The 115,343-nt window shown below is 52.4% G+C and carries 109 protein-coding genes and 7 tRNA genes (2 of these 116 cut by a window edge); 45 read left to right on the top strand and 71 right to left on the bottom strand.

All coding sequences use genetic code 11. The annotated features are described in order from the left end of the window. Both cstA and IB196_RS16170 read left to right on the top strand, forming a co-directional pair. A protein-coding gene (gene cstA, locus IB196_RS16175) for a pyruvate/proton symporter CstA (protein WP_016152202.1) crosses the window boundary here: on the top strand, positions 1 to 507 show its end. Its footprint begins 1,599 nt before the window's first position; 507 of the gene's 2,106 nt are visible here — the last part of the coding sequence; its start codon lies off the left edge, out of view; its stop codon occupies positions 505 to 507. 63 nt (positions 508 to 570) lie between these two features. Continuing rightward, positions 571 to 768 (top strand): YbdD/YjiX family protein, encoded by a 198-nt coding sequence (locus IB196_RS16170; RefSeq protein WP_005123469.1) that lies wholly within the window; start codon positions 571 to 573, stop codon positions 766 to 768. Between the two features lie 98 nt (positions 769 to 866). On the opposite strand, the gene IB196_RS16165 is transcribed toward IB196_RS16170, so the two are convergent. Next, complete coding sequence (locus tag IB196_RS16165) at positions 867 to 1,955, bottom strand: oxidoreductase (RefSeq protein WP_040232580.1); 1,089 nt, start codon at positions 1,953 to 1,955, stop codon at positions 867 to 869. 132 nt (positions 1,956 to 2,087) lie between these two features. Here IB196_RS16165 and IB196_RS16160 point away from each other — a divergent pair, with 132 nt between their 5' ends. Next, a complete protein-coding gene (locus IB196_RS16160; protein ID WP_188231779.1) occupies positions 2,088 to 3,248 on the top strand; it encodes a pyridoxal phosphate-dependent aminotransferase in 1,161 nt (386 codons plus the stop codon). A gap of 13 nt (positions 3,249 to 3,261) precedes the next feature. Here the strand turns inward: IB196_RS16160 and IB196_RS16155 are convergent, their stop codons facing one another. The 4 genes from IB196_RS16155 to dsbG form a co-directional block, all read right to left on the bottom strand. Continuing rightward, positions 3,262 to 3,879 carry a ParB/RepB/Spo0J family partition protein gene (locus IB196_RS16155; protein ID WP_005120864.1) on the bottom strand — a complete coding sequence of 206 codons (618 nt, stop codon included), beginning with the start codon at positions 3,877 to 3,879 and terminating at the stop codon, positions 3,262 to 3,264. Beyond that, entirely contained in the window at positions 3,864 to 5,087 is a 1,224-nt protein-coding gene (locus IB196_RS16150) for a phosphoadenosine phosphosulfate reductase (RefSeq protein ID WP_040232578.1), read from the bottom strand. Before IB196_RS16150 ends, IB196_RS16155 begins: the two co-directional genes overlap by 16 nt. Before the next feature lie 121 nt (positions 5,088 to 5,208). Further along, positions 5,209 to 6,150 carry a LysR family transcriptional regulator gene (locus IB196_RS16145; protein ID WP_155021559.1) on the bottom strand — a complete coding sequence of 314 codons (942 nt, stop codon included), beginning with the start codon at positions 6,148 to 6,150 and terminating at the stop codon, positions 5,209 to 5,211. 225 nt (positions 6,151 to 6,375) lie between these two features. Then, a complete protein-coding gene (gene dsbG, locus IB196_RS16140; RefSeq protein ID WP_188231780.1) occupies positions 6,376 to 7,122 on the bottom strand; it encodes a thiol:disulfide interchange protein DsbG in 747 nt (248 codons plus the stop codon). 374 nt (positions 7,123 to 7,496) lie between these two features. Between dsbG and ahpC the strand changes: the two genes are divergently transcribed. The 6 genes from ahpC (at position 7,497) to IB196_RS16110 (ending at position 14,239) form a co-directional block, all read left to right on the top strand. Next, positions 7,497 to 8,060 (top strand): alkyl hydroperoxide reductase subunit C, encoded by a 564-nt coding sequence (ahpC, locus tag IB196_RS16135; protein ID WP_002894394.1) that lies wholly within the window; start codon positions 7,497 to 7,499, stop codon positions 8,058 to 8,060. A gap of 241 nt (positions 8,061 to 8,301) precedes the next feature. Beyond that, positions 8,302 to 9,867 (top strand): alkyl hydroperoxide reductase subunit F, encoded by a 1,566-nt coding sequence (ahpF, locus tag IB196_RS16130; protein WP_005120859.1) that lies wholly within the window; start codon positions 8,302 to 8,304, stop codon positions 9,865 to 9,867. A 223-nt stretch (positions 9,868 to 10,090) separates the two neighbouring features. Continuing rightward, positions 10,091 to 10,645, top strand: coding sequence for a molecular chaperone TorD family protein (locus tag IB196_RS16125; protein WP_005120858.1), 555 nt, complete (start codon positions 10,091 to 10,093; stop codon positions 10,643 to 10,645). Continuing rightward, on the top strand, positions 10,642 to 12,918 hold the full coding sequence (locus IB196_RS16120) for a molybdopterin-dependent oxidoreductase (protein ID WP_040232573.1): 2,277 nt from the start codon (positions 10,642 to 10,644) through the stop codon (positions 12,916 to 12,918). The genes IB196_RS16125 and IB196_RS16120 overlap by 4 nt, the downstream gene beginning before the upstream one ends. Next, on the top strand, positions 12,915 to 13,472 hold the full coding sequence (locus IB196_RS16115; protein WP_005120856.1) for a 4Fe-4S dicluster domain-containing protein: 558 nt from the start codon (positions 12,915 to 12,917) through the stop codon (positions 13,470 to 13,472). Before IB196_RS16120 ends, IB196_RS16115 begins: the two co-directional genes overlap by 4 nt. Continuing rightward, positions 13,472 to 14,239, top strand: coding sequence for a DmsC/YnfH family molybdoenzyme membrane anchor subunit (locus tag IB196_RS16110; protein WP_040232571.1), 768 nt, complete (start codon positions 13,472 to 13,474; stop codon positions 14,237 to 14,239). The genes IB196_RS16115 and IB196_RS16110 overlap by 1 nt, the downstream gene beginning before the upstream one ends. Positions 14,240 to 14,308: 69 nt before the next feature. Here the strand turns inward: IB196_RS16110 and uspG are convergent, their stop codons facing one another. After that, positions 14,309 to 14,737 carry a universal stress protein UspG gene (gene uspG, locus IB196_RS16105; RefSeq protein ID WP_005120854.1) on the bottom strand — a complete coding sequence of 143 codons (429 nt, stop codon included), beginning with the start codon at positions 14,735 to 14,737 and terminating at the stop codon, positions 14,309 to 14,311. A gap of 196 nt (positions 14,738 to 14,933) precedes the next feature. After that, positions 14,934 to 15,344, bottom strand: a complete 411-nt coding sequence (rnk, locus tag IB196_RS16100; RefSeq protein WP_005120853.1) for a nucleoside diphosphate kinase regulator — start codon at positions 15,342 to 15,344, stop codon at positions 14,934 to 14,936. 273 nt (positions 15,345 to 15,617) lie between these two features. On the opposite strand from rnk, the gene IB196_RS16095 reads away from it, so the two are divergent. After that, the gene (locus IB196_RS16095) at positions 15,618 to 16,448 is read left to right on the top strand and encodes an alpha/beta hydrolase (protein ID WP_188231781.1); all 831 of its coding nucleotides are present in this window, start codon (positions 15,618 to 15,620) and stop codon (positions 16,446 to 16,448) included. 64 nt (positions 16,449 to 16,512) lie between these two features. On the opposite strand, the gene rna is transcribed toward IB196_RS16095, so the two are convergent. The 8 genes from rna to citC form a co-directional block, all read right to left on the bottom strand. Beyond that, entirely contained in the window at positions 16,513 to 17,319 is an 807-nt protein-coding gene (gene rna, locus IB196_RS16090) for a ribonuclease I (RefSeq protein WP_005120850.1), read from the bottom strand. A 123-nt stretch (positions 17,320 to 17,442) separates the two neighbouring features. After that, a complete protein-coding gene (citT, locus tag IB196_RS16085) occupies positions 17,443 to 18,906 on the bottom strand; it encodes a citrate/succinate antiporter CitT (protein WP_005120849.1) in 1,464 nt (487 codons plus the stop codon). A 25-nt stretch (positions 18,907 to 18,931) separates the two neighbouring features. Further along, entirely contained in the window at positions 18,932 to 19,837 is a 906-nt protein-coding gene (citG, locus tag IB196_RS16080; protein WP_188231782.1) for a triphosphoribosyl-dephospho-CoA synthase CitG, read from the bottom strand. Further along, positions 19,806 to 20,360 carry a citrate lyase holo-[acyl-carrier protein] synthase gene (gene citX / locus IB196_RS16075; protein WP_005120847.1) on the bottom strand — a complete coding sequence of 185 codons (555 nt, stop codon included), beginning with the start codon at positions 20,358 to 20,360 and terminating at the stop codon, positions 19,806 to 19,808. The genes citG and citX overlap by 32 nt, the downstream gene beginning before the upstream one ends. A 3-nt stretch (positions 20,361 to 20,363) precedes the next feature. Then, positions 20,364 to 21,896, bottom strand: coding sequence for a citrate lyase subunit alpha (citF, locus tag IB196_RS16070; RefSeq protein WP_182290799.1), 1,533 nt, complete (start codon positions 21,894 to 21,896; stop codon positions 20,364 to 20,366). A gap of 9 nt (positions 21,897 to 21,905) precedes the next feature. Then, the gene (locus IB196_RS16065) at positions 21,906 to 22,814 is read right to left on the bottom strand and encodes an aldolase/citrate lyase family protein (protein WP_005120844.1); all 909 of its coding nucleotides are present in this window, start codon (positions 22,812 to 22,814) and stop codon (positions 21,906 to 21,908) included. Further along, positions 22,811 to 23,107 carry a citrate lyase acyl carrier protein gene (gene citD / locus IB196_RS16060; protein WP_005120843.1) on the bottom strand — a complete coding sequence of 99 codons (297 nt, stop codon included), beginning with the start codon at positions 23,105 to 23,107 and terminating at the stop codon, positions 22,811 to 22,813. Before citD ends, IB196_RS16065 begins: the two co-directional genes overlap by 4 nt. After that, positions 23,104 to 24,180, bottom strand: a complete 1,077-nt coding sequence (citC, locus tag IB196_RS16055) for a [citrate (pro-3S)-lyase] ligase (protein WP_005120842.1) — start codon at positions 24,178 to 24,180, stop codon at positions 23,104 to 23,106. The genes citD and citC overlap by 4 nt, the downstream gene beginning before the upstream one ends. Positions 24,181 to 24,569: 389 nt before the next feature. Between citC and dpiB the strand changes: the two genes are divergently transcribed. Then, the gene (dpiB, locus tag IB196_RS16050) at positions 24,570 to 26,231 is read left to right on the top strand and encodes a sensor histidine kinase DpiB (RefSeq protein WP_155021554.1); all 1,662 of its coding nucleotides are present in this window, start codon (positions 24,570 to 24,572) and stop codon (positions 26,229 to 26,231) included. Beyond that, positions 26,200 to 26,880, top strand: coding sequence for a two-component response regulator DpiA (gene dpiA / locus IB196_RS16045; RefSeq protein WP_005120841.1), 681 nt, complete (start codon positions 26,200 to 26,202; stop codon positions 26,878 to 26,880). The genes dpiB and dpiA overlap by 32 nt, the downstream gene beginning before the upstream one ends. A 149-nt stretch (positions 26,881 to 27,029) precedes the next feature. Here the strand turns inward: dpiA and dcuC are convergent, their stop codons facing one another. Then, positions 27,030 to 28,412 (bottom strand): anaerobic C4-dicarboxylate transporter DcuC, encoded by a 1,383-nt coding sequence (gene dcuC, locus IB196_RS16040; protein ID WP_188231783.1) that lies wholly within the window; start codon positions 28,410 to 28,412, stop codon positions 27,030 to 27,032. A 457-nt stretch (positions 28,413 to 28,869) separates the two neighbouring features. Between dcuC and pagP the strand changes: the two genes are divergently transcribed. Then, on the top strand, positions 28,870 to 29,433 hold the full coding sequence (gene pagP / locus IB196_RS16035) for a lipid IV(A) palmitoyltransferase PagP (protein ID WP_005120838.1): 564 nt from the start codon (positions 28,870 to 28,872) through the stop codon (positions 29,431 to 29,433). A 189-nt stretch (positions 29,434 to 29,622) separates the two neighbouring features. Then, entirely contained in the window at positions 29,623 to 29,832 is a 210-nt protein-coding gene (gene cspE, locus IB196_RS16030; protein ID WP_000034825.1) for a transcription antiterminator/RNA stability regulator CspE, read from the top strand. Between the two features lie 50 nt (positions 29,833 to 29,882). Here cspE and crcB read toward each other — a convergent pair whose 3' ends face one another. Further along, positions 29,883 to 30,266 (bottom strand): fluoride efflux transporter CrcB, encoded by a 384-nt coding sequence (gene crcB, locus IB196_RS16025; protein WP_040232560.1) that lies wholly within the window; start codon positions 30,264 to 30,266, stop codon positions 29,883 to 29,885. A 90-nt stretch (positions 30,267 to 30,356) separates the two neighbouring features. Between crcB and IB196_RS16020 the strand changes: the two genes are divergently transcribed. Then, the gene (locus IB196_RS16020; RefSeq protein ID WP_040232559.1) at positions 30,357 to 31,145 is read left to right on the top strand and encodes a deaminated glutathione amidase; all 789 of its coding nucleotides are present in this window, start codon (positions 30,357 to 30,359) and stop codon (positions 31,143 to 31,145) included. 128 nt (positions 31,146 to 31,273) lie between these two features. Beyond that, positions 31,274 to 31,477 (top strand): twin-arginine translocase subunit TatE, encoded by a 204-nt coding sequence (tatE, locus tag IB196_RS16015; protein WP_005120835.1) that lies wholly within the window; start codon positions 31,274 to 31,276, stop codon positions 31,475 to 31,477. Between the two features lie 97 nt (positions 31,478 to 31,574). On the opposite strand, the gene lipA is transcribed toward tatE, so the two are convergent. The 10 genes from lipA to IB196_RS15965 all read right to left on the bottom strand — a co-directional run bounded on the left by lipA (position 31,575) and on the right by IB196_RS15965 (position 41,042). After that, the gene (gene lipA / locus IB196_RS16010) at positions 31,575 to 32,540 is read right to left on the bottom strand and encodes a lipoyl synthase (protein WP_040232557.1); all 966 of its coding nucleotides are present in this window, start codon (positions 32,538 to 32,540) and stop codon (positions 31,575 to 31,577) included. 206 nt (positions 32,541 to 32,746) lie between these two features. Next, complete coding sequence (lipB, locus tag IB196_RS16005; protein ID WP_061067510.1) at positions 32,747 to 33,388, bottom strand: lipoyl(octanoyl) transferase LipB; 642 nt, start codon at positions 33,386 to 33,388, stop codon at positions 32,747 to 32,749. A 113-nt stretch (positions 33,389 to 33,501) separates the two neighbouring features. Continuing rightward, positions 33,502 to 33,765 carry a DUF493 family protein YbeD gene (gene ybeD, locus IB196_RS16000; protein ID WP_000850547.1) on the bottom strand — a complete coding sequence of 88 codons (264 nt, stop codon included), beginning with the start codon at positions 33,763 to 33,765 and terminating at the stop codon, positions 33,502 to 33,504. A gap of 106 nt (positions 33,766 to 33,871) precedes the next feature. Continuing rightward, on the bottom strand, positions 33,872 to 35,083 hold the full coding sequence (gene dacA / locus IB196_RS15995; RefSeq protein ID WP_005121435.1) for a D-alanyl-D-alanine carboxypeptidase DacA: 1,212 nt from the start codon (positions 35,081 to 35,083) through the stop codon (positions 33,872 to 33,874). Between the two features lie 142 nt (positions 35,084 to 35,225). After that, on the bottom strand, positions 35,226 to 36,329 hold the full coding sequence (gene rlpA / locus IB196_RS15990) for an endolytic peptidoglycan transglycosylase RlpA (protein ID WP_188231784.1): 1,104 nt from the start codon (positions 36,327 to 36,329) through the stop codon (positions 35,226 to 35,228). A 10-nt stretch (positions 36,330 to 36,339) separates the two neighbouring features. Continuing rightward, positions 36,340 to 37,452: a peptidoglycan glycosyltransferase MrdB gene (mrdB, locus tag IB196_RS15985; protein ID WP_003022718.1), complete on the bottom strand. Its 1,113-nt coding sequence runs from the start codon at positions 37,450 to 37,452 to the stop codon at positions 36,340 to 36,342. Between the two features lie 2 nt (positions 37,453 to 37,454). Beyond that, positions 37,455 to 39,356 (bottom strand): peptidoglycan DD-transpeptidase MrdA, encoded by a 1,902-nt coding sequence (mrdA, locus tag IB196_RS15980; RefSeq protein WP_005121432.1) that lies wholly within the window; start codon positions 39,354 to 39,356, stop codon positions 37,455 to 37,457. Positions 39,357 to 39,386: 30 nt separating this feature from the next. Beyond that, positions 39,387 to 39,854, bottom strand: coding sequence for a 23S rRNA (pseudouridine(1915)-N(3))-methyltransferase RlmH (gene rlmH, locus IB196_RS15975; RefSeq protein WP_003022725.1), 468 nt, complete (start codon positions 39,852 to 39,854; stop codon positions 39,387 to 39,389). A gap of 3 nt (positions 39,855 to 39,857) precedes the next feature. Further along, on the bottom strand, positions 39,858 to 40,175 hold the full coding sequence (gene rsfS, locus IB196_RS15970) for a ribosome silencing factor (RefSeq protein WP_003022728.1): 318 nt from the start codon (positions 40,173 to 40,175) through the stop codon (positions 39,858 to 39,860). A 255-nt stretch (positions 40,176 to 40,430) separates the two neighbouring features. After that, positions 40,431 to 41,042: an adenosylcobalamin/alpha-ribazole phosphatase gene (locus IB196_RS15965; RefSeq protein ID WP_182290792.1), complete on the bottom strand. Its 612-nt coding sequence runs from the start codon at positions 41,040 to 41,042 to the stop codon at positions 40,431 to 40,433. Positions 41,043 to 41,139: 97 nt separating this feature from the next. Here IB196_RS15965 and cobD point away from each other — a divergent pair, with 97 nt between their 5' ends. Further along, a complete protein-coding gene (gene cobD, locus IB196_RS15960) occupies positions 41,140 to 42,234 on the top strand; it encodes a threonine-phosphate decarboxylase CobD (RefSeq protein WP_188231785.1) in 1,095 nt (364 codons plus the stop codon). Here cobD and nadD read toward each other — a convergent pair. Genes nadD through leuS form a run of 4 tightly spaced genes read right to left on the bottom strand, consistent with a single transcriptional unit; the run spans position 42,209 to position 47,073 of the window. Beyond that, positions 42,209 to 42,850: a nicotinate-nucleotide adenylyltransferase gene (gene nadD / locus IB196_RS15955; protein WP_005121427.1), complete on the bottom strand. Its 642-nt coding sequence runs from the start codon at positions 42,848 to 42,850 to the stop codon at positions 42,209 to 42,211. The two genes, cobD and nadD, sit on opposite strands and share 26 nt — an antisense overlap. A gap of 1 nt (position 42,851) precedes the next feature. After that, positions 42,852 to 43,883: a DNA polymerase III subunit delta gene (gene holA, locus IB196_RS15950; protein WP_188231786.1), complete on the bottom strand. Its 1,032-nt coding sequence runs from the start codon at positions 43,881 to 43,883 to the stop codon at positions 42,852 to 42,854. After that, a complete protein-coding gene (lptE, locus tag IB196_RS15945) occupies positions 43,883 to 44,476 on the bottom strand; it encodes an LPS assembly lipoprotein LptE (protein ID WP_040232549.1) in 594 nt (197 codons plus the stop codon). The genes holA and lptE overlap by 1 nt, the downstream gene beginning before the upstream one ends. Positions 44,477 to 44,490: 14 nt before the next feature. Further along, positions 44,491 to 47,073: a leucine--tRNA ligase gene (gene leuS, locus IB196_RS15940; protein WP_188231787.1), complete on the bottom strand. Its 2,583-nt coding sequence runs from the start codon at positions 47,071 to 47,073 to the stop codon at positions 44,491 to 44,493. Between the two features lie 235 nt (positions 47,074 to 47,308). On the opposite strand from leuS, the gene IB196_RS15935 reads away from it, so the two are divergent. Beyond that, positions 47,309 to 47,791, top strand: coding sequence for a zinc ribbon-containing protein (locus tag IB196_RS15935; RefSeq protein ID WP_005121423.1), 483 nt, complete (start codon positions 47,309 to 47,311; stop codon positions 47,789 to 47,791). 96 nt (positions 47,792 to 47,887) lie between these two features. Here the strand turns inward: IB196_RS15935 and rihA are convergent, their stop codons facing one another. From rihA to miaB, 10 genes are all read right to left on the bottom strand, one after another. Next, positions 47,888 to 48,823 carry a pyrimidine-specific ribonucleoside hydrolase RihA gene (rihA, locus tag IB196_RS15930; RefSeq protein WP_005121422.1) on the bottom strand — a complete coding sequence of 312 codons (936 nt, stop codon included), beginning with the start codon at positions 48,821 to 48,823 and terminating at the stop codon, positions 47,888 to 47,890. Positions 48,824 to 48,939: 116 nt separating this feature from the next. Continuing rightward, positions 48,940 to 49,665, bottom strand: a complete 726-nt coding sequence (gene gltL, locus IB196_RS15925; RefSeq protein WP_003022754.1) for a glutamate/aspartate ABC transporter ATP-binding protein GltL — start codon at positions 49,663 to 49,665, stop codon at positions 48,940 to 48,942. Then, the gene (gltK, locus tag IB196_RS15920) at positions 49,665 to 50,339 is read right to left on the bottom strand and encodes a glutamate/aspartate ABC transporter permease GltK (protein ID WP_005121421.1); all 675 of its coding nucleotides are present in this window, start codon (positions 50,337 to 50,339) and stop codon (positions 49,665 to 49,667) included. Before gltK ends, gltL begins: the two co-directional genes overlap by 1 nt. Continuing rightward, positions 50,339 to 51,079, bottom strand: coding sequence for a glutamate/aspartate ABC transporter permease GltJ (gltJ, locus tag IB196_RS15915; RefSeq protein ID WP_003022759.1), 741 nt, complete (start codon positions 51,077 to 51,079; stop codon positions 50,339 to 50,341). The genes gltK and gltJ overlap by 1 nt, the downstream gene beginning before the upstream one ends. A 159-nt stretch (positions 51,080 to 51,238) precedes the next feature. Continuing rightward, entirely contained in the window at positions 51,239 to 52,147 is a 909-nt protein-coding gene (gltI, locus tag IB196_RS15910; protein WP_005121420.1) for a glutamate/aspartate ABC transporter substrate-binding protein GltI, read from the bottom strand. 357 nt (positions 52,148 to 52,504) lie between these two features. Further along, positions 52,505 to 54,043 (bottom strand): apolipoprotein N-acyltransferase, encoded by a 1,539-nt coding sequence (gene lnt / locus IB196_RS15905; RefSeq protein WP_149692434.1) that lies wholly within the window; start codon positions 54,041 to 54,043, stop codon positions 52,505 to 52,507. A 24-nt stretch (positions 54,044 to 54,067) separates the two neighbouring features. Beyond that, on the bottom strand, positions 54,068 to 54,946 hold the full coding sequence (corC, locus tag IB196_RS15900; protein WP_005121418.1) for a CNNM family magnesium/cobalt transport protein CorC: 879 nt from the start codon (positions 54,944 to 54,946) through the stop codon (positions 54,068 to 54,070). A gap of 158 nt (positions 54,947 to 55,104) precedes the next feature. Next, entirely contained in the window at positions 55,105 to 55,578 is a 474-nt protein-coding gene (ybeY, locus tag IB196_RS15895; RefSeq protein ID WP_005121417.1) for an rRNA maturation RNase YbeY, read from the bottom strand. Beyond that, entirely contained in the window at positions 55,575 to 56,621 is a 1,047-nt protein-coding gene (locus IB196_RS15890; protein ID WP_003022776.1) for a PhoH family protein, read from the bottom strand. Before IB196_RS15890 ends, ybeY begins: the two co-directional genes overlap by 4 nt. Before the next feature lie 191 nt (positions 56,622 to 56,812). Then, entirely contained in the window at positions 56,813 to 58,243 is a 1,431-nt protein-coding gene (gene miaB / locus IB196_RS15885; RefSeq protein ID WP_188231788.1) for a tRNA (N6-isopentenyl adenosine(37)-C2)-methylthiotransferase MiaB, read from the bottom strand. 145 nt (positions 58,244 to 58,388) lie between these two features. Here miaB and ubiF point away from each other — a divergent pair, with 145 nt between their 5' ends. Next, a complete protein-coding gene (gene ubiF, locus IB196_RS15880; RefSeq protein ID WP_188231789.1) occupies positions 58,389 to 59,564 on the top strand; it encodes a 3-demethoxyubiquinol 3-hydroxylase in 1,176 nt (391 codons plus the stop codon). A 120-nt stretch (positions 59,565 to 59,684) separates the two neighbouring features. Here the strand turns inward: ubiF and IB196_RS15875 are convergent. The 12 genes from IB196_RS15875 to nagB all read right to left on the bottom strand — a co-directional run bounded on the left by IB196_RS15875 (position 59,685) and on the right by nagB (position 66,737). Continuing rightward, positions 59,685 to 59,759, bottom strand: a tRNA-Gln gene (locus IB196_RS15875). A 36-nt stretch (positions 59,760 to 59,795) separates the two neighbouring features. After that, a tRNA-Gln gene (locus IB196_RS15870) sits at positions 59,796 to 59,870 on the bottom strand. Between the two features lie 43 nt (positions 59,871 to 59,913). Continuing rightward, positions 59,914 to 59,990 (bottom strand) — tRNA-Met (locus IB196_RS15865). 21 nt (positions 59,991 to 60,011) lie between these two features. Then, positions 60,012 to 60,086 (bottom strand) — tRNA-Gln (locus tag IB196_RS15860). Positions 60,087 to 60,122: 36 nt separating this feature from the next. After that, positions 60,123 to 60,197 (bottom strand) — tRNA-Gln (locus IB196_RS15855). 23 nt (positions 60,198 to 60,220) lie between these two features. Next, positions 60,221 to 60,305: transfer RNA gene (locus IB196_RS15850), tRNA-Leu, on the bottom strand. 8 nt (positions 60,306 to 60,313) lie between these two features. Further along, positions 60,314 to 60,390: transfer RNA gene (locus tag IB196_RS15845), tRNA-Met, on the bottom strand. Positions 60,391 to 60,613: 223 nt separating this feature from the next. Beyond that, positions 60,614 to 62,278 (bottom strand): asparagine synthase B, encoded by a 1,665-nt coding sequence (asnB, locus tag IB196_RS15840; RefSeq protein ID WP_003835552.1) that lies wholly within the window; start codon positions 62,276 to 62,278, stop codon positions 60,614 to 60,616. 301 nt (positions 62,279 to 62,579) lie between these two features. Then, positions 62,580 to 63,332 carry a ribonucleotide monophosphatase NagD gene (gene nagD / locus IB196_RS15835; protein WP_003022792.1) on the bottom strand — a complete coding sequence of 251 codons (753 nt, stop codon included), beginning with the start codon at positions 63,330 to 63,332 and terminating at the stop codon, positions 62,580 to 62,582. Positions 63,333 to 63,498: 166 nt separating this feature from the next. After that, positions 63,499 to 64,719: an N-acetylglucosamine repressor gene (locus IB196_RS15830; RefSeq protein WP_005121412.1), complete on the bottom strand. Its 1,221-nt coding sequence runs from the start codon at positions 64,717 to 64,719 to the stop codon at positions 63,499 to 63,501. Positions 64,720 to 64,727: 8 nt separating this feature from the next. Then, positions 64,728 to 65,876, bottom strand: a complete 1,149-nt coding sequence (gene nagA, locus IB196_RS15825) for an N-acetylglucosamine-6-phosphate deacetylase (RefSeq protein ID WP_188231790.1) — start codon at positions 65,874 to 65,876, stop codon at positions 64,728 to 64,730. A gap of 60 nt (positions 65,877 to 65,936) precedes the next feature. Continuing rightward, on the bottom strand, positions 65,937 to 66,737 hold the full coding sequence (gene nagB / locus IB196_RS15820) for a glucosamine-6-phosphate deaminase (RefSeq protein WP_003022803.1): 801 nt from the start codon (positions 66,735 to 66,737) through the stop codon (positions 65,937 to 65,939). A 350-nt stretch (positions 66,738 to 67,087) separates the two neighbouring features. On the opposite strand from nagB, the gene nagE reads away from it, so the two are divergent. The 4 genes from nagE to chiQ all read left to right on the top strand — a co-directional run bounded on the left by nagE (position 67,088) and on the right by chiQ (position 73,118). Further along, positions 67,088 to 69,037, top strand: a complete 1,950-nt coding sequence (gene nagE, locus IB196_RS15815) for a PTS N-acetyl glucosamine transporter subunit IIABC (protein ID WP_188231791.1) — start codon at positions 67,088 to 67,090, stop codon at positions 69,035 to 69,037. A 187-nt stretch (positions 69,038 to 69,224) separates the two neighbouring features. Next, positions 69,225 to 70,892, top strand: a complete 1,668-nt coding sequence (gene glnS, locus IB196_RS15810) for a glutamine--tRNA ligase (protein ID WP_005121409.1) — start codon at positions 69,225 to 69,227, stop codon at positions 70,890 to 70,892. Positions 70,893 to 71,329: 437 nt separating this feature from the next. After that, complete coding sequence (gene chiP / locus IB196_RS15805; RefSeq protein WP_005121406.1) at positions 71,330 to 72,736, top strand: chitoporin; 1,407 nt, start codon at positions 71,330 to 71,332, stop codon at positions 72,734 to 72,736. 49 nt (positions 72,737 to 72,785) lie between these two features. After that, positions 72,786 to 73,118, top strand: a complete 333-nt coding sequence (gene chiQ, locus IB196_RS15800) for a ChiQ/YbfN family lipoprotein (protein WP_005121405.1) — start codon at positions 72,786 to 72,788, stop codon at positions 73,116 to 73,118. 51 nt (positions 73,119 to 73,169) lie between these two features. On the opposite strand, the gene tcuB is transcribed toward chiQ, so the two are convergent. The 8 genes from tcuB to ybfF form a co-directional block, all read right to left on the bottom strand. Then, entirely contained in the window at positions 73,170 to 74,282 is a 1,113-nt protein-coding gene (tcuB, locus tag IB196_RS15795) for a tricarballylate utilization 4Fe-4S protein TcuB (RefSeq protein ID WP_188231792.1), read from the bottom strand. Beyond that, on the bottom strand, positions 74,269 to 75,672 hold the full coding sequence (tcuA, locus tag IB196_RS15790; RefSeq protein WP_188231793.1) for an FAD-dependent tricarballylate dehydrogenase TcuA: 1,404 nt from the start codon (positions 75,670 to 75,672) through the stop codon (positions 74,269 to 74,271). Before tcuA ends, tcuB begins: the two co-directional genes overlap by 14 nt. 97 nt (positions 75,673 to 75,769) lie before the next feature. Beyond that, positions 75,770 to 76,696 carry a tricarballylate utilization LysR family transcriptional regulator TcuR gene (gene tcuR / locus IB196_RS15785; protein ID WP_188231794.1) on the bottom strand — a complete coding sequence of 309 codons (927 nt, stop codon included), beginning with the start codon at positions 76,694 to 76,696 and terminating at the stop codon, positions 75,770 to 75,772. Between the two features lie 127 nt (positions 76,697 to 76,823). Continuing rightward, positions 76,824 to 77,270, bottom strand: a complete 447-nt coding sequence (gene fur, locus IB196_RS15780) for a ferric iron uptake transcriptional regulator (RefSeq protein ID WP_003022836.1) — start codon at positions 77,268 to 77,270, stop codon at positions 76,824 to 76,826. Then, positions 77,263 to 77,349 carry a ryhB-regulated fur leader peptide gene (locus IB196_RS15775; protein WP_049259739.1) on the bottom strand — a complete coding sequence of 29 codons (87 nt, stop codon included), beginning with the start codon at positions 77,347 to 77,349 and terminating at the stop codon, positions 77,263 to 77,265. Before IB196_RS15775 ends, fur begins: the two co-directional genes overlap by 8 nt. 210 nt (positions 77,350 to 77,559) lie before the next feature. After that, positions 77,560 to 78,090: a flavodoxin FldA gene (fldA, locus tag IB196_RS15770; RefSeq protein ID WP_005121401.1), complete on the bottom strand. Its 531-nt coding sequence runs from the start codon at positions 78,088 to 78,090 to the stop codon at positions 77,560 to 77,562. Between the two features lie 280 nt (positions 78,091 to 78,370). After that, positions 78,371 to 78,658: a LexA regulated protein gene (ybfE, locus tag IB196_RS15765; protein ID WP_005121400.1), complete on the bottom strand. Its 288-nt coding sequence runs from the start codon at positions 78,656 to 78,658 to the stop codon at positions 78,371 to 78,373. Between the two features lie 128 nt (positions 78,659 to 78,786). Continuing rightward, on the bottom strand, positions 78,787 to 79,560 hold the full coding sequence (gene ybfF / locus IB196_RS15760; RefSeq protein WP_005121399.1) for an esterase: 774 nt from the start codon (positions 79,558 to 79,560) through the stop codon (positions 78,787 to 78,789). 196 nt (positions 79,561 to 79,756) lie between these two features. Between ybfF and seqA the strand changes: the two genes are divergently transcribed. Next, complete coding sequence (gene seqA / locus IB196_RS15755) at positions 79,757 to 80,299, top strand: replication initiation negative regulator SeqA (RefSeq protein WP_005121398.1); 543 nt, start codon at positions 79,757 to 79,759, stop codon at positions 80,297 to 80,299. Between the two features lie 24 nt (positions 80,300 to 80,323). Then, positions 80,324 to 81,964 (top strand): phosphoglucomutase (alpha-D-glucose-1,6-bisphosphate-dependent), encoded by a 1,641-nt coding sequence (gene pgm, locus IB196_RS15750; RefSeq protein WP_005121397.1) that lies wholly within the window; start codon positions 80,324 to 80,326, stop codon positions 81,962 to 81,964. 99 nt (positions 81,965 to 82,063) lie between these two features. Here pgm and kdpE read toward each other — a convergent pair whose 3' ends face one another. Genes kdpE through kdpF form a run of 6 tightly spaced genes read right to left on the bottom strand, consistent with a single transcriptional unit; the run spans position 82,064 to position 89,845 of the window. After that, positions 82,064 to 82,741, bottom strand: coding sequence for a two-component system response regulator KdpE (gene kdpE, locus IB196_RS15745; RefSeq protein WP_005121396.1), 678 nt, complete (start codon positions 82,739 to 82,741; stop codon positions 82,064 to 82,066). Further along, entirely contained in the window at positions 82,738 to 85,422 is a 2,685-nt protein-coding gene (gene kdpD / locus IB196_RS15740) for a two-component system sensor histidine kinase KdpD (RefSeq protein ID WP_188231795.1), read from the bottom strand. The genes kdpE and kdpD overlap by 4 nt, the downstream gene beginning before the upstream one ends. A gap of 10 nt (positions 85,423 to 85,432) precedes the next feature. Then, complete coding sequence (gene kdpC / locus IB196_RS15735; RefSeq protein WP_182290776.1) at positions 85,433 to 85,999, bottom strand: potassium-transporting ATPase subunit KdpC; 567 nt, start codon at positions 85,997 to 85,999, stop codon at positions 85,433 to 85,435. 8 nt (positions 86,000 to 86,007) lie between these two features. After that, positions 86,008 to 88,056 carry a potassium-transporting ATPase subunit KdpB gene (gene kdpB / locus IB196_RS15730; RefSeq protein WP_188231796.1) on the bottom strand — a complete coding sequence of 683 codons (2,049 nt, stop codon included), beginning with the start codon at positions 88,054 to 88,056 and terminating at the stop codon, positions 86,008 to 86,010. A 20-nt stretch (positions 88,057 to 88,076) separates the two neighbouring features. Continuing rightward, on the bottom strand, positions 88,077 to 89,756 hold the full coding sequence (gene kdpA, locus IB196_RS15725; RefSeq protein WP_188231797.1) for a potassium-transporting ATPase subunit KdpA: 1,680 nt from the start codon (positions 89,754 to 89,756) through the stop codon (positions 88,077 to 88,079). Then, a complete protein-coding gene (gene kdpF, locus IB196_RS15720; RefSeq protein WP_001670793.1) occupies positions 89,756 to 89,845 on the bottom strand; it encodes a K(+)-transporting ATPase subunit F in 90 nt (29 codons plus the stop codon). The genes kdpA and kdpF overlap by 1 nt, the downstream gene beginning before the upstream one ends. Before the next feature lie 307 nt (positions 89,846 to 90,152). Between kdpF and IB196_RS15715 the strand changes: the two genes are divergently transcribed. The 3 genes from IB196_RS15715 (at position 90,153) to phrB (ending at position 92,447) form a co-directional block, all read left to right on the top strand. Beyond that, entirely contained in the window at positions 90,153 to 90,359 is a 207-nt protein-coding gene (locus IB196_RS15715; RefSeq protein ID WP_005122569.1) for a YbfA family protein, read from the top strand. A 96-nt stretch (positions 90,360 to 90,455) separates the two neighbouring features. Continuing rightward, entirely contained in the window at positions 90,456 to 91,010 is a 555-nt protein-coding gene (locus tag IB196_RS15710; RefSeq protein WP_005122568.1) for a DUF1722 domain-containing protein, read from the top strand. 18 nt (positions 91,011 to 91,028) lie between these two features. Then, positions 91,029 to 92,447 (top strand): deoxyribodipyrimidine photo-lyase, encoded by a 1,419-nt coding sequence (gene phrB, locus IB196_RS15705; RefSeq protein WP_149692088.1) that lies wholly within the window; start codon positions 91,029 to 91,031, stop codon positions 92,445 to 92,447. Between the two features lie 51 nt (positions 92,448 to 92,498). On the opposite strand, the gene dtpD is transcribed toward phrB, so the two are convergent. Beyond that, positions 92,499 to 93,980, bottom strand: a complete 1,482-nt coding sequence (gene dtpD / locus IB196_RS15700; RefSeq protein WP_149692089.1) for a dipeptide permease DtpD — start codon at positions 93,978 to 93,980, stop codon at positions 92,499 to 92,501. Positions 93,981 to 94,269: 289 nt separating this feature from the next. Here dtpD and ybgI point away from each other — a divergent pair, with 289 nt between their 5' ends. From ybgI to nei, 8 genes are read left to right on the top strand one after another with little or no spacing between them, the layout of a single operon-like run. Beyond that, positions 94,270 to 95,013 (top strand): radiation resistance protein YbgI, encoded by a 744-nt coding sequence (gene ybgI, locus IB196_RS15695; protein WP_188231851.1) that lies wholly within the window; start codon positions 94,270 to 94,272, stop codon positions 95,011 to 95,013. Positions 95,014 to 95,029: 16 nt separating this feature from the next. Next, complete coding sequence (pxpB, locus tag IB196_RS15690; protein WP_005122564.1) at positions 95,030 to 95,686, top strand: 5-oxoprolinase subunit PxpB; 657 nt, start codon at positions 95,030 to 95,032, stop codon at positions 95,684 to 95,686. Continuing rightward, positions 95,680 to 96,612 (top strand): 5-oxoprolinase subunit PxpC, encoded by a 933-nt coding sequence (gene pxpC, locus IB196_RS15685; RefSeq protein WP_005122563.1) that lies wholly within the window; start codon positions 95,680 to 95,682, stop codon positions 96,610 to 96,612. Before pxpB ends, pxpC begins: the two co-directional genes overlap by 7 nt. Further along, positions 96,602 to 97,336, top strand: coding sequence for a 5-oxoprolinase subunit PxpA (pxpA, locus tag IB196_RS15680; protein WP_040232526.1), 735 nt, complete (start codon positions 96,602 to 96,604; stop codon positions 97,334 to 97,336). Before pxpC ends, pxpA begins: the two co-directional genes overlap by 11 nt. A gap of 53 nt (positions 97,337 to 97,389) precedes the next feature. Beyond that, positions 97,390 to 98,112 carry a DUF969 domain-containing protein gene (locus IB196_RS15675; protein ID WP_149692091.1) on the top strand — a complete coding sequence of 241 codons (723 nt, stop codon included), beginning with the start codon at positions 97,390 to 97,392 and terminating at the stop codon, positions 98,110 to 98,112. Then, on the top strand, positions 98,109 to 99,104 hold the full coding sequence (locus IB196_RS15670; RefSeq protein ID WP_188231798.1) for a DUF979 domain-containing protein: 996 nt from the start codon (positions 98,109 to 98,111) through the stop codon (positions 99,102 to 99,104). The genes IB196_RS15675 and IB196_RS15670 overlap by 4 nt, the downstream gene beginning before the upstream one ends. A gap of 9 nt (positions 99,105 to 99,113) precedes the next feature. Beyond that, positions 99,114 to 99,758 (top strand): pyroglutamyl-peptidase I, encoded by a 645-nt coding sequence (gene pcp, locus IB196_RS15665; protein ID WP_149692092.1) that lies wholly within the window; start codon positions 99,114 to 99,116, stop codon positions 99,756 to 99,758. 14 nt (positions 99,759 to 99,772) lie between these two features. Beyond that, positions 99,773 to 100,564 (top strand): endonuclease VIII, encoded by a 792-nt coding sequence (gene nei, locus IB196_RS15660; protein ID WP_040232524.1) that lies wholly within the window; start codon positions 99,773 to 99,775, stop codon positions 100,562 to 100,564. Here the strand turns inward: nei and IB196_RS15655 are convergent. After that, positions 100,561 to 101,607, bottom strand: a complete 1,047-nt coding sequence (locus IB196_RS15655; protein WP_005122554.1) for an AbrB family transcriptional regulator — start codon at positions 101,605 to 101,607, stop codon at positions 100,561 to 100,563. The genes nei and IB196_RS15655 overlap by 4 nt on opposite strands. A gap of 174 nt (positions 101,608 to 101,781) precedes the next feature. Beyond that, complete coding sequence (locus IB196_RS15650; RefSeq protein WP_005122553.1) at positions 101,782 to 103,065, bottom strand: citrate synthase; 1,284 nt, start codon at positions 103,063 to 103,065, stop codon at positions 101,782 to 101,784. 697 nt (positions 103,066 to 103,762) lie between these two features. Between IB196_RS15650 and sdhC the strand changes: the two genes are divergently transcribed. The 9 genes from sdhC to IB196_RS15605 all read left to right on the top strand — a co-directional run bounded on the left by sdhC (position 103,763) and on the right by IB196_RS15605 (position 114,800). Beyond that, entirely contained in the window at positions 103,763 to 104,167 is a 405-nt protein-coding gene (sdhC, locus tag IB196_RS15645) for a succinate dehydrogenase cytochrome b556 subunit (protein WP_003831406.1), read from the top strand. Next, a complete protein-coding gene (gene sdhD / locus IB196_RS15640) occupies positions 104,161 to 104,508 on the top strand; it encodes a succinate dehydrogenase membrane anchor subunit (RefSeq protein WP_005122550.1) in 348 nt (115 codons plus the stop codon). The genes sdhC and sdhD overlap by 7 nt, the downstream gene beginning before the upstream one ends. Next, positions 104,508 to 106,274: a succinate dehydrogenase flavoprotein subunit gene (sdhA, locus tag IB196_RS15635; protein ID WP_005122549.1), complete on the top strand. Its 1,767-nt coding sequence runs from the start codon at positions 104,508 to 104,510 to the stop codon at positions 106,272 to 106,274. Before sdhD ends, sdhA begins: the two co-directional genes overlap by 1 nt. 15 nt (positions 106,275 to 106,289) lie before the next feature. After that, on the top strand, positions 106,290 to 107,006 hold the full coding sequence (gene sdhB / locus IB196_RS15630) for a succinate dehydrogenase iron-sulfur subunit SdhB (protein ID WP_005122548.1): 717 nt from the start codon (positions 106,290 to 106,292) through the stop codon (positions 107,004 to 107,006). A gap of 427 nt (positions 107,007 to 107,433) precedes the next feature. After that, complete coding sequence (gene sucA, locus IB196_RS15625; protein WP_005122547.1) at positions 107,434 to 110,235, top strand: 2-oxoglutarate dehydrogenase E1 component; 2,802 nt, start codon at positions 107,434 to 107,436, stop codon at positions 110,233 to 110,235. Positions 110,236 to 110,249: 14 nt separating this feature from the next. After that, entirely contained in the window at positions 110,250 to 111,473 is a 1,224-nt protein-coding gene (gene odhB / locus IB196_RS15620; protein ID WP_188231799.1) for a 2-oxoglutarate dehydrogenase complex dihydrolipoyllysine-residue succinyltransferase, read from the top strand. Between the two features lie 140 nt (positions 111,474 to 111,613). Continuing rightward, positions 111,614 to 112,780, top strand: coding sequence for an ADP-forming succinate--CoA ligase subunit beta (gene sucC, locus IB196_RS15615; RefSeq protein ID WP_003022927.1), 1,167 nt, complete (start codon positions 111,614 to 111,616; stop codon positions 112,778 to 112,780). Further along, positions 112,780 to 113,649 (top strand): succinate--CoA ligase subunit alpha, encoded by an 870-nt coding sequence (gene sucD / locus IB196_RS15610; RefSeq protein WP_005122544.1) that lies wholly within the window; start codon positions 112,780 to 112,782, stop codon positions 113,647 to 113,649. The genes sucC and sucD overlap by 1 nt, the downstream gene beginning before the upstream one ends. Before the next feature lie 257 nt (positions 113,650 to 113,906). Beyond that, on the top strand, positions 113,907 to 114,800 hold the full coding sequence (locus tag IB196_RS15605) for a PocR ligand-binding domain-containing protein (RefSeq protein ID WP_188231800.1): 894 nt from the start codon (positions 113,907 to 113,909) through the stop codon (positions 114,798 to 114,800). On the opposite strand, the gene cobA is transcribed toward IB196_RS15605, so the two are convergent. Continuing rightward, positions 114,779 to 115,343, bottom strand: partial view of a uroporphyrinogen-III C-methyltransferase gene (gene cobA / locus IB196_RS15600; RefSeq protein ID WP_005122542.1) — the 3' portion only. It continues 224 nt past the right edge of the window; the window shows 565 of its 789 coding nt (coding positions 225-789); its start codon lies off the right edge, out of view; the stop codon is at positions 114,779 to 114,781. The two genes, IB196_RS15605 and cobA, sit on opposite strands and share 22 nt — an antisense overlap.

Below are 115,343 nucleotides of genomic sequence, written 5' to 3'. Positions count from 1 at the left end.
CACCAGGGCGTGGTCGATCCGTTAGGCGGTATTAATACCCTGTGGCCGCTGTTCGGTATCGCCAACCAGATGCTGGCTGGTATGGCGTTGATGCTGTGTGCGGTCGTCCTGTTCAAGATGAAACGCCAGCGCTACGCATGGGTCGCGCTGGTGCCAACCGCCTGGCTGCTGATTTGTACGCTGACCGCGGGCTGGCAGAAAGCGTTTAGCCCGGATGCGAAAATCGGCTTCCTGGCTATCGCTAACAAGTTCCAGGCGATGATCGACAGCGGTAATATTCCGGCACAGTACACTCAGTCGCAGCTGACGCAACTGGTATTTAACAACCGTCTTGATGCTGGCTTGACCATCTTCTTCATGGTGGTCGTGGTGGTACTGGGTCTGTTCTCCATTAAAACTGCGCTGGCCGCGTTGAAAGAGGACAAACCAACGTCGAAAGAAACACCGTACGAACCGATGCCCGAGAATGTTGAAGAGATTGTGGCGCAGGCGAAAGGCGCGCACTAATATTCTCTTAACGAAAAAGCCCTCTCCTTAACGGGGAGGGCGTTTGTACGACAGGAAACTACTATGTTTGAAACGCTCTCTAAAGCCGGGAAATATTTAGGGCAAACCGCCCGATTGATGATTGGTGTGCCGGATTATGACAACTATGTCGAGCATATGCGTGTTACGCATCCGGACCAGGTGCCAATGACTTATGAAGAATTTTTCCGCGAGCGCCAGGATGCGCGCTATGGGGGGAAAGGTGGCGCGAAGTGCTGTTGATTTTTTGCCGGATGGCGCTGACGCTTATCCGGCCTACAACATTGCATTGGCTGTAGGCCTGATAAGGCGACGCCGCCATCAGGCAACCTGCACCATAGTCACACCGTAAACGTCTCTACCTTCTCAAATGCCGCACGCAGTGTTTCCGGTGTTAACTTCACCGGCAGCGCATGAATGGACTCCACCGGGCGCAGGGTATGCGCAATCATCTTATCGATTTCGGTGTGGTTATTGATGTCCACTTCCAGTTGAGCCAACCGTGTTGGTAAATTGAAGCGCTGATAAGCGGTAATTAACTGCGTTAGCACATCATCTTGTCCCAACAGCGCGCTCTGTACCAGTATGCCGTAAGCTACTTTGGTGCCATGTAAAAACTTCTCTGTTTGCGGGAGGACGGTCAGGCCATTATGCACCGAGTGTGCCGCCGCCACGCGGGTGTAGCGCTCACCCAGACCGCCGACCATACCACCGCCAGCAATGATCGCATCCACCACGTCGCAAAATGCACGGGTCAGTTCACCACGCTGCTTATCTGCCAGCGCCTGCTCGCTGCTCTGAAGGAGAACGTCGCGGATCGCCAGTGCGCCGTTGATGCCCAGACGTACAGTCAGCGGCAAGGTTTCAGGCTGTGGGGCGAGCACAACCGCTTCGTACCATTTCGCCAACGTGTCCCCGATACCGGCCAGCAAATATGCGTCTGGCGCATTAAGCACGATCTCTGGCTCCACCAGCACCAAAAAATTAGCATCATCGAAAATTTCGAAATGCAGTGCCTGACCTGCATCGTTGTACCACACGGAGAGCGGCGTCCAGGCTGCACAGGTGGCGGCAATGGTTGGGATTGCCACAAAGGGTAAACCAAGGCGGCGCGCCAGCGCTTTGGCGGCGTCGAGCAATGTCCCGCCGCCCACGCCAATCACCACGCTGCGATTCTCTCCTGACTCTGTTGCCAGTTGCCCAACATCTTTTTCGCTGCAATGACCCGTAAACAGCAGGCGTTTAGCATCGGCAAGATGAAAGGCCTCAGGCAGATAAGGTCGGGCTGCATCGATGGCGCGCTCACCATATACCCAGACGGCGCGTGAGAGTTGATCCTTTGTGAAAAAATCGTTGAGTCTCGACAGGCTGCCGGGATGGGAAAAATAGTTGGCCGGGCCGGTGACGACGCGAATCTCGGTATTACTCATGTTGTGTTGTCCTTTTGGCTGTCCTGTCCAGGCAGGTTATTTTTATATAGACGTCTGAACGTCTTGATTGCCAAATACTAGCATCGTGCTATAGTGGCTTCAACCACAACATCACACGCTGGGATAACAATAATGAGTAATAACCCGCTGATTCCGCAAAGCAAACTGCCTAATCTGGGCACCACTATTTTCACGCAAATGAGCGCGCTGGCGCAGCATCACCAGGCCATTAACCTCTCGCAGGGATTTCCTGATTTTGATGGTCCACTCTTCTTACAAGAACGTCTGGCGTATCACGTCGCGCATGGCGCAAACCAGTATGCGCCGATGACGGGCGTACAGTCGCTGCGCGACGCCATTGCCGATAAAACCGCCGAACTGTATGGCTACAAGCCGGATGCAAACAGTGACGTGACGGTAACGGCAGGGGCGACAGAAGCGCTGTATGCCGCCATTACGGCACTGGTACGGCCTGGCGATGAGGTGATATGTTTTGACCCGAGCTACGACAGCTATGCGCCCGCGATCGAATTATCCGGCGGCGTGGTTAAACGCATCGCGCTGCAACCGCCGTCTTTTCGCGTCGACTGGCAGGAATTTGCTGCGCTAATCAGTGACCGCACCCGGCTGGTGATCCTAAATACGCCGCACAACCCTTCGGCTACAGTATGGCAGAAGGCGGACTTTGAGGCGTTATGGCAGGCCATTAACGGGCATGAGATTTATGTTGTCAGTGACGAAGTCTACGAGCATATCTGTTTTGCCACGCATGGACATGCCAGCGTGCTGGCGCATCCGCAACTAAGGGAGCGCGCAGTTGCCGTTTCATCATTTGGCAAAACCTATCATATGACGGGCTGGAAAGTGGGGTACTGCGTTGCGCCACCGGCTATCAGCGCGGAGTTACGTAAGGTCCATCAGTATTTAACCTTCTCGGTCAACACGCCGGCACAACTGGCGCTGGCGGATATGCTGCGCGAAGATCCGACGCACTACCGTGAGCTGCCCGCGTTTTATCAGAGAAAACGTGATGTGCTGGTGAATGCGCTGCGTGACAGTCGGCTGGAAATACTACCCTGCGAAGGGACGTACTTTTTGCTGATTGATTACAGTGCTGTTTCTGATCTCAACGATGTGGAATTTTGCCAATGGCTGACTAAAGAGGTCGGCGTGGCGGCGATCCCACTGTCGGTTTTCTGCGCCGATCCTTTCCCACATAAGCTGATTCGCCTGTGTTTTGCTAAGCAAGAATCGACGCTGCTGGCAGCGGCAGAACGCCTGGTTGCGCTGTAGTAACGTGATTTCGCTACTTCACCGTCCAGGCTTTGGAGAATCGACGGTCGGCAAATAACTCTTGCAGACCGTTGATTTGCTTCAGACGTAAGACTTCGTCGCTATCCATTCCCAGCTCTTGACCGATTTTCTCTTCGCTCCAGCCTAATTGTGATAATTCACGAACGATTTCCGACATGGCATGGATTTGATGCCGCCCACGGGCACGATTGTGGCGGATTGTCGCCGCCATGCGCTCATGACGCCCGCGTTGCAGGCAGGTAACGGGCAGATAACCTTTCAGGCGTGATTTTAGCGATGATTTGTTTTTGCCTATTTCATGTCGATGGAATCCGTCGACGATTTCATATTCTTCCGGGGTTGATTGAACCACGACGATCGGCTGTGTGAAGCCATCGGCTTCAATGGATTTCAGCAGTAGCTTTTTCTCCGGCGGCGCAACGTTATTTGGGTTGTAATCATTTGGCGAAATAGCGTTGTTTTTGATCCACAGAACGCAGTCTACCGGTTCTTCACGGAAAGGACTGACGCTATGGATTGCGATCCTGAATTCATTGATTGCTTCAATTCGTTCTTCTTCTGAAAGGCCAGAAAGAAAACCAGTGAGTTCCTGAGTTAGTCGTCGTTGCATAAGATCCCCCATTCCTGGCGTTTGGTTTTCATACGTTCGTTATAACGCTGATAGTTTTTCATTTTTGTGGGACTGAATGAGAGTGCCCGACACCAGTAGTCATTATTCAGCAGTACTTTGCAGATCCGTCTCCATGAGGGGATATCTTTAGAACCAATATCGTTTTCCTGGGTTTGAGGAATATCATCGATCCCCTTTTTCTTGTACCACTGTAAATAGACGGCGATTTTGTTGCGGTAGTGCTCTGCGGTTTGTTGCGGCATGCTGTCTAATAGCAGCATAGCGTACGCTTGCCAGCTTAAATGCTCCGGTTTTAATATTTTCCGGTGGCCGTAAAAATGGTTGTCATGACCGGCGTATATTCCGCCGCTTTTAACGCCGCTAACCCGGGTGCACATGGCTGCCCATCGCTGTGGCTCAATAACATGATACAGCCACAGTCCCTGGCGTTGTTCCGGACCAAAGGGTTCGCAAATGCGCATATATCGTGTTGGTACGCCGGCCTGGTACATCAGGTTATACAGGGGGTTGCATGGCATTTTTGTTTTCGCAAACCATGTCCAGATATCGGCTGTTTTCCAGTCATACATCGGATAGATATACCAGGCGTGTCCTCCCGGTGCGGCGGTAGTCCACGGTTTGTCATCGGCAAAACGTTGCTTACGCGAATGGGCAATGGCGACAAAACGGTTATATGACTCGTCGGCACGGATGCCCACCATCATTGCCGCAGGACGTTTTTCTGAAAACCAGTCAGCGAACTCACGAACGAAGTGTTCAAAGGTCATGCCAGGTTGGTAGAAATGAAAGAAACTGGGATCGGTAATCGCATCTGCTGGTGGTTGCCGCACCCATTGTGTATTGGGTTCCCAACACTGCCATTCCGGTTGAAATTGTGAGAGAGAATTTTGGGTGGTGAGCGGTATTGCTACCCAATAAAAATGTTCTATAACGTCAGAATAGCGTTCTCGTAGCGCTTCAACGTAGTCGATAGTGCAAGAGAACTGGGCTTCCCAGTCAATAAACAATACGCTTATTTTTTTATGTAACTGGCGCGCAAGAGTGGCGGTGAGATGCATCATGAGCCCGGAGTCTTTCCCTCCAGACAGTGAAACGCACACGCGGGGCAGTGTTTCCAAAGTCCAGGTAATGCGTTCCTGAGCGGCTGCCAGTACGCTCTGACTCAGAGGAATTTTGTAAACAGACATAGCAAGTCCATACTGAAAGAATAAAAGAATAACATCTCTAATGTATACTCTGAATAAGATATGCCAATTTACGAAGCGTGCAACCTTTAAATACATTCACCTAATGTATTTAAAATTTTTTTTATTTAATATATTTATGATTCTTTAATGTGTCACTTTCCTTAGTTTTTTTGTCTATTTTTGTTATGAAATTCTCAAAATTTTTGTTGTTAAGTGATGCCCGATTGTACATTAAAAATAGATTCATTGATGGCGGCTTAATATCTGTTTTGATTTTCTTTAAATTGAGTGATGACGAATATGATTCAAAGGTTGATTGAGGGATGAAACCAATAATATCTGTAATAGATATAACGTTGATAATTGACATTAGTGAATCACTAGAGAACCCGGATTTACGATTGGCAAGAAAATAATTTGTTTCCGACTGGTACTCTTTTATACCAGCATCGTCAGAGAGATACCGCGTAAACTGTTCTTCCAGTATTTCATTTAACGTTGTTTTTTCATTTATTCTGGGGTGGTTTTTGCAACAGACCAATACGGTCTCAATTGTCCTGAATGGGGTACATATAATCGAGCGGTTAACGATCGGTGATGTCGTAATGACAACATCCGCTTTACGGTAGGCGAGTAAGTCTTCAGCGGTTTCCGATGTTATCAGAATATCACGATGTTCAATTTCAACATATTTGTCTTCTCTGATAAATTTAATTAACTCACTTATGTAGGCATTATTGATAATTTGCGGGCTGTAAATGACAAATTTTTTCTTCAGACTGGAGCTGTGCATAATATTTATTGTTTCTTCCAGACTGTTAAGATTGTTCTCAAGGTGATGGTGTAGATTGACCGCTGTTATGGTAGGCGTAATGCCTTTCCCTGCCCGAGTAAACAAAGGATCATTGAATTGGGTGCGAAGCCTTTGTAGCGACTGGCTAACGGCTGAGGGGGTAATAAAAAGCGTTTCGGCGGCTTTGCTTATGCTCAGATTTTGATAGATACACTCGAAAATAACCAGCAGGTTGAGATCGAATTTTTTGAGGTCGTAAAGGTTAGCCATACGCTAATTCCTGTTTTAGTTTTGTTATTAAACATTCTGTTTTGTTATGTGTAAGTTGCAACGCATTTCCATCTCATATGCATGTTAAACTTAATGAATAGTTTACTACTACTTAAAATAGCACAGGCAGGGTTATTTTTTCGGTAAAAAGTGCTAACGGGTTGATTGATGTGAAAAAGAAGAATGATTGATATGAAAATAATATCAATCATTCGTTGCGTATATTTATTTGGCTCCCATGATAATATCCAGCTTCTCTTTATCGGGCAAACCTATTGCCTGTTGCAGGGTATTATCTTTGCTCATGTAATAAATGGCTGGCGTTACATTGGCGCCTAAATCGTCCATTAGTTTTTGGTTGATATTCAACGCCTTCATTTGCCTGGCAGGCGGGGTTGCTGGCAGTGTCAGCGTCATTTTGCCGCCGGAGGCTTCATAGTCGTGCCAGGTTTTAGCGGGGTTCTTGCTTGCCAGAATGGCCGCAGCGGTTGTGGGACTTTCGGGCTTAATCACGCCGACCAACAACGTGCGTAATTGAACGTTGCCGGACTCAACCCACGGGCGCGCCTGTTGCCAGAATTGTTTGCAATACGGGCAGAATGGATCGGCAAACACATACACAATAACCGGCGCGTCTTTTTTGCCGTCCAGAATCCACGACGCTTTTTCCATTCGTTGCCACATCTCGCGCCCGGCAGGTGCATAGATTTCTTTTTCTATCAGCGCATTACTCAGGTTTTCACCTTTCTCGTTATACATATAGCCGGAGATCGCCTGTTTTCCATCAGGCGTCACATAGATAGTGACCCCCATGTCCTGATATTTTCCCAGATAACCTTTCATGCCTCCCGGAGCGTCGAACGACTTCAAAATCGTAATGCCCTGTTTCTCAATCGCTTTAACGGGGGCAGGAAGCTCTTCAGCGTGGACGACAGCAGGGAGCAGAGCTAAGAGTAATGTACGTTTAAACATTGATTTTCCTTATAAAATTAGAAGGAAAGGGAGTTAAGTTGCAAAACCTATCGCAGCCATAGGTAAGATCGACAGTCTGTCGATTGCCCTTTCGGTAGTTGGGTGATGTAATCCCAATCGCTGTTACGACCTTGGTTAAGGTAATGTAGAGCGCAACACATAGCCAGTTCTGCTGGCACTGAAGTTACTTGCGGGTAACTCGGGTAATGAGGCTCCCTGCAAAGGGAGCCTTTTTTACTTTTAGAATAGGGTTTACAACATGCGGTTGAGTCGGTTGTTAGTTAACGCTTATTGATTTGATAAAGGAAACGCATTAGCCCTTATCAATGATTTTCGTTAACTTATCCCTCAACGAAAACACGGAGGAAGTACAGATGTCTTTGATTAATACCAAAATTAAACCTTTCAAAAACCAGGCGTTCAAAAACGGTGAGTTCATCGAAGTAACCGAGAAAGATACCGAAGGTCGTTGGAGTGTCTTCTTCTTCTACCCGGCTGATTTTACGTTCGTATGTCCGACCGAGCTGGGCGACGTTGCTGACCATTACGAAGAACTGCAGAAACTGGGTGTGGACGTTTACTCTGTTTCTACCGACACTCACTTTACTCACAAAGCATGGCACAGCAGCTCTGAAACCATCGCGAAAATCAAATATGCGATGATCGGCGACCCGACTGGCGCCCTGACCCGTAACTTCGACAACATGCGTGAAGATGAAGGTCTGGCTGACCGCGCAACCTTCGTTGTTGACCCGCAGGGCATCATCCAGGCAATCGAAGTTACCGCTGAAGGTATCGGCCGTGATGCGTCTGACCTGCTGCGCAAAATTAAAGCTGCACAGTATGTCGCTTCCCACCCTGGCGAAGTTTGCCCGGCTAAGTGGAAAGAAGGCGAAGCCACTCTGGCTCCGTCCCTGGACCTGGTTGGTAAAATCTAAATTTCCGTCGTCTTTCACGTCATAGCCGTGTTGGCGTCGCCTGCTCACCCCGGTCACTTACTTCTGTAAGCTCCCGGGGATTCTCAGGCTAGCCGCCTTGCTCTGACGCGAAATACTTAGGAAATTACGTCAGTCATGGGCGCAGGCGCGCCCATTTTATTCCAGCACCATGACGCAAGTTGCATTGATGCGGCTCCGCGAATCCGGCTTGCATGATGATGTTTTCAGAGAGGGAAGAATAATGCTCGACACAAATATGAAAACCCAGCTCAAGGCTTATCTTGAGAAACTGACCAAACCTGTTGAGCTGATTGCTACGCTGGATGACAGCGCTAAATCGGCAGAAATTAAGGAACTGCTGACTGAAATTGCTGAACTGTCAGAGAAAGTCACCTTTAAAGAAGATAATACTCTGGCTGTACGTAAGCCATCGTTCCTGATAACCAACCCGGGTTCTCACCAGGGGCCACGTTTTGCCGGCTCTCCATTGGGTCATGAGTTTACCTCTCTGGTTCTGGCGCTATTGTGGACAGGCGGTCATCCGTCGAAAGAGGCACAGTCACTGCTGGAGCAGATCCGCGACCTCGACGGGGATTTTGAGTTTGAAACCTATTATTCACTGTCCTGCCATAATTGTCCGGATGTGGTGCAAGCGCTGAACCTGATGTCCGTGCTGAATCCGCGTATCAAGCATACGGCGATTGATGGCGGTACATTCCAGAACGAAATTACTGACCGTAACGTCATGGGCGTTCCGGCGGTCTATATGAACGGTAAAGAGTTTGGTCAGGGCCGCATGACGCTGACTGAAATCGTAGCGAAAGTTGATACGGGCGCAGAAAAACGCGCAGCGGAAGAGTTGAACAAGCGTGATGCTTACGATGTGCTGATCGTCGGTTCGGGTCCAGCCGGGGCAGCGGCTGCGGTGTACTCTGCACGTAAAGGTATTCGCACCGGTCTGATGGGCGAACGCTTTGGCGGTCAGGTTCTTGATACTGTTGATATCGAAAACTACATCTCCGTACCGAAAACCGAAGGCCAGAAGCTGGCCGGCGCGCTGAAAGCGCACGTTGATGATTACGATGTTGATGTGATCGACAGTCAGAGCGCGAGCAAACTGGTTCCGGCAGCTCAGGAAGGTGGTTTGCATCAGATTGAAACGGCTTCCGGTGCGGTGCTGAAAGCACGCAGCATCATCATTGCTACTGGCGCAAAATGGCGCAACATGAATGTTCCGGGTGAAGATCAGTATCGCACCAAGGGCGTAACCTACTGCCCGCACTGTGATGGCCCGCTGTTTAAAGGTAAGCGTGTCGCGGTGATAGGTGGCGGTAACTCGGGTGTTGAAGCGGCTATCGATCTGGCGGGTATCGTCGAGCACGTGACGTTGCTGGAATTTGCCCCGGAAATGAAGGCCGATCAGGTTCTGCAGAATAAAGTACGCAGTCTGAAAAACGTCGACATTATTCTGAATGCGCAAACCACAGAAGTGAAAGGCGACGGCAGTAAAGTCACCGGTCTGGAGTATCGTGACCGCGTCAGCGGTGATATCCACAATGTGGAACTGGCGGGTATTTTTGTGCAGATTGGCCTGTTACCGAATACGAACTGGCTGGAAGGCGCCGTTGAGCGTAACCGCATGGGTGAAATCATCATTGATGCCAAGTGCGAAACCAGCGTGAAGGGTGTTTTTGCTGCGGGGGATTGTACAACCGTACCGTACAAGCAGATCATCATCGCCACTGGCGAGGGCGCGAAAGCATCGCTGAGTTCCTTTGATTATTTGATCCGCACGACGACAGCATAAAAAAGTAAGACTCACCTGCAATACTCAAACCGCTAGCTATCTGCTGGCGGTTTTTTTATTTCCGCCTCTCGCAAATTGTCAATTCTTGAAACAATAAACCGCATAAATCATTATTTTAGTTAGCCTGATCATTTCTTTGGTCAAAGAAAGTGTTAGCGTTTTCTTTATTATATTAACCTGCATTATTTTTTATTTGTTGTATGAATAAATGGTTGGTTAATTCATGGGTGAAATTTATGAAACCCTGACGAGCTTTGAATCGACAGGGTTATTGTTGCGTGATTTTTTTATCTCTTATGATGGCTCTACGTTGAAAGAGGCTTATTCAGCTCTGGATAAAAATGCCTCAACGTTAACAGAGCAGGAGTGGCGGGAAGCGGAGTATGACTTCAATGCGCTATTTGTCGGGCCGCAGACGCTAAAGGCCGCACCGTTCGCGTCAGTTTATCTCGAAGAAGATGCCCTTGTGATGGGTAAATCAACCCTGAACATTCGGGAGTTTATGGTAAGCATAGGCCTATCCATAAATAACGCGAATAATATTCCTGATGATCATATTTCTTATGTATTGGAATTGACGGTTTTATTATCGGCTAACGCCAGGGTGTCTTCTGAGTATCAAGTCGCACTTAATTGCTATACAAAAGAGTATATAGCGAGTTGGGTTCCCGAGTATATCGAAAAAATAAATAGAAATGCACAAACCGCCACATTGAAAAGCGTAGCGGAAAAATTGTCTTTTTGGCTTGATGAATTAAACACGAGAGTATCACTATGAGCAATGATCCGGGACTTCTGAACAGACGTTCTTTTTTAAAGGGATTGGTTGTACTGGGCACGGTAGCGGCTTTACCGGGCGGGCTGTTGTCATCCCGCTGTGCTTATGCGCAGCCGCCGGTTCCGTTTAACCCTAAGACGTATAAAATTTTCCGCAATGCGTGTCCGCGTAACTGCTATGACACCTGTAGCATGAAAACCTGGGTGAAGGATGACGTTATCACCTTTGTAGAAGGTGCGTCGGAGTCTACCTTCACGCACGGAACGCCTTGCGTTAAAGGACTGACGTATCCGCGTCGGGTATACAGCCCCGACCGCATTAAGTATCCGATGGTTCAGGATGGCCGTGGCAGCGGTAAATGGCGTCGGGTTTCCTGGGATGAGGCGATGCAGCGCATTGCCAGCAAGATGCTGGAGATCAAAAAGAAAGACGGCTCAATGTTGGGGCTGGCACTATCAAAATACTCAGGCAATCTTGGCGTGATGGGGTATGCCGTTGAAGGGATGATGTCTTCTCTGGGTTACACCACCCGTTTTGCCGGTACGCCATGTTGGCCTGCGGGTATTGATGCGCAGAACTACGACATGGGCGATATGTGGTGCAACGACCCGGAAGATTTTGTTAAAGCCAAATACATTATTATTTGGGGAGCAAACCCGGCGTGGTGCTCGATGCACACCATGAAGTACATCTATCAGGCTCGTGAGAAAGGGGCGAAGGTCGTGGTGATTGACCCACTGCTGACGCAAACCGCAGCCAAAGCCGATCTGTACCTGCGCGTTCGTCCGGGTTCTGATGGTGCGCTGGCGCTCGGTATGGCGCGTCACCTGGTAGACAAAGACCTGGTTGATCAGGATTTCGTCAACAACTATTCCCATGGCTATGCCGAATTTGAAGCCTATCTGCGCAACAGTGTTACCGTAGAGTGGGCATCTGAAATTTGTGGCCTGCCGGCTGATGTCATCCGCCAGTTAGCGGAAGAGTTTACGGCGGTAAATCCCGCCACGGTGTGGATTGGCTACGGGATGCAGCGCCATGTCAACGGCGGGGCTAACGTCCGAGCGATCGACGCATTTGTCGCGATGACCGGCAACATCGGCATTGAGGGCGGTGGTGCTCGCTACGGTCATCTGCAGACCTGGGGTTACAACTACCATGGCATGATGCAGAAACCTCCGGTGGGATCTGTCGGGATGAAAGGCGCTGGTGGCCCGGTGGGTGAGTTTGTCAGCGATAGCGGTGAAAAGAGCGAATACTCCGACCGTGCGTTGAACATCAACCAGACGGCGCAGGGGATCCTCGACGCCAGCGAACCGCCAGTAAGAATGCTGTGGGTCGCGTCTAAAAACCCGTTTGCTCAGGATTTCGACCGCAACAAGATGGTGAAAGCGTTCGATAAACTGGAGATGGTGGTTTGTGTCGATCAATTCTTCAACGAAACCGTGCAGCACGCCGATATCGTCTTGCCTGTTACCACCACGTTTGAGCAGTGGGATGTTTCCTCGTCTTATTGGCACTACTGGTTGTCCGTCAACGAACCAGCCATTAAACCGCTGTATGAGTGCAAAAGCGATCCGGAAATCGCCGCGTTGTTATCTAAGACCATCAATAAGCTGGAGCCGGGTTCGTGTACTTTCCCGCAGGAGTTTAATGCCAAACGCTGGTTGGATCAGGAGTTCAACGAGGCGATGGGTAAACAGTTTGGTATTGCGGGCTGGGACGATCTGCTTGAAGGGCCGCGCAAAGCGAAAATGGTCAGCACAGCGGCCTGGTACGATCGCAAATTTAAAACACCATCGGGCAAGTACGAATTCAAATCAGAACGCTGTGCGGAAAATGGTCACACAGCCTTGCCGGAATATAAGGCCGGTGCTAAAGGCGCACTACCGTTCCATTTATTTACGCCTCATCTCCAGTACGGACTGCACTCGCAGTTTGTGAATCTGGACTGGATGCAGGTTTTCTGGCCTGAACCGTTTGTGTATATCCATCCGTTTGCCGCACAGAAAAAAGGCATCACCGAGGGCGCTCGCGTTAAAGTTTTCAACGAAGCGGGTCATGTTGAATTGCGCGCCAAAATCACCACCAACGTGCCGGAAGATTTCCTTGTGATGTATGAGTCCTGGTTCAACAAGCTTAGTTACAACGTACAAAACGTGGTTAAGGACACGCCGGCCGATATGGGCAAAATGGCGACCGGCGCACCCGGCGCGGCCATTCATAGTCAATTTGTTGATATTACCCTGTTAGGAAGTGAAGGAGCTGCGGCATGAGACGCGCGTTTTTAGTCAATAGCGATAAGTGCATCGGCTGCCGTGGCTGCGCGATGGCGTGTAAGAGTTTTAACCAACTGGAGCCTGAACGCTACTGGCGCTATGTTTACCCGCTGGATAAAGAAATTTATCCGCATGAAGAGCGGGCATTCTACTCGCTGGCCTGTAACCATTGCGAAAATCCGGCCTGCCTGGCGGCTTGTCCGGTTGAGGCTTACACCAAACGTGAGGACGGTGTGGTGGTGCATAACCCGGAGCGCTGTATTGGATGCAAAAACTGTATCCGCAACTGCCCATACGGTGCGCCGCGCTTTAATGAGGAGACGAAGAAAGCGGAAAAATGCAGCATGTGCTACGAGCGCCTTGATGTTGGTATGCAGCCGGCGTGCGTGAATGCCTGTCCGGTAGGTGCACTTACACTTATTGATCTGGATGCTGATTCCATCCCGAACAATGCCGTGCAGTATCCGCCGGGATTCCCGCGCATGCCGCAGCTTAATCCGGGCACGCGTTTTATCCTCGCGCGTCAACCCAAGCAACCGGAGGGCAAGTAATGGAAAAGTATGAACTTCCTCTGGTGATTTTTACGGTTTTAAGCCAGATGTCGGTCGGGATCACCCTCATTCTGACGCTGCGCACGTTGCGCGGAAAACTGGAAAGCAAACGTCTTTACTGGCTGGTTAGCGGACTGATCCTGGCGGCGGCGTCCGTGGCGGCGGTATTACATCTCGCACACCCGGATCGCGCCTACAACGCCCTGATTAACCTGCAGCATGCCTGGTTGAGCCGCGAAATTCTTGGCGCAACCTTGTACGGAGCGGCAGTCGGTGTGGTGTTCCTGGCGAAAGGGCACAAAGTTCCGGCTGTTCTGGCATCTTTTCTCGGGATCGCGCTGGTAGCGGTACAAGGCATGACCTATGCCGCACCGGCAATGGTCGCTATCGCCAACGGTCTGACGATGCTGCTGTTCTTTGCTACGGTATGGGTCATGGGCTGTGCGGCGATTCCACTGCTTAACCTTGCACCTGCCGTTGCCGCATTGCGCCAGGGGATTGTTGTATGTATGGCGGTCATGATCGCCGCGCCGATTATCTGGTTAAGCGGCGGCACCATCATGCAGATGACGGCACATGCCTGGCTTTCGTCACCGCTTTATCTGACGAGTCTGGTGTGCCTGGCGCTGGCATTCGTGCTGAGCCGTCACGGTGAGCGTAGAGCTAAGGTGCTCTTTATCCTGCTGTTTGTTGGCGTCTTTCTGAGTCGTCTGACATTCTTTGGCGATACGGTCAGCACCATCGTCAATATCGGTCACTTGTATTGATTGTGAGGTAATAAAAACCCCTGTCAGGGCTTCACCTGGCAGGGGTTTTCTATAGCAAATCAGTTGCTGTTAACGTACAACCAGCACCGGCAGGGTCGCGTGACGAACAACGCTGGAGGCGTTAGATCCGAGCAGATGGGTGCTGATTGATGGGTTACGTGATCCGATGACCACCACATCTGCATTCAACTCTTCACCCAATTCGTTGACCACATCACGCACGCTACCAAAGCGAACGTGCTGCTTAATGCGGGAAGGATCGATACTGAAGTGACCGACCATCGTTTGCAGACGGGTTTCCGCTTCGTGTTGCAGATGCTCTTCAAAACGGCGAACGTCAGCGGCAAAGCGGTGCAAACTCAGACTGGCAGAACCTGGGAGCACATGCAGCAGATGGATCACCCCTTTGTCTTGTGCCAGAAATTCTGCATGGCGAACAGCCTTGTCGCTCAGCTCCATTTCGAATACATCAACAGGCATTATGATTGTGTTGTACATAAACATTCTCCTTGTCATTACATGAACACATAACAGCATAGTATTAAAAATGATTCTGTCAGTCACGACACAGATTTATGTTTTTCGAACAGGAGAAAAGGAAGTGCAGTAAATGAAAGAAAGCAGGGGGTGAAGCGGAAAGAGGATGCGGATGCATCCCCTGTAAGATAAAGCGAGTCGCTTTGATAAGACAGAGTTAGCGCAGGTAGTCGCCTGCAGCTTCAGGCTGGTACTCAAGCTCGATGACTTCGAGGTGGGTCGATGTACCGCCCGGTAATTCCCAATGGATCGTATCGCCAACGCGCAGACCCAGAAGCGCTGCACCGACTGGCGCCATTACCGAAAGCTGTGTACTGCTGTCAGTCATATTGGCCGGATATACCAGGGTACGTACACGTACTTCGCCATCGCTCAGATTGCGGAATTTCACGCGGCTGTTCATGGTCACCACGTCGTGCGGCATGGTTTCCGGGGAACACATTTGGGCGCGATCCAGTTCAGCGTTTAATGCGTCCGCTATCGGTAAACCAGCAAACGCAGGTTGCTCCAACAGGCGGTCAATGCGTTCCGCATCGAGGTCGTTAATGATAATAGTTGGTCTGGACATTTATTACTCCATGTCGTCGATACTGCGGATGCGCAGGTAAATAATCCCAAAAGAAAACCCTCACCGTCAGGCGGCAAGGGTTTAGCTTTTATGATGATACTGAGACTTACCCCTGGTTTGAAGTGATTTAGTTCACATTCAGGCAAATCATCAATATTGCTGCAGATGAAGGGGGAGGTAAAAAACGTGATCGTTCTCAAATTTGCATTATGCTTTTTAAGCGCTCGCTGCGGGCGCGCCACGACAACTCAGTGTTCCTCGACAGGAGATCTCATGAGCCAGTACGACAAACTTACCTTAAAAGATGGCAGCTATTTGCATTTCAAAGACTGGGGAAGTGGACAGCCCATTGTCTTCAGTCATGGTTGGCCGCTGACGGCAGATGCGTTTGAGGATCAGATGTTGTTCCTCGGGTCGAAAGGATTTCGTGTGATCGCCCATGACAGGCGTGGACATGGGCGTTCGGCCCAACCCTGGGATGATCACAATATGGATCAGTATGCTGACGATCTGGCTGAACTTACCGCGTATCTCAATCTTAAAGATGCCGTCCATGTCGGACACTCTACCGGCGGTGGGGAAGTGGCTCGTTATATTGGCCGCCATGGGACGCAGAGGGTAGCAAAAGCGGTACTCATTGGTGCGGTAACCCCCATCATGATTAAAACCGACTTTAACCCGAATGGTGTACCAAGGGAGGTGTTCGATAGTATTCGTGAAGGCGTTGTGAACGATCGTGCCGCCTTTTTCTATGAGTTGACGGCTGCATTTTATGGCTACAATCGACCTGGCGCAAAGGAGTCGAAGGCGATCCGCGAAAGTTTTGTCGAACAGGGCTTACAAGGATCAATCAAAGCACTGTACGACTGTATCCATGCTTTCTCGGAAACAGACTTGCGTGAAGATCTCAAAAAAATGACCATCCCGACGCTGGTGATTCATGGTGACGACGATCAGATTGTCCCGTTTGAAACCTGCGGCAAGGTTGCAGCAGAAATCCTACCAGATGCACAGTTGAAGGTGTATGCCGGAGGGTCTCACGGTATTTGCACCACCCATAAACAGCAGATCAACGCCGATCTACTCGACTTTATTCAGTCGTAATCTTTTGAGAAGTACTACGCTGTTCCGCCCGACAGGGGAGCAGCGTAGCGTTCGGTCGGGCTGTTCAGTATCCTGTTTTGTCGATAATAAACTGTTTACCGCAGTTACCTGGATGCGGTTGCGGCAGGAATGAACGGGATGATAAAGGTTGGTTGATGGCATCGGCTTTTAATGAAAACTGGATCTCCGTCAGATAAGCGGGGTTGCCGTGACAACTTAGCTTCACTGCTTTGATATTCTCTTTGCCCCAGTTTTTAGCGAATGCGGCGTCAAATGCGCTACGGCTGACGGTTTTACCGTAGTTATCCGCCAGAAACTTGCCCGTCTCGCTACTCTTAATCTCATTGTTCAACCGCACCATGGTGCCGAAGTACGCGTCGGGATCAAAACCGAAACAGGCGCCATGTTTGGCATACTCGTAACGTTCCAGACAGGATCTCCCACCGGCGCCGGGCATGACGGCGCTGAGTTTTGCCGCGCTTTCCAGCGACAGCCCGGTTTCGGGAGCGGCGCATTTCCGGCTGGCGCGAGCTTCAGGCAGGTTGGGTATGGGGCGAGTCGCGCAGCCAAAACGCATCCAACGACGATTATCGACACCGCGGGCGGCAATGGATTTTGGCAGGCTGGGCCACAGGCCATGAACCGTCAGAAAATCTGCTTTATTGTCGGTCTCCTTTTGCAAACGGCATTCGTCAGGCTCCTGACGATTACGCTCATGCTGACTCTGACAAAAACCGGTTTGCCAGGAGAGGGCCAGCACGTAGCGGTCAAAATCACCGTACTGTCTGGCCTGAAGTTCATCGGCCTGAGCCGCAGAAACCGGCAGCAGAAGCGCTGCCAGTAAAGAAAAAGAACGCCATGTTGATGTCATGATGAATTCGGACACTTATATAAATTCTGAATATCATCTATTTAATCATAAAAAATGCCAGTCAGGTTTAGCTGACTGGCATCATTTTAGCTATGCGTTTTGACTATGTGTAAAGTGCGCGGATTAACTCCACATTGCCAGAATCGGCCAGCCAACCAGCAGAAGCATTGAGATGTAGATGACACCGAAGATAGCACCCAAACGCCAATAGTCTTTGGATTTCACATATCCACAGCCATAGATGATAACACCAGGGCCCGTGGCATACGGAGTCAGACAGCCCATGATACCGATGGACAACACCAGCAGGATACACAGATGTTCCATCGGAACGCCCGGGATACCTTTACCTACCGCCAGAATAACTGGCAGCATGGTGGCGGTGTGTGCAGAAAGGCTGGCAAACAGGTAGTGAGCAAAGTAGAACACCAGTACCAGAACGATTACTGTCGCATTAGGCGAGAACCCTTCCAGGTGCGTGCTCATGGTGTTGGCAAACCAGTCGATGAAACCGGAACGGGTCAAACCGTTGGCCATTACCACCAGAGTGGCAAGGTTGACCAGGGTGTTCCATGCGCTGTTATAGCGAGTAATGTCTTTCCACGGTACAACATGCAGAGCCAGCATCAGGGAGACTGCCAGCAGACCCACTGCGGTAGCGTCAATCAGCTTGCCGCCAAATACCCACAGGCCCAGGCTGAGCAGTACCAGGCCGATCAGCGTTATCTCTTTACGGGTCAGTTTACCCATAGTTTTCAGTTCATCGCCGGCCCATGCTGCAACTTCAGCACTGTGGGTGACTTCCGGTTTGTACAGTACGTAAGACAGCCACGGGGCAACGATCAGCAAAAGAATACCGACCGGCAGGAAGCTGAGGAACCACTGCAACCAGCTGATTTGAATGCCAGCGATTTTGTTAACGAATTCCAGACCCAGTACGTTTGGCGCAGCGCCGGTAACGAACATAGAGGAACTCAGGCTGGTACTGATAACCATCATCCACATCAGATATCCGCCGATACGGCGTGCGGAAGGATCGTTAGGGAAGGATTTGAACAGTGGCGGCAGGTTTTTGATAACCGGGAACACTGTACCACCGGTACGCGCGGTGTTGGACGGCGTAAACGGTGCCAGCAGGATGTCGATAATAACAATCGCATAGCCCAGCGTCAGGGTACGTTTACCCATGAATTTCACCAGAAACAGCGCGATACGACGACCCAGACCGGTGACTTCATAACCCAGCGCGAATATAAACGCACCGAACACCAACCACACGGTGGTGCTGGAGAAGCCTGCCAGACCCCACTTCAGCGCTTGTTTACCTGCTTTAAACGCCGGGTCGGCCAGTTCGGAAGCATCAAACAGCAGGTAGTTGCTGCCAATAACGCAGATCGTGACGGCGATAAAGCTGATCGCTGTTGCCGGGATCGGCTCGAGGATCATACCGACGATCATTGCCACAAATACGGCAAAGTAGTGCCAGGCCTGTGGAGGCATTCCATCAGGGACGGGGATAAGAAACATGACACCCATCACGACCAATGGGGCCAGTAACTTCCAAATTTTATCTTTTGCTAAAGACATGTGTGTGATTCTCCGGAAAGGATCTTTAATTGTGATAATGATGAACTTGCGAAATCTGAGCTAAGAACCAGGTAACGATCAGCAGATCGGCGCAGCCTCCAGGACTGAGGTTGCGTTCGATGCACTGTTGGTCGAACTGGTGTAGGTAATGGAGATCGGCAGGGGTACGAATTCCCCCTTGCTGCAATAATGTGGTGGCCTGCTGTTGTATCCACCGCAGACCCTCCGCGCCACCACGTGAAGCCACGTTGGTGTCGCCATTGATAGACATCAGCAGCAATAATGTGTCGAGTAACGCCAGTTCAGGGTCGCGGCCCTGAGTCAGCAGTGCGCGGTAGTGCGGCAGGGCATGCTGGATGACGAGCGGATATCCCGCTTCGGCTTCGCCCCGTGCGCCGGTTAATCCCAGTTGCTGATAAAGACGTTGGCCAGCCGTGAGTTGTTGATTGTTCTGGCGCAGTTCGCGCTCGGTCAGGCCACGGCAAAATGTTGCTGCCGTAGAGCAAATGGTTTCAGCGGTAACAGTCAGTTGGAGTTGGTGCAGGCGGCCAATGGCGGCACACAGCAGTCCCAGAGAAAAGACGCTGCCTTTATGGGTATTCACCCCGGCGGTGGCGCGAAACATATCGGCTTCGCAGGCCATACCCAGCGGACGCAGTCCTTTCAGTACCTCTTCAGGTGCCAACTGCGCGCTGAATGCGCCGTATTCGATAAAACGTGGCAGCCAGGCCTGGATAGCCTCTGCGCTGCGATGAAAATCTTCCAGCGCCATATCTTTATGTGCGCCGTTATTAATGCGATCCACCAGGCCCGGTTTGGGCGATAAGTTGACTTCAGTCAGCATGGCGCGCCAGGCAAGCGTTGCGTAGGCGTCGGGCAGATCCAGTGGAAGGACTGCGTTATTCGTCGATGTTGCGGGAATCGGCATCATGCAGCAGTGCCTCCATTTGAATGAGTAAGTCGGAAAGCGCGTGGGTTTTACCCCGCGCACAGTCGGCAGCGCTTTGCTCGCACAACAGACAGCGGCGGGCAGGAAGCGCGAAATGACGGCGGGACAGGATTTCTCCTTCAGGGGTCAGGACATCGATGTCCCATAACCGTCCCAGCGGATGTGAATGCTCAAGCTCGATGGTAGCGAGCTTGAGGTCGTGGGCTGGCGCCTCAATGGACAACAGTCCTTCCGGACCGCTGGCAGAGACCAGCGCAGTTTGCTCCCTGACAATCCAGGATGATTGTTTCGCCAGCGTAAGCAGGGCGATGACGCCGTGATTAAAGATGCGACGGGTTAATTCGCTGTCTTTGATCGGACCTGGCGCTACCACGGTAAAAGAGACCAATGGCGCGTGATGACGCGTGAGCCAGGCATGTTGCCTCGCTTGTCTCTCATCACGGCTGGCAAGCAGCTCGGGAATGGAAACCGCGTGGCAGGTGGCGTGTTCAGGGAGCAGGTGCATGGCTTATTCCTTCACCTGATGCACAACGTCAATTACTGAGCCATCGCGATAACGCACAACGGCAATCACGCGGTCAGTAAATTCGATAGCGCGGGGCTGACCGGTAAGCTGCTGGGCACGTTCGCGCAACCATTCAATGGACACCACTTTCATGCCCGCTTCTTGCAGACGTTCTGCCAGCTCAGGGCGTGCAGGGTTGACGGCGATACCGTGGTCAGTGACCAGGATATCAACGCTGGAACCCGGGGTTACGCAGGTCAGGACGTTATCAACCAGCGTCGGGATGCGCCCGCGAACCAGCGGTGCGACGATGATGGAAAGCGCTGCGGCAACAGCTGTATCACAGTGGCCACCGGATGCGCCGCGCAGTACGCCGTCAGAACCGGTCAGTACGTTAACGTTGAAGTGGGTATCCACTTCAAGCGCGCTCAGCACCACGACATCCAGACGATCGACAGAGGCGCCTTTTGAGCCCCAGTTGGCATACTGGTTAGCACTGATTTCAATGTGATTTGGATTGCGTGCCAGAGATTCTGCCGCATTACGGTCGAAGCTCTGTACATCCAGCAGTTTGCGGATTAAGCCTTTCTCATGCAGGTCAACGATGGTGGCAGTGATGCCGCCCAGCGCAAAGTCAGCACGGATGTCGCGGCTGCGCATTTTGTCTTCCAGGAAACGGGTAACGGCCAGAGACGCGCCGCCGGTACCGGTCTGCAATGAGAAACCTTCTTTGAAGTAGCCGGAGTTAGCAATAACATCTGCTGCGCTGCGGGCGATCAGCAATTCGCGCGGGTTGGTGGTCATGCGAGTGGCATCAGCACCAATTTTGTCAGCATCACCGACCTGGTCGATTTGTACAATTAGATCCACCTGATCCTGGGTAATGCTGGCTGGATTATGCGGGTAGGTCAGCAGCTGTTCGGTCAGCAGAACAACCTGTTTTGCGTTTTCAGCATCGACACGAGCGTAGCCCAGCGAGCCACAGCAGGCTTTACCGGTGTAACCGTTGGCGTTACCAAACGGGTCACAGGACGGCACGCCGAGGAAGGCGACATCAATGTTGAGCTCGCCGCTTTGTACCAGATGTACACGACCACCGTGAGAGTGGACCTGAACAGGTTCAGCCAGCAGACCGCGAGAGATCTCTTCTGCCAGCGGGCCACGCAGACCAGAAGTATAAATACGGCTGACGACACCCTGGCGAATGTGTTCAACCAGCGGCGCATGGCAGTCGCTCAGGGAGCTGGAAGCCAGCGTCAGGTTTTTAAAGCCCATTGCAGCGATGGTATCCATCACCAGGTTGATCGTCAGATCGCCACCACGGAAAGCGTGGTGGAAGGAGATGGTCATACCATCCTGTAAGCCTGAACGGCGAATGGCCTCTTCCAGGTTAGCGCACAGCTTTTTGTTGCGCGGTTTTTGCGCCTGTAATTCAACTTTTGCGGTGCTCTGATAAGCGGAAAGCTCGCTTTCTGCATGACGGCTCCAGGTCGCCACGCGATCCTGTCGTTGAGACTGTTCGATTTTCTGCGTCATTTTTTTGCCTTATTCTTCGCGAATGCCGGAAAGTTCTGCACGGGAGATAACCAGAAGGGCGCGCTCGATAACCGGGCTGTCGACCATCTTGCCGTTCAGGGAAACTACGCCACGGCCTTCACGGGCGGCGGCTTCAGCGGCTTCTACCACCAGACGTGCGTGAGCCAGCTCTTTACGCGTCGGGGCATACAGGTTGTGCAGGAGTTCAATCTGACGCGGGTTGATGAGCGACTTACCATCAAAACCCAGTTGCTTGATGTGTGCGGCTTCGTGCAGGAAACCCGCTTCGTTATTGGCATCGGAATAGACGGTATCGAACGCCTGAATGCCGGCGGAACGCGCAGCCTGCAGAATTGAGCAACGTGCAAACAGCAGTTCGGTACCTTCCGGCGAGCGTTCGGTGCGCAGGTTACGCACGTAGTCTTCTGCGCCGAGAGCAATACCGATCAGACGCTCGGAAGCGTGGGCAATTTCTACCGCGCGGGTAATACCTAATGGTGATTCGATAGCGGCCAACAGACCGGTGCTACCGGGTTCACGACCACAGGCGTTTTCAATACGCAGGATTTCGCTTTCGATATCGGTGACATCCTGGGCGGTATCCGTTTTGGGTAAACGCACGATGTCAGCACCACCACGTACGACGGCTTCGAGGTCATTGATGCCCCATTCGGAGTCGAGGGCATTAACGCGCACGATAGTTTCAATGTCGTGATACAGCGGATGCTGTAGCGCGTGATAAACCATGCGGCGCGCGGTATCTTTCTCACGCAGTGCGACGGAGTCTTCCAGGTCGAACATCAGCGCATCTGCCGGGTAGATGAATGAGTTGCTGACCATCGCGGCGTTAGCGCCTGGTACGAACAACATGCTGCGGCGTGTGCGGGATTTACGTTGTTGTAAAGAATCGGAAATCATTGGCAATCCTCCCATGGCAGTGCCGGAATGCCGCTGGCGCGGGCCAGTAATGCTTCCAGTCGCGCACGCAAAATGCAGTCCAGTGCGCCTTTATCATCAACATTTAATTGCACGCCGCGGACGTTATAGCGGGACAGAACGTCCAGAATGGTGGCCCTGATGGCATCACCGAACTGCTTTTCGACGCTACTGTTAACCTGCAGGTCAATATCCTGCGTATCGAGCGGGGCGATGCGGATCATCACATCACCGGACTCGAGAGTGCCTGCGACGGCTGCCTGGTTTATTTTCATTTTTCACCTGTTGCTAATGCGGGGGTATTTTGGCGGACTGCCGCAGCCGATGAGGTTCGCTCAACCATGCTTTGCAAGTAGTGCAGCGTGGCTTCGGGAACCAGGGATGCGATAGCCGTGAGATCTTTTTTAACCAGCAGCTTGCGCACCCAGGAGGCGGAAATCGGCATCTCCTGGAAACACAGCCGCTCAATTTCCACCAGTTCAATCGGCGGGGCGGGAAGTGTTGGGGTCTCCAGCCAGTAGCGCATATCGTTGTTGTACTGGGAGGTGACGGTGCAATACGGCTCAGTCCCGACGAAGCGGTGCGTAACGCCGAGTGCTGGGGCCAGGTACTGACGGAAAATTTTCAGGTCTATTTCGGTGTAGCAGTGGTTAATAACGCTCTGCTCTTTAATGAAGTAGCACGGGAACGTGGCGCGAGAGATGATGTATTCCGAACCGCGGTGTACGGTTAAACGTGGAATATCTTTTGTCCCTTTGAGAACCAGGTTCAGTCGGTCTTCATACGGGAAACGCGAAGTATCTTCTTTCACCAAAAACAGATGCAGCCAGTCGCACTGTGCGGCGGCTTGTTGGATCAGAAAACGGTGCCCGTTGGTGAAGGGGTTGGCGTTCATCACGATACAGCCAATTTTTTTCCCTTCACGACGCTGTTTTGCCAATGATTCAGCGTAACGTTTGAGGCGAGTGGTGCTGTTTTCCATTAATACCATAATGCCGGGCACGCTGGTCAGCGTCGAAAAGCCGCACTGCTTAAACAGTGACTCATACTCGGTTTTGGTATAGATGAAGAGATGAGTGCAATGCCGCTCGTAGGCGAGGTTGATTAACTCAGTCGCCAGCGTCAGTGCTAAGCCTTCACCGCGTACGGATTCACAGATCGCGACGCATTTAATGATATTGCCGGCGATGCCGCCACAAGCGATCAGGCGGTCGTTACGGGTGACGGTGATAAATACTTCGACGGTGGTATCAACGCTCAAATCGTTTTCTTTCAGAAATTGAGCGATAACCGCCATCTTTTTATTTTCTGAGCGTTTAACTTGCGTGAATATATTATTACCGAACATAGTAAATAGAGCCCCGATGGTATATTTGTTACTGGGTTTCTGTTTTTGTTGCTCTGCTTAGCAACTTGATAACGTTTTGTTTGCAATTGAAGGGAATGTTTTTTTATTACGGAGTATTTCTTTTTTTCCCTGTTGCATACATCGTAAGGAGTATTTTGGCGGCAAATTTTGATTTATTTCACAATAAGTTAGATGGTTTTAATGTGTTTTATGGTTTTAAGTTTTTTAATTAATTTAACCCGGAAATAGCGTGTGGTTTTTATTTGTTTAATTGATTTAAGGTGGGGAATCTGTAACGATCCTATTTTAGGCCGTGACTTGTAAATAAAACATTTTTATTACATATACAACGAAAAATAAGTTTCGGTTAACGTCGGTGAGGAAAACATATGTCGAAAAAGAAAAATAAAACACGGTTTCCTTTTTTTCGCAGTCTGGCGTTTCCGTTGCGTATCTTTCTACTCATTCTGGTCGTTTCTGTTTTTATCATCGCGGCGTTAGCACAATACTTTACCGCCAGCTTTGAAGATTATCTGGCAACGCATGTCCGCGATATGGCAATGAATCAGGCGAAAATTATCGCCTCGAACGACAGCATTATTGCTGCCGTAAAGCACCGTGATTACGAGCGTCTGGCAACGATAGCGGATAAGTTGCAGAGCGGGACTGACTTTGACTATGTGGTTATCGGTGATACCCACTCGATCCGTCTTTATCACCCTAATCCGGATAAAATCGGCTACCCCATGCAGTTCACCAAACCCGGTGCGCTGGAGAAAGGGGAAAGCTACTTTATTACCGGTAAAGGGTCTATCGGGATGGCGATGCGCGCCAAAACCCCTATCTTTGATGATGATGGTAAAATCATCGGTGTTGTCTCAATTGGCTACCTGATCAGTAAAATCGACAGCTGGCGCTCGGATTTCTTACTTCCGATGGCTGGGGTGTTCATTCTGTTGTTGCTGGTGCTTATGTTACTTTCCTGGTTTTTTGCCGCCCATATTCGGCGTCAGATGTTGGGTATGGAGCCTAAACAAATCGCGCGGGTGGTACGTCAGCAGGAGGCGCTGTTTAGCTCAGTCTACGAAGGCTTAATTGCTGTTGATCCTGACGGGTGCATTACGGCGATAAACCGCAGTGCGAGAAAAATGCTGGGGCTCTCGTCGCCCGGACGTAAGTGGTTGGGTAAGCCGATTGCGGACGTCGTTCAGCCAGCAGACTTTTTTACCCAGCAGATTGCGGAAAAGCGTCAGGATGCGATGGTTAACTTTAATGGATTGAGTGTTATTGCCAACCGTGAGGCGATTCGCTCTGGCGATGAACTGCTCGGAGCTATCATCAGCTTTCGTAGCAAAGATGAAATTGCGACCCTGAATGCCCAGCTAACACAAATCAAACAGTATGTAGAAAGTCTGAGAACGCTACGTCATGAACACCTGAACTGGATGTCCACCATCAATGGTCTGCTACAAATGAAAGAGTATGACCGGGTGCTGGCCATGGTTCAGGGAGAGTCGCAGGCGCAGCAGCAACTCATTGATAGTCTGCGCGGCGCTTTCGCCGATCGTCAGGTTGCAGGCCTGCTGTTTGGCAAGGTACAGCGTGCGCGGGAACTGGGCCTCACTATGATTATTGTGCCTGGCAGTCAACTGCATAAACTTCCTGAGGGGTTGGATAGCACAGAGTTTGCAGCAATTGTTGGCAATCTGCTTGATAATGCTTTTGAAGCCAGTTTGCGTACCCAGCAGGGTAACAAGGTCGTTGAACTCTATCTGAGCGATGAGGGCGATGAGGTGATCATCGAAGTCGCCGATCAAGGTTGTGGCGTACCGGAAGCATTGCGCGAAAAAATATTTGAACAGGGTGTGAGCACTCGTACCGATGAACCAGGCGAGCATGGCATCGGTTTGTATCTGATTGCAAGTTATGTGAGGCGCTGTAATGGGGTTATTACGCTCGAAGATAACTCCCCCTGCGGTACCTTATTTTCTTTATTTCTTCCGAAAGTGAAAAAAAACAATGACGGAACCATTAACGCTGTTGATCGTTGAGGATGAAACGCTACTGGCGGAAATGCATGCTGAATATATCCGCCATATACCCGGTTTCAGCCAGATATGGCTGGCGGGTAATCTTGCGCAGGCAAGAATGATGATTGAGCGTTTTAAGCCCGGTTTGATTCTTCTTGATAACTACCTGCCAGATGGTAAGGGCATCACTTTATTACACGAGCTGACTCAGGCACGTTACCCAGGCGGCGTGGTGTTTACCACGGCAGCCAGTGATATGGATACGGTTTCTGAAGCCGTACGCAGCGGGGCGTTTGATTATCTGGTTAAACCTATAGCCTACGAGCGACTGGGGCAGACGCTTACCCGCTATCAGCAACGCAGAAGAATGCTGGCCGGTAATGACAGTGCCAGCCAAAAACAGATTGATGAAATGTTTAATGCCTATGCGCGCGGTGAGCCGAAAGGGGATTTGCCGACGGGGATCGACGCGCTAACGCTGAATGCGGTACTTAAGTTATTTGCTGACCCGACGGTGCATCATACTGCGGAAACGATCGCCCAGGCGCTTACTATCAGCCGTACCACCTCCAGACGCTACCTGGAGTACTGTGCCAGCCGCCATTTGATCATTGCGGAGATTATTCACGGGAAAGTAGGTAGGCCGCAGCGTATCTACCACGGCGGCTAATACACGTCATCCTTTAAGCAGCCTCTTTGTTGGCTGTGTGCAGAAACCCCAGTCACATAGTTATCTATGCTCCTGGGGATGTCTTCACTTTCCGCCGCGATGCAGCATAAATGATTTTGTGTATTAAGGTCAGGTATTGACAGATATCGTTAACCGCCAATCAGGGCAGACGTTGCCGGTACCATCACTTCAGTAGCAATAATCACAATCAGCAGTCCGACCAGAACCGGAACAGAAGTCCGTTTTACGACTTCAAACGGTGAAATCCTCGCCATCCCCGCGACAGCCACAACCACACCGGATACCGGGGAGATTGTGCGTCCGAGGTTTGATGCCTGCAGCATTGGGATCGAAAGGTAGGCAGGGTTGATACCGGAAGAGTGCGCCAGTTTTGGGATCATCTCAACGAAGGCGTAGAAAGGCGCGTTACCGGAGCCCGTGGTCATTGCGGCCAGCATGGTCAGGATAACCAGCACCAGCATCAGAATAATGCTCGCAGAACCAAATGAGGTGGCGATAGAGATCAGACTCTGAATAAAGCCAATGGTGCTCAGACCCTGAGCAAATACACCGGCTGCAACTAACAGCATGACGACGTTAGCAAAGGCATCTGCCATTCCGCGGTAGGCGACTTCCAGACCTGAGAAAACCTTCTGGGTGTTGAATCCGCGGATGAACTCCAGCACTGCGGCAATAAGCATGCACAGCACCAGAATCGTGATAATGTGCAGTTGCGGGCCCCATTTACCATCAAAAATCAGTACACCGACGATCGGGGTAAACGGCAGAATGGCGTAAAACGAGGGAGCTGTAGTGGTGATTTCTGCCACATCTAACATTTCGTGAGAGATGTTCTCTTTTTTATCCAGATAGCGCTGCCAGAAGTAATGAGCAATCGCCATACCAATAATGGCCGCAATGGAAATCGGCAGCGTGGTTTTAAACGCGAAGTCAATCAGTGGCATTTCCGCTGCTTTTGCAGCCAACACGACATCCCCGGAAGTTGGAGAAAGAATGATTGCGGCAGGGGAGGCGCAAATGGCCGCCGCAGCACCACGACTGATCCCAACGTTAACCATGACCGGAAAGAGTGTCGCCATCAACAGCACGCCCAGCCCGGTTGCCGAAGAGACGGCCAGTGACATCAGGCAGGCAACAAAATAGGCGGCAATCATTAGCATGTAAGGCGAGTTGATATATTGCAGGGGTTTGGAGGCCAGCTTAACGACCATATCGTTCGCGCCGATATGCGTCATGTAGGCGGCAAAACCACACAGCATCATAATCATCATGCCGAGATCGCCGCCGCGGCTCATTAGCAAAATCTTAATATATTCAACAATATCTGTCGCGGTGTAGCCAGTACTTTCGGCACTGCCGGGCAGAATTTTATGTCCCATCAGGGCGCTGATAATCAATAAAGCCAGGCCCCCGACAAACAATACGCCGGTCGCGGAATAACCTTTAATGATGTAGCGAGCTACACCCACAATAACAACGACTCCAATAAGGAGTTCTATAAATGTCAACATTGTTTCCCCTGTCATATTGACGCCCAGAAAGTTAAAAAACTAAAAAAAGCATAAAGCGGTGTGAGAATGTGCCTAATAAACACCTGCCTCTTGCTGATTAAAATCAATAAAAATACGGATTCAACCGATGGCGCAGGCGTTTTTTCAACATAGCGGATGAGAAGGGAGTACTGCAATCAAAAGTTGTAAAGCGCTCTGGTTTTATGTGTTATTTTGCTTTGTAATGATGCATTTATGTTAATTGATTGTAATATATTTTGGCGTTTTTGCATAAAAAAGCTGGTTAATAAAAATAAGAGAGCGTGTCATAAATAAAAACCACAATAAACATAATGATAATAATCTGAAATTTATATGTGGAGAATATTCTGATTTTTTATTAGCGCATCTTTGTTAAGTTAACGTTAAGGTTCCGTTTGCTACAATTAATACTAACTCCCAGGATGGTAATTAAGTCGTGATTGTCGCTAAACGTTATTTTCTCATTTTTTCATTTCTTTTTATTCAGTTAGCCTTTATTCCCCAGGGGATTGCTGAGGATAAAGGGTGGTTTGATACTTTTAAAGATAATGTCAGTGAAACCTGGCAGCAGCCCGAACATTATGATCTGTATGTGCCGGCCATTACCTGGCATGCGCGTTTTGCCTACGATAAAGAGAAAACCGATCGCTACAACGAACGTCCCTGGGGGGCAGGATTTGGCCAGTCCCGTTGGGATGATAAGGGTAATTGGCACGGGCTCTATATTATGGCCTTCAAGGATTCCTTCAATAAATGGGAGCCGATTGGCGGCTATGGCTGGGAAAAAACCTGGCGACCGCTGGCCGATGATAATTTCCGTCTGGGGCTGGGCTATACAGCTGGTTTCACCGCGCGCGATAACTGGAACTATATTCCCGTGCCATTGATCCTGCCGTTGGCATCGATAGGCTATGGCCCGGCAACGTTCCAGATGACCTACATTCCGGGTACGTATAACAACGGAAATGTCTACTTTGCCTGGATGCGTTTCCAGTTTTGACAGACTACCTGTATTGTCAGGTGGATTATTATAAACTTGTTTAAAAACAAATGGATATGTTGTTTGTCTGAAAAATAACGCGACATTTATCACTTTTTGACAAAGTTCGACTGGACAAAGTGCATCACAATTGTTGTACTGATACCCGACACAGCATTTGTGTCTATTTTTCATGTAAAGGTAATTTTGATGTCTAAGATTAAAGGTAACGTTAAGTGGTTTAATGAGTCCAAAGGATTCGGTTTCATTACTCCGGAAGATGGCAGCAAAGACGTGTTCGTACACTTCTCTGCAATCCAGACCAATGGTTTTAAAACTCTGGCTGAAGGTCAGCGCGTAGAGTTCGAAATCACTAACGGTGCCAAAGGCCCTTCTGCTGCAAACGTAATCGCTCTGTAAGCATACGACAGCAAGCATTCAAAACCCGCTTAATTGCGGGTTTTTTTCGCCTAGTGTGCAGGAGAAGCTGAAACCAGCCAGAATGCCAGGGCGGTCATCGCAAATGAACCCAACAGGTTAACCAGCACATTCACCATTGCCCAACCAAAGCGTCCTTCCTGCAGCAAAAACACCACTTCTGCCGAGAAGGTTGAAAACGTCGTCAGTCCCCCGCAGAAACCGGTGGTAATGAACACTTTCCACATTGGATCAATGTTTGTCATGCGGTTAAACCACGCCAGCCCCATGCCAATAATAAACGCGCCAATCAGATTTGCTGCCAGCGTACCGAATGGGATGGCCTGATGCAGCGGATTGAAGCGCATGCTTAACATCCATCTTGCTACGCTTCCTGTACCGCCACCGATAAAAACTGCTAAAAGGAGTTGTAACACTGCGTAATCCTGCTATTTGATTGTATATAGCGTGAGTGTAACGCTGAATAATCGTTGTTGGCGAGCTTAACCCATTTTTCTGGAGGGAATATGTTTGTTGCAGCAGGGCAATTTGCCGTGAGCCCCTCGTGGGAAAAAAATGCGGAAACGTGTGTCCAGTTGATGTCTCAGGCCGCAGGAGAGGGAGCATCTCTGTTGGTGTTGCCGGAAGCGCTGTTAGCCCGTGACGATCTCGACCCCGATTTATCGGTGAAGTCAGCTCAGCTACTGGAGGGCGGTTTTTTGACGCGGCTACAGCAAGAGAGCGCGCAAAACGAGATGACGACGATTCTGACGATTCATGTTCCCTCTGTGCCTGGCCGGGCGTTGAATATGCTGGTGGCACTTCGGGCAGGTCGAGTCGTGGCCCATTACGCGAAATTACATCTCTACGATGCCTTTTCGATTCAGGAGTCGCGGAATGTCGATGCAGGTGAGGCTGTAGCGCCGCTGCTGGACGTTGGCGGATTAAAAGTAGGGTTAATGACCTGCTATGACCTACGCTTCCCTGAGCTGGCATTGGCGCTCGCGTTACAGGGGGCTGAAATCCTGGTCTTACCGGCTGCCTGGGTGCGAGGATCGCTGAAAGAGTATCACTGGGCTACGCTTTTGGCGGCAAGAGCCCTGGATGCAACCTGTTATGTGATTGCTGCAGGGGAGTGCGGTAACAAGAATATTGGCCAAAGCCGGGTTATCGATCCGTTTGGTGTGACCATTGCCGCTGCGGCGGAAACGCCCGCGCTGATAATGACGGAGGTTTCTGCCGAGCGGGTGAGGCAGGTCAGGGCGCAACTTCCTGTGTTACGTAACCGCCGCTTTGCGCCACCGCAATTATTATGACGTTTTTTTAAACAAGGCTTGATTCACCTTGTTACAGATTGCTATTGTGTGCGCGCGTCGAAAGGCCGTTAATATTCTCAGGTTAATATGGCGCTTTATGCAGCCTGGTTTAAGTTAAGAAGGTATCTATGGGTGAGATTAGTATTACCAAACTGCTGGTGGTTGCCGCACTGGTCGTTCTGCTGTTTGGTACCAAGAAGTTACGTACACTGGGTGGAGACCTGGGAACGGCAATTAAAGGCTTCAAGAAGGCGATGAACGATGATAATGCCGATGCCAGGAAAGAGGCTGACGGTAGCGTTCAGACTGAGAAGCTTTCCCATAAAGAGTAATGTCAGGAGCACGATGCTCATACTGCATACTCTGCATGAAAAAAAACCGGCAATTGCCGGTTTTTTTATTGCTGAAATGTAAGTGAGTATTACACGATTACTTCACTTCCAGCCCTTTGGCCTGCATGTCAGCATGGTATGAAGAACGAACAAATGGGCCGCAGGCTGCATGGGTAAAGCCCATGGACATCGCTTCAGCCTTCATCTCATCAAACTCGTCCGGGCTTACATAGCGCTGAACCGGCAGGTGGTGACGGCTTGGCTGTAAATACTGCCCCAGCGTCAGCATTGTCACGCCGTGACTGCGCAGATCGCGCATAACCTCAATGATTTCAGCATTGGTTTCACCCAGACCCACCATCAGACCGGATTTGGTTGGGATCTCAGGGTGTGCTTCCTTGAAACGTTCCAGAAGCTTCAGTGACCAGTTGTAATCAGCCCCAGGGCGTACGTTGCGGTAAATACGCGGAACGTTCTCGAGGTTGTGGTTAAACACGTCCGGCGGCGTGGCTGTGAGGATATCCAGCGCGCGATCCATACGACCACGGAAGTCAGGCACCAGCGTTTCGATTTTAATCGACGGGCTCTTCTCACGAATAGCGGTGATACAATCCGCGAAATGCTGAGCGCCACCATCGCGTAGATCGTCGCGGTCAACGGAGGTAATGACGACATAGCGCAGCGCCATGTCAGCAATCGTCTGAGCCAGTTTTAACGGTTCGTTAGCATCAGGGGCAACCGGGCGACCATGGGCAACGTCACAGAATGGGCAACGGCGGGTACAGATTGCGCCGAGGATCATAAAGGTCGCGGTCCCGTGGTTGAAACATTCTGCCAGGTTAGGGCAGGACGCTTCTTCGCATACAGAGTGCAGGCCATTTTTGCGCATCGCTGCTTTGATACCCTGGATGCGAGTGGAGTCCGCTGGCAGTTTTATTTTCATCCATTCCGGCTTACGCAGCAGGGCTTCGCGCTCTGTTGCTACATTTTTTACCGGGATAAGAGCCATCTTATCGGCATCGCGGTATTTAACACCGCGTTCCATCACAATGGGTTTACTCATAGCTTGCGTGTTCCAGTTGCGAATTACGAAGGAAAGCGTTTCAATTCAAGGAAATGTTGCATTTATCAACTATTTTTGAATTAGTGATACGCAGTATATCATTGAAACGGGCCAGAAAGCAGCCTGACAGGCTGGCAAAATGTAAAATAGTTGTTGTTTTGTGCCATTTGCCACAACATTTGCTGCGGCAAACGATAACCTGTTTTTCAGTCTGCGATGTACTCGTGGGGGGGATTGCCCAACAGCGCTAAAATGTTAGCCAGCAGACGAGGACGCACGCTCTCGGTCGTGGCTGCGCTATCCCACTGCGATACTTTCGCCATCTCCATTCCGGCGTAACCACAAGGATTGATACGCAGGAAAGGCGACAAATCCATATCCACGTTGAGCGCTAAGCCGTGAAACGAACATCCTCTACGAATACGTAACCCCAAAGAGCAGATTTTCTTCTCCCCGACGTATACACCAGGCGCATCAGCGCGCGGATGAGCGTCAATACCTATCTCCGCAAGCGTATTCACCACGGTTTGTTCCAGCAGTGTTACCAGTTCACGCACGCCCAGTTTGCGGCGTTTGAGATTCAACAGAACATACATAACCTGCTGGCCGGGTCCGTGGTATGTCACCTGACCGCCCCGATCGCTTTGGATAACGGGAATATCACCGGGCATCAGTACGTGCTCTGCTTTACCGGCCTGACCCTGGGTAAAGACAGGATAATGCTCTACCAGCCAGATTTCATCATGACTATTTTCATCGCGGGTATCGGTGAATTCGTGCATGGCCAGAGAGACTGGCTCGTAGGGCTGAAGACCGAGCTGGCGGACAAGAATTTTATCCTGATACAAAACGGCATCTCCGTAGATACTCACATAGAGTAGAGAATGTTAAAGAGGGGGAAAGTATATCACAGGGGGGAGGGGTTACCCGAGCGGGGATGCAGCGGGTAACCGACAGGCTTTTACAGCACCATACGTACGATATCGATATTACCTAATTCTTCGTACAGTGTTTCAACCTGCTCAATGTGTGTCGCATTAATAGTGATAGAGACCGAGTGGTAATTGCCTTTGCTGCTCGGTTTTACCGTTGGGGAGTAATCACCTGGCGCATGGCGCTGTACCACTTCAACCACCTGATCAACCAGCTCAGGCAACGCCTGCCCCATTACTTTGTAAGTAAATGGAGTAGGGAATTCAAGCAGTTCGTTAAGTTTGGTTTTCATGTCAGCTCCGGCGTTACATCAATAAATAATAACTCCCACGGCGTGTGGGAGTTATCTGGATACCTAGTATATGGGGACGTAAATCACACTTTCAAGTGTTCGATTTTTAGCCAAACCAGTGATGGAACATTAATTTAATGTAATCAATGATTTTACCAAAGAAGTTGCCTTCCGGGATTTCCTGCAGAACCACCAGCGGACGCTGCTCAATGGTTTTGCCATCAAGCTGGAAGTTGATGGTGCCGACAACCTGGTTTTTCTGCAGCGGTGCATGCAGTTCTGTGGTGTTCAGCACATAGCTTGCTTTCAGATCTTTCATGCGGCCGCGTGGAATAGTCAGGTAAACATCTTTATCGACACCTAACGACGCACGATCGGTATTACCAAACCAGGCGGGCTCTGAGGCAAACTCTTTGCCGACTTTCAGCGGGTTTACGGTTTCAAAGAAACGGAAGCCCCAGGTCAGCAGCTTTTTACTTTCGGTTTCACGACCTTTATAGGTGCGACCGCCCATCACGGCGGAGATCAAACGCATCTGACCTTCCGTCGCGGAGGCCACAAGGTTATAACCCGCCTTGTCAGTGTGGCCGGTTTTGATACCGTCAACATTCAGGCTGTTATCCCACAGCAGACCGTTACGGTTGAGCTGGCGGATACCGTTAAAGGTGAACTCTTTTTCTTTATAGATAGAGTATTCGTTAGGCACGTCGCGGATCAGCGCCTGACCAATCATCGCCATGTCGCGGGCCGAGCTGTACTGACCCTCTGCATCGAGACCATGTACGGTCTGGAAGTGGGTGTTTTTCAGCCCCAGCGCATTAACATAGCTGTTCATCAGACCGACGAAAGCATCCTGACTACCGGCCGCGAAGTCCGCCATCGCCACGCAAGCATCGTTACCGGATTGCAGGTTGATGCCACGGATCAGCTGAGAAACAGGAACCTGCATGCCAGGTTTGAGGAACATCAGCGATGAACCTTTAAAGACAGGGTTGCCTGTTGCCCAAGCGTCATTGCCGACGGTGACCAGATCGGTTTCTTTAAATTTCCCGGCTTTCATCGCCTGGCCGATGACGTAGCTGGTCATCATTTTGGTCAGGCTGGCGGGGTCACGGCGAGAGTCCGCATTCTGTTCAGCGAGAACTTTACCTGAATTGTAATCAATCAGGATATACGACTCCGCATCGATCTGCGGAACACCCGGGATCATGGTTTTAATATTCAGGTCATCTGCATGGGCAGCAGAAAGAGAGGCTGCGCAGAGAGCCGCGGTGAGCGCCATGCGCTGCACGAAACGAGCGGAAAAAGTGGTCTTCATGGTCTGAACTACGACGTCCGTGGTGAAATTAAAAAAAGTGCCCTACTATAGCAAATGCATAACTGGCAGGCATCTGACTTTCCGCGTGACTTTGTTAATGTCATTTACAGAAATTGACAACTCAGATGCCTGGCTTACGTTATTACACGCCGGTGATGAAGGACTGTAATTGCGCCTCGGATTGGAGACGCTGCTGCAGTGTGGAGGCTTCAGCCTTGCTGGCGAATGGCCCCATCTGAATACGCCAAACGGCGCCGTTTTGCACAACCCGGCCCGGAACGCCAAACTGCTGACTTAAACGCTTTTGATACTGCTGTGCACGCGCCTGCTCGCTTACCGCGCCAACCTGAACGACGTAACGACCGTTGGCTGCGGCTGCTGGAGTGGCAACGGCGGCGGCTGGTGCTGCTGCGACAGTCGGTGTTGTGGCTGGCGCAGTCACAGGGGCGGCAGGTTGTGGCGCTGGCGTCGGTTCGCTACCTTCAAGCACACCGGAAGCGAGCGTGGTCGGTGCGCCGAGGAAACCACCGCTGTTTACTGGTGCTCCGGTAGGGTCATCGCTTTTCAGGGTGGAATTGCTGATCGGGCGGATATCACCTTGCGGCTGACCCGCATCCGGTGTAGCAGGCATGCTGCTGCCGCCGCTTAAATCAGGGCGAGAGGGCAGGGCATACGTTTGTTTAGCGACTGTGGTACAGGCCATACCTGGGCCGGACAGAGAACCATCCTGTGCGACAATGATAGGATCGATACGCACTTTCGTGTTGTTAGATGTGTTCAGACGATCGGCGGCGGCACGTGAAAGTGAAATTACGCGATCGTTGCCATAAGGACCGCGATCGTTAATGCGCACGACGATCATCCTGCCGTTTGCCAGGTTGGTAATTCTGGCATAGCTTGGAACAGGCAGCGTCGGGTGCGCAGCGGTCAGCTGCATCGGGTCGAACGCTTCACCTGAGGCGGTTAAATTACTTCCTGGCTCCGCATCGTAAATGGCGGCCAGTCCAGCCTGGCTAAAGCGAGAGGGATCCTGGACTATCTTGTAGCTCTTACCGTCACGCTGATAGTCCTGATTCGCCGTTGGGTTCAGGGGTTCAAAGCGCGGATCGGCTCCGCTGATTTCAACAATCGGACCATTACACACCGCAGGCTGCGGCGCGACGGCAGCCTGTTGCTGACCATCATCACTTGAACACGCCGCGAGCATTCCTGCTGCGATGCAGATTCCAATCCACTGCTTACGCATTGCGTACCCCTTACACGCTTTTTGACAACATTTTTCTATGGGTGTGGATCGACATGACAATCCCGAACCCGGCCATCAGCACGATCAGTGCAGAGCCTCCGTAACTGACCAGTGGGAGTGGAACCCCAACTACAGGCAGAATACCGCTCACCATACCAATATTTACGAAGACATAAACGAATAATATCAACATTAAACCACCGGCCATGACGCGACCAAAGGTCGTTTGTGCGTGGGCGGCGATCCACAATCCGCGCATAATCAGCAAAATGTACAGGGCAAGCAGGATTAAAATCCCTACCAGACCCAGCTCTTCCGCCAGTACTGCAAAGATAAAGTCAGTATGACGTTCGGGCAAAAACTCCAACTGCGACTGCGTACCATGCAACCAGCCTTTGCCGCGTAGCCCACCTGAACCAATAGCAATTTTAGACTGAATAATGTGATAGCCCGCGCCCAGCGGATCGGTTTCCGGGTCGAGAAGCATCATCACGCGTTGTCGCTGGTAATCATGCATCAGGAAGAACCACAGTATTGGAATAAATGCGGCCACCAGAACCACGGCAACGCCGATTAAACGCCAGCTCAACCCGGAGAGGAACAAGACAAACAGGCCGGAAAGCGCAACCAGGATTGAGGTTCCAAGGTCAGGCTGCGCGGCAACCAGCAGCGTTGGCATAAAAATGAGCACCAGCGCAATAGCCGTATTCTTCAGCGAAGGTGGGCAGACATCGCGGTTGATAAAGCGCGCCACCATCAGCGGGACGGCTATCTTGGCGATTTCCGAGGGCTGAAAACGCACGATTCCCAAATCCAGCCAACGTTGTGCGCCTTTGGAAATGGCGCCGAAGGCATCGACAGCAACCAACAGGATGATACAGAAGATATAGAGGTACGGCGCCCAACCTTCATAGACTCTGGGCGGAATTTGCGCCATCACCACCATGATGACCAGCCCCATAGCGATCTGGCCGACCTTACGTTCCATCATGCCAATATCCTGGCCGCTGGCGCTCCAGATGACCAGCGAGCTGTATACCAGCAGGGCCAGCAAGATAAGCAACATTGTGGGATCGATATGAATTTTGTCCCAGAATGTTTTTTTGTTCGGATTATCCGTCACGATTATTGGTCCTCACCTGCTGCAACCGCCGGGTTTTCAGCAGGCAGATTGGTGTTGTTGTCGCCCAACATAATGTGGTCAAGGATCTGGCGCATGAGTGTACCTACCGCCGGACCGGCCCCACCGTTTTCGAGGATCATCGCGACAGCGACCTCGGGTTTGTCATAGGGCGCGAATGCAGTCATCAGTTTGTGGTCGCGTAAACGTTCGGCGATCTTATGTGCGTTATAGGTTTCATTGGCTTTCAGGCCAAATACCTGCGCGGTACCGGATTTCGCCGCAATTTTGTAGGGTGCGCCAGCAAAATACTTGTGCGCAGTCCCATTAGGGCGATTCGCTACACCGTACATACCGTCTTTGGCGATTTCCCAGTAGCCAGAATGAATGTCACCGACAGGAGGCTCATGTGGCTGTACCCACGGCACTTGCTTGCCGTTTTCCGCTGTGCTCATCAGCAGATGCGGGACTTTCACCATGCCGTCGTTGATGAGGATCATCAGCGCCTTACTCATCTGGATAGGCGTTGCTGTCCAGTAGCCCTGACCGATACCGACGGGGATTGTATCACCCTGGTACCAGGGCTTTTTAAACCGTTTTTGCTTCCACTCACGGGTTGGCATGTTTCCTGCGCGCTCTTCAGCGAGATCGATGCCCGTATAATGACCGTAACCAAACTTGCTCATCCACTCAGAAAGACGGTCAATCCCCATATCATAGGCGATTTGATAGAAAAACGTATCAGCGGACTCTTCCAGAGAACGGGTGATGTTCAGATGACCGTGCCCCCATTTTTTCCAGTCACGGTAACGTTTCTCTGAGCCGGGTAATTGCCACCAGCCGGGATCGAATAGCCCGGTATTGCGGGTAATAACGCCTGCGCTTAACGCAGAGACCGCAACATAAGGTTTAACCGTGGATGCCGGAGGGTAAACGCCTTGCGTGGCGCGGTTAACCAGTGGGGTATTGGGGTCATTGAGTAACCCAGAATAATCTTTGCTGGAGATGCCGTCCACGAACAGGTTCGGATCGTAACTCGGCATAGAGACCAGTGCCAGGACACCGCCGGTACGCGGGTCTGTGACCACGACGGCGGCACGGCTTCCCGCCAGCAGCGTTTCAATGTATTGCTGGAGTTTTAAATCAAGCGTCAGATAGATATCGTGCCCGGCCTGCGGCGCCACTTCTTTCAACTGACGAATGACGCGGCCACGGTTATTGACTTCAACCTCTTCATAACCGGTTTGGCCATGAAGTACGTCTTCGTAATAGCGCTCGATACCCAGCTTGCCGATGTCATGCGTGGCTGCGTAGTTGGCCAACTTGCCGTCTTTATCCAGGCGTTCAACGTCTTTATCGTTGATCTTCGATACGTAGCCAATCACGTGGGTCAGTGCAGAGCCGTACGGATAATAGCGGCGTTTATAGCCTTTGACCTCGACGCCGGGGAAACGGTACTGATTCACGGCAAAGCGAGCGACCTGAACTTCAGTCAGGTTGGTTTTTACCGGGATCGAGGTGAATCGGTGCGAGCGGGCTCGCTCTTTTTTAAAGGCTGCGATATCGTCATCGGTCAGATCCACGACGTTGCGTAGCGCCTCGAGGGTATCCTGAATATTGTCGACCTTCTCCGGCATCATCTCTATCTGATAAATGGTGCGGTTAAGGGCGAGGGGAATTCCGTTGCGGTCATAAATGATGCCGCGGCTGGGGGCAATAGGCACCAGTTTGATGCGGTTCTCGTTCGAACGGGTCTGATAATCAGTAAAGCGAACGATTTGCAGATTATAAAGATTGGCGATTAGCACGCCAGTGAGCAGCAAAATCCCCAAAAAAGCGACCAGCGCCCGGCGCACAAACAGCGCGGACTCAGCCGTATAGTCGCGAAAAGAATTCTGTAGTTTCATCCGCTGCTTAATCTACTCAAGAATCAATGATCACTCACGGTGATAAGGATGGTTGGTGGTAATGCTCCACGCCCTGTACAGACTCTCTGCGACCAGCACCCGAACAAGAGGGTGGGGAAGGGTTAACGCAGAGAGTGACCAGCTTTGCTCCGCTGCCGCTTTACAGGCAGGGGACAGTCCTTCCGGCCCGCCAATCAACAGACTGACGTCACGACCATCCAGTTTCCAACGTTCCAGCTCGGTCGCCAGCTGTGGCGTGTCCCAGGGTTTTCCTGGGATATCAAGGGTGACGATGCGGTTTTTGCCTGCGGCGGCCAGCATCTGTTCACCCTCTTTGTCGAGAATGCGCTTAATGTCCGCGTTCTTGCCGCGTTTTCCTGCCGGGATTTCAATCAGCTCAAAGGGCATGTCTTTTGGAAACCGCCGCAGGTACTCCGTAAAACCGGTTTGCACCCAGTCAGGCATTTTCGTACCCACAGCGACAAGTTGCAGCTTCACGCATTAACTCCAGAGTTTTTCCAGTTCATACAGGCGACGACTCTCTTCCTGCATAACGTGGACAATCACATCGCCAAGATCGACGACGATCCAGTCAGCTACGTTTTCACCTTCTACGCCAAGCGGCAGCAGACCGGCAGTGCGAGATTCCTGAACAACGTGATCGGCGATAGACATGACATGGCGGCTGGACGTGCCAGTGCAGATAATCATGCAATCGGTGATACTGGATTTGCCCTGAACATCTAAGGCGATGATGTCTTGACCTTTCAGGTCATCAATTTTGTCGATTACAAAATCCTGGAGTGCTTTACCCTGCAAGTGTTCCCCCTGGGTGAAAAAGAGTTAAAAACGTCTGTTAGTATACCTGAACCAGAGGCGATATCGGGACAAATGTCTCCGAAAGCGCTTTTGAGGTGCGCTATCATCCCACCCCACGCAACAGAATGCATCGCCATTTTTGTAAAACAATTTCTGCAAAGCTCTGAAAGGCGGGAAAAGTCAGGTTGCGGAGAATAGCAGCCTGTCATAGGGTGTCAATGGGAGAGAGGCCCTTCGGCAGAAAAAACAGTGCATTCACTCCCCCTCGTGCCATACGGCGCGACTATTGAGAACTTTCAGAACTGCAAAATCGTCACAAAAATCAATGGCACTCCAGCATCCCTGTTCGATGCGAAAGTGCCACATGGCGGCCGCGGGCATGGACAGCAGCCGGGCCACCAGCACGCTCAGCACGCCCTGATGACTTACCACCAACAGATTTTGACTGTCTTTGTAATCAGCAAGCTGAGCAATGAAACGTTCAACACGCTGTGAAAATGCCTGGAATCCTTCACCGTTGGTTGGGGTCGCATTCTGCCAGTCGTTACACCATATGGCATAATTTTCAGCGTCTTCACGCGCAAGATCGCGATGATGGCGCATTTCCCAGTCGCCAAAGAACATCTCATTAAGTTCAGGCATGATACGCACAGGAATCTCGCGATCGCCTAAGATCAACTGCGTTGTATGGCGGGCACGCTCCAGCTCGCTGCACAGAACGTTGTCGAAAGGGACATTGTGTAGCAGTCCACTCAGTGATTGCGCCTGAGCAATCCCCCGTTCCGTTAGCGGTGTTGGGGCATGACCGCTGTATAACCCAGCGACATTGGCTTCGGTTTCTCCGTGACGTACTAACCAGAGTCTCATTTTTTCCTCTTGGGCCTATTCGCACAAAATATGATGCTTGCCCTGATTGCGCAGAGATTTTTTCAATAAAATACCCTTTTTTGACTGGAGCGGCACGATGTCTTTATTGAAGAGCGCGCACGGCGGTAATACCCGAGAAGCCGCCGCATTGTTGGGCATCCCGCCTGAGCAATTGCTGGATTTTAGCGCGAATATTAACCCGCTGGGTATGCCCGCAACCTTAAAATGCGCGCTTATCGACAATCTGGACAGGGCTGAATGCTACCCGGACGTTGACTACACCCAGTTGCATGCGGCGCTGGCGCAGCATCATCAGGTACCTGTTTCGTGGATTGTCGCGGGGAATGGCGAAACAGAATCTATCTTCACTCTGGTTAATGGGCTCAAGCCGCGTCATGCGATGATTGTTGCCCCCGGGTTTGCTGAATACCGCCGGGCGCTGGAATGGGGCGAATGTGCAATCCATGAGTTTGCGCTGCGCGAGGAGGATGGTTGGCAGCTCACCGCCACGATCCTTGAAGCGTTAACGCCGCAGCTGGACTGCCTTTTTCTCTGTACGCCCAACAACCCTACAGGGCTATTGCCCGATGGTCATCTGCTTGCTGCGATAGCAACGCGCTGCGCCGAATTGGGGATTACCTTGATTCTGGATGAAGCCTTTATCGATTTTATTGCCGGGGAGGAGGGTTTTATTCCGCGGCTACAAGAGAATCCGCACATTTGGGTTCTTCGCTCGCTGACCAAGTTCTATGCGATACCGGGATTGCGACTGGGTTATCTGGTCAATAGTGACGAACAGGCCGTGGCACGGATGCGCAGCCGACAAATGCCGTGGTCAATTAACGCATTTGCCGCGCTGGCGGGAGAGATGATTCTTAGCGATAGCGCCTACCAGCAGGCGACGTGGAAATGGCTGGCGCAGGAAGGACAGCGATTTGATCAACAATTGCAAACACTGCCCGGCCTGACAGTCTATCCCGGTCGGGCTAACTATCGGCTGTTACGCTGCGATCGACCGGATATCGATTTGCAAAAATCACTGCTGGAACAACATGTTTTGATCCGCAGTTGTGCCAATTACCCTGGCCTGGACGCGCGTTATTACCGGGTTGCTGTTCGCAGTCAGGAAGAAAACGACCGCCTGCTGGCGGCATTAAACAACACGCTTAGCGGTACAAACCCTGCTGGTTGATATAGTCGAGCACGGCGCGTGGCAGTAAGTCGTCGCACGGCTCGCCTTTTTCCAGGCGTTCGCGGATAAGCGTGGCGGAGATATTGAACCACGGCGTTTCGGCCAGGTAAATTTTCCCACAAGGCAAGTTGTGCAGGTCATCCGGCGAATGCGTCAGATGATTTTCCAGCCATTGCTGGTGCTGTTCCTGTGCCATCTCAAGCGGATAACCCGGTCGTCGACACACGATAAGATGGGTGTTGTCCAGAATTGTGTGGTAGTCGTGCCAGGAAGGGAAGGTCAGCAGCGAATCCTGACCAATGATAAATGCTAACGGCACGTTCGGGCCTTGCTCCTCGCGCCACTCTTTTAGCGTTTGCGCGGTGTACGAGGCGGTATCGCGTTTTAGCTCGCGTTCATCCAGTGAAAACAAAGGCTTGTCGGCAATGGCCAGTTCAAGCATATGTTTACGCTGGGCGCTGGAGGCTTCCGGTTGCGCACGATGTGGTGGCACGTTATTGGGCATGACAATGACCCGAGACAGGCCAATCAGATTAGCCAGAATTTCAACGGGTTTCAGATGACCATAATGCACCGGATCAAAGGTGCCACCGAACAGAGCCTGCAATGATTTCATATCAACCATCAATAAAAACATCTGCCAGTGATTTATGGCAAAGCAACAGGGAAAGTCCCTCAAGCTCCGCCCACACTGACTGACCATAGTCTTGTTTAAGCGTAATTTCCGTACGTGTTAACAGCGTGACCGCCTGACGTAACTGTGTGGGGGTCAGTCGGTTTAACGCTTCTCCCATCATGCCACGGCGATTTTGCCATACCCGATGTTTGTCAAACAATGCCCGTAATGGGGTATGAGCCGACTGCCGTTTCAGGTTCGCCAGCAGCAATAATTCCCGCTGCAGAGTACGTAACAAAATAACAGGTTCACTGCCTTCAAGACGGAGCTGTTGCAGAATATGCAGCGCGCGCTTGCTTTTGCCCATCAGTAGCGCATCCACCCAGTGGAAGGGGGTAAAGTGCGCGGCATCGTTAACGGCTTGCTCCACACGAGGCAATGTTAATTTACCGTCAGGCCAAAGTAGCGACAACCGCTCCAGCGCCTGCGCTAACGCTAACAGATTGCCTTCGTAGCAATAGCATAAGAGCTGGTTGGCGGCGTCATCCAGCTGCAGATTATGGTGCTTCGCCCTTGCGGCTACCCAACGCGGAAGCTGTGCCTGTTCAGGTGTCTGGCAACTGACCAGCACCGCGTTATTCGCCAGCCCGGTATACCATGCCGCGTTTTCCTGGGCTTTGGTCAGCTTGTTACCACGGACAATAAGCAGCAGATCGTCATGTAGCAGCGTGACGAGCGAGGCAAGTTGTTCGTTAATGGCGGCATTGGGGCCATTTTCTGGCAGCTGCAGGAGTAACGTTTGACGGCTGGCAAACAGGCTCATCGCCTGGCAAAGGGAAAAGATTGCGCCCCAGTCGGTGCTGGTATCGAGGGTGAACGTATGGTGTTCTTCGAACCCTTGCGCGGCGGCAGCCATACGGACGATGTCCTGGCTCTCCTGCAACAACAGGGGGTCATTGCCCAGTAGTAAATACGCCGCGCGCAGCCCTTCATTGAGCTGTGCGCGGAGTTGTTCAGGGTACAACTTGAGCATCAGTTACCCAGCGTGGTGGAAACACGCGCCGGAGAGGAGGACGCTGGCGCTGCAGTTTTCACTGCAGGCTCGACGTCATCACTGGATGACTGAACATCAGCGATATGTACGCTTGGCAGTTTACGAATCAACTGCTCGGCCGCCTTGTCGTACATCTCTTTAACGATCATCTCCTGCTCGTTATCCTTCGCCAGTGCCGCTTGTGGGTTGTCGAAGAATGAACGATAGACTTTAGCGCTGATCGGGTAAATATCATGGCCCGGGATCAGGACTGAAGCACTAACGGACATCACCATCTGGTATTCAGCGGTTTGACCGTTCTGGAACACGGACGCGGTATCCTGCGAAATGCTGACTGCACCAAGGCGTAAGGACGGAACGTCTTTGCGCGTTGAGCTGTCTTCCAGCAGTGTAACGTCATTCAAACGCAACTGATTACGTACCGCCCGGCTTAACGGGCCGTTCGGATCACCCGTGACCAGAATCATGGTTTTCATCGTGGGGGGAACCTGCGTAGTACTACGCAGATGCCAGCCACACCCGGCGGTGACCAGCACCACCAGGGATAACAACAATGTTGTCAGATGTCGCACGCTTCCTCCCGCGCTTAGCCAACGACCAGATTGAGGAGTTTACCCGGTACATAAATCACTTTACGTACGGTAACGCCATCAAGATATTTTGCCACCAGAGGCTCCTGGCCAGCACGTTCACGAACCTGCTCTTCAGTGGCGTTTACCGGGACGGTAATTTTACCACGGACTTTGCCGTTGACCTGAACCACGACCAGCGTAGAGTCTTCGACCATGGCGCTTTCGTCAGCAACTGGCCACGGTGCATTGTCGATATCGCCTTCGCCTTTCAGCGCTTGCCACAAGGTGAAGCAAACGTGTGGGGTGAACGGGTTAAGCATACGCACAACGGCCAGCAGCGCTTCCTGCATCAGGGCTCTGTCCTGTTCGTCTTCCTGCGGTGCTTTTGCCAGCTTGTTCATCAGTTCCATAATCGCCGCAATCGCGGTGTTAAAGGTCTGACGGCGACCGATATCATCAGTCACTTTCGCGATGGTTTTGTGTACGTCACGACGCAGCGCTTTTTGATCTTCCGTCAGTGCAGCAACGTTCAGCGCCGGTGCATCACCCTGTGAGGTGTGTTCGTAAACCAGTTTCCAGACACGCTTCAGGAAGCGGTTTGCCCCTTCTACGCCGGATTCTTGCCATTCCAGCGTCATATCAGCCGGAGAGGCGAACATCATGAACAGACGCACGGTATCCGCACCGTAGCGTTCAACCATAACCTGCGGGTCGATACCGTTGTTTTTCGACTTAGACATTTTGCTCATGCCGGTATACACCAGTTCATGGCCTTCTGCGTCCTTCGCCTTAACGATACGGCCTTTTTCGTCACGCTCAACGATGGCATCAACCGGGGAAACCCAATTACGCTCGCCGTTTGCGCCAACGTAGTAGAAGGCATCTGCCAGCACCATACCCTGGCACAGCAGCTGTTTAGCCGGTTCGTCGGAGTTCACCATGCCTGCGTCGCGCATCAGTTTGTGGAAGAAGCGGAAGTAGAGCAGGTGCATGATGGCGTGTTCAATACCACCAATGTAGATATCCACCGGCAGCCAGTAGTTGGCGGCTTTGGAATCCAGCATGCCTTCGTTGTACTGCGGGCAGGTATAGCGCGCGTAGTACCAGGAAGATTCCATAAAGGTATCGAAGGTGTCGGTTTCACGCAGGGCAGGCATACCGTTAACGGTGGTTTTCGCCCACTCCGGATCGGCTTTGATCGGGCTGGTGATACCGTCCATGACGACATCTTCTGGCAGAATTACCGGCAATTGATCTTCTGGTGTCGGCAGTACGGTACCGTCTTCCAGCGTGACCATCGGGATTGGTGCACCCCAGTAACGCTGACGGGAAACACCCCAGTCGCGCAGACGGTAGTTAACTTTACGCTCACCGACACCAAGAGCTACCAGCTTGTCAGCAATGGCGTTGAAAGCGTCTTCGAAGGCCAGGCCGTCAAACTCACCGGAGTTAAACAGCACGCCTTTTTCGGTCAGCGCCTGTTCAGACAGATCCGGCTCTGTGCTTTCAGAAGTCAGAATTACAGGCTTGATGGTCAGGCCGTATTTGGTGGCAAATTCGTAGTCGCGCTGATCGTGACCCGGAACAGCCATCACCGCACCGGTGCCGTATTCCATCAGCACGAAGTTTGCCGCCCAAACCGGGATCTCTTCGCCGGTCAGCGGATGAACGGCTTTAAAACCAGTGTCGACGCCTTTTTTCTCCATGGTCGCCATTTCGGCTTCAGCAACCTTGGTGTTGCGGCATTCGTCAATGAAGGCAGCCAGTTCCGGGTTATTTGCCGCCGCTTTCTGCGCCAGTGGATGACCTGCCGCAACAGCCAGGTAGGTCGCACCCATAAAGGTATCCGGGCGGGTAGTGTAGACGGTCAGCGTGTTGTCATAACCGTTAACGTCGAAGGTGATTTCCACGCCTTCAGAACGGCCAATCCAGTTGCGCTGCATGGTTTTAACGGTGTCAGGCCAGTGATCCAGGTTATCCAGATCGCGCAACAGTTCGTCAGCGTAAGCGGTAATTTTGATGAACCACTGTGGGATCTCTTTACGCTCAACTTTGGTATCGCAGCGCCAGCAGCAGCCGTCAATAACCTGTTCGTTTGCCAGTACGGTCTGGTCGTTAGGGCACCAGTTCACCGCAGAGGTTTTCTTGTATACCAGACCTTTTTTGTACAGTTCGGTGAAGAACTTCTGTTCCCAGCGGTAATATTCCGGGGTGCAGGTCGCCAGCTCACGGCTCCAGTCGTAACCGAAGCCCAGCATTTTGAGCTGGTTTTTCATGTACGCGATGTTGTCGTATGTCCACGGTGCTGGCGCGGTATTATTTTTTACCGCCGCACCTTCCGCAGGCAGGCCGAACGCATCCCAGCCAATTGGCTGCAGGACGTTTTTGCCCAGCATGCGCTGGTAGCGGGCGATCACATCACCGATGGTGTAGTTACGTACGTGGCCCATGTGTAGTCGACCAGAAGGATAGGGAAGCATAGACAGGCAGTAATACTTCTCTTTGCTCTCGTCTTCGGTAACTTCAAATGTGCGCTTCTCATCCCAGTGAAGCTGTACTTTGGATTCTATCTCTTCCGGGCGGTATTGCTCTTGCATGGCAGCCAGTGGTCCTGTTTTCAATACAGCTACAAACGTAGCTTTAGATGTGGTGTTTCAGATCCGCATAGCATAGCCCAAACGTCCGCGTCAAAACAGCCTTTCGCGCATTCAGCATTGAATTCCCGTAAGGATAAATATTGCACGAATTTACATACTCTGTGGACAGTCTTGCAAAGCGTAGCGTAAATAACGTCTATTATTATAGACAGTTAACGACCCAGGAGGCGAAGCGATGAACAAGGTTGCTCAATATTACCGTGAACTGGTGACGTCACTTAGTGAACGTCTGCGCAATGGTGAACGCGATATCGATGCGCTGGTGGAGCAGGCACGTCAGCGAGTTATGCAGACCGGGGAGTTAACGCGAACCGAGGTGGAAGAACTCACAAGGGCCGTCAGACGCGACCTCGAAGAGTTTGCGCTCAGTTATGAAGAGAGCCTTGATGAGGAGACTGACAGCGTCTTTATGCGGGTCATCAAGGAGAGTATCTGGCAGGAACTGGCGGATATTACCGATAAAACGCAGCTCGAATGGCGCGAAGTGTTCCAGGATCTCAGCCATCACGGGGTTTATCACAGCGGTGAAGTGGTTGGGCTGGGCAATCTGGTTTGCGAGAAATGTCACTTCCACTTAGCTGTTTACACACCGGATGTGCTGCCGCTGTGCCCGAAATGCGGTCACGATCAGTTCCAAAGACGGCCATTTGAGCCGTAATCGCTTATTGCCGGATGGCGACGCGAAGCGTCTTATCCGGCCTACAAATTGCACGATTTTGTAGGCCGGATCAGCGTTAGCGCCGTCCGGCGTGTATCAGGCGTAAAACTTCAGACGTTCTGCCAGCAGATCGACAAACCCCTGGCGATTAACGTCCACCATCACGGTGGCGTTTGGCTTATTGCCGCTCAGGAAGTAGTAATCCACCACGGTCATGCCCTGCGTGTATTTACCCTGGGTTTCCACACCAACCCAACGATCAACGGTGGTAAACAGTTCCGGTTTCAGCAGCCAGGCAATGGTACAGGGGTCGTGCAGCGGCGCGCCGATGAATCCCCATTTTTCGTCTTTGTGATATTCAAAGAAGAAGTCGAGTAGTTCAGCTACGATCGTTGAAACAGGATTGCCGATAGCGCGGAACCGCTCGGTATCTTCGCGGTGTATTTGCGCTTTATGCGTCACGTCCAGTCCCGCCATCACCACCGGAATGCCCGACTGGAAGACGATTTCAGCGGCTTCAGGATCAACGAAAATGTTGAACTCGGCGGCGGGCGTCCAGTTTCCGAGCCCCATTGCTCCACCCATTATCACGATACGGGCGATGTTGGCGTGCAGTTCAGGATGGCTATTCAGTAGCAATGCCACGTTGGTTTGCGGCCCGGTGGAGACAATGGTTACTGGTTCCGGGCTGTCTCGCAGGGTTTTCGCCATCAGTTCCACAGCGGTACAGGCCTGCGGTGCAAAGGCTGGTTCCGGGAGCGACGGGCCATCTAACCCACTCTCGCCGTGGACGTTATCGGCAATAATCAGATCGCGCATCAGCGGTTTCACAGCGCCACCGGCGACGGGAATATCACTACGATTGAGCAGCGTTAGCATGCGTAATACGTTACGCAGCGTTTTGTCGGGCGTCTGGTTACCGGCTGACGAGGTTATCGCTTTCACATCCAGTTCAGGTGAGGCGAGGGCGAGAACAATTGCGATAGCGTCGTCATGGCCAGGATCGCAATCAAACAGGATAGGAAGTGCCATTGTTGCTCCTTGTAAGTGGGACTCTGTGACAAGGTTAACGCTGGGCTGTATCGGTTTCGAGAAATGAAGAGGTAAATCGTGAGGTGGCGCGCACATGGTAGTGCGCGCCAGCCAGATTAGTGCAGGATTTTCGCGAGGAAGTCTTTGGCTCGGTCTGATTTCGGATTAGCGAAGAACTCTTCTTTCGGCGAGTCTTCAACAATTTTTCCTTCGTCCATAAAGATCACCCGGTTCGCCACTTTACGCGCAAAGCCCATTTCGTGGGTTACCACCATCATGGTCATCCCTTCATTGGCCAGTTCAACCATGACGTCCAGTACTTCGTTGATCATTTCAGGATCGAGCGCCGACGTTGGTTCGTCAAACAGCATAGCGATAGGATCCATACACAGCGCCCGGGCAATGGCGACACGCTGTTGCTGACCCCCGGATAGCTGGGCCGGGAACTTCTCGGCATGCGCCGACAGGCCAACGCGTTCCAGTAACTTTTGCGCTTTGTCGCGGGCCGGCTTTTTATCGCGCTTAAGCACTTTTACCTGCGCCAGAGTCAGGTTCTCAATGATCGACAGATGCGGGAACAGTTCGAAGTGCTGGAACACCATGCCAACGCGGGAGCGCAGTTTGGCCAGATCGGTTTTTTTATCATTTACCACGGTGCCATCAACGGTGATGACGCCCTGTTGCACCGGCTCCAGGCCGTTCACCGTTTTGATAAGAGTGGACTTACCGGAGCCTGACGGGCCACAGACCACCACCACTTCTCCTTTTTTCACTTCCGTGGAGCAGTCGGTCAGCACCTGAAAGTGACCATACCATTTAGAAACATTTTTCAGGGTAATCATTAAACTGTCCTTTTCTTCAAATAGCTGACCAACAACGATGCGCTCAGACTGAATACAAAATAAACGGCGCCAGCGAACAGGATCATTTCGACCTGTGTACCGTCACGCTCGCCAATAGTGGAGGCGGTGCGGAAGAAATCTGCCAGACTCAATACGTAGACCAGCGAGGTATCCTGGAACAGTACGATGCCCTGGGTAAGCAGCAGCGGAACCATAGCGCGGAATGCCTGCGGCAGAATGATCAGCTTCATTGATTGCCAGTGCGTCATCCCCAGCGCCAGCGCAGCGCTGGACTGTCCGCGAGAGATACTCTGGATCCCTGCACGGATAATTTCCGAGTAGTAGGCGGCCTCGAACATCGAAAACGCGACCATTGCTGAGATCAGGCGAATATCGGTTTTGGGCGACAGGCCCAGCACGTTTTGCAGGAAGCCGGGCACAATCAGGTAGAACCACAGCAGTACCATCACCAGTGGAATGGAGCGGAATACGTTGACGTAGCCCTTCGCAAACCAGGCAATCGGCGCGAAGCTGGACAGACGCATGACGGCAAGGATGGTCCCCCAGACGATACCAATGATTATCGCTGTAACGGTGATTTTCAGGGTGATGACCAACCCGTCCAGCAGATACGGCAGGGAAGGGACGATAGAACTCCAGTCAAATTCGTACATTATTTGCCTCCCAAATTGCCAGGCAGGCGGATTTTGCGTTCGACGAGATTCATCACCAGCATGATGACGGCGTTAATCAGGACGTAGGCCAGCGTGATGGCGGTAAATGATTCCCATGCGTGGGCGGAGTAATCCAGTAGTTTTCCCGCCTGCGCCGCCATATCCACCAGACCGATGGTGGAGGCGATCGCGGAGTTCTTTACCAGGTTCATCATCTCTGAGGTCATTGGCGGCACAATCACGCGGTAAGCGTTTGGCAACAGCACATAGCGGTAGGCCTGCGGCAAAGTCAGCCCCATCGCTAGCGCGGCGTTTTTCTGCCCGCGAGGCAGGGACTGAATTGCGGCGCGAACTTGCTCACAGACGCGCGCGGCGGTAAACAGCCCCAGACAAAGCATGGATGAGAGGAAGAACTGAATGTTGGGATCCAGCTCTGACTTGAACCACATGCCAATGTTTTCCGGCAGCAGTTCAGGAATGACCAGATACCAGGTAAAGAACTGGACGATGAGTGGAACGTTACGAAACAACTCAACGTACAGCGTGCCGATCCCGGAAAGGAAACGATTTGGTACGGTACGTAAGATGCCAAATAGAGAGCCTATGAGGAAAGCGATAATCCAGGCGGTGATAGATAACGCGACCGTGACCTGGAAACCACTCCAGAGCCAGCCGAGATAGGTGGTGTTGCCGAACGGGGCCTGTTGTAAAAAAATACCCCAGTTCCAGTCTATAGACATAAATCTACTCCAGAAAAAAAAGGGTAGCAGCGCTACCCTCGAAGATTGCTATTCGGCGTTTTGCGGTTTTCAGGCCTGATGGGGAACGACCATCAGGCTTATAGTCTGTCCGTGCCGAGTAACAATCGAGAGGGAGGGGAAGCCTCCCATTTATTTTAGTTAGTTAAGCGCTTTATCATTCGGTTCTTTGAACAGGGCTTTCATCTCGTCTGACAGTTCGAAATTCATGTTCAGGTTCTTCGGTGGAATTGGATTTTTAAACCACTTATCAAACCATTTCTCAGCTTCGCCTGAGGTCTGCGCCTTGGCGATAGTGTCGTCCATCAGCTTTTTGAACTCAGGGTCATCTTTGCGCAACATACAGCCGTAGGCTTCCTGTGACTGCGGCTTGCCGACGATCTCCCAGTTGTCCGGTTTCTTCGCCTTCGCGCGCTCGCCAGCCAGCAGGGCGTCATCCATCATAAAGGCAACGGCGCGGCCACTTTCCAGAGTACGGAAAGAGTCACCGTGGTCTTTCGCGCTGATGATGCGCATATCCATTTTTTGTTCTTCGTTCAGTTTGTGCAGCAGGACTTCTGAGGTCGTACCCGACGTCACGACCACGGCTTTGCCTTTCAGGTCAGAGAAATCTTTGACGTCGCCGCCTTTTTTCGCCAGCAGACGGGTACCGACAACGAAAATAGTGTCTGAGAAAGCCGCTTGTTTTTGACGCTCGACGTTGTTGGTGGTGGAACCACATTCAAAGTCGAAGGTGCCGTTTTGCAGCAGCGGAATACGGTTCTGTGATGTAATCGGGATCAGTTTCACCTGTAGATCGGGCTTGTTCAGCTTTTTCTTCACCGCTTCAACGATCGCGTTGGAGTAATCCTGTGAATAACCGACCACTTTTTGCTGATTATCGTAGTAAGAAAACGGCACTGATGATTCACGGTGTCCGACGACGATTACGCCATTTTTAGCGATTTTATCCAGCGTGCTGCCTGCCGCTGGTGCTGCGTCTTCTGCGTGCGCCAGACCGGCGGACATTCCCATGACCAGCATGGCAGTGGCGAGCTTACGTAATTGCATATCCAACTCCTTTATCGTCTGCGCCAGGGACGCATTGATACCCATTGTGATGTTGTTATTGTTTGCTACTAAAACGTGCAGTCTTGTATGTGTTTGTTAACATTTAGTTTGGATGAATGTAAAGAATTTGCTGTGTTATTGTTTATTTTTGCGAAGTGCGCCGCACCATTTGGGGGCAAAAATATCTTGTTGCACTTTTCAGGTGCTACCGGTGCTCAACTTTGGTGCGACCAGGTTGCACATTCAGCCAAAACAGCGTTTGCCTTGTAGAACAAAGCAATAGACGTGCCAGAATGGGATGTGGGAAATGTTTTTGAGCCGGATAAGCGAGATGTTATCCGGCCAGGGGAAGGAGGGTTACTTACGACGTTGACGCAGGCTCATGACCACCGCACCAAAGCCAAACAGTGCGGTCAGCAGCCACAGCGGCCAGTTACCGGTACGGGCATAAGGGGTTAAGCCCGTCGTTGGCGTCACGCTGGTGGTCAGTACCTGACGGGTAAACTGCGGGATCATCGCCTGAATTTCACCCTGCGGGCCAATCACCGCGGTAATACCGTTATTGGTGCTACGCAGCAGCGGGCGTGCCAGCTCAAGGGAACGCATCCGCGCCATCTGGAAGTGCTGCCACGGGCCAATGGATTTACCAAACCAGGCATCGTTGGAGATAGTCAGCAGGTAGTCCGTATCCGGACGGAAGTTATCCCGAACCTGTTCGCCAAGAATGATTTCGTAGCAGATGGCAGCCGTCAGCTTAAAGCCGTGCGCACGCAGCTGTGGCTGTACATAAGGCCCACGGCTGAACGAAGACATTGGCAGGTCAAAGAACGGCGCTAACGGGCGTAGGATCGATTCCAGCGGGACAAATTCGCCAAACGGAACCAAATGGTTTTTATTGTAGCGGTTGCTGGAATCGTAGCTGTACGGACTGTCTTTACCCAACGTGATGATGGTGTTGTAGGTGTCGTAACGATTCTGTTTGTTCAGACGCGCGTCTACGATCCCGGTAATTAGCGTGCTGTTTTTCGATTTCAACAGGTCATCCATCATGCTCAGAAAGCGCTGTTGGTTAATTTCCAGGTCCGGAATAGCCGATTCTGGCCAGATGATGAGCTGTGATTTACCCATCTCGGGCTGGGTGGCGTCGAGATAAATCTTCAGGGTGTTGAGTAACTGACTTTCATCCCATTTAAGCGACTGTGGAATGTCACCCTGCACCATCGACACCTGCGTGGTTTTTTCCGGCACAAGCGTGTACCACTGGATATAGCTCAGTGGAAAAGGCAGAGCAAAGAGCACGAATGCGGCAACCAGCGGCTTCCAGTTACGCGTCACCAGCGCCAGCGCCAACAGGCCGCTAACCATCATCAGCAGGAAGTTAATCGCCTCAACGCCCATCACCGGTGCCAGCCCCTTCAACGGGCCGTCGATCTGGCTATAACCGAACTGCAGCCACGGGAAGCCGGTCAGTACCCAGCCTCGCAGGAATTCCGTGATTTGCCAGACTACCGGCGCGGCAATCGCCACCCGCAGCCAGGTGGTTTTCGGCCACAAGCGCGCCAACACGCCGGCAAACAGACCGGTGTAGAGGGAAAGGTATGCGGCTAGCAGAACCACGAGGAAAACGTTAACCGGGCCGGGCATACCGCCAAACTGCGCGATGCTAACGTAAACCCAGTTGATACCTGAGCCAAACAGCCCCAGTCCCCAGAAGTAGCCGATAGCGGCAGACTGGAGCGGGCGACGGTTGAAGGTAAGAGCCTGCAGGCCCATCAGCGAAACAATCGCGGCGGGCCAGATATCATACGGAGAGAAAGCCAGCGTCCCGCAGGCACCGAATAATAACGCCAGCAGCAGGCGAATGCGCTGGCGTTCAATTAATGGGGCAAATGCCATGTAGTCTTAGATCCAGTTTCGGGTTTATTCGTCCAGTTTGGGCTGGGGTGAGTCGTCCGGAATTCTGACATGAACCTGAATAATACGGCGGCTGTCGGCCATTGCCACTTTAAACTGGTAACCATCAATGTCGATAGTTTCCCCGCGCGCGGGCAGATGACCAAAGGCCTGCATGACCAGCCCGCCAATGGTATCGACTTCTTCGTCGCTAAAGTGGGTTCCGAAAGCGTCGTTGAAGTCTTCAATCGGCGCCAGCGCGCGAATGGTCCAGGTGTGGCGGCTGAGCTGACGGAAGTCAATATCGTCTTCTTCGTCGTACTCATCTTCAATTTCACCAACGATCAGTTCAAGGATGTCCTCAATGGTCACCAGACCTGAGACACCGCCAAATTCGTCGATGACGATAGCCATATGATAACGCTGGGAGCGGAACTCTTTCAGCATGCGGTCAACCCGCTTGCTTTCAGGTACGACAACCGCCTGGCGTAACACTTTCTCCATGCTGAAGGCCTCGGCATCGCTGCGCATAAACGGCAGCAAATCTTTGGCCATCAGAATCCCTTCGATGTGATCTTTGTCTTCGCTAATCACCGGGAAACGCGAGTGGGCAGACTCGATAATGACATCGAGACATTCGTCCAGGGTCTGGTTGCGTTTCAGGGTAATCATCTGAGAGCGGGGGATCATGATGTCGCGCACGCGTTGGTCCGCAATATCCATCACCCCTTCGAGCATATCGCGCGTATCTTCATCGATAAGGTCGTTTTGCCCGGAATCACGGATCAGCTCCAACAGTTCGTCGCGGTTTTTGGGTTCACCGTGGAAAAGTTGGCTCAGTAACAGGGAAAAAAATCCCTTTTTGCTGTTTAAGGTGTCACTACTGTGTGAATTGTCGTCGCTCATGGCGTCGTATGGGTTCTCATGTTAGTTAATACAAAGCGCGTCATGCGTATACTCAGCTGTTGACGGCATGTTTTGCCTGATGGCGCTACGCTTATCAGGCCTACGAAAGGCATGAATGTAGGCCGGATAAGGCGCAAGCGCCGCCATCCGGCAAGCTACTATTCTGCAATCTTCTCGGCAATGTACGGATCCTCATAGCCCAGAGCAAGCATAATCTCTGTTTCGAGGGATTCCATCTCTTCCGCGTCATCGTCTTCAATATGGTCGTAGCCGAGTAAATGCAGGCTACCGTGCACCACCATGTGCGCCCAGTGGGCCTCAAGCGGTTTACCTTGTTCCTGCGCTTCTTTCTCGACAACCTGACGACAGATGATCAAATCGCCCAGCAGCGGCATCTCAATGCCCGGTGGAGCTTCAAACGGGAAAGAGAGCACGTTGGTTGATTTATCTTTCCCGCGATAGGTCAGGTTCAGCTCGTGGCTTTCCGCGTCATCGACCAGACGAATGGTCACTTCAGACTCCTCCTGAAACTGCGGGATCACCGCATCCAGCCAGCCCTGAAACTGGCTTTCTGTGGGTAAACCGGATTCGTCTTCACATGCCAGTTGTAAATCGAGAATAACCTGACTCATTTTTGTTCCTGCTCCTGAGCTTCGCGCTTGCGTTCTGCAGCCTGCTCGGCTTTGCGTTTCTGTTCTGCTTCTTCCCAGGCTTCATACGCCGTGACGATACGGGCAACCACCGGATGGCGAACCACGTCTTCGCTATGGAAGAAATTAAAACTAATTTCGTCGACTTCAGCCAGCACTTCAATGGCATGACGCAGACCGGACTTGGTGCTGCGCGGCAGGTCAATCTGGGTGATATCGCCAGTGATAACCGCTTTGGAGTTAAAGCCGATACGGGTCAGGAACATTTTCATCTGTTCGATGGTAGTGTTCTGGCTCTCATCAAGAATGATGAACGCATCGTTTAACGTACGACCGCGCATATAGGCCAGCGGCGCAACTTCAATGACGTTACGTTCAATCAGCTTTTCAACCTTCTCAAAACCGAGCATTTCGAACAGCGCGTCATACAGCGGTCGTAAATAGGGATCGACTTTCTGGCTCAGGTCGCCCGGCAGGAAACCGAGTTTTTCACCCGCTTCTACTGCCGGACGGGTCAGCAGAATACGGCGGATCTCCTGACGCTCTAGCGCATCGACCGCAGCGGCAACCGCCAGATACGTTTTACCGGTACCTGCCGGGCCAACGCCGAAGGTGATGTCATGGTCAAGAATATTAGCGATATACTGCGCCTGGTTCGGCGTTCGCGGCTTAATGACCCCGCGCTTGGTTTTGATATTCACCGCTTTGCCAAATTCCGGCACGCTGTCTGCGCTCTGTTCAAGCACACGCGCTTCTTTAATCGCAAGGTGAATTTGTTCTGGCTCGATGTCCTGTGTCTGACCGCGCATTGGGGCCGTATCGACATACAGGCTGCGTAAAATATCTGCCGCCGCGGTGACACAAATTGGACGACCAGTCAGTTTGAAGTGGTTATCGCGGCGGTTAATTTCGATGCCGAGACGACGCTCCAGTTGTTTTATGTTGTCATCAAATGGACCGCAAAGGCTCAACAGACGGGCATTGTCTGCGGGTTCAAGGGTGATTTCGCGAGTGTCTATGTTCAAACTGTTCCTCTTATGCATGTCTCGCCGGACGCTGAACATTTACCGGCATCTAAGGAAATTATTCACGCCATGGGGGAAAGGCGCAAGCATTGCGATAAATATGGGGATGATAAGATCGATTACAAGACCCGCCGGGGCAGCGAGCCCAGAAGTGTAGGCCCGATAAGCGCTGCGCCATCGGGCATTGAAGATTAAGGCTGGTAAGTACCGACGCCCAGATCGTTTTCTTTGCGGGTACGCGCAATGACCGACTCAGGGGATTCTGCGATGCGCAGACCCATTTCGTCTTCGGTACGCACCACTTTGCCGCGCAGGGAGTTCGTCCAGACATCGGTAATTTCAACATCGACAAACTTACCGACCATATCCGGGGTACCTTCAAAGTTCACCACGCGGTTATTTTCGGTACGCCCTGACAGTTCCATCACACTTTTCCGTGACGTACCTTCGACCAGAATGCGTTGGGTCGTGCCGACCATACGACGGCTCCAGGCCATGGCTTGCTGGTTAATACGCTCCTGCAGAATATACAGGCGCTGTTTTTTCTCTTCTTCCGGTACGTCATCAACCATATCGGCGGCAGGAGTGCCAGGCCGCGCAGAGAAGATAAAGCTGTAACTCATGTCGAAATTGACATCAGCGATCAGCTTCATGGTCTGCTCGAAGTCCTGGGTGGTTTCACCCGGGAAGCCGACGATGAAGTCGGAGCTAATCTGGATATCCGGACGCGCTGCGCGCAGTTTACGGATGATTGCTTTGTATTCCAGCGCGGTATGAGTACGACCCATCAGGTTCAGTACACGATCCGAACCGCTCTGTACCGGCAGGTGCAGGAAGCTCACCAGTTCTGGCGTATCACGGTAGACTTCAACGATATCGTCGGTGAATTCGATCGGATGGCTGGTGGTAAAGCGGATACGGTCAATGCCATCGATTGCAGCGACCAGACGGAGTAGATCGGCGAACGAGCCGGTGGTGCCGTCGTAGTTTTCACCGCGCCAGGCGTTGACGTTTTGCCCCAACAGGTTCACTTCACGCACACCCTGTGCCGCAAGCTGGGCGATTTCAAACAGGATATCATCCGCCGGACGGCTGACTTCTTCACCACGGGTGTATGGCACCACGCAGTAAGTACAATATTTATTGCAGCCTTCCATGATGGACACAAACGCACTTGGCCCTTCAGCACGCGGCTCCGGCAGACGGTCGAATTTTTCGATTTCCGGGAAACTGATATCAACCACCGCGCTACGCTTAACGCTTCCGCGAACCTTGTTGATCATCTCCGGCAGACGGTGCAGGGTTTGCGGCCCAAAAATAATATCGACGTAATGTGCGCGTTGACGAATGTGATCGCCTTCCTGAGAGGCAACACAGCCACCCACGCCGATAATCAGATCCGGATTCTTCTCTTTTAACAGCTTCCAGCGACCTAATTGATGGAAGACTTTTTCCTGAGCCTTCTCGCGGATTGAGCAGGTATTTAGCAGCAGCACATCCGCTTCTTCCGCCACGTCGGTCAGTTGATACCCGTGAGTGGCATCCAGCAGATCGGCCATCTTCGATGAATCGTATTCGTTCATCTGACAGCCCCAGGTTTTAATATGGAGTTTTTTGGTCATCGACTTGCTCTTGCGAAATTGTGGCTGAAATGCAGGGCGCATAGTGTACTGCTTTGGCGCGGTTGTGACCAGTATGACGGATGTCAGCCTCAAGGGGTAAAAAATCCTGTAAACTTAAGCAATACATGTAACAGGATAATTGACCATGACAAATCAACCAACGGAAATTGCCATTGTCGGCGGGGGGATGGTCGGCGGCGCGCTGGCGCTAGGACTGGCGCAGCATGGATTTTCGGTAACGGTCATTGAACATGCCGTTCCCGTGCCGTTTGTGGCTGATGGACAGCCGGATGTCAGAATTTCGGCCATCAGTTCCGCCTCGGTATCGCTGCTTAAAGGGCTGGGCGTCTGGGATACGGTGCAGGGGATGCGCAGCCATCCTTATCGTCGGCTGGAGACGTGGGAATGGGAAAATGCCCATGTGGTGTTTGATGCTGCGGAGCTTAAGCTGCCGTTGTTGGGTTACATGGTGGAGAATACCGTCCTGCAACAAGCGCTCTGGCAGGCGCTGGAAGCTCATCCTAAAGTGACGTTGCGCGTGCCCACCTCGCTGATTTCTTTACATCGACATAATGACCGGCATGAGCTTGAGCTGGCTGGTGGTGAAAAAATCAATGCGAAGCTGGTGATCGGTGCTGATGGTGCCAACTCTCAGGTACGCAAAATGGCCGGGATTGGCATCCATGCCTGGCAATACGCGCAATCTTGTATGTTGATAACTGTCCAGTGTGAAAACGCACCCGGAGACAGCACCTGGCAGCAGTTTACCCCTGACGGTCCGCGCGCGTTTTTACCGCTGTTCGATAACTGGGCCTCGCTGGTGTGGTACGACTCACCGGCACGCATCCGCCAGCTGCAAGGTCTGAACATGCCCCAACTACAGATGGAGATCGCCAAACATTTCCCATCGCGACTGGGTAACGTGCTGCCTGTGGCTGCAGGCGCATTTCTGCTTACACGTCGTCATGCGTTGCAGTATGTCCAGCCGGGGCTGGCGCTGGTCGGTGATGCCGCACATACCATTCATCCATTGGCGGGGCAGGGCGTAAATCTGGGATTTCGCGATGTGGATGCGCTGATTGACGTGCTGGTGAATGCCCGCAGCTACGGTGAGTCCTGGACCAGTCAACCAGTGCTGAAACGTTATCAGAATCGTCGTATGACTGACAATTTCATCATGCAGAGTGGCATGGATTTGTTCTACGCCGGGTTCAGTAATAATCTGCAACCGCTGCGCATCATACGTAACTTAGGACTTATGGCCGCGGAGCGCGCCGGTGTGCTGAAGCGTCAGGCGCTGAAGTATGCGTTAGGGTTGTAGCCCGGGTGGGGCCTGATGGCGTGACGCTTATCAGGCCTGCAAGTCATGTAGGCCGGGTAAAGCTTGCCGTCTCCCGGTGTTAGAAAAGCAAAAAGCTCGCCGAAGCGAGCTTTTTTAATATGGCTGGGGTACGAGGATTCGAACCTCGGAATGCTGGTATCAGAAACCAGAGCCTTACCGCTTGGCGATACCCCAACGGGTGCACCCACAGAGTGGACGACTTTTTGAAATTGGCTGGGGTACGAGGATTCGAACCTCGGAATGCTGGTATCAGAAACCAGAGCCTTACCGCTTGGCGATACCCCAACAATTTTTTGGATTTACCGAACGAGTCGATACGTCCTTAATATGGTGGCTACGACGGGATTCGAACCTGTGACCCCATCATTATGAGTGATGTGCTCTAACCAACTGAGCTACGTAGCCTGATACTATCATATTCTTCGATGGCTGGGGTACCTGGATTCGAACCAGGGAATGCCGGTATCAAAAACCGGTGCCTTACCGCTTGGCGATACCCCAATGACCGTCGCGGTGAACCGCTATATCGAAGAAAAGTGGCTGGGGTACCTGGATTCGAACCAGGGAATGCCGGTATCAAAAACCGGTGCCTTACCGCTTGGCGATACCCCATCCGTGCAACGCTTACGGGTGAATGGTGCGGGAGGCGAGACTTGAACTCGCACACCTTGCGGCGCCAGAACCTAAATCTGGTGCGTCTACCAATTTCGCCACTCCCGCAAAAAAGATGGTGGCTACGACGGGATTCGAACCTGTGACCCCATCATTATGAGTGATGTGCTCTAACCAGCTGAGCTACGTAGCCATCTTTTTTTCGCGTAACCTTATCGGCGTTGCGGGGCGCATTATGCGTATTGAGCCTTGAAGCGTCAACCCCTTTTTCATTGAAAATAGCTGGAATGTGACTGTTTGGTTAGGTTGCGAACAGCATGACGCAATATTCGGCAATTATTAGTTATTAATTGTTTTTTTGCACAGAAAACGGACATAAAAAAAGAGCCCCGCAGGGCCCTTTTCTAAGGATTAACTTATTTATAAGCGGACTGGTGTACGCCAACCGCACGACCAGATGGATCGTTCATGGTTTTGAACGCTTCATCCCATTCAATGGCTTTTGCTGAAGAGCAGGCAACAGAAGGGCCACCTGGAACACATTCCGCCGCGCTGGCAACCGGGAACAACTCTTCGAAAATTTCGCGATACAAATACGCTTCTTTAGATGATGGCGTGTTGTACGGGAAACGGAAGCTGGCGGTTTCCAGTTGTTGGTCAGAAACTTGTTCAGCAGCGACTTCTTTCAGCGTGTCAATCCAGCTGTAACCGACACCGTCAGAGAACTGCTCTTTCTGACGCCATGCGACGCTCGCTGGCAGGTAGGATTCAAAACATTCGCGCAGAACATGTTTTTCCATTTTGCCGTTGCCACACATTTTATCCTGCGGGTTGATGCGCATTGCCACATCAAGGAATTTCTTATCCAGGAAGGGCACGCGAGCCTCCACGCCCCAGGCTGACATGGCTTTGTTGGCGCGAGCGCAGTCGAACATATGCAGCGCCTGTAGCTTGCGCACGGTCTCTTCATGCAGCTCTTTTGCATCTGGCGCTTTGTGGAAATAAAGATAGCCGCCAAACACTTCGTCCGAACCTTCGCCAGACAGCACCATTTTAATGCCCATCGCTTTAATTTTGCGCGACATTAAGTACATTGGCGTCGAGGCGCGAATGGTTGTGACATCGTAAGTTTCGATGTGATAAATCACGTCGCGGATAGCATCCAGACCTTCCTGAACGGTGAAGTGGATCTCGTGGTGCACGGTACCCAAATGGTTTGCCACTTCTTGTGCGGCTTTCAGATCCGGTGCGCCTTCGAGGCCAACTGCGAAAGAGTGCAGTTGCGGCCACCAGGCTTCGCTACGTTCCTGATCTTCAACACGACGCGCGGCGTATTTTTTGGTGATTGCGGAAATGACCGAAGAATCCAGACCGCCGGACAGCAATACACCGTAAGGAACATCTGACATCAGGTGGCTTTTCACCGCATCTTCCAGCGCCTGACGCAGCTCGTTTTTATCGGTAACGTTGTCTTTTACCGCATCGTATTCAAACCAGTCGCGCTGGTAGTACTGACGAATTTCGCCGTCTTTACTCCACAAATAGCTACCGGCCGGGAATTCTTTGATCGTGCGGCATACAGGAACCAGCGCTTTCATTTCAGACGCGACGTAGAAGTTACCGTGCTCGTCGTAACCCATATACAGCGGGATGATCCCGATATGGTCGCGGCCGATCAGATAAGCGTCCTGCTCGCTGTCGTACAGGGCAAAAGCGAACATGCCTTGCAGGTCATCCAGGAACTCTGGGCCTTTTTCCTGATACAGCGCGAGGATAACTTCACAGTCGGAACCGGTCTGGAACTGATAGCGATCGCCGTATTCAGCGCGCAGCGCCTGGTGGTTATAAATTTCACCGTTAACCGCCAGGATATGCGTTTTCTTCACGTTGTACAGCGGCTGAGCACCGGCGTTGACGTCGACGATGGACAGACGTTCGTGTGCCAGAATGGCGTTATCACTGGCGTAAATACCCGACCAGTCCGGGCCGCGATGGCGCATCAGACGGGACAATTCCAGAGCCTTTTTACGCAGTTCAACTGCGTCTGTTTTAATATCGAATACGCCAAAAATAGAACACATAACCTTCTCCGTTAACCTGTTGCGTGATGCTTTTTATGTTTGCTTGATAAAGAAAATGCCGCAAAGCGGGAGAGGGCGCAAGCGAATTGCGGGTCAGAAAATAAAAAATGCAATGGTCATTGTGGATTGGTGAAAAAAGATTATGTAATGAACATTGTTATTGATGAATCAGCAATGAAATGGTGATTTTATTGAATGGATAAGATTCTGTAGGCTGGATAAGGCGTTTAGGCCGCCATCCGGCAATAACGCTGTAGAATTGCCGGATGGTGACGCGAGTGCGTCTTATCCGGCCTGGGGATTAAATCACATCAATCTCTGCAACGGAGGGGTAGATCCAGCTTGGTCTGAATGGCATGTTGTCAATATCGTCAAGCTTGGATACGCCAGACAGTACCAGGATAGTTTCCAGACCCGCCTGGAAGCCCGCCAGAATATCGGTACGCAGGTTGTCGCCAACGATAACCGTCTCTTCCGAGTGTGCCTGCATTTTGTTGAGCGCTGCGCGAATAATCCACGGGCTGGGTTTCCCCACATAAAACGGCTTACGGCCAGAGATTTTTTCGATACCGGCGCACAGCGCGCCGCAGGCAGGATAAAAGCCGCGACCGTGCGTATCCGGATTTGTGGCGATGAAACGCGCGCCGTTAGCCACAAAATAGGCTGCTTTATGCATCATGTCCCAGTTATAGGAACGCGTTTCGCCAACAATCACAAAATCCGGGTTCACGTCGGTAATGGTAAATCCGGCTTTATACAGTTCGTGAATTAACGCCCCTTCACCTACCACATAGGCCTTTTTTCCTTCCTGGCGACGAAGAAAATCAGCGGTAGCCATCGCAGAAGTATAAAAGACGCTATCAGGGACATTCACTCCCGCGGTGGCGAAGCGGTTGGCCAGATCTTGCCCGGTCTGTGAAGGGTAGTTAGTCAGCAAAACGAGCGGCAGACCTTTTTCCAGAATCCCGGTCAAAAATTCAGCCGCACCCGGTACGGCAACATTGTCGTGCATCAGCACGCCGTCAATATCACAAATTACATTCTTAATGGCCATGGACAATCCGACATTAAAAAAAGAAGGCATTACTATACACAAAATACACTACATCATTCGAGTTGCATCAAGGCGGCAAGTCTGCGAACCCCTGGCGCTTACTGAAGTAAGTGACCGGGGGGAGCAGATGCAGCTAACGCAGAGGCAGCCTGAAGGATGACGTGTATTAGCTTTCCAGCAAACGTTGCAGCAAAGTCCCGTTGAGCATCGCGCGCTTCACCAGCGCAAAGGCGCCAATGGCGGAACGATGATCCAGCGTGGAACGAACCACAGGTAAATTGTGGCGAAACGCCTTCAACGCCTGGGTGTTGATACAGCTTTCTATGGCAGGCAGCAGCACTTTATCCGCCTCGGTAATTTCGCCCGCAATGACGATTTTTTGCGGATTAAACAGGTTGATGGCGATAGCAATGGTTTTACCCAGATGGCGACCAACGTGCTCGATGACTTCTGCTGCCAGATTATCGCCCTTATTCGCTGCCCTGCAGATGGCTTTGATACTGCAGTCATCCAGCGTGAGCCGGCTTGGATAGCCCTGTTTTAGCAAGTTTTGTACGCGGTGTTCGATAGAGGCATTGGCCGCAATGGTTTCCAGACAGCCGAAATTACCGCAGTGACAGCGCTCACCCAGCGGTTCTACCTGAATATGACCAATCTCACCCACGTTGCCATTGCGGCCGATAAAAATGCGGCCATTGGAAATAATTCCCGCGCCGGTTCCGCGGTGAACACGCACCAAAATGGAGTCTTCGCAATCCTGACTTGCCCCGAAATAGTGCTCGGCCAGCGCCAGGCTGCGAATATCATGACCAACAAAGCAGGTGACCTTAAAGCGTTTTTCAAGTGCTTCGACCAGACCCCAGTTTTCAACCTGAATGTGTGGCATATAGCGGATAACGCCGCTTTCAGGATCGACCAGGCCAGGCAGGATGACGGAAATCGCAATCAGCTCGCGGATTTTCCGCTGGCAGCTCTCAATAAAGGTGGCAATCGTGTTGAGCAGCGCATATTCCAGCGTTTCCTGGGTGCGCTCCGGGAGAGGGTAATGCTCTTCGGCGACCACTTTACTGCTCATATCATAGAGCGTCAGCGTCGTGTCGTGGCGACCCAGGCGTACGCCAATGGCGTGGAAATTACGGGTTTCGGTGACGATAGAGATGGCGCGGCGGCCCCCGGTGGAGGCCTGCTGATCGACTTCTTTGATCAGCCCGCGTTCAATCAACTGACGCGTAATTTTGGTTACGCTGGCGGGGGCAAGCTGGCTTTGTTCGGCAATTTGAATTCGCGAGATTGGCCCATGCTGGTCAATCAGGCGATAAACTGCCGCGCTGTTAAGCTGTTTTACGAGATCAACATTACCTATTTGAGCTTGTCCGCCTGGTGTCATTCTTTCTCTTACTCAGTAACGACCTCGTTGCCATTAACGATGGTCTTGATAATTTTAAAGTCGTGCGTGAACGCGGTCAGGTTGGCTACTTTGCCTGGCGCGATACTGCCGAGTTGTTTGTCGACGCCAATGGCGCGAGCAGGGTAGAGCGTTGCCATACGCAGGACTTCGTCCAGTGCGATACCGCAATGTTCAACCAGATTACGTACACCTTCGATCATGGTTAATGATGAACCGCTCAGCGTGCCGTTCTCATCAACACACAGTCCATTGCGGTAGTATATTGTTTTACCAGCGAAAATGAACTGCTCAATGTTTGCCCCCGCCGGCGCGGTCGCGTCGGTGACCAGGCACAGCTTGTCGCCTTTCAGGCGTTTGGCATTGCGGATGTTGGCATAGTCAACATGCATGCCATCGGCGATGATACCGCAATAAATATCGGCCTCATCCAGAATCGCGCCTGCCAGACCTGGTTCGCGACCGGTAATATAAGGCATCGCGTTGAACAGATGTGTTGCAAAGGAAATGCCTGCACGGAAACCGATTTTTGCTTCCTTCAGCGTCGCGTTAGAGTGGCCCGCAGACACCACGATACCTGCATTCACCAGTTGGGTGATCACTTCGACAGGAACCATTTCAGGCGCCAGCGTCACTTTGGTGATTACATCCGCATTATCGCACAGGAAATTGACCAGCGCAGCGTCTGGCTGGCGGACAAAGCCTGGATTATGCGTACCTTTTTTCACCAGATTCAGCCACGGACCTTCAAGATGTAGTCCTAATGCCTGATTTGGATGCTTAGCGAGGTATTCACGCATAACGCGAACGCCCTGCTTCATCAGGTCATCGCTGGTGGTGATTAGCGTTGGCAGATAGTTGGTGCAGCCCGATTTTTCATTGGCTTTCTGCATGATTTCCAGCGTCTCAACGGTAACGGCCTCAGCCGTATCGTTAAACTGTACACCGCCACAGCCGTTTAACTGCACATCAATAAAACCGGGGGAGACAATGGCCCCATTCAGCGAGCGCTGTTCAATCCCTGACGGCAATTCAGACAGTGGGCAAACGCTATCGATTAGGCCATTGGCGACAACAATCGCATGGTCATCAAGAATTTCGTGACCGGTAAAAATCCGACCCTGGGTTAAAGCATACATTCCGACCCCCGATTTCAAAAAAATGCCGCCCTGCACGTTTTCGGCTGGGCGGAGACATCATTACAGACCTTTAATATTTTCCGCTTCTAACTCGTTAAAGTATTTCAGCGTCTTCACTTTCAGTTCCATAGTGGAAGGCTCATCGCAGACCACAACCGCTTTCGGATGCAGTTGCAGACAGCTGATAGTCCACATGTGGTTAACGTTACCTTCAACAGCCGCCTGCAGCGCCTGGGCTTTCTGGTGACCCAGCACCAGGATCATTACTTCTTCAGCGTCCAACAGGGTGCCCACGCCTACGGTCAGTGCATATTTAGGCACCTGGCTGACGTCGCCGTCAAAGAAGCGTGAGTTTGCTACGCGGGTGTCGTGGGTCAGCGTTTTGATACGAGTACGGGAAGCTAAAGAAGAAGCGGGTTCGTTGAACGCAATGTGTCCATCGTTACCAACGCCGCCCATAAACAGATGGATTTTACCGTAAGAACGGATTTTCTCTTCATACTGACGGCATTCTGCATCAATATCCGGCGCGTTACCATTGAGCAGGTTGATGTTTTCTGCTGGAATATCAACATGATCAAAGAAGTTACGGTGCATAAAGCTGTGATAGCTTTCCGGATGCTCTTTCGGCAGACCAACATATTCGTCCATGTTGAAAGTGACAACATGTTTGAAGCTCACCTGGCCCGCTTTGTGCATTTCGACTAATGCTTTATAGGCAGTCAGCGGAGTGCCGCCAGTCGGCAGGCCCAGAACGAACGGACGATCTGCCGTTGGTTTGAACGCGTTAATACGGTTAACGATATGGCGAGCAGCCCATTTGCCGACTTGTTCAGCGGTATTCAGGGGGATCAGTCTCATTCTTCACCTCAAAAGTAAATGTAAGCAGTTGGCGGATTGAGTCTCTGTGCAGTATTAAGCGTAACCTGGTTTTGCATCGGTAAGGATCAATCCGTTTCGATTTTTTGAATGATAAAATAAGTTTTCGTAGTTAGCCAGTGCAAGGGAGGGTTAATAACGATATTTGGTGATTGTAATCACAAAAAACACGCTTTTAATTTGCGATACGAATTAATTTTTCACACACTCTGAATGTAGATGAATGGTTAATGTTGTTGTTCCAAAATCTCTTGCTGTTGCAGTCAGGAATGGTCGCACAATAAAAATATGGCTTCAAAGGAGCCTAATCGGGGTCTCGTAGGGGGAATAAAATGAATATTTTAGGTTTTTTCCAGCGGCTGGGTAGGGCGTTACAGCTCCCCATCGCGGTGCTGCCAGTCGCGGCACTGCTGCTGCGATTCGGCCAACCAGATTTACTGAATGTACCCTTCATCGCGCAAGCGGGTGGGGCTATCTTTGATAACCTCGCGTTAATTTTTGCTATCGGTGTGGCTTCCAGCTGGTCTAAAGACAGCGCGGGTGCGGCAGCGCTGGCGGGTGCGGTTGGTTATTTCATATTGACCAAAGCAATGGTTACCATTAACCCGGCAATCAACATGGGCGTGCTGGCGGGTATCATCACCGGTCTGGTCGGCGGTGCCGTGTATAACCGTTGGTCTGGCATCAAACTGCCTGATTTCCTGAGCTTCTTCGGCGGCAAACGTTTTGTACCCATCGCCACGGGCTTCTTCTGTTTGATACTGGCTGCTATCTTCGGCTACGTGTGGCCGCCGGTGCAGAACGCCATCCATGCGGGTGGTGAGTGGATCGTGGGCGCTGGCGCGCTGGGCTCTGGTATTTTTGGCTTCATCAACCGTCTGCTGATCCCAACCGGTCTGCATCAGGTGCTGAACACTATCGCCTGGTTCCAGATTGGCGAATTCACTAACGCTGCAGGTACCGTATTCCACGGTGATATTAACCGCTTCTACGCGGGTGACGGCACTGCGGGTATGTTCATGTCTGGCTTCTTCCCGATCATGATGTTTGGTCTGCCGGGTGCGGCACTGGCGATGTACTTCGCCGCGCCGAAAGCGCGTCGTCCGATGGTCGGCGGCATGCTGCTGTCCGTTGCTATCACCGCATTCCTGACCGGTGTTACCGAGCCGCTGGAATTCCTGTTTATGTTCCTGGCTCCGTTGCTGTACCTCCTGCACGCCGTTCTGACGGGTATCAGTCTGTTCGTTGCGACGCTGTTGGGGATCCATGCGGGCTTCTCCTTCTCCGCAGGTGCTATCGACTACGTGTTGATGTACAACCTGCCGGCTGCAAGTAAGAACGTCTGGATGCTGGTCGCCATGGGGCTGGTGTTCTTCGTTATCTACTTCATCCTGTTCAGCGCGGTTATTCGTATGTTTAACCTGAAAACGCCGGGCCGCGAAGATAAAGAAGACGAGATTGTTACTGACGAAGCGAACAGCAATACCGAAGAAGGTTTAGCTCAACTGGCAACCAACTACATTGCAGCGGTTGGCGGTACGGATAACCTGAAAGCGATTGATGCCTGTATCACCCGTCTGCGTTTGACCGTTGGCGATTCTGCCCGCGTCAATGATGCGATGTGCAAACGCTTAGGCGCGTCGGGTGTGGTTAAGCTGAACAAACAAACTATTCAGGTTATCGTGGGTGCGAAAGCTGAATCTATCGGCGACGAAATGAAGAAAGTTGTCGCACGCGGCCCGGTTGCGGCAGCGTCTACTGACAAAGCCCCGACAGCGGCTGCCCCGGTTGCAAAACCGCAGGCGGTAGCGAATGCAGCCACCATTGAAGCGCTGGTTTCTCCGATTACCGGTGATGTGGTTGCACTGGAGCAGGTGCCTGATGAAGCATTCGCCAGCAAAGCTTTAGGTGACGGCGTGGCGGTAAAACCAACGGATAAAATCGTGGTTTCTCCGGCAGCGGGTACTATTGTGAAAATCTTCAACACCAACCATGCGTTCTGTCTGGAAACGGAAAAAGGCGCGGAAATCGTGGTTCATATGGGTATCGATACCGTGGCGCTGGAAGGTAAAGGCTTTAAACGTCTGGTTGAAGAAGGTGCGGTTGTTGCAGCAGGTCAGCCGATTCTGGAAATGGATCTGGAATACCTGAACGCCAACGCACGTTCCATGATTAGCCCGGTTGTTTGCAGCAATAGCGATGATTTCGGTGGTCTGGTTGTTAAAGCCGAAGGTCATGTGGTTGCCGGTCAAACACCACTGTACGAGATTAAAGGTAAATAACTGCTCCTGAGTAAAGTGAGTTAAGTGCCTTAAGCGGCGGGGGATAGTCCTCCGCCGCTTTTTTTTGCAGCAAATGCCCTCATATATCCTGTTGAAACACCTTTTTTGTGCAACTAATAGTTGTCTCCTGACGTCGCTTATAAGATCATGTTCCGTTATACGTTGTTTACGCTTTGAGGAATCCACGATGAGTGAGGCTGAAGCCCGCCCGAGTAACTTTATTCGTCAGATCATCGATGAAGATCTGGCCAGTGGTAAGCACACCACTATCCATACCCGTTTTCCGCCGGAGCCAAATGGCTATCTGCACATTGGCCACGCGAAATCCATTTGTCTGAACTTTGGCATTGCGCAAGATTACCAGGGCCAGTGCAACCTGCGTTTTGATGACACCAACCCGGTAAAAGAAGATATCGAGTACGTTGAATCAATTAAAAACGACGTTGAATGGTTAGGTTTCCACTGGACTGGCGACATTCGCTACTCTTCGGATTACTTCGATCAGCTTCACGCCTATGCGGTAGAGCTTATTAATAAAGGCCTGGCGTACGTTGACGAACTGTCAGCGGAAGAAATTCGCGAATACCGTGGCACGCTGACTCAGCCAGGTAAAAACAGCCCGTTCCGCGATCGTAGCGTCGAAGAGAACCTCGCGCTGTTTGAAAAAATGCGTACCGGTGGTTTTGAAGAAGGTAAAGCCTGCCTGCGCGCAAAAATCGATATGGCTTCGCCGTTTATCGTGATGCGCGATCCGGTGCTGTACCGTATTAAGTTCGCTGAACACCACCAGACCGGCAACAAGTGGTGCATCTACCCGATGTACGACTTTACCCACTGCATCAGCGATGCGCTGGAAGGCATCACGCATTCCCTGTGTACGCTGGAGTTCCAGGATAACCGTCGTCTGTATGACTGGGTGCTGGACAACATCACCATTCCGGTTCACCCGCGCCAGTACGAGTTCTCGCGCCTGAATCTGGAATACACCGTGATGTCCAAGCGTAAGCTGAACCTGCTGGTAACCGACAAGCACGTTGAAGGCTGGGACGATCCGCGCATGCCGACTATCTCGGGTCTGCGCCGTCGCGGTTACACGGCTGCTGCAATTCGTGAGTTCTGCAAACGTATTGGCGTGACCAAGCAGGACAACACCATTGAGATCGCTTCTCTGGAATCCTGCATCCGTGAAGATCTGAACGAAAACGCCCCGCGCGCGATGGCAGTTATCGATCCGGTGAAACTGATTATCGAAAACTACCCGCAGGGCGAAAGCGAGCTGGTCACCATGCCTAACCATCCGAACAAACCGGAAATGGGCAGCCGTGAAGTGCCGTTTAGCGGTGAAATCTGGATCGACAGGGCAGACTTCCGCGAAGAAGCGAACAAGCAGTACAAGCGTCTGGTGATGGGCAAAGAAGTGCGTCTGCGTAATGCTTACGTGATCAAAGCTGAACGTGTCGAGAAAGATGCACAAGGGAATATCACCACCATTTTCTGCACCTATGATGCCGATACCCTGAGCAAAGATCCGGCCGATGGTCGTAAAGTTAAAGGCGTTATTCACTGGGTGAGCGCGTCCCATGCGCTGCCGATTGAAATCCGTCTTTACGATCGCCTGTTTAGCGTACCAAACCCTGGCGCGGCGGAAGACTTCCTGTCCGTCATTAACCCAGAGTCGCTGGTGATTAAGCACGGTTACGGTGAGCCGTCGCTGCAGGCTGCGGTTGCAGGCAAAGCGTTCCAGTTCGAGCGTGAAGGGTACTTCTGCCTCGACAGCCGTTATGCAACGGCTGACAAGCTGGTGTTTAACCGTACCGTTGGTCTGCGTGATACGTGGGCTAAAGCGGGCGAATAAGTCGCTACGCATCCAGTCTAAACGCCGCATTCATGCGGCGTTTTTTTCGCAAAAAAACCGTACGCCAGGCTCCGTTTGCGGAGCGAATTAATTACATGTCTGTAATAATGGAATGGCTGAATATTTTTACGTTTAAATAACCTACCTCAATATGAAATAGGCTGAAACCGATTTCATCCTCATGGAAAACAAGCAATTTTTTCAATTTTTCAACGCTTTTTTATCTGTCGATGAAAATGTAACAGAAAGCAATCAAATATGTGCGGTTGCTCATACTATTACATACTCGTTACAGAAAGAGATTGATAATTCGCGTCGCGAAAAATAGTCTATTCATTGTAGTCAATGAGGTTTTCTCAGCGCTACTTTTTTTAATTTTTGCTTTTTCGCTGTCCGCTTTTATCGGCAGCATTTTATACGTCAAAGAGGATTAACATATGCGTACGTTTAGTGGCAAACGTAGTACGCTGGCGCTGGCTATCGCCGGTATCACAGCAATGTCGGGTTTTGTTGTCGCTCCCCAGGTTCACGCCGAAGGTTTTATTGATGACTCGACCTTAACCGGCGGCATCTATTACTGGCAGCGTGAGCGTGACCGTAAAGATGTGACCGATCACGACAAATACAAAACCAACCTTTCTCACTCCACCTGGAACGCTAACCTCGACTTCCAGTCCGGTTATGCGGCCGATATGTTTGGTATTGATATCGCAGCATTCACTGCTATTGAAATGAACGAAAGTAGCGAAAGCGGCCATCCAAACGAAATCGCATTCTCTTCAAAAAATAAAGGCTATGACGAAGATTACTCCGGCGATAAGAGCGGGATTAGCCTGTATAAAGCGGCAGCCAAATTCAAATTTGGCCCAACCTGGGCACGCGCGGGTTATATTCAGCCAACCGGACAAACTCTGCTGGCACCACACTGGAGCTTTATGCCTGGTACCTATCAGGGTGCTGAAGCCGGTGCCAACTTCGATTATGGCGATGCGGGTGCGCTGAGCTTCTCCTATATGTGGGCTAACGAATATAAAGCGCCGTGGCACACCGAAGTCGATAAATTCTATCAGGCTGATAAAAAGACCAGCGTTGATTACCTGCATTCAATCGGCGCGAAATATGACTTCAAAAATAACCTGTTGCTGGAAGCGGCATTTGGTCAGTCTGAAGGCTACGTCGATCAGTACTTCGCCAAAGCCAGCTACAAATTCGATTTAGGCGGTAACCCGTTTACTACCAGCTATCAATTCTACGGCGCACGTGACAAAGTTGACGATCGCACCGTGAACGATATTTATGACGGCACGGCCTGGCTGCAGGCGCTGACCTTCGGTTATAAAGTAGCGGAAGTGGTTGATCTGCGACTGGAAGGGACCTGGGTTAAAGCTGACGGGCAGCAGGGCTACTTCCTGCAGCGTATGACCCCGACCTATGCGTCTTCAAACGGTCGTCTGGACGTTTGGTGGGATAACCGCTCTGACTTCAACGCCAACGGCGAAAAGGCCGTGTTCTTCGGCGCGATGTATGACCTGAAGAACTGGAACCTGCCAGGCTGGGCTGTGGGGGCATCATACGTTTACGCGTGGGATGCTAAACCGGCTACCTGGCAGCTCAACCCGGATGCGTACTACGACAAAAATCGTACTATCGAAGAGTCGTCTTACAGCCTGGATGCGGTCTATACCCTGCAGGACGGCCGTGCGAAGGGCACTATGTTTAAACTGCACTTCACCCAGTACGACAACCATTCAGATATTCCGAGCTGGGGCGGTGGTTACGGCAACATCTTCCAGGATGAGCGCGACGTGAAATTCATCGTTATTGCGCCGTTCACCATCTTCTAATGCCGACAGCGGCAGGCCGCAAGCCTGCCGTTTTGTTGAGGAGCGTGTTATGAAAAAGCTGATACTCATCGCCGTCATGGCATCAGGGCTGGTTGCTTGCGCGCAATCACCCGCGCCGAAAGAAGATAGCCGTCTTAAAGAAGCCTATAGCGCGTGTATCAATACCGCGCAGGGCTCGCCGGAGAAAATCGAAGCCTGCCAAAGCGTGTTGAATGTGCTGAAGAAAGAAAAACAGCACCAGCAGTTTGCGAATGAAGAAAGCGTGCGCGTACTGGATTACCAACAGTGTATCCAGGCAACGCGTACGGGTAACGATCAATCCGTTAAGGCCGATTGTGATAAGGTCTGGCAGGAAATTCGCAGTAATAATACGGCGAAATAAAACGTGGTATGAACAACAACGGGCGGAGAGATTTCTTCGCCCGTTTGCATTTTAGCGTCGTTTTTCAATTGCCCACTTGAGTAATGCCGCACAACGGTAAAATCCATGGGCAAATTTTCCGTAAGGAATGGTCAGAAAGAGCGCCATGACCACGCCGAGGTGAATGGCGAGCAAAATAGCCATCCATGACGTGTCTCTTCCCGCCAGTAGCGCTAAACCGGTCAGACTGGTCAGCAGCAGCAGTAAAATAAAACCGCGATCCATTGGCTTTTGCCGTGCGTCGCCATGTAGCGGTGAGCGCTTAATGTTCAGCCATAACAAACCAGCCGGGCCGACAACCAGGCCAATGCCACCCAACGTGCCCAGCATGACCGGAACGCTGAAGAACGGATAGGGTGCTTCTATACCTGCGAAATAGTGATAGCCCGTCGCCACCACGGTGGCGGCAAAGCAGAGCATAAAACCGTAGAAGGTGAAGTGATGGAAGCGGCGGCGCATCAGGGTGAAGGCATCATCCGCTTCGTTACACCCTTTACCGTGCCCACCATCGAGATACTTTAGTGTCAGCGCATCGTGTGAAGCTTCAGCAATTTCGACGGAACGCGGCATCCCCGGAGAAATCTCGCGCCAGAAGCGGATAACGCCCGCCATCAGCAGACCTATCGCCAGAATAAATACCGAACCAAACATCCAGGCCAGCAGGTTATGCGGGAAAATTTGGTAGAAATCTCCGGCCAGCGGAGGATGGAGTAACGAGCCTTTTAACCCCATGGCGAGCAGTAAAAACAGGATCAGACCGAAAACCAGCGCCAGCGTCACGGTGACGCCTGCGCGACGATAAAGCGCGCCAAAGGCCGCGGGTTGCGCGTAGTGCTGATAGGTTTCCAGCCGGACTTCTGCCATCGCCTTCGGCACGTTGATGGCAAACTCATGGGGCGGTGCGTATTGACACGCGTGCAGGCAGGCGCCGCAGTTATGGCACAGGTTCGCCAGATAGTTGATATCCGCTTTACCGAATTCCAGACGCTGAGTCATCGCCGGGAACACGGCGCAAAAACCCTCGCAATAGCGACAGGCGTTGCAGACTTGCATCACACGCTCAACTTCTGCTTCCGGCTCGGTAAGCATTTTCGCTTCAATAATTAATTGCTCAAGCTGTTTCATGATGAGCCTCCTCACGCGCTGCCAGTGCGGCTTCTTTTCCGGCAATGCGGCCAAAAGTGGTGCCGATCGACATGCCTACGCCTGCGGTGTAGCCTTTTCCCAGCACGTTGCCCGCCATCATCTCTCCGGCGACGAACAGATTGCGACTTGGAAGCCCGGCAAAATGCACCGCGGCGTGTTCATTCACCTTTAACCCCAGGTAGGTGAAGGTGATCCCCGGACGTAAGGCATAGCCATAGTAAGGTGGCGTATCCAGCGGTCGCGCCCAATGTGTTTTTGCCGGTGTCAGATTTTGTGTTGCACAGTTATCCAGAGTGGTGTGGTCAAAGCGGCCTGGCCGGCAGGCGCTGTTGTACTGCATGACAGTATGGGTAAAGCGCTCAGTATCCAGCCCCAACTGGCGTGCCAGCTCTGCTAACGTCTTGGCCTGTGCACCAGGAAAAACCGGGGGCATGAAGTGACCGATCGCTTTACTGTCGATAATGGAGTAACCAATTTGTCCGGGCTGGTGGGCGACCAGACGTCCCCAGATGGCGTAGCGTTTGGGCCAGAAATCCTCTCCTTCATCATAAAATCGTTCTGCATCGCGGTTCACTACGATGCCCAGAGAGACACAGTCCACGCGGGTGCAAATTCCGCCGTCATATAATGGTGCTCTGGCGTCAATGGCTACACAGTGTGACTGGGAGGGGTCGCCGATGATGTCTGCCCCGGCATCGATCATAAATTTGAGCAATACCCCCTGATTAAAGCGCGTGCCACGAATCAGGAAGTTATCCGCAGGCCACTCGCCGCGGTCATTTTCCCCCCAGGCTTCACGCAGCCATTCGCGGTTTGACTCAAATCCGCCAGCGGCAAGCACGCAGGATTTCGCTGTAATACGCTCTTCGCCTGCCAGCGCCGCCACGAACTCGCCGTTGTGCAGTTCAAGCGCCTGCACCGGGGTGTTATAGCGGATTTGCACGCCCAGCTTTTCTGCGCTGCGATAATAGGCATTCACCAGGGCTTTCCCGCCGCCCATAAAAAAGGCGTTGGTTCGCGCCACGTGTAGAGCGCCAGAGAGTGGAGGTTGAAAATTGACGCCGTGCTGGCGCATCCAGTCGCGACACTTTGAAGAGGTGCGGATCACCAGACGTGCCAGGGCTTCGTTGGTATTTCCTTCCGTGACGCGCTGCAGATCTTGCCAGAACTCCTCTTCCGGATAGCTTTCCACCAGCACATCCTGCGGTGCATCATGCATACAGCGTAAATTACGCGTGTGTTGGGAATTTCCTCCGCGCCATTCACGCGGAGCCGCCTCAAGCAGCAGTACCGAAGCGCCTTGCTCCCGGGCGGTTAAGGCGGCACATAGTGCAGCATTGCCGCCGCCAATCACCAGAACATCAACCATCGCATACTCCATTACCACTTAACCAATTGTTAAGTTTGTAATTAAAATGTATACGAGTAAGTTGTGGGGACGCTATGACGTGATGCTAAACAGCCCTTTAATTATTGTAAAGAATCGCACCTGGCCAGTGTCCAGATTCCACCAGTTGATGCATTACTTTGGTTAGTACCACACGGGCAGCGAGGCCCGCTGGGGTGAGTTCATCGTCAGAGAGGCTGACCAGAAAGTTGGGGCGACTCAGTATTGGATTATGGATGCCGATCACTCTTAGCGTCTCTTTATCGAGATGGGAAATTGCCGCACCGGGCTGAAGTGTTGCTCCAATTCCGCTGCGAACGGCGTGCATCAGTAGCGTCAGGCCGTCAATTTCTGTGGCGATCTCAATGCGTAGCGCGTGTTCCTGACAAATCGCTTCCAGCCTGCCGCGCAGACCGTGGCCAGGGCTGGGCATGATCAATGGCATATGTGCCAATTGGGCTGGAGAAATATTGTCATCGGTAATATCAGCCAGTAGGGCATGAGTACCAATTAAAAATAGCCGTTCTTCGAGAATCGGTCTGGCGCTCCAGCGTAGGATCTTTTCTTTTTGAAATACCACCGCCAGATCAATCTGGCGGGTATTAATCATTCGCTCCAGGTTGCCAGAGAGGCTTTCCACTACATGCAGGCGGACATCACTATAGGTTTCTCGCATGGCGTTGATGAAAGGCATGCCGAGAACGGAAGCGGTACTGGGGGCCATGCCAACGCTGACGTGCCCGGAAAGTCTGGCCTCCCGTGCGGCGAGGATCGCATCGTCTGCGTGACGGAGCGCCAGCTGCGCCTGGGCGTAAAATGCCAGCCCGGCGCTGGTGGGCGTCACGCCGCGCGAGGTGCGTTGCAGCAGGCGAATAGCAAGTTCGTTTTCCAGACGCGACATCTGCTGGCTGAGTGCCGAAACCCCAATATTGAGATCGAGCGCCGCGCTACCCATGCTGCCGGTTTCGACAATGCGCACAAAATAACGTAGCTGGCGAAGTTCCATTTCGACTCTCCGGAAGGGACAATTGATTTTTACATTAAAGCAACACAAGAGTGGAGGGAAGGGGAAACGTACTGATAACGCGCATAAAAAAGCCAACCGGATGGTTGGCTTTTCAGAAAGCATTACATTACTTGCCGTCGTGCGCGTGCTCATCTTCGCGGCAATCACCTTCGGCGCAGTGACCGTAAAGATACAGGCTATGGTTGGTTAAACGAATACCATGTTTAGCCGCAATCTCACGCTGGCGCGCTTCGATGGAATCATCGCTGAACTCGACCACTTTGCCGCAGTCGAGGCAAATGAGGTGATCGTGATGATGCTGTTGAGTCAGTTCGAAGACGGATTTACCACCTTCAAAATTATGGCGGGTCACGATACCGGCATCATCAAACTGGTTCAGCACGCGATACACGGTCGCCAGACCAATTTCTTCACCCATATCGATCAGGCGTTTGTATAAGTCTTCCGCACTGACGTGATGGTTATCCGGTTCCTGAAGAACTTCCAGAATTTTTAAACGAGGAAGCGTTACTTTCAGGCCAGCCTTCTTTAATGCGGTATTGTTGTCAGTCATGCGGAATCTGTCCTGTAGCTAAACGATTCACTTCATTAACAGAAGTGACAGAAATTGCACTTGAGATAATGCGATTCATTATAGAACTGCCATGGCTAAATGAAAACTGCAAGTCTCTGGCATAAATTGTTAATCAAAACGTGGTATCGCCGACAAACACACTGTGCAACACCCGATTGGCATCCAGCCATTGTACAGGGTCAGACGAAAAAGTTACAAATTTGTAGCAATTATTTTGATTGGTTTTATCTATTGATGCGGCGCAGATGAATATCTACGCCGCACGAAATCAGGCATTGATGATTTCGTCGAGGTGCAGCTCTTCAGCGATCTGCTTAACCCATTTTTCTACGCGTTCAGCGGTCAGTTCCGGCTGGCGATCTTCATCGATAGCCAGACCGACAAAGTGGTCGTCATCTGCCAGACCTTTGGACGCTTCGAAATGGTAACCCGCCGTTGGCCAGTGGCCGACGATGGTGGCGCCGCGCGGCTCGATGATGTCGCGGATGGTGCCTAACGCATCACAGAAATATTCTGCGTAATCTTCCTGGTCGCCACAGCCGAACAATGCCACCAGTTTACCGTTAAAATCAATGTCTTCGAGAGTAGGGAAGAAGTCGTCCCAGTCGCACTGCGCTTCACCGTAGTACCAGGTTGGGATGCCGAGCAACAGAATGTCATACCCTTCCAGGTCTTCTTTGCTGCTTTTTGCAATGTCATGAACATCGGCTACGTCTTTACCAAGCTGTTTTTGAATCATTTTTGCGATATTTTCGGTATTACCGGTGTCGCTGCCGAAAAAGATGCCAGTGATTGCCATGAGTAAAATAACCTCTTGAAACTTATTGAAATGGTGGTGGCGCATTGCCCACGGATAAGGGCAATCATAGCAGAACAGTCCGGCATGCGGAAACAGCAAACACGCAGGACTGCACTCTGTGCTACACGATTTATGATTTATACCCGTCATACTTCAAGTTTCAGGTGCGTTGGCTTTCCTCGCTCACCCCAGTCACGTACTTATGTACGCTCCTGGAGATTCGCTGCGTCACCGCCTTCCTGCAACTCGAATTATTTAGGGTATGGAGCAGAAATTCAGACTAAGCCTGACCGCGCAACGCGGTGAGTTGGTTCATCAGCATCTCTTCGATGAGTTCACTGCGACTCATGTTGCGCGCCTCGGCCAGCTCGTTCAGAGCGTCAACGGCATCGGCGTTCAGTTTCAGTTCGACACGCTTAAGCCCGCGAACTTTGTCGCGTTTAAGCTGATTACGTTTATTAATACGTAACTGTTCATCACGCGAAAGCGGATTGGTTTTGGGTCGTCCCGGGCGACGCTCCTGCGCGAACAGATCTAATGTCGTACGGTCCGTTTGTTCTTTGGCCATGATCTTGGTGACTTCGGGGAAACAATCAGCCAGGCGTCCGCCCGGATGGATAGCGCGCCATAATACATCAGCAGGAGAGGCGCGCCAACGCCCACGCGCGTAATCACGCGCGGACGCTGAGTTTTTAATCAGTTAACCTGCTCGCTCAGATAACGACGGATGGCGCGCAGCACCGCCTCCGGTTTTTCTGCATGCACCCAATGCCCCGCGCCGGCTATAACGTGCGCCCGGGCCTGCGGGAATTGCGCCAGCAGTTGGTCACGATACGCTTCGGTAACATAGGGTGAATTGCCACCCGGGATAAACAGCGCCGGGTGTTCCCACGCCGGAATGGTCTCCCAACCGACGATATGAGGATATTGATCCCACAGCACGGGAACATTAAAGCGCCACTCGCCGTCAACAAAGGATTTCAGCAGAAACTGGATCACGCCTTCTTCTTGCAGGTGCTGACGCATAACGCTCGCCGCCTGCTGGCGCGAAGAGGATTGCGCGTCGGTGACTGCGTTAATGGCAGCAAAAATCTCATCGTGGCGGCGAACATGGTAGTCAACGGGAGCAATGTCGATGGCGACCAGCCGTGCGACACGTTCAGGAGCCAGCGCAGTCAGCGCCATAACGGCTTTACCGCCCATCGAGTGTCCAATAAAGATCGCTTTTTCAATCTGCCGATCGTCCAGCGTATCCAGCAGATCTTGCGCCATGGCCGGATAATTCATCTCCGGTGAACGAGGGGAGAGGCCATGATTTCGCATATCAACCTGGATGATGTCGTGATCGGCCACCAGATCGCGTGCCAGGATCCCGAGGTTATCCAGACTGCCAAACAGGCCGTGAACCAGGACGATGGGAGAATTATTGTGCGGGTTTTGCGCAGATTGCGCTCGGATATTCAATTTCATGGCAAAGTTCTTTTTTTCACACTGACGGGTTAGGGTATCATGTTGACCATTCTGCCACATGGCTGCAATAACTACGGTTACTCCGAGTTTTGCTGGTCACCAGGCTTGACGCTATCCGCTGTTAGGATTTGCCTTTACACTACAGCGTGTAAAGTCCTGACAACTTGTATTCAGCCAAACATTGCACTGGATTAAGATGAAAACGATTGAAGTTGATGATGAACTCTATAGCTATATTGCCAGCCACACCAAGCATATTGGCGAGAGCGCATCCGACATTTTACGGCGTATGTTGAAGTTTTCCGCCGCATCACAGCCTGTCTCTCCGGTAGTAAAAGAGGTCCGCGCCGTGCAACCTGTCGTGGAAGCCAAGCCGGTCAACCCCGCGAAAGACAAAGTGCGCGCCATGCGTGAACTGCTGCTTTCCGATGAATATGCGGAACAGAAAAAAGCAGTGAATCGCTTTATGCTGGTGCTGTCTACACTCTATTCACTGGATCACAACGCGTTCGCCGAAGCAACGGAATCGTTGCACGGACGTACGCGCGTTTATTTTGCAGCGGATGAACAGACGCTGTTGAAAAATGGTAATCAAACCAAACCGAAGCACGTGCCAGGCACGCCATATTGGGTGATCACCAATACCAATACCGGCCGTAAATGCAGCATGGTTGAACACATCATGCAGTCAATGCAATTCCCCGCGGAGTTGATTGAAAAGGTTTGCGGAACAATTTAATCCTTGCATTAGAGGGACCAGGCAATGGCAATCCACAACCGTGCAGGTCAACCTGCACAACAGAGTGATTTGATTAATGTCGCCCAGTTAACGGCGCAATACTATGTACTAAAACCGACGGCAGGGAATGCGGAGCACGCGGTGAAGTTCGGTACATCCGGGCATCGCGGTAGTGCGGGTCGTCATAGTTTTAATGAGCCGCATATTCTGGCTATCGCTCAGGCGATTGCCGAAGAACGTGCGAAAAACGGGATTACTGGCCCGTGCTATGTGGGCAAGGATACCCACGCGTTGTCTGAACCGGCATTTATCTCTGTGTTGGAAGTGCTGGCAGCGAACGGTGTTGATGTCATCGTGCAGGAAAACAACGGCTTTACGCCAACCCCTGCCGTGTCGAATGCTATCCTGGTCCACAATAAAAAAGGCGGTTCGCTGGCTGATGGCATTGTGATCACGCCGTCCCACAACCCGCCGGAAGACGGTGGCATTAAATACAATCCGCCAAACGGTGGCCCGGCAGATACCAACGTCACCAAAGTCGTAGAAGACAGGGCTAATGCACTGTTGGCTGACGGTCTGCAAGGCGTGAAGCGTATTCCGCTGGATGCCGCGCTGGCGTCCGGTCATGTTAAAGAACAAGACCTGGTTCAACCCTTCGTGGAAGGGCTGGCAGATATCGTTGATATGGCGGCAATCCAGAAAGCGGGTCTGACGCTGGGCGTTGATCCACTGGGTGGTTCTGGTATCGAATACTGGAAACGTATCGCTCAGCACTACAACCTGAATCTGACCCTCGTTAACGATCAGGTCGATCAGACTTTCCGCTTTATGCATCTTGATAAAGACGGCGCCATTCGTATGGACTGCTCCTCCGAGTGCGCGATGGCCGGTCTGCTGGCGCTGCGTGACAAGTTTGATTTGGCATTTGCCAATGACCCGGACTATGACCGTCACGGTATCGTAACGCCGGCTGGACTGATGAATCCGAACCACTATCTGGCGGTCGCGATCAACTACCTGTTCCAGCATCGTCCGCAGTGGGGCAAAGATGTTGCCGTCGGTAAGACGCTGGTATCATCGGCGATGATTGACCGTGTAGTGAATGATTTAGGGCGTAAACTGGTTGAAGTGCCGGTTGGCTTTAAATGGTTCGTTGACGGTCTGTTTGACGGCAGCTTTGGCTTCGGCGGCGAAGAGAGCGCGGGCGCGTCCTTCCTGCGTTTCGACGGTACACCGTGGTCAACTGACAAAGATGGTATCATCATGTGCCTGCTGGCAGCGGAAATTACGGCAGTGACAGGCAAGAACCCGCAAGAGCATTACAACGAACTGGCGGCGCGCTTTGGCGCACCGAGCTATAACCGAATTCAGGCTGGAGCCACTTCCGCGCAGAAAGCGGCGTTGTCTAAGCTCTCTCCGGAAATGGTGAGCGCCAGCACGCTGGCGGGCGACCCGATCACTGCGCGTCTGACGGCAGCGCCAGGCAACGGCGCATCGATTGGCGGCCTGAAGGTCATGACTGATAACGGTTGGTTTGCCGCACGTCCGTCCGGCACCGAAGACGCTTACAAGATCTACTGCGAAAGCTTCCTCGGTGAAGAACATCGCAAGCAGATTGAGAAAGAAGCGGTTGAGATTGTCAGCGAAGTATTGAAAAACGCATAAATCACCCGCCGGATAAGACGCTAGCGTCGTCATCCGGTATGAATGATGAAAAAGCCGGATAGCGTATCAGCTGATCCGGCTTTTTTATTCAGTGCATATTCACGGCATAAACCGATAACCAATCCCGGTTTCGGTGAGAAAATGACGCGGACGGGCCGGGTCCAGTTCCAGCTTCTGGCGCAGGTGTCCCATATAAATACGCAGATAGTGACTGTGTTCGACGGCGTTTGGTCCCCAAACCTGATTCAATAACTGACGTTGCGTCAGCACCTTCCCGGCATTATTCAGCAGTACCGCTAACAAGCGAAACTCAATCGGCGTCAAATGAATCTCTTCGTCACCTCGGTGTACGAGGCGGGCGGCGATATCCACTTTAACATTAGAAAAATGCACCACTGGCTCGGGAGAAGTCCCGCTGGCGTGGCGACGTAATGCCACACGCAATCGCGCCTGTAGCTCGCCAATACCAAAAGGTTTACTGAGATAGTCATCGGCTCCGGCATCCAGCGCGGCGATTTTATCGCTTTCCTCACTGCGGGCTGAAAGCACAATCACCGGAATCGCGCTCCATTGACGCAGGTCGCGAATAAAATCAATGCCGTCGCCATCCGGCAGGCCAAGATCGAGAATGATGAGATCGGGTTTTCGCGTGGCGGCTTCCAGCAGACCACGTTGCAGCGTTTCCGCTTCAAATACACGTAGCCCATCGGCCTCCAGCGCGGTGCGCAGAAAACGGCGGATGGCCTGTTCATCTTCAACAATCAGTACGTTCGTCACATATCCTCATGAAAATCTTCAAGTTCAGGGGGAATTTCCTGGGGCAGTGTAACACGAAAACATGCTCCTCCCTGCGCGCGATTGTGGACAGAAATAGTCCCGCCATGCACGTCCACAATGGCCTGACAAATTGCCAGCCCCAGCCCAACGCCTGGCACCGATGACTCTTTATTTCCCCGAGAAAATTTGTCAAAAACGCGCTGTTCCATACCCGATGGAACACCCGGCCCATTATCCCAGACGTCCAGTTGCAGGTGTTCGCCATCGACGCTGGCATTAATACCGATCTGCGCCTGTGGACCCGCGTATTTGACGGCGTTCTCCAGCAGGTTAATCAACACCCGTTCAAAGAGCGGGCCATCGACGTGAATCAATGTCAACGGTTCTGGTAACGACAGATTTATCGGGGCAGAGAGACCTGGCTCCAGCATCTGCAGGGCGCTGCCGACCACCTCTTCCAGTGTTAACCACTCCTTCTTAAGATTAAAGCCGCCAGACTGAATTCGCGCCATATCCAGCAGGTTATTCACCAGTCGGGTCGTGTTCAGGACGTGCTGGCGAATTTCGCTGGCCTGGCGCGCGTGCGGCGATCCTTCGCTTGCCAGATCCAGCGTTAAGATTTCTGCCTGGCCGAACAACACCGTCAATGGCGTGCGCAAATCGTGGGACAGGGCAGCGAGCAGGGCGTTGCGAATACTTTCGCGCTCGCTGGCAAAGCGGGCCTGCTCTTCGCTGGCGGTTAGCGTCAGGCGCTCCAGCGCGCTGGCGACCAGTAAAGTGAAGGTTTCCAGCAGGCGTTGCTGTTCGGGGATCATCAACTGGCGTAAATTTCCCGGTTCCACTACCAGCAGCCCATGCGTTTTGTCGGCGCTTTTTAACGGTAAAATTTGATACGGCACGCCCGGTAATGTGTCGGTGCCGGCACCTGCCATCTGCCCCTTGTCAAAACTCCACTGGGCAATGGCATCATCCCACGGTGTCATACCCTGCTGATGCGTCAGGGGAACCAACTTACCGTTTTCGTCAGGCAATAACACCCGGCTGCGTGCCTGAAACGTCGAGGCAATAAACTGTTCGCTGGTGGCGGCGATATCCGTCTGACTGCGTCCGACGGCCAGCGCTTTCGACATCTCATACAAATGACGCGTACGCTGTTCACGATAACGCGCGACCCGCGCCTGATACCGCACCCCGGCGGTCAGATTACCGATAACCAGACCGACCGTTAGCATCACGGCGAAGGTAAGCAGGTACTGGACGTCAGACACGGCCAGCGTGCCGCGTGGCGCAATAAAAAAGAGATCAAAGCTGGCGACGTTGATAAACGTTGCCAGAACGGACGGCCAGCGTCCGTAAAAGAGGGCGATAACCACCACGCCCAGTAGATAGAGCATCACCAGGTTGGCGGCGTCAAATGCAACCAACCACTGCATGGCAATCACTGTAATGATGGCGCACAGCGCGACGGCAACCACGCAACCCTGAATTTGTACCCGCCATTTATCCTTAAAAGTGCGGCTATCTGCAGTTTGCGGCACAGGGCGAGCAGGGGGCTCATCGAGCGCAACAATCATCAGGTCGAGATCCGGTGCGCGATGGGCGAGTTTGTCGGCAAAGGAATCGCTGCGCCACCAGCGACGCGTCGTTGGACGCCCGAGGACAATTTTTCCCAGATTATGCTCACGGGCATAGCGGATCACCGCTTTGTCTTCGGCGGGATCGGAAAGAGTGGCGGTTTCTGCGCCTAACTCCTGGGCCAGCCGCAGAGCGCTTAAAATAGCGCGGCGCCGTTTTTCGGGCAGTCGGTGTAGCGCAGGTGTTTCAACATACACTGCATGCCAGACGCTGCCGAGACGCGCCGCCAGGCGTGCAGCAGCTCGCACCAGTTTTTCGCTGCCGGTGTTGTGTCCAATACACAGTAAAATGGCATCGCGGGTATGCCAGACTTTTTCTTCTCCCGGACTCCCCCGCCAGGCACGCATCTGATCGTCTACCCGATCGGCGGTGCGTCGCAGAGCCAGTTCGCGCAGCGCTATCAAATTACCTTTGCGAAAGAAATGCTCGATTGCACGCTCTGCCTGACCGGCGATATAGACCTTGCCTTCGTTCAGGCGCTGACGCAAATCGTCAGGTGGGAGATCGACCAGTACCACATCGTCAGCGGCATCGAAAAACGGGTCAGGAACGGTTTCGCGCACCTGAATACCGGTGACGCCGCTGACCACATCATTCAGGCTTTCCAGATGTTGGACGTTAACGGTAGTAAAAACGTCAATGCCAGCTTCCAGCAGCTCTTCAATGTCCTGCCAGCGCTTAGGATGCCGTGAGCCTGGCGCATTACTGTGCGCCAGTTCATCCATCAAAATGAGCGCTGGACGGCGGGCCAGCGCAGCGTCGAGATCGAACTCGCTGATATGACGACCATGGCGCGCCTGTCGCTTTAGCGGCAGGATGCTGAGACCGTCCAGCAGCGCGGCGGTCTCTTTGCGTCCGTGGGTTTCCACCACGCCAATCAGCACATCTAACCCTTGCGCCCGTAGCCGCTGAGCTTCCGTTAGCATGGCCCAGGTTTTGCCGACGCCCGCACAGGCACCGAAGAAAATTTTCAGTTTTCCCCGGTGCGGCGCTGTGGTCTGCTCCAGCAGGCGATCGGGGTTGGGACGTAGGGGTTCGCTATGCATGTCCTTTTTCTCAGTGCTTATCCAGCGCTAAATTAAGTTCCACCAGGTTCACCACCGGCTGGCCGATAAAACTGACCAGCGGCTTTTGCGTGTATTGTGCAACCAGGCGCGTAACCTCTTCAACGCTGAGGTTGCGAGCCTGCGCCACGCGGGGAATTTGCCATGCGACCGCATCGGGTGTCAGATTATTGTCCAGACCGCTGGCGGACGCTGTGACCAGTTCCACGGGCACAGCAGGGTTAGCCTGTGGATTAGCAGCTCGCAGCGCGGCAATCCGGCTTTGTAGCTGTTTATCCAGTTCCGGGTTGCTGGCTGCCAGATTACTGCCGCCTGAAGCCATTGGATTATAGGGCATTTCCGCTGTGGCTGAGGGGCGTCCCTGAAAATAACCGGCAGCGGTAAACTGTTGCCCAATAAGCTCAGAGCCGCGAACGATCTGACCTTCGCGCAGAAGCGAACCGTTAGCCTGGTGGGGGAACCACCACTGCCCCAGCGCAGTGGTCAGCAGCGGATAAACACCGCCGGTGATAAGCATCAGGAAAAGCAATGTTGATAATGCAGGACGTAATCCACTCATCAGAAACCTCACACCAGACCCAGCAGAGTCAGCAGTAAATCAATTACTTTGATACCGATAAACGGCACAACCAAACCGCCCAGACCATAGATCCACAGATTGCGGCGCAGCATCGCGGAAGCGGATAATGGCTTATAGCTCACCCCCTTCAGCGCCAGTGGGATCAGGAAGGCAATCACCAACGCATTGAAGATGACGGCGCTGAGGATCGCCGAATCCGGCGAATGCAGTCGCATGACGTTCAGCGCATTGAGCTGCGGGTAGGTGGCGGCGAATGCCGCCGGGATAATGGCAAAATACTTCGCTACGTCGTTGGCGATACTAAAGGTGGTCAGCGACCCGCGCGTCATCAGCATCTGTTTACCAATGTGCACCACTTCAATCAGCTTAGTGGGGTTAGAGTCGAGATCCACCATGTTGCCCGCTTCCTTCGCGGCCTGAGTCCCGGAGTTCATGGCGACCGCAACGTCGGCCTGCGCAAGGGCAGGAGCGTCGTTAGTTCCGTCTCCGGTCATCGCCACCAGACGGCCTTCCGCTTGATACTGACGAATCAGCGCCAGCTTGGCTTCCGGTGTCGCTTCGGCTAAAAAGTCATCCACTCCGGCTTCCGCGGCGATTGCGGCGGCGGTCAAACGGTTGTCGCCGGTGATCATCACCGTTTTGATCCCCATTTTACGCAGTTGGGCAAAACGTTCTTTAATCCCGCCTTTGACGATATCTTTCAGGGCAATCACGCCCAGTACGTGCGAGCCTTCGGCCACCACCAGCGGCGTTGCGCCAAGGCGAGCGACGTTTTCGACCTTCTGCTCCACATCGGCAGGAAAGTGGCCGCCGTTGGCTTCGACGTGACGACGAATAGCATCAACCGAACCTTTGCGGATCATCCGATTGTCGATGTTGATACCGCTCATCCGACTCTGCGCGGTAAACGGTACAAAGGTGGCATGCAGCGATTGCACATCGCGAATACGCAGGTTAAAGCGCTGTTTGGCCAGGATTACAATGCTGCGGCCTTCCGGTGTTTCATCGGCCAGGGATGAAAGCTGTGCAGCGTCGGCCAGCGTTTTTTCGTCCACGCCCTGGGCGGGCAGAAAATCAGAAGCCTGACGGTTACCCAGCGTGATGGTGCCGGTTTTATCCAGCAGCAGTACGTCCACATCACCTGCCGCCTCTACGGCACGTCCGCTGGTGGCGATAACGTTCGCACCCAACATGCGGCTCATCCCGGCGACGCCAATCGCGGAGAGCAGCCCGCCTATCGTCGTAGGGATTAAACACACCAGCAGCGCAACCAATACCGTGACGCTGACAGCGCTACCGCCCCAGGCGGAAAACGGCCACAGCGTGGCGGTTGCCAGCAGAAAGACGATAGTCAGGGCAATCAGCAGGATCGTCAGGGCGATTTCATTTGGCGTTTTACGTCGCTGTGCGCCTTCGACCATGGCAATCATTCGGTCGAGGAATGTTTCTCCGGGGTTGACGCTACACGCGATCACCAGCCAGTCCGAGAGAATGCGTGTCCCGCCAGTGACGGAGGCAAAATCGCCGCCGGATTCACGAATTACAGGCGCGGATTCACCGGTAATGGCGCTTTCATCCACCGAGGCACCGCCTTCGATCACCTCGCCGTCACAAGGGATAATATCGCCCGCTTCCACCAGCACGATATCCCCTTTGCGTAACTCTTCGGCTGGCACGTGATCCATTTGCGCGCCATATTTCGGTTCACGAAGTTTGCGGGCAAAGGCGGTTTTTTTGACCCCTTTCAGGCTGTTGGCCTGCGCTTTACTACGCCCTTCAGCCAGCGCTTCCGCAAAGTTAGCGAACAGAACGGTCACCCACAGCCAGAGGCTTATCGCGCCGGTAAACAGTGGATTACCTGACATATGGCCGGTCGCCATCGCTACCGTTAACAGGGTGGTCAGCAGGCTGCCCAGCCAGACGATAAACATCACCGGGTTACGCCACTGAGTATGTGGACTTAATTTTTTCACTGCGTCCATTAGCGCTTGTGCGACCAGAGAAGGTTCGAACAGCGCCAGTTGCTTGCGACTCATAGTCATGTGCTCCGCATCACTCAACGTAAAGAGAGGTATTCTGCTACCGGGCCAAGCGCCAGCGCAGGAACAAAGGTGAGGGCGCCAACCAGCAACACCGTACCGATCAACAATCCAACAAATAGCGCGCCGTGGGTAGGTAGCGTGCCGGGACTTGCTGGTTGACTCTTTTTACCGACCAGTGAACCGGCAATCGCCATCACCGGGATAATGACGCCGAAGCGGCCGAAGAACATGCACGCGGCCAGCAGGCTGTTCCAGAATGGGCTGTTGGCACTTAATCCGGCAAAAGCGCTCCCGTTGTTATTGGTGGCAGACGAGACCGCGTATAGCACCTCGCTAAAACCATGCGGCCCGGGATTGAGTATGGCGCTACGCCCGGCATCGCTCATCATGGCGATCGCTGTCCCAAGCAGAACCAGCGCAGGGGTAACCAGAATCGCCAGCGCGGTCATTTTCATTTCGCGGACATCGATTTTTTTACCCAGATATTCCGGCGTACGGCCAATCATCAGCCCGGCGATAAAGACCGCCAGCAGCACGAACAGCAGCATGCCGTACAACCCTGACCCCACACCGCCGAACACCACTTCGCCAATCTGCATCAACCACATCGGTACCATGCCGCCCAGCGCAGTGAAGGAGTCGTGCATAGCAATGACTGCGCCACAGGATGCGGCTGTCGTGACGACCGCAAACAGACTACTGACCAGCACGCCAAAGCGGCTCTCTTTACCTTCCATATTGATATTGCTGTCTGCGCCAAACGCCATCAGATGCGGATTACCCTGCACTTCGGCCCACATTACAACCGCCACGCAAACGACAAAAATAAGCGACATAGCCCACAGCAGGGTGCGCCCCTGTCGGCGATCGCCCACGACGTCACCGAAGGCGAAACACAGCGCCGTGGGAATTAAGAAGATTGCCAGCATCTGGACCATGTTGGTCAGCGCGGTTGGGTTTTCAAACGGATGTGAGGAGTTGGCATTAAAAAAGCCGCCGCCGTTGGTACCGAGCATCTTAATGGCCTCTTGTGAGGCGACAGGTCCCATCGGCAGCAGTTGTTTTGTCCCTTCAAGCGTGGTGATCGCCTGATAAGGCAGCAGGTTTTGCAACGCACCTTGTTGGATGAAAAACAGCGCGATGAGCAGAGAAATCGGCAGCAATATCCACAGCGTAATGCGGACCAGATCCACCCAGGCGTTGCCCAGCGTGTTCATACTCTGGCGCGTGAAGGCGCGAGCCAGGGCAAAGATCACCGCAATACCGGTCGCCGCAGACAGGAAATTCTGCACGGTCAGGCCGGCCATCTGGCTGAAGTAGCTTAAAGTGGTTTCCCCCGCATAGGACTGCCAGTTGGTGTTGGTCACAAAACTCACCGCGGTATTGAGCGCGAGATCCCACGATAGTCCCGGTAACTGTTGTGGATTCAGCGGCAGCAGGTTTTGCGCCATTAACATCGCAAACAGTATCAGCAGGCCGAGGATATTAAGTGCGAGGATCGCCAGCAAATAGTGCAGCCAGGTCATTTCCTGCTGCGAAATACCCAGCCCACGCCACAGCACACGCTCAACGCCTGCAAGGCCGGGTAAGGATGTGTTGTTGATAAGACGCGCCAGCCCAAAGCCCAACTGCCTGGCGAGAACAAACAGCACCAGCAGGAAACTGGCGATGAGTAAAAATCCTTGCGCTGCCATCAGAACGCCTCCGCATTAATCAAGGCATACACCAGATAACCCAGTAACAAAAAGACCAGCACAATGCCGGTTATCACGCCTGCACTCACAGTGCACCTCCAGTGGCATAAATGTGATAACCAGAGCGTAGGTTTTTGGTTGCAAAGATTTCGCAAAAATCTGCGGGCGGGGTGTAAAAAAAGTATAAAAATGGCAAAGACCATCATTTAACTAATGATTAGTATTAATTTAACCTTTGTGTAACTTAATTACAGGTTTACGTTAAACGGAGCATCAATAGATAAAAATAAGTGGTCGGATGAGTAGCAAAATTACACACAAGGCGGTATTATTTTCATCAGTTAACCAAGTTTATTTTCCGGTGCGATTCACCGAACAGATATATGGGAGAGGATTATGGACTTTTATAAAGAGTATCCAGCACACATTGTTTTCTTGCGCCGTACCTTTGCCGTACTGGCTGGTGTGCTGGCGCTGCCGGTCATGCTGTTCTGGAAAGACCGAGCCCGTTTTTACAGCTACCTACATCGCGTCTGGTCGAAAACCAGTGATAAGCCGGTGTGGATGGAGCAGGCTGAAAAAGCCACCTGCGATTTCTACTAAGTTACCGTTCAGGCTCAAAAAACCGCCAACAGCAATGTGGCGGTTTTTTTATACGTCGCAGTCTACACTTACCTGTGTAACGGATAAGGAGTAGCAATGAGCAAGAGAATTTCTGTTGGTATCCGCGCCTGTCTGACCACAGAAGCGAACGATAAATTTCTGTTTGACGAGAATACGCTGGTACGTATTTATGCCTTGCATGAATTGCACCGACTGCGCCAGAGCGGATTATCACGTGGTGCATTGATTGATTTTCACACCCGTTACAAGCTGGTGTTACTGGCACACTCCCAACCGGAGTATCGTGAGCTCGGCCCTTTTGTTGCCGCAATCCACGAATGGGCAAGCCTCGATGCTTTTTATACGGAGTACCGTTTGCGGTTGATTCATCTGCTGTTTAATAACGCGACCCGACGCAACCATACTAATGTCCTGATGCATGTGCAGGGCTATTTCCGTAACCAGCTCAATCTTCGTCAACGTCAGGAACTGACCTCAATAATCGATAACTATCGACGTGAGATGCAGCCGCTGCTTGCGCCATTGATGCTCCTCCAACACTATATGACGGAGCACCCGAACAGCTGGTTGTCCGGGCAACGTTACTTTGAACTCTGGCCTGCGATTCTGCGTTTACACGGCAAAGCTTAATTTTTATTCGGGAGTTTTATGACCACTCATCTGGTCTGGTTTCGGCGAGATTTACGTCTGCATGACAATCTTGCGCTGGCAGCGGCATGTCGGGATCGTGCGGCACGGGTATTGGCGCTATATATTGCCACGCCCGCACAGTGGAAAGCGCATGATATGTCACCGCGTCAGGCGGCGTTTGTCGACAAGCAGTTGAATGCGCTGCAAACGGCGCTGGCAGAAAAAGGCATCCCGCTGCTGGTTTATGACGGCGGGGATTTCACAGCCAGCGTAGAGATAGTCAAAAATGTCTGCGCACAGCATGACGTTAACCGACTGTTTTATAACTATCAGTACGAAATCAACGAACGCCAGCGCGATGCTCAGGTTGAAAAATCATTATCGCAGGTGGTGTGTGAGGGTTTTGACGATAGCGTAATCCTGGCGCCGGGCGCGGTAATGACCGGGAATCATGAGATGTATAAAGTCTTTACACCGTTTAAAAATGCCTGGCTGAAGCGGTTAAAAGACAGTATCCCGGAGTGTGTTGCGGCACCAAAAGCCCGCGAAAGCGGCGCAATTTCCCCCCCATCAACGCCAATTACGCTCAATTATCCACAGCAGGATTTTGATGTAGCGCTTTTCCCGGTAGAAGAAAAATCGGTTATCGCGCAATTACGTCAGTTTTGTCAGCACGGCGCGGCAGAATACGAGCAACAACGCGATTTCCCGGCAAATGAAGGTACCAGTCGGTTGTCGGCAAGCCTTGCCACCGGCGGGTTATCACCGCGCCAGTGTCTGCACCGTTTGTTAGTCGAGCAACCGCAGGCGCTAGAGGGAGGCGCCGGGAGCGTTTGGCTAAACGAGCTCATCTGGCGCGAATTTTATCGCCATCTACTGACGTACTATCCCGCACTGTGTCGGCATCAGCCCTTTATTCGCTGGACCGATCGTGTGCAATGGCAAAATAACGTGACGCATTTTCAGGCATGGCAGACGGGAAATACAGGGTATCCAATCGTAGATGCGGCGATGCGCCAGCTTAACGGCACAGGGTGGATGCATAATCGTTTACGCATGATCGCGGCGAGCTTTTTGGTGAAAGACCTGCTGATCGACTGGCGAAAAGGTGAGCAGTATTTCATGTCACAACTGATCGACGGTGATCTGGCGGCGAATAATGGTGGCTGGCAGTGGGCTGCTTCTACCGGAACGGATGCTGCGCCGTATTTCCGTATTTTTAATCCCACCACACAGGGGGAGAAATTTGACCGTGACGGTGATTTTATCCGCCAATGGGTACCGGAATTACGCGATGTACCGGGAAAAGCCATTCACGAACCGTGGACGTGGGCGGAAAAAATGCAGGTGACACTCAATTATCCTCGTCCGATTGTCGATCATAAGCAGGCAAGGTTAGCCACGCTGGCAGCATATGAAGCAGCGCGTCATTCGTAATCGCCGGATCAAAACAGGCCCGAGGCATATGACATCGTCGGGCCCGTAAACTCAGGACTCTATCGCGAGCGGGCTGTTTTTGAATTTGAGCGATTGATATAACCAAATCATCAGCACCAACGCCACACAGGCCAGCGCGCCCCAGGTAATTTCGCTAAAGACATCAATATAGGCGTTGATGGAATAGTTGATGGCACCGGAAGCATCAAATGCGCCTTGTGATGTCTGGTCAGCAATCACACCCGCCAGGTAGTTGGCAATGGCCCCGGAAAGCAACATATAGATGCCGGTTAATACGCCGGTTACCCCTGGGATCTCAATGCGTGTAATTTGTGACATGGCGACAGGGTCGATAAACAGCTCGGCGAATCCCATAACTGCCAGCCCTAAAACCATCAACGGCATGGAGGAGTGCCCATATGTGGCGGACCAACGGGCGCTTAAGGTCAGAATACAGAAACCAGCACTCATTAAGCCGAGGCCGAGAGCAAACTTACCCCAGATACGAACAGTACGATTGCCACTCACGCTTTCTTTGACCACCCAGGCCAGCACGATGCCGCACAACATAACGGCGAAGGCGTTTACCGACTGGAACATGGCAGTAGGGACTGAATATCCCATCACGTCGCGATTGACAAAGCGGTCGATATACAGGCTGATGGAGCTACCACCCTGCTGTGCAAAGGCCCAGAACAACAAGCTGAAGAAGGTCAGCGTGACGATAAGCCCCAGTTCTTTACGCTGTTTCTGCGTTTGCGCCTGACGGTAAATTTTTGCCAGAACAGCCAAACCAATGACGGTGGCGACAATCAGCGCGTACACGGACCACTCTTTCCAGAACAGGACGGTAATTAAAAGCGGTGCGGCGACCAGCAGAACCAGCAGCCAGGCCCAGTTCGGCAGAATGAACGATTTGGCACACAGCACGGCTTTGTTGACGCCGGTAGTGTGAGCGAAATGACGATTCCCGCATAAGAAAATGACCAGTCCGGCCAGCATACCGATAGCGGCCAGCGCAAAGCCCATTGCCCAACTGTACTCTTCCTGCACATAGCCGCAGGCGATAGGGGCAATAATTGAACCAATGTTACCGGCGGCATAGAGCAGAGAAAATCCGCCGTCACGGCGCGGATCTTCTGGTTTATACAATTCACCCAGCAGACAACTGATGTTGGATTTAAACAAACCGTAACCACAGACAATAATGGCCAGAGATAAATAAAGAAACGCCGGAGCCATTTCACTGGCGCCCAGCACCAGATGTCCCACTGCCATCAAAAATGCGCCAATCATTACCGCCATGCGGTTACCGAGCACTTTATCCGCCAGGTATCCCCCGAGAATAGGCGTGACATACACCAACGAACAGTAAGCGCTGAACAGTTCATACGCGTGATTATCGTTGTACTTAAGCTGGTTAGTGAGATACAGGATCAGCAGTGCACGCATGCCATAAAAACTGAAGTATTCCCAAATTTGCAGCGCGACGACGTAATAAATCGCGCGCGGCTGAGATGCTTGTTTATTCATTATTTTCTCGAAGTAAATGCCTCACGATGGGAGGAACGTGCCGTGTGAGGGTGTTTCCTTAAAGTTGTAACTTTGATACAGATCTGATTATTTTTGCAATATGCTGTCTGATTGCATAAATATACATGAATACAATCTCATGGTGGTAAGCAATTTACGTTTACAGGCCGCGTGATTGTTTCTTGATGTGTCAGCGAAATGGCTATCGACGAACGGAGGTGAGGACGCTATTTTAACTGAAGCTGTGTTGCTGATTGAGCGGGCAGAATTTATGACAACGAGGACGATGATGAAAAACACCGAGCTGGAACAACTGATTAATGACAAGCTGAACAGCGCAGCCATAAGCGACTATGCACCGAATGGTTTGCAGGTTGAGGGCAAAGAAACGGTGCAAAAAATCGTGACCGGCGTAACCGCAAGCCAGGCATTACTGGATGAGGCTGTTCGCCTTGGGGTCGATACGGTCATCGTTCATCATGGTTATTTCTGGAAGGGAGAATCTCCGGTTATTCGTGGCATGAAGCGCCGGCGTCTGAAAACGCTGCTGGAAAATGACATCAACCTGTATGGCTGGCATCTGCCGTTGGATGCCCACCCCGAACTGGGGAATAACGCACAGCTGGCCGCGCTGTTGGGTATTACCGTGATGGGTGAAATCGAGCCTCTGGTACCGTGGGGGGAACTCTCCATGCCGGTTCCTGGGCTGGAACTGGCATCCTGGATTGAAGCGCGTCTGGGACGTAAACCGTTATGGTGCGGTGATACCGGGCCGGAAACCGTTCAGCGTGTTGCCTGGTGTACGGGGGGCGGTCAAAGTTTCATTGATAGCGCAGCCCGCTTTGGTGTTGATGCCTTTATTACCGGGGAAGTTTCTGAACAAACCATTCACTCTGCCCGCGAGCAGGGACTGCATTTCTATGCTGCCGGCCACCATGCTACCGAACGCGGCGGTATTCGTGCATTGAGCGAATGGCTGAATGAAAATACCGATCTGGATGTGACGTTCGTCGACATCCCTAACCCAGCCTAATTAAAGAGGGACGAAAGTGCAGCGAGCGCGTTGTTATCTGTTAGGTGAAACCGCGGTGGTTCTGGAGCTGGAACCGCCGATTACGCTGGCAACTCAGAAACGCATCTGGCGTCTGGCCCAGCGTCTGGTTGATGCTCCGAATGTACTTGAAGCCATTCCGGGAATGAACAATATCACGGTGATTCTGAATTCCCCGCAAACGCTGGCGCTGGATGCGATTGAACGACTGCAGCGCTGGTGGGAAGAGAGCGAGGCGCTGGAGCCGGATTCGCGCTTTGTCGAAATCCCCGTTATCTATGGCGGCGAATATGGGCCCGATCTGGCCGAAGTCGCCCGGCACAGTGGTTTGAGCAACAAGCAGGTCGTTGAATTGCATGCGTCAGTTGATTATGTCGTCTGGTTTTTAGGGTTTCAGCCTGGGTTTCCCTATCTTGGGAGCTTACCGGAACCATTGCATACGCCAAGACGAGCCGAACCGCGCTTACTTGTTCCGGCAGGGGCGGTGGGGATCGGCGGCTCACAAACCGGTATCTACCCGATTGCAACGCCCGGCGGGTGGCAACTGATAGGACGTACCACCGTTAAGCTTTTTGATCCGCAGCGCGAGGAGCCGATCCTGTTACGGGCTGGAGATACTGTACGTTTTGTCCCGCAGAAGGAGGGCGTATGTTAAACATCATTCGTGCTGGCATGTACACCTCTGTACAGGATGGGGGTCGTCATGGCTTTCGTCAGTCAGGGATAAGTCACTGCGGCGCGTTGGACAAACCGGCATTGAACGTCGCTAATCTGCTGGTAGGAAATGATGCGAATGCTGCCGCGCTGGAAGTCACGTTGGGTCAGCTGGTGGTGGAGTTTGACGCGGATGGTTGGTTTGCCTTGACCGGCGCGGGATGCGAAGCGCATTTGGATCGTACTCCAGTATGGAGCGGTTGGCGGTTGCCGGTTAAAGCCGGACAACGTCTGTCATTAAAACACCCGCATCATGGTATGCGCAGTTACCTGGCGGTGGCGGGCGGTATTGATGTTCCCGACGTTATGGGATCGCGCAGTACCGATTTGAAAGTCGGTATTGGCGGGTTTGAAGGACGTTTGTTACGCGATGGCGATAAGTTGGCGATTGGCGTTTCAACACGACAATTCAATGGCCCACAAGGGGTAAAACAGTTGATGTGGGGCAACCACATTCGTGCGTTACCTGGACCTGAATATCAGGAATTTGACGAGGCATCGCAGGCATCGTTCTGGCGCTCGCCGTGGCGACTGAGTCCACAGAGTAACCGTATGGGGTATCGCTTGCAGGGGCAGCCACTGACACGCGCGACAGACCGCGAGATGTTGTCACACGGTTTGCTCCCCGGCGTGGTACAGGTTCCGCATAACGGGCAGCCAATTGTACTGATGAACGATGCCCAGACCACGGGCGGATATCCGCGTATCGCCTGTATCATCGAGGCGGATATGTATCACCTTGCGCAGATCCCTCTTGGACAACCGATTCACTTTGTTCAGTGCTCGCTGGAAGAGGCGTTGAAGGCGCGTCACGATCAGCAGCGCTATCTGGAACAGCTAACATGGCGACTTAACGATGAAAATTGATTTGAATGCTGACCTCGGAGAAGGCTGTGCGAACGACGCGACGTTGCTCCAGTTGGTGTCATCGGCCAATATCGCCTGTGGATTTCATGCCGGAGACGCACAAACCATGCTGGCAAGTGTACGGGAAGCATTGAAAAACGGCGTGGCTGTGGGGGCACACCCTGGCTTTCCGGACCGGGAAAATTTTGGTCGTAGTGCTATGAATCTGCCTGCCGAAACGGTTTATGCTCAGACGCTGTATCAAATTGGTGCACTGTCAGTCATCACCCGGGCTGAAGGGGGCGTGATGCGTCATGTGAAACCGCACGGCATGCTCTATAACCAGGCGGCGAAAGATCCTCAACTGGCCGATGCGATTGCGAAAGCGGTTCATGCCTGCGATCCGTCATTGATCCTGGTAGGGCTGGCGGGAAGTGAGCTGATCCGTGCCGGAGAACATTATGGCCTGGTGACGCGTCAGGAGGTGTTTGCCGATCGGGGTTATCAGGCTGATGGCAGTCTGGTTCCGCGCAGCCAGCCAGGCGCACTGATTGAGGATGAAGAGCAGGCGCTGGCGCAAACGTTAGAAATGGTGCAATCCGGCAGAGTAAAAAGCCAAAGTGGAACATGGGCGAGCGTGACAGCCCAGACGGTATGCATTCACGGGGATGGCGAGCACGCACTCGCTTTTGCCCGTCGTTTGCGCAGCGCCTTTAATGCATGCAATATTCAAATTAGCGCGTAAGTTTATTCATACAAAACAATAATATATTACACAACAACATAAGGGATTTAATTATGGGAGAGGCTATTTCTCTCTGGCCATTGACGGGGATCGCCGTCATCGTGGTCGGATTTCTTTTACGTTTTAACCCGGTATTGGTGGTTATCGTTGCCGGGATCGTCACCGGGCTGGCGGCGCATATGCCAATCGCCACTATTCTCGAAAAGCTGGGTGAAGGCTTTCTCAACACCCGCAACCTGCCGTTTATCCTGCTGATTCCGCTGGCAGTCATTGGTCTGCTGGAACGTCACGGGCTGAAAGAGCGTGCCCAGGCGTGGATCGCGAAAATCCGCAGCGCCACCAGCGGTCGTCTGCTCATTGTCTATCTGTTTATTCGTGAAGCGACCGCCGCGCTGGGCTTGACCAGCCTGGGTGGGCATCCTCAGATGGTGCGTCCGCTGCTGGCGCCGATGGCGGAAGGGGCCGCTGAGAAAAATCACGGCGAGATACCTGGGGCGGTACGCTATCGGCTGCGCGCCATGTCTGCGGCGACTGACAACGTTGGTCTGTTTTTCGGTGAAGACATCTTCGTTGCCTTTGGGGCGATCATTTTCATGCACAACTTTATGCTGGAGTCCGGTGGGATCCAGACTGAGCCACTGCATATTGCTTTATGGGGGATCCCAACGGCAATTTGCGCCTTCTTGATCCACGGTACGCGCTTGTGGCGTCTGGACAACTATCTGCAGCGTGAGGTGGCGAAAGCCAATGCGGCAGCGAAAGGAGCAGCGCAATGAATTTTCAGCAAAGCTATCTCTACTGGCTGGCGGGGGCGGTACTGTTGATTGTGGCGGTGATGTCCTGGCAGGACAAAGCGAACCCACGCCGTCTGAGCACGGGGCTGTTTTGGGGACTGTATGGGGTGCTGTTCCTGCTTGGCGACTGGACGTACTCACTGTTTGGCGACAAACGTACGGTACATATCGCGGTCGGCATTGCGGTGGTCATACTGGCGCTGATTGCCGGGTTTGGCGGTGTGAAACTGGGAAGTTACCATCAACGCACCCAGCAGCAGCGTGAAGAGAGCGCCAGCCGCCTGGGTAATCGTCTGTTTTTCCCGGCGCTGGCTATTCCGGTGGTGACCGTTATCGGTGTACTGATGTTTAACCATATTCCGGGCTTGCAGGATGCGCTGTTTGGGCCAGGGAATCACGCCACGCTGGTGACGCTCTTTTCTATGACTGCGGGTTCGCTGATTGGTCTGGCCATGGCGATAAAAATGACCCATGAGCGCGTCCATCAGCCCATTCAGGAAGCCCGTCGTCTGCTGGATTCCATCGGCTGGGCGTTCATCCTGCCGCAGATTCTGGCGACGCTCGGGCTGCTGTTTACGGCAGCGGGCGTAGGCAGCGGCATTTCATATCTGACCCAGGAATACCTCGCGGTAGATAGCCGCTTCATCGCCGTGGCGGTGTACACCATCGGCATGGCATTGCTGACCATGGTGATGGGCAATGCGTTTGCTGCTTTCCCGATTGTGACCGCCGGGATCGGTATTCCAATTCTTGTGTTGCAGCATGGTGGTAACCCCGCGGTGATGGCGGCTATTGGCATGTTCTCCGGTTATTGCGGAACCTTAATGACGCCGATGGCAGCGAACTTTAACATCGTGCCTGCAGCCCTGCTGGAGTTACCGGATAAAAATGCCGTGATTAAAGCGCAGGTGCCAACCGGCATACTGCTGTTGCTGGTTAACGTGTTCCTGATGTATTTCCTGATGTTCCTGTAAGGAGGAAGGATGAAAACGGTCTTAATCACCGGATTTGAACCCTTTGGCGGAGAGTCAGTTAACCCTTCCTGGGAAGTGGTCTCCGGGCTCGACAATGCTATCATCGCTGGATGCCGCGTCGTTGCGCGTCAGCTACCGTGTGTGTTTGGCGAGTCTCTGGCCGTACTTAATGCCGCGATTGACGCGCTGTCACCGTCGTTGGTGCTGGCGGTGGGGCAGGCAGGGGGGCGCACGGATATCACCGTGGAGCGCGTGGCAATCAACGTTGACGATGCGCGTATCGCGGATAACCACGGTCAGCAGCCTGTTGATGTGCCGATTGTCGCCGAGGGACCGGCAGCATGGTTTAGCACGCTGCCAATCAAAGCGATGGTGATGGCCATGCGTAATGCGGGTATTCCAGCCTCGGTTTCCCAAACCGCGGGTACCTTTGTTTGCAATCATGTGATGTATGGCCTGCTGCATACGTTACGCGACACACCGGCAGTGAAGGGCGGTTTTATCCATATTCCTTATCTGCCACAACAGGCCGCCGCGCACCCCGGAGCGCCAAGTATGGCGAGCGAAACGGTGCGCCGGGCGCTGGAAATTGCCATTGACACCGCATTGCAGGTGGACAGCGATATTGCGGTGACGGGCGGTGCAACACACTAACAAAGGACAGTATTATGCCTGAAGGCCCGGAGATCCGCCGCGCGGCGGATAACCTGGAGGCGGCAGTCAAAGGCAAACCCCTGACGGATGTCTGGTTTGCCTTTGAGCAGTTAAAACCGTATCAATCCCAACTCATCGGGCAGCGTGTTACCCGGCTTGAAACGCGGGGTAAAGCCTTGCTGACCCATTTTTCCAATGGTCTGACGCTGTATAGTCACAATCAGCTTTACGGCGTGTGGCGAGTGGTCGATACCGGCAACATTCCGCAAACCACGCGGGTGCTACGCGTCAGGCTGCAAACAGAAGATAAAACTATCCTGCTGTATAGCGCGTCTGACATCGAAATGCTGACGCCAGAGCAGCTTACCACCCATCCGTTCCTGCAGCGGGTTGGGCCGGACGTACTGGATGTACGTTTAACGCCCGATGACGTTAAAGCGCGTCTGTTATCCCCGCGTTTTCGCAACCGCCAGTTTTCTGGTCTGCTGCTCGATCAGGCATTTCTCGCGGGATTAGGTAACTATCTGCGGGTAGAGATTCTCTGGCAGGTAGGGTTGACCGGGCAGCATAAAGCGTCGCAGCTTAGCGATGAACAGCTGGATGTGCTGGCGCATGCGCTGCTTGATATTCCTCGTCTGTCCTACAACACCCGCGGGCTGGCGGATGAGAACAAACATCACGGGGCGCTGTTTCGCTTTAAGGTTTTTCACCGGGACGGCGAAACCTGTGAGCGCTGTGGTGGGATCATCGAGAAAACGACACTTTCCTCGCGACCGTTTTACTGGTGTCCGGGCTGCCAGCATTAGGTGGGCTGTTTTGGCGCATGCGCGGAGATAAACCGCGCCACCGCCGGACCGGTCAATAAGATACTGAACAGCCGCAGGGTTTGCATCGCCATGATGAGCGCCATATCGGTGTGGCTGCCTGCGGCAATTACCGCGACGGAATCCACGCCACCTGGACTGGTCGCCAGATAGGCGGTGAGAAAGTCGATTTGCATGTAATGCGCCAGACCCCAGGCCATAGCGGCACAAATCGTCATCAGTGAAAAAATGGACAACAGGATCTGCGGCAAAGGGCGCAGCGCCATTAAAAAGATCTGCTTGTCAAAACCCAGGCCGATTTGCCAGCCGATGGCCATATACGCTATCGCCAGTAGCCATTCCGGCAGTTCAATTACCATGACACCACCGGCATTCAGCAATGCGCCCGCCAGCATCGGCAGCAACATGACACCAGAGGGGATGCGCAGTAAGCGCCCGACCGTTCCGGCAACGGCGGCCAGCAGTATGGTGCTCAATAGATTGCTGCTCAGCGGCGGAAACCAGACGATTTGCTCACTTACAGTTTGCGCCTGGTCGCCCATTACCAGTCGGGTTACCAGCGCGGCAGCGCCAACCACCAACAGTACCCGCAGATACTGCATAAACGCCACCAGGCGGATGTCGGCGCCATAATCCTGCGCCATCGCCACCATCGCGGCTGCCCCGCCCGGTGATGAACCCCACGCGCCGGTGTTCCCCGGTAGAGTGCTGTAGCGAACCAGCAGCCAGCCGATTACCGCGCTGCTAATAAGGGTTACCAGCAGGATAACCATCACCATCTGCCAGTGTGCCGCAAGTGTCGTTAAAATAGATCCTGTCAGGTTTTGCGCAATCATACAGCCGAGAACGGCCTGCGCGGCAAGAAATGTGCAGCGGGGAGGGTGCAGGGAGATCCCGCGCAGACTGAAAATGATACCGACGATCATCGAACCGAGCAGCAATGCGCCTGGAAGATGTATCAACAGAAAGAACAGGGAAAGAAGGAGCGATAGCAGAAACAACAGGCTCCACTGTAAAACAGGCATCCCATGCTCCTGAGTTAAATGACGGAATTCTCAGTAAATCATAGAGAAAGCGTGATGAGAATAAAATAATGTGGATCAATAAAAACAGGCCGGACTCTGGCTTCAACGCCTTGTCCGGCCTGGGAGAGTTGATTGCTGTAAGCCGGACAGGCGCTAACGCTATCCGGCAGACAATTAACGCTTAATATCAGACTTAAAACCGCGTTTGTCGTAGCCGGTGTACAGTTGACGCGGACGGGCGATTTTCATGCCGTCGGTGTGCATTTCGTTCCAGTGCGCAATCCAGCCAACGGTACGCGCCATGGCGAAGATAACGGTGAACATAGAGGACGGAATGCCCATTGCTTTCAGAATGATGCCGGAGTAGAAGTCTACGTTCGGGTAGAGTTTCTTCTCGATGAAGTACGGGTCGTTGAGCGCAATGTGCTCAAGTTCCATCGCCACTTCCAGCAGATCATCTTTGGTACCCAGCTCTTTCAGCACTTCGTGACAGGTTTCACGCATCACGGTGGCGCGTGGGTCATAGTTTTTATAAACACGGTGACCAAAGCCCATCAGGCGGAAAGAATCATTCTTGTCTTTCGCGCGGCGAACAAATTCCGGAATGTGTTTAACTGAGCTGATTTCTTCCAGCATTTTTAGCGCAGCTTCGTTTGCGCCGCCGTGTGCCGGTCCCCACAGGGAAGCAATACCGGCCGCGATGCAGGCAAACGGGTTAGCGCCAGAAGAGCCCGCGGTACGTACGGTAGACGTTGAGGCGTTCTGTTCGTGGTCAGCGTGCAGGATCAAGATACGGTCCATGGCGCGTTCCAGAATCGGATTCACCTCGTATTTTTCGCACGGCGTAGAGAACATCATGTTCAGGAAGTTACCAGCGTAGGAGAGGTCGTTACGCGGGTACACGAACGGCTGGCCGATGGAGTATTTGTAGCACATTGCGGCCATGGTCGGCATTTTGGACAGCAGACGGAAAGCGGCGATTTCGCGGTGACGCGGATTATTCACATCCAGCGAATCGTGGTAGAACGCAGCCAGCGCCCCGGTTACACCGCACATAACGGCCATCGGGTGAGAGTCGCGGCGGAAACCGTGGAACAGACGGGTGATCTGCTCGTGGATCATGGTATGGCGAGTGACCGTGGTTTTGAACTCGTCGTACTCTTCCTGCGTCGGTTTTTCGCCGTACAGCAGGATATAACACACTTCCAGATAGTTGGACTCGGTCGCCAACTGGTCAATCGGGAAGCCGCGATGCAGCAAAATACCTTCGTCACCATCGATGAACGTAATTTTGGATTCGCAGGATGCGGTAGAGGTGAAACCTGGGTCAAAAGTGAATATCCCTTTTGAACCGAGACTACGAATATCAATAACATCTTGACCGAGCGTACCTTTCAGCACATCCAGTTCAATAGCAGCGTCACCATTTAGAGTGATTTTTGCTTTAGTATCAGCCATTTACGGTCTCCTTAGCGCCTTATTGCTTAAGACTGCCGGAACTCACATTTGCCTTCGTACATCAATGAACCGTTACCAGTTTGTTATTTGGCTCGCCGCTCTGCGAAAGAGGGGATGACCTGGGTACAGAGCTATGGGCGCTTGCAGGTAAAACGGTCTTTTCATGGCGAATAAACTGCAAATCAAGAACTTAGCAATCCGAATTATTAAACCTGTCTATCACTAATAACTGTCCTGACGGTATTGGTCAATACTTCCACACTGTTGCATAACTAAATCTCCGGTGAAAGAGTGACCCCATAACTTTTACGCATTATATGCTTTTTCTGGTGTCGTTTGTAACAACTTTGTTTAATGATTGTCAAATCAGATGATTAAAAATTAAAATAATGTTGTTATCGTGACCTATGTCACTGTTCGGGATAAAACCCGACAAACTATATGTAGGTTAATTGTAATGATTTTGTGAACGTCCTATACTGCCGCCAGGTCTCCGGAATACCCTGCAATCCCGAGCCAACCAGCGTTGTAACGTGTCGTTTTAGCATCTGGAAGCGGTGTTTTATATGACGCGTAGTTATAGTAAGGACGCTGTCTGACCCGCACGCAGACCGGAGGAAGGAAATCCCGTCGTCTTTCAGGCTACAGGTGTCTTCATCTTCTGTACCCGAAGTCCAAAGGGAATAATAAGAACAGCATGTGGGCGTTATTCATGATAAGAAATGTGAAAAAACAAAGACCTGTCAATCTGGATCTACAAACGATCCGGTTCCCAATCACGGCGATAGCGTCCATTCTCCATCGCGTATCCGGAGTGATCACCTTCGTGGCGGTCGGGATTCTGTTGTGGTTATTGGGTACCAGCCTTTCCTCCCCTGAAGGTTTCCTCACCGCGTCATCCATTATGAATAACTTCTTTGTGGAGTTAATTCTGTGGGGGATCCTGATTGCGCTGGCCTATCACGCCGTAATGGGCATTCGCCATCTGTTGATGGATTTTGGCTATATCGAAGAAACCCTCGAAGCAGGGACACGCTCCGCCAAAATTTGTTTCGTTATCATTGTCGTGCTTTCACTTCTCGCAGGAGTCCTCGTATGGTAAGCAACGCCTCCGCATTAGGACGCAACGGCGTACATGACTTCATTCTGGTCCGTGCTACCGCTATCGTTCTGACGTTATACATCATCTATATGGTCGGCTTCTTCGCCACCAGCGGCGAGCTGACGTTTGAAGTCTGGACCGGTTTCTTCTCATCGGCATTCACCAAAGTCTTCACCCTGCTGGCACTTTTCTCCATCTTGATTCATGCCTGGATCGGCATGTGGCAGGTGTTGACCGACTACGTTAAACCTCTGGCTGTGCGCCTGATTCTGCAACTGGCTATCGTCGTTGCGCTGGTGGTTTACGTCATTTATGGATTTGTTGTGGTGTGGGGTGTGTAATGAAACTGCCAGTCAGAGAATTTGATGCTGTTGTGATTGGTGCCGGCGGCGCAGGTATGCGCGCGGCGCTGCAAATTTCCCAGAGCGGTCAGACCTGTGCGCTGCTCTCCAAAGTGTTCCCAACCCGTTCCCATACCGTATCTGCGCAAGGTGGTATCACCGTTGCGCTCGGTAATACCCATGAAGATAACTGGGAATGGCACATGTACGACACTGTCAAAGGGTCGGACTACATTGGTGACCAGGACGCTATTGAATATATGTGTAAGACCGGCCCGGAAGCGATTCTGGAGCTGGATCACATGGGGCTGCCGTTCTCTCGCCTCGATAATGGCACAATTTATCAACGTCCGTTTGGCGGCCAGTCGAAGAACTTCGGCGGTGAGCAAGCGGCACGTACTGCGGCAGCGGCAGACCGTACCGGTCATGCGCTGTTGCACACGCTGTATCAGCAGAACCTGAAAAACCATACCACCATCTTCTCAGAATGGTATGCCCTGGATCTGGTAAAAAATGCCGATGGCGCGATTGTCGGTTGTACCGCGCTGTGTATTGAAACCGGTGAGGTAGTTTACTTCAAAGCCCGTGCGACCGTGCTGGCGACCGGCGGTGCTGGCCGTATTTATCAGTCCACCACCAATGCCCACATCAACACCGGTGACGGTGTTGGTATGGCTATCCGCGCTGGTGTTCCGGTGCAGGATATGGAAATGTGGCAGTTCCACCCAACCGGTATCGCCGGTGCGGGCGTTCTGGTGACAGAAGGCTGCCGTGGTGAAGGTGGCTACCTGCTGAACAAACACGGCGAGCGCTTCATGGAGCGTTATGCCCCGAACGCGAAAGACCTGGCGGGTCGTGACGTGGTGGCGCGTTCCATCATGATCGAAATCCGTGAAGGTCGCGGCTGTGACGGCCCGTGGGGTCCGCACGCTAAGCTGAAACTCGACCACCTGGGTAAAGAAGTGCTGGAATCCCGTCTGCCGGGCATTCTCGAACTGTCTCGCACCTTCGCTCACGTTGACCCAGTGAAAGAGCCCATCCCGGTTATCCCTACCTGCCACTATATGATGGGCGGTATTCCGACCAAAGTCACCGGCCAGGCGCTGACTGTGAATGAGCAGGGCGAAGATGTGGTGATCCCAGGGCTGTTTGCCGTCGGCGAAATCGCCTGCGTGTCGGTTCACGGCGCCAACCGTCTGGGCGGCAACTCGCTGCTGGACCTGGTGGTGTTTGGGCGTGCGGTGGGCTTGCATCTGCAGGAATCTATCGCCGAGCAGGGTGACCTGCTGGATGCGACCGAAGATGAAATCGATGCTTCTCTGGCGCGTCTGAACCGCTGGAACGGTAATCGCAACGGTGAAGACCCGGTGTCCATTCGCAAAGCGCTGCAGGAATGTATGCAGCACAACTTCTCGGTATTCCGCGAAGGCGATGCGATGGCGAAAGGTCTGGAAGAGCTGAAAGCGATTCGCGAGCGGCTGAAAAATGCCCGTCTGGATGATACCTCCAGCGAGTTCAACACCCAGCGCGTTGAGTGCCTGGAGCTGGATAACCTGATGGAGACCGCGTACGCCACCGCCGTATCTGCAAACTTCCGTACCGAAAGCCGTGGCGCGCATAGCCGCTTCGACTTCCCGGAACGTGATGATGAAAACTGGCTGTGCCATTCCCTGTACCTGCCAGAATCGGAATCCATGACACGACGTCAGGTCAATATGGAACCGAAACTGCGCCCGGCATTCCCGCCGAAGATTCGTACTTATTAATGCGGAGACAGGACAATGAAACTCGAGTTTTCAGTTTATCGCTATAACCCGGATGTTGACGACGCTCCGCACATGCAGGATTACACCCTGGAGGCGGAAGAAGGGCGCGACATGATGCTGCTGGATGCGTTGATGCAGCTGAAAGAAAAAGACCCTACGCTGTCGTTTCGTCGTTCCTGCCGGGAAGGGGTCTGCGGCTCCGACGGTCTGAACATGAACGGCAAAAATGGACTGGCCTGTATCACACCTATTTCTGCGCTGAATCAGCCGGGCAAGAAAATTGTCATTCGCCCGCTGCCGGGCTTACCGGTTGTGCGCGATTTGGTGGTAGACATGGGGCAATTCTACGCACAGTATGAGAAGATTAAACCTTACTTGTTGAATAATGGGAAAAATCCTCCGGCTCGTGAGCATTTACAAATGCCTGAGCAGCGTGAGAAGCTCGATGGGCTGTATGAATGTATTTTGTGTGCATGCTGCTCAACGTCCTGCCCATCATTCTGGTGGAACCCGGACAAGTTTATTGGCCCGGCAGGCCTGCTGGCCGCGTATCGCTTCTTAATTGATAGCCGCGATACCGAGACCGACAGCCGCCTGGAAGGTTTGAGTGACGCTTTCAGCGTATTCCGCTGCCATAGCATCATGAACTGCGTCAGCGTATGTCCGAAAGGGCTGAACCCGACGCGCGCCATCGGCCATATTAAGTCGATGTTGCTCAAACGTAGTGCATAAGTTGTAGTGATTGCCGGATGGCGACGTAAACGTCTTATCCGGCCTACAAGGGACATAACCCGTAGGCCTGATAAGCTACGCGCCATCAGGCAATATAAGTGCAGGAAACCTCTAAAAACTGCCACATTGATAGCAATAATCGCAGCCTGAACAGCGACGATTATTAGACAGTTTTTAAAGGTTCCTTAGCGGACGCAGAAAACACGACAGTCCGCAACAAGTGAACCCCGGCACGCACATCGGTGTGCGTGGTAGTATCCACGGCGAAATACTCGTCATAGATCACGTTGCATGTGCGTTGGCTGCACTTGCTCACCCCGGTCACTTACTGGATGTAAGCTCCCAGGGATTCGCAAGCTTGCCGCCTTCCTGATACGTGATCTATTTAGAGTATTAAATAAGCAGAAAAGATGCTTAAGGGATCACGATGCAGAACAGCGCTTTGAAAGCCTGGTTGGACTCTTCTTACCTCTCTGGTTCTAACCAGAGCTGGATAGAACAGCTCTATGAAGACTTCTTAACCGACCCTGACTCGGTAGATGCTAACTGGCGTTCGACGTTCCAGCAGTTACCTGGTACCGGAGTCAAACCGGATCAACTCCACTCAAAAACACGTGATTATTTCCGTCGGCAGGCGTTGATTACCCCACGTTACTCTTCTTCTATTTCCGACCCTGATGCCAATGTGAAACAGGTTAAAGTCCTGCAGCTCATTAACGCCTACCGTTTCCGCGGTCATCAGCATGCGAATCTCGATCCGCTGGGACTGTGGCAGCAAGAAAATGTGGCCGATCTGGATCCGTCCTTCCACGATCTGACCGATGCGGACTTCCAGGAAAGCTTTAACGTAGGTTCTTTTGCCGGCGGCAAAGACACGATGAAGCTGAGCGACCTGGTTGTCGCGCTGAAACAAACCTACTGCGGCCCGATTGGCGCCGAGTATATGCACATCACCAGCACCGAAGAAAAACGCTGGCTTCAACAGCGTATTGAGTCTGGCCGCGCCGCCTTCAGTAGTGAAGAGAAGAAACGCTTCCTCAGCGAACTGACCGCAGCGGAAGGTCTGGAACGCTACCTGGGTGCGAAGTTCCCGGGCGCGAAACGCTTCTCGCTGGAAGGCGGGGATGCGTTAATCCCAATGCTCAAAGAGATGATCCGCCACGCCGGTAACAGCGGTACCCGTGAAGTGGTGCTGGGTATGGCGCACCGTGGTCGTTTGAACGTTTTGGTTAACGTACTGGGCAAACGCCCGCAGGAACTGTTCGACGAATTTGCGGGCAAACATAAAGAACACCTCGGCACCGGTGACGTGAAGTACCACATGGGCTTCTCGTCTGATATCGAAACCGAAGGCGGTCTGGTGCACCTGGCGCTGGCGTTTAACCCGTCGCACCTGGAAATCGTTAGCCCGGTGGTTATCGGTTCCGTACGCGCACGTTTGGATCGTCTGGATGAGCCGAGCAGCAATAAAGTGCTGCCAATTACCATTCATGGTGATGCGGCAGTAACCGGGCAGGGCGTGGTTCAGGAAACCCTGAACATGTCGAAAGCGCGTGGTTATGAAGTGGGCGGTACCGTGCGTATCGTCATCAACAACCAGGTGGGCTTCACCACCTCTAACCCGCTGGATGCGCGTTCTACACCGTACTGCACCGACATCGGTAAGATGGTTCAGGCGCCGATTTTCCACGTTAACGCGGATGACCCGGAAGCGGTCGCTTTCGTGACGCGTCTGGCGCTGGATTTCCGTAACACCTTCAAACGCGATGTCTTCATCGATCTGGTGTGCTACCGCCGTCACGGTCACAACGAAGCCGACGAGCCGAGCGCAACTCAGCCGTTGATGTATCAGAAAATCAAAAAGCATCCGACCCCGCGTAAAATCTACGCTGACAAGCTGGAAGCGGACAAAGTCGCCACGCTGGAAGATGCGACCGAAATGGTCAATCTGTATCGTGACGCACTGGATGCTGGCGAATGCGTGGTGAAAGAGTGGCGTCCAATGAACATGCACTCCTTCACCTGGTCGCCGTACCTCAACCACGAGTGGGACGAAAACTACCCGAACAAGGTTGAGATGAAGCGTTTGCAGGAACTGGCAAAACGCATCAGCACCGTGCCTGAAGCCGTTGAAATGCAGTCGCGCGTCGCCAAAATTTACGGTGACCGTCAGGCCATGGCCGCAGGCGATAAGCTGTTCGACTGGGGTGGGGCAGAGAATCTGGCTTACGCCACGCTGGTTGATGAAGGCATTCCGGTTCGTCTGTCGGGTGAAGACTCTGGCCGCGGAACCTTCTTCCACCGTCACGCAGTGATTCATAACCAGGCGAACGGTTCAACCTACACGCCGCTGCAGCATGTGCATAACGGCCAGGGCACGTTCCGCGTATGGGACTCCGTGCTGTCTGAAGAAGCCGTGCTGGCGTTCGAGTATGGTTATGCCACGGCAGAACCACGCACGCTGACCATCTGGGAAGCGCAGTTCGGCGACTTTGCCAACGGTGCGCAGGTGGTGATTGACCAGTTCATCTCTTCCGGCGAGCAGAAATGGGGCCGTATGTGCGGTCTGGTGATGCTGCTGCCGCACGGCTATGAAGGTCAGGGGCCGGAGCACTCCTCCGCACGTCTGGAACGTTATCTGCAACTTTGCGCTGAGCAAAACATGCAGGTTTGCGTCCCGTCCACCCCGGCACAGGTTTACCACATGCTGCGTCGTCAGGCGCTGCGCGGGATGCGTCGTCCGCTGGTGGTGATGTCACCGAAGTCGCTGCTGCGTCATCCGCTGGCGGTGTCTACGCTGGACGAACTGGCAAATGGCACCTTCCTGCCAGCCATTGGCGAAGTCGATGAACTTGATCCGAAAGGCGTGAAGCGCGTCGTGATGTGTTCTGGTAAGGTTTATTACGACCTGCTGGAGCAACGCCGCAAGAATGGCCAAAAAGATGTTGCCATTGTGCGCATCGAACAGCTCTATCCGTTCCCGCATAAAGCGGTGCAGGAAGCGCTGAAACCGTTTGCTCATGTACATGATTTTGTCTGGTGCCAGGAAGAGCCGCTCAACCAGGGCGCATGGTACTGCAGCCAGCATCATTTCCGTGAAGTAATTCCATTTGGGTCAGCTCTGCGTTATGCAGGTCGCCCGGCCTCTGCCTCTCCGGCAGTAGGATATATGTCCGTTCACCAGAAGCAGCAACAAGATCTGGTTAATGACGCGCTGAACGTCGATTAAATAAAGGATAAATAATGAGTAGCGTAGATATTCTTGTTCCCGACCTGCCTGAATCCGTAGCGGATGCAACGGTTGCAACCTGGCACAAAAAACCGGGCGATGCAGTACGTCGTGATGAAGTACTGGTAGAAATCGAAACTGACAAAGTGGTACTGGAAGTACCGGCATCAGCGGACGGTATTCTTGATGCGGTTCTGGAAGATGAAGGGACAACCGTCACTTCCCGCCAGATCCTTGGTCGCCTGCGTGAAGGCAACAGCGCCGGTAAAGAAACCAGCGCTAAGTCTGAAGAGAAAGATTCTACTCCGGCACAGCGCCAGCAGGCGTCTCTTGCCGAGCAGAACAACGATGCCCTGAGCCCGGCGATCCGTCGCCTGCTGGGTGAGCATAACCTCGAAGCCAGCGCCATTAACGGTACCGGCGTCGGCGGTCGTATTACGCGTGAAGATGTTGAAAAGCATCTGGCGAAAGCCCCGGCGGTGAAAGCTGAAGCCAAAGCACCGGCCGCTGCGCCTGCGCCACAGGCTCAACTGGGCGCACGTGGCGAAAAACGTGTTCCGATGACCCGTCTGCGCAAACGCGTAGCCGAGCGTCTGCTGGAAGCGAAAAATTCCACTGCGATGCTGACCACGTTTAACGAAGTCAACATGAAGCCAATCATGGATCTGCGTAAGCAGTACGGTGACGCGTTCGAGAAACGCCACGGTATCCGTCTGGGCTTTATGTCTTTCTACGTGAAAGCGGTGGTTGAAGCGCTGAAACGCTATCCGGAAGTGAACGCGTCTATCGACGGCGACGATGTGGTTTATCACAACTACTTTGATGTCAGCATGGCGGTCTCCACGCCGCGTGGCCTGGTCACGCCGGTCCTGCGTGATGTGGATCTGCTGGGTATGGCTGACATCGAGAAGAACATTAAAGAACTGGCAGTTAAAGGTCGCGACGGCAAGTTGACGGTTGAAGATCTGACGGGCGGTAACTTCACCATCACTAACGGTGGTGTGTTCGGTTCCCTGATGTCTACGCCGATCATCAACCCACCGCAGAGCGCCATCCTGGGTATGCATGCCATCAAAGACAGGCCGATGGCGGTAGACGGTAAGGTTGAAATCCTGCCGATGATGTATCTGGCGCTGTCTTATGACCACCGTCTGATCGATGGTCGTGAGTCAGTGGGCTTCCTGGTAACCATTAAAGAGTTGCTGGAAGATCCAACGCGTCTGCTGCTGGACGTGTAGTCAATAAAAGTATCACCTGCCCCGTAGGCCGGATAAGGCATTTATGCCGCCATCCGGCGAGGCTGTAATGCCTGATGGCGCTTCGCTTATCAGGCCTACGGGTTATAAGATAATGATTACCTGAAGGATGGATAGAACACATGAACTTACATGAATATCAGGCAAAACAACTTTTTGCCCGCTATGGCTTACCGGCACCGGTGGGTTATGCCTGTACTACTCCGCGTGAAGCAGAAGAAGCCGCATCTAAAATCGGCGCTGGCCCGTGGGTAGTAAAATGTCAGGTTCACGCTGGTGGCCGTGGTAAAGCGGGCGGTGTGAAGGTTGTTAACAGCAAAGAAGACATTCGCGCTTTTGCTGAACACTGGCTGGGTAAACGTCTGGTCACTTACCAGACAGACGCTCATGGCCAACCGGTAAATCAGATTCTGGTTGAAGCCGCGACCGACATTGGTAAAGAACTTTACCTCGGCGCAGTGGTTGACCGTAGCTCCCGTCGCGTGGTCTTCATGGCCTCTACCGAAGGCGGCGTGGAAATCGAAAAAGTAGCGGAAGAAACCCCGCACCTGATCCACAAAGTGGCGCTCGATCCGCTGGCAGGCCCGATGCCTTACCAGGGACGCGAGCTGGCGTTCAAACTGGGTCTGGAAGGTAAACAGGTTCAGCAGTTCACCAAGATCTTCATGGGTCTGGCGACTATCTTCCTGGAGCGCGACCTGGCGCTGATCGAAATCAACCCGCTGGTCGTGACCAAGCAGGGTGACCTGATCTGCCTCGACGGCAAACTGGGCGCTGACGGCAACGCGCTGTTCCGCCAGGCTGACCTGCGCGAAATGCGCGACCAGTCTCAGGAAGATCCGCGTGAAGCACAGGCTGCGCAGTGGGAACTGAACTACGTTGCACTGGACGGTAACATCGGTTGTATGGTTAACGGTGCGGGCCTGGCAATGGGCACCATGGACATCGTTAAGCTGCACGGCGGCGAACCGGCTAACTTCCTTGACGTTGGTGGCGGTGCGACCAAAGAGCGTGTAACCGAAGCGTTCAAAATTATCCTCTCTGATGACAATGTTAAAGCCGTACTGGTTAACATCTTCGGCGGTATTGTACGTTGCGACCTGATCGCTGACGGTATCATCGGCGCGGTAGCAGAAGTAGGTGTAAACGTTCCGGTCGTGGTACGTCTGGAAGGTAACAACGCTGAACTCGGCGCGAAAAAACTGGCTGATAGCGGCCTGAATATTATTGCAGCGAAAAGTCTGACGGATGCAGCTCAGCAGGTTGTTGCCGCAGTGGAGGGGAAATAATGTCAGTTTTAATTAATAAAGATACCAAGGTTATCTGCCAGGGCTTCACCGGTAGCCAGGGGACATTCCACTCCGAACAAGCGATTGCTTACGGTACTCAGATGGTTGGCGGTGTAACGCCAGGTAAAGGCGGCACCACGCACCTGGGCCTGCCGGTGTTCAACACCGTACGTGAAGCTGTAGAAGCGACTGGCGCGACCGCTACCGTGATCTACGTTCCGGCGCCGTTCTGCAAAGACTCCATCCTGGAAGCAATCGATGCAGGCATCAAGCTTATCATCACCATCACCGAAGGTATCCCAACCCTGGATATGCTGACCGTGAAAGTGAAGCTGGATGAAGCTGGTGTACGCATGATCGGCCCGAACTGCCCAGGCGTTATCACTCCGGGTGAGTGTAAAATCGGTATCATGCCGGGCCACATTCACAAGCCGGGTAAAGTGGGGATCGTTTCCCGTTCAGGTACCCTGACCTATGAAGCGGTTAAGCAGACCACCGACTACGGTTTCGGCCAGTCTACCTGTGTGGGCATCGGTGGCGACCCGATCCCAGGCTCTAACTTCATCGACATCCTGAAGCTGTTCCAGGAAGATCCGCAGACTGAAGCGATCGTGATGATCGGTGAGATTGGCGGTAGCGCGGAAGAAGAAGCGGCTGCGTACATTAAAGATCATGTGACCAAGCCGGTTGTCGGCTACATTGCTGGCGTCACCGCGCCGAAAGGTAAGCGTATGGGGCACGCAGGCGCCATCATCGCCGGCGGTAAAGGGACAGCGGATGAGAAATTCGCGGCTCTTGAAGCAGCAGGCGTGAAAACTGTGCGCAGCCTGGCCGATATCGGCGAAGCGCTGAAAGCGGTAATTAAGTAATTCTCAAAAAGCAGTATAAGGTCCGACCTCTTCGCGTAGCAGAAAACAGCTGTTACGCGAAGGAAGCAAGACTGATTCGTTTTCGACATGGTTGGCCATCTATTGATGGCCTTTTTTATTTTCTGTTATCCCGCATCATGCAATTTGATCACAATCATCTTCACAAATGAGATTATTTTTTGCGGCGAGCATCATTCTTTCTTGTGCCTGGATTTTGCATATTACCGCCTTTAGTCATAATAAAGTTGGAGGATGGCGTGTCGCTGAAAATTCAGGATGATTACTTACTATGTTTTTTCTCTATAGCAGAAGTTTTCTCCAATGCGACGGGGTTAGCAACGGTAGTCGTTGATGTTACAGGCAGAGCACTCTCTGATTGCTATAATTTTAATTCATTCTGTAAGCTGATGAGAGCGAATAAACGCTACAGTGTTGGTTGCCAAACGTGCGATAAACAGTGCTTTTTTGAGGCTCTGAAACAATGTAAGCCCAGAATATTCAGCTGCCATGCAGGGCTAAGTCTGTTCTCCATACCATTAATTTATGAGGAGAATCTGCATGGTTTTATTATCTGTGGTCAGGTTCGGGCTAAGTACCCGGAATATAAAACTATCATTGTTGACGATGAATTACGATGGATGAGCGATCCTCAAATAAAAGCCGAGTGGGATCAGCTTGTTGCAGTTGATAATAATACGTTGGTGGCATCGGCTAATTTATTGCATTTTATTGTTAACAATTTTGAGGTGCAAGAAAAACAATCTGAAGTGGTGTTCGATAAACCGGCAAGTAACGTCCGGCACTATTTAACAGAGCTGTCTCGTCATGAGAAAAAACTACTGGCGGCACTGCGTTATATTGATGATAACCTGTATAGTGACTTATCCCTGGAGTCTGTGGCAGCACATGTCTGTTTAAGTGCGAATTATTTCAGCCGATTTTTTAAGAAACGCCAGGGCGTTAATTTTAAAACCTGGGTAAATCAGAAAAAAATGCAAAAGGCGGGGGAACTATTACATGATCCTGTTCATTCTATAGACAGTATTGCCCGGAAACTTCAGTACGCACAAACCAGCTATTTTTGTCGCGTTTTCCGGGCGGCGCATCAAACATCACCCCAGTCTTTTCGTCACGCAAGACTCTCGCAGTAAAGATGTTCAGGGAGGTTGATAGCGGCAGGAATGAAAGACAGACGATCGCTCAGCGTGACGACATCGCCAATGACGATCAGTGCAGGCGGCGTAATGTTGGCTTCCTGCGCTTTGCCCAGTAATGAACCGAGCGTACAGGTCAGGCGGCGTTGATTCTCCCGGGTCGCGGACATAATTAGCGCGGCGGGTGTGTCTGCTGCTTTCCCGCCCATCAACAGTTCTTCACAAATAAACGCCAGATTAGCGATACCCATGACGATAACCAATGTACCGTTCAGTTTGGCCAGCTGGCGCCAGTTCTGTTGCTGGTTACCTTCGCGTGTATGACCGGTCACCACGTGAAAACCAGAGGCGTAATCGCGATGTGTTACCGGGATCCCGGCACAGGTTAATCCCCCAATGGTTGAACTGATACCGGGGACGACTTCAAAAGGGATCCCCGGCTCAATAAGCCCTTCAGCTTCTTCGGCTCCACGGCCAAATACGTAGGGATCGCCACCTTTCAAGCGCACGATATTGTGATGCGTCTGAGCATACTGAACG

This window comes from Citrobacter sp. C6_1 (genome assembly GCF_014596835.2).
GTDB classification, from domain to species: Bacteria; Pseudomonadota; Gammaproteobacteria; order Enterobacterales; family Enterobacteriaceae; genus Citrobacter; species Citrobacter pasteurii.
Note: the sequence above shows the minus strand (reverse complement) of the source record. Positions and strands in the feature narration are given on the sequence as shown.

What these genes read in the sequence shown, in the direction of transcription:
- IB196_RS16170 (WP_005123469.1), top strand. Translation starts at nt 571, where the DNA reads ATGTTTGAAACGCTCTCTAAAGCCGGGAAATATTTAGGGCAAACCGCC.
- IB196_RS16165 (WP_040232580.1), bottom strand. Translation starts at nt 1,955, where the DNA reads ATGAGTAATACCGAGATTCGCGTCGTCACCGGCCCGGCCAACTATTTT.
- IB196_RS16160 (WP_188231779.1), top strand. Translation starts at nt 2,088, where the DNA reads ATGAGTAATAACCCGCTGATTCCGCAAAGCAAACTGCCTAATCTGGGC.
- IB196_RS16155 (WP_005120864.1), bottom strand. Translation starts at nt 3,879, where the DNA reads ATGCAACGACGACTAACTCAGGAACTCACTGGTTTTCTTTCTGGCCTT.
- IB196_RS16150 (WP_040232578.1), bottom strand. Translation starts at nt 5,087, where the DNA reads ATGTCTGTTTACAAAATTCCTCTGAGTCAGAGCGTACTGGCAGCCGCT.
- IB196_RS16145 (WP_155021559.1), bottom strand. Translation starts at nt 6,150, where the DNA reads ATGGCTAACCTTTACGACCTCAAAAAATTCGATCTCAACCTGCTGGTT.
- dsbG (WP_188231780.1), bottom strand. Translation starts at nt 7,122, where the DNA reads ATGTTTAAACGTACATTACTCTTAGCTCTGCTCCCTGCTGTCGTCCAC.
- ahpC (WP_002894394.1), top strand. Translation starts at nt 7,497, where the DNA reads ATGTCTTTGATTAATACCAAAATTAAACCTTTCAAAAACCAGGCGTTC.
- ahpF (WP_005120859.1), top strand. Translation starts at nt 8,302, where the DNA reads ATGCTCGACACAAATATGAAAACCCAGCTCAAGGCTTATCTTGAGAAA.
- IB196_RS16125 (WP_005120858.1), top strand. Translation starts at nt 10,091, where the DNA reads ATGGGTGAAATTTATGAAACCCTGACGAGCTTTGAATCGACAGGGTTA.
- IB196_RS16120 (WP_040232573.1), top strand. Translation starts at nt 10,642, where the DNA reads ATGAGCAATGATCCGGGACTTCTGAACAGACGTTCTTTTTTAAAGGGA.
- IB196_RS16115 (WP_005120856.1), top strand. Translation starts at nt 12,915, where the DNA reads ATGAGACGCGCGTTTTTAGTCAATAGCGATAAGTGCATCGGCTGCCGT.
- IB196_RS16110 (WP_040232571.1), top strand. Translation starts at nt 13,472, where the DNA reads ATGGAAAAGTATGAACTTCCTCTGGTGATTTTTACGGTTTTAAGCCAG.
- uspG (WP_005120854.1), bottom strand. Translation starts at nt 14,737, where the DNA reads ATGTACAACACAATCATAATGCCTGTTGATGTATTCGAAATGGAGCTG.
- rnk (WP_005120853.1), bottom strand. Translation starts at nt 15,344, where the DNA reads ATGTCCAGACCAACTATTATCATTAACGACCTCGATGCGGAACGCATT.
- IB196_RS16095 (WP_188231781.1), top strand. Translation starts at nt 15,618, where the DNA reads ATGAGCCAGTACGACAAACTTACCTTAAAAGATGGCAGCTATTTGCAT.
- rna (WP_005120850.1), bottom strand. Translation starts at nt 17,319, where the DNA reads ATGACATCAACATGGCGTTCTTTTTCTTTACTGGCAGCGCTTCTGCTG.
- citT (WP_005120849.1), bottom strand. Translation starts at nt 18,906, where the DNA reads ATGTCTTTAGCAAAAGATAAAATTTGGAAGTTACTGGCCCCATTGGTC.
- citG (WP_188231782.1), bottom strand. Translation starts at nt 19,837, where the DNA reads ATGATGCCGATTCCCGCAACATCGACGAATAACGCAGTCCTTCCACTG.
- citX (WP_005120847.1), bottom strand. Translation starts at nt 20,360, where the DNA reads ATGCACCTGCTCCCTGAACACGCCACCTGCCACGCGGTTTCCATTCCC.
- citF (WP_182290799.1), bottom strand. Translation starts at nt 21,896, where the DNA reads ATGACGCAGAAAATCGAACAGTCTCAACGACAGGATCGCGTGGCGACC.
- IB196_RS16065 (WP_005120844.1), bottom strand. Translation starts at nt 22,814, where the DNA reads ATGATTTCCGATTCTTTACAACAACGTAAATCCCGCACACGCCGCAGC.
- citD (WP_005120843.1), bottom strand. Translation starts at nt 23,107, where the DNA reads ATGAAAATAAACCAGGCAGCCGTCGCAGGCACTCTCGAGTCCGGTGAT.
- citC (WP_005120842.1), bottom strand. Translation starts at nt 24,180, where the DNA reads ATGTTCGGTAATAATATATTCACGCAAGTTAAACGCTCAGAAAATAAA.
- dpiB (WP_155021554.1), top strand. Translation starts at nt 24,570, where the DNA reads ATGTCGAAAAAGAAAAATAAAACACGGTTTCCTTTTTTTCGCAGTCTG.
- dpiA (WP_005120841.1), top strand. Translation starts at nt 26,200, where the DNA reads ATGACGGAACCATTAACGCTGTTGATCGTTGAGGATGAAACGCTACTG.
- dcuC (WP_188231783.1), bottom strand. Translation starts at nt 28,412, where the DNA reads ATGTTGACATTTATAGAACTCCTTATTGGAGTCGTTGTTATTGTGGGT.
- cspE (WP_000034825.1), top strand. Translation starts at nt 29,623, where the DNA reads ATGTCTAAGATTAAAGGTAACGTTAAGTGGTTTAATGAGTCCAAAGGA.
- IB196_RS16020 (WP_040232559.1), top strand. Translation starts at nt 30,357, where the DNA reads ATGTTTGTTGCAGCAGGGCAATTTGCCGTGAGCCCCTCGTGGGAAAAA.
- tatE (WP_005120835.1), top strand. Translation starts at nt 31,274, where the DNA reads ATGGGTGAGATTAGTATTACCAAACTGCTGGTGGTTGCCGCACTGGTC.
- lipA (WP_040232557.1), bottom strand. Translation starts at nt 32,540, where the DNA reads ATGAGTAAACCCATTGTGATGGAACGCGGTGTTAAATACCGCGATGCC.
- ybeD (WP_000850547.1), bottom strand. Translation starts at nt 33,765, where the DNA reads ATGAAAACCAAACTTAACGAACTGCTTGAATTCCCTACTCCATTTACT.
- dacA (WP_005121435.1), bottom strand. Translation starts at nt 35,083, where the DNA reads ATGAAGACCACTTTTTCCGCTCGTTTCGTGCAGCGCATGGCGCTCACC.
- rlpA (WP_188231784.1), bottom strand. Translation starts at nt 36,329, where the DNA reads ATGCGTAAGCAGTGGATTGGAATCTGCATCGCAGCAGGAATGCTCGCG.
- mrdA (WP_005121432.1), bottom strand. Translation starts at nt 39,356, where the DNA reads ATGAAACTACAGAATTCTTTTCGCGACTATACGGCTGAGTCCGCGCTG.
- IB196_RS15965 (WP_182290792.1), bottom strand. Translation starts at nt 41,042, where the DNA reads ATGAGACTCTGGTTAGTACGTCACGGAGAAACCGAAGCCAATGTCGCT.
- cobD (WP_188231785.1), top strand. Translation starts at nt 41,140, where the DNA reads ATGTCTTTATTGAAGAGCGCGCACGGCGGTAATACCCGAGAAGCCGCC.
- nadD (WP_005121427.1), bottom strand. Translation starts at nt 42,850, where the DNA reads ATGAAATCATTGCAGGCTCTGTTCGGTGGCACCTTTGATCCGGTGCAT.
- holA (WP_188231786.1), bottom strand. Translation starts at nt 43,883, where the DNA reads ATGCTCAAGTTGTACCCTGAACAACTCCGCGCACAGCTCAATGAAGGG.
- leuS (WP_188231787.1), bottom strand. Translation starts at nt 47,073, where the DNA reads ATGCAAGAGCAATACCGCCCGGAAGAGATAGAATCCAAAGTACAGCTT.
- IB196_RS15935 (WP_005121423.1), top strand. Translation starts at nt 47,309, where the DNA reads ATGAACAAGGTTGCTCAATATTACCGTGAACTGGTGACGTCACTTAGT.
- rihA (WP_005121422.1), bottom strand. Translation starts at nt 48,823, where the DNA reads ATGGCACTTCCTATCCTGTTTGATTGCGATCCTGGCCATGACGACGCT.
- gltL (WP_003022754.1), bottom strand. Translation starts at nt 49,665, where the DNA reads ATGATTACCCTGAAAAATGTTTCTAAATGGTATGGTCACTTTCAGGTG.
- gltK (WP_005121421.1), bottom strand. Translation starts at nt 50,339, where the DNA reads ATGTACGAATTTGACTGGAGTTCTATCGTCCCTTCCCTGCCGTATCTG.
- gltJ (WP_003022759.1), bottom strand. Translation starts at nt 51,079, where the DNA reads ATGTCTATAGACTGGAACTGGGGTATTTTTTTACAACAGGCCCCGTTC.
- gltI (WP_005121420.1), bottom strand. Translation starts at nt 52,147, where the DNA reads ATGCAATTACGTAAGCTCGCCACTGCCATGCTGGTCATGGGAATGTCC.
- lnt (WP_149692434.1), bottom strand. Translation starts at nt 54,043, where the DNA reads ATGGCATTTGCCCCATTAATTGAACGCCAGCGCATTCGCCTGCTGCTG.
- corC (WP_005121418.1), bottom strand. Translation starts at nt 54,946, where the DNA reads ATGAGCGACGACAATTCACACAGTAGTGACACCTTAAACAGCAAAAAG.
- ybeY (WP_005121417.1), bottom strand. Translation starts at nt 55,578, where the DNA reads ATGAGTCAGGTTATTCTCGATTTACAACTGGCATGTGAAGACGAATCC.
- miaB (WP_188231788.1), bottom strand. Translation starts at nt 58,243, where the DNA reads ATGACCAAAAAACTCCATATTAAAACCTGGGGCTGTCAGATGAACGAA.
- ubiF (WP_188231789.1), top strand. Translation starts at nt 58,389, where the DNA reads ATGACAAATCAACCAACGGAAATTGCCATTGTCGGCGGGGGGATGGTC.
- asnB (WP_003835552.1), bottom strand. Translation starts at nt 62,278, where the DNA reads ATGTGTTCTATTTTTGGCGTATTCGATATTAAAACAGACGCAGTTGAA.
- nagD (WP_003022792.1), bottom strand. Translation starts at nt 63,332, where the DNA reads ATGGCCATTAAGAATGTAATTTGTGATATTGACGGCGTGCTGATGCAC.
- IB196_RS15830 (WP_005121412.1), bottom strand. Translation starts at nt 64,719, where the DNA reads ATGACACCAGGCGGACAAGCTCAAATAGGTAATGTTGATCTCGTAAAA.
- nagA (WP_188231790.1), bottom strand. Translation starts at nt 65,876, where the DNA reads ATGTATGCTTTAACCCAGGGTCGGATTTTTACCGGTCACGAAATTCTT.
- nagB (WP_003022803.1), bottom strand. Translation starts at nt 66,737, where the DNA reads ATGAGACTGATCCCCCTGAATACCGCTGAACAAGTCGGCAAATGGGCT.
- nagE (WP_188231791.1), top strand. Translation starts at nt 67,088, where the DNA reads ATGAATATTTTAGGTTTTTTCCAGCGGCTGGGTAGGGCGTTACAGCTC.
- glnS (WP_005121409.1), top strand. Translation starts at nt 69,225, where the DNA reads ATGAGTGAGGCTGAAGCCCGCCCGAGTAACTTTATTCGTCAGATCATC.
- chiP (WP_005121406.1), top strand. Translation starts at nt 71,330, where the DNA reads ATGCGTACGTTTAGTGGCAAACGTAGTACGCTGGCGCTGGCTATCGCC.
- chiQ (WP_005121405.1), top strand. Translation starts at nt 72,786, where the DNA reads ATGAAAAAGCTGATACTCATCGCCGTCATGGCATCAGGGCTGGTTGCT.
- tcuB (WP_188231792.1), bottom strand. Translation starts at nt 74,282, where the DNA reads ATGAAACAGCTTGAGCAATTAATTATTGAAGCGAAAATGCTTACCGAG.
- tcuA (WP_188231793.1), bottom strand. Translation starts at nt 75,672, where the DNA reads ATGGTTGATGTTCTGGTGATTGGCGGCGGCAATGCTGCACTATGTGCC.
- tcuR (WP_188231794.1), bottom strand. Translation starts at nt 76,696, where the DNA reads ATGGAACTTCGCCAGCTACGTTATTTTGTGCGCATTGTCGAAACCGGC.
- fur (WP_003022836.1), bottom strand. Translation starts at nt 77,270, where the DNA reads ATGACTGACAACAATACCGCATTAAAGAAGGCTGGCCTGAAAGTAACG.
- IB196_RS15775 (WP_049259739.1), bottom strand. Translation starts at nt 77,349, where the DNA reads ATGAATCGCATTATCTCAAGTGCAATTTCTGTCACTTCTGTTAATGAA.
- fldA (WP_005121401.1), bottom strand. Translation starts at nt 78,090, where the DNA reads ATGGCAATCACTGGCATCTTTTTCGGCAGCGACACCGGTAATACCGAA.
- ybfE (WP_005121400.1), bottom strand. Translation starts at nt 78,658, where the DNA reads ATGGCCAAAGAACAAACGGACCGTACGACATTAGATCTGTTCGCGCAG.
- ybfF (WP_005121399.1), bottom strand. Translation starts at nt 79,560, where the DNA reads ATGAAATTGAATATCCGAGCGCAATCTGCGCAAAACCCGCACAATAAT.
- seqA (WP_005121398.1), top strand. Translation starts at nt 79,757, where the DNA reads ATGAAAACGATTGAAGTTGATGATGAACTCTATAGCTATATTGCCAGC.
- pgm (WP_005121397.1), top strand. Translation starts at nt 80,324, where the DNA reads ATGGCAATCCACAACCGTGCAGGTCAACCTGCACAACAGAGTGATTTG.
- kdpD (WP_188231795.1), bottom strand. Translation starts at nt 85,422, where the DNA reads ATGCATAGCGAACCCCTACGTCCCAACCCCGATCGCCTGCTGGAGCAG.
- kdpC (WP_182290776.1), bottom strand. Translation starts at nt 85,999, where the DNA reads ATGAGTGGATTACGTCCTGCATTATCAACATTGCTTTTCCTGATGCTT.
- kdpB (WP_188231796.1), bottom strand. Translation starts at nt 88,056, where the DNA reads ATGAGTCGCAAGCAACTGGCGCTGTTCGAACCTTCTCTGGTCGCACAA.
- kdpA (WP_188231797.1), bottom strand. Translation starts at nt 89,756, where the DNA reads ATGGCAGCGCAAGGATTTTTACTCATCGCCAGTTTCCTGCTGGTGCTG.
- IB196_RS15715 (WP_005122569.1), top strand. Translation starts at nt 90,153, where the DNA reads ATGGACTTTTATAAAGAGTATCCAGCACACATTGTTTTCTTGCGCCGT.
- IB196_RS15710 (WP_005122568.1), top strand. Translation starts at nt 90,456, where the DNA reads ATGAGCAAGAGAATTTCTGTTGGTATCCGCGCCTGTCTGACCACAGAA.
- phrB (WP_149692088.1), top strand. Translation starts at nt 91,029, where the DNA reads ATGACCACTCATCTGGTCTGGTTTCGGCGAGATTTACGTCTGCATGAC.
- dtpD (WP_149692089.1), bottom strand. Translation starts at nt 93,980, where the DNA reads ATGAATAAACAAGCATCTCAGCCGCGCGCGATTTATTACGTCGTCGCG.
- ybgI (WP_188231851.1), top strand. Translation starts at nt 94,270, where the DNA reads ATGAAAAACACCGAGCTGGAACAACTGATTAATGACAAGCTGAACAGC.
- pxpC (WP_005122563.1), top strand. Translation starts at nt 95,680, where the DNA reads ATGTTAAACATCATTCGTGCTGGCATGTACACCTCTGTACAGGATGGG.
- pxpA (WP_040232526.1), top strand. Translation starts at nt 96,602, where the DNA reads ATGAAAATTGATTTGAATGCTGACCTCGGAGAAGGCTGTGCGAACGAC.
- IB196_RS15675 (WP_149692091.1), top strand. Translation starts at nt 97,390, where the DNA reads ATGGGAGAGGCTATTTCTCTCTGGCCATTGACGGGGATCGCCGTCATC.
- IB196_RS15670 (WP_188231798.1), top strand. Translation starts at nt 98,109, where the DNA reads ATGAATTTTCAGCAAAGCTATCTCTACTGGCTGGCGGGGGCGGTACTG.
- pcp (WP_149692092.1), top strand. Translation starts at nt 99,114, where the DNA reads ATGAAAACGGTCTTAATCACCGGATTTGAACCCTTTGGCGGAGAGTCA.
- nei (WP_040232524.1), top strand. Translation starts at nt 99,773, where the DNA reads ATGCCTGAAGGCCCGGAGATCCGCCGCGCGGCGGATAACCTGGAGGCG.
- IB196_RS15655 (WP_005122554.1), bottom strand. Translation starts at nt 101,607, where the DNA reads ATGCCTGTTTTACAGTGGAGCCTGTTGTTTCTGCTATCGCTCCTTCTT.
- IB196_RS15650 (WP_005122553.1), bottom strand. Translation starts at nt 103,065, where the DNA reads ATGGCTGATACTAAAGCAAAAATCACTCTAAATGGTGACGCTGCTATT.
- sdhC (WP_003831406.1), top strand. Translation starts at nt 103,763, where the DNA reads ATGTGGGCGTTATTCATGATAAGAAATGTGAAAAAACAAAGACCTGTC.
- sdhD (WP_005122550.1), top strand. Translation starts at nt 104,161, where the DNA reads ATGGTAAGCAACGCCTCCGCATTAGGACGCAACGGCGTACATGACTTC.
- sdhA (WP_005122549.1), top strand. Translation starts at nt 104,508, where the DNA reads ATGAAACTGCCAGTCAGAGAATTTGATGCTGTTGTGATTGGTGCCGGC.
- sdhB (WP_005122548.1), top strand. Translation starts at nt 106,290, where the DNA reads ATGAAACTCGAGTTTTCAGTTTATCGCTATAACCCGGATGTTGACGAC.
- sucA (WP_005122547.1), top strand. Translation starts at nt 107,434, where the DNA reads ATGCAGAACAGCGCTTTGAAAGCCTGGTTGGACTCTTCTTACCTCTCT.
- odhB (WP_188231799.1), top strand. Translation starts at nt 110,250, where the DNA reads ATGAGTAGCGTAGATATTCTTGTTCCCGACCTGCCTGAATCCGTAGCG.
- sucC (WP_003022927.1), top strand. Translation starts at nt 111,614, where the DNA reads ATGAACTTACATGAATATCAGGCAAAACAACTTTTTGCCCGCTATGGC.
- sucD (WP_005122544.1), top strand. Translation starts at nt 112,780, where the DNA reads ATGTCAGTTTTAATTAATAAAGATACCAAGGTTATCTGCCAGGGCTTC.